This window comes from Bradyrhizobium sp. I1.14.4 (assembly GCF_050435825.1).
In the GTDB taxonomy this organism is placed as follows: domain Bacteria; phylum Pseudomonadota; class Alphaproteobacteria; order Rhizobiales; family Xanthobacteraceae; genus Bradyrhizobium.
Genome location: NZ_JBNDLA010000008.1, coordinates 1 through 111212, shown reverse-complemented (window position 1 = coordinate 111212; position 111212 = coordinate 1). Strand labels below are relative to the sequence as shown.

Below are 111212 nucleotides of genomic sequence, written 5' to 3'. Positions count from 1 at the left end.
CCCAGATTGGCCGTGATAGGCTGCGGAACCGGCCGGGGGCCAGCAACAAAGAGAGTAGTCGTGCGTGGGTCGGGCATAGGGGGATGGCTGTCAGCAATGCTGGTGGCCGTGGCGGCAGCAGGCCTTGCCGGCTGTGCGTCCGTCTACAATCTGCCCGGCAATGTGCCGCTCGGTGCTGCGCTCGCCGATAACAGCAGCGCCCGCGACTTCCCAATCTACGAAGATGACCTGCTGCTCGCGCTGTCGTTCTCCGGCGGCGGCACCCGCGCGGCGGCGTTTTCCTTCGGTGTGCTCGAGGAGCTTGACCGGACGCGTTCGAGTGCGGCCGGCACCAAGACGCTGCTCGACCGCGTTGACTTTGTCTCCGGCGTCTCCGGCGGATCGGTCACCGCCGCCTATTTCGGACTGAAGCGCCGCGCGGCGCTCGACGATTTCCGCGAACGCTTTCTGCTGCGCAACGCCGAGGAGGGACTGAAGACCCGGATCTCGCTCGGCAATATCGGGCGCGCGCTGGGCGGCGGCGTCAACGACAGCCAGTTCACCGACTGGCTCGATCAAAATGTGTTCGACGGTGCGCGGTTCGAGGCCTTGCCCGACGACCGCCGGCCGCGGGTGTGGATCAACGCGTCGGACATCTACAACCGCACGCCGTTCGTGTTCGGCAAGACGTCGTTCGACGCGCTGTGCAGCGACATCCGCTCCTATCGAGTCGCCGAAGCGGTGGCGGCATCCGCCGCGGTGCCGCTGGCGTTCGCCCCGATCGTGCTGCAAACCTATCCCGGCGGCTGCGCAGCGCCGCTGCCGTCCTGGTTCGACCGGGTGCGCAACGATCCGAACGCGCAGCCGCTGCTGCGCTCCTACGCCGAGGCCCAGGCGCGTTACCGCGACGGCTCAATGCGCTACGTCAAGCTGCTCGATGGCGGGCTCGTCGACAATTACGGCCTTTCGGGGCTGAGCATCGGCCTGCTCGCCGCGCAGCACCCCTACGAGCCGCTGAGCGAACGGCAGGCGGCCAAGCTGAAGCGCATCCTGTTCCTGGTGGTCGACGCCGGCCGCGGCATCTCCGGCGATTTCGTGCAGACGCTCGAAGGACCGAGTGGTGTCGAGCTGGTGTCCGCGGCCGCCGACACCGCGATCGATGCCAGCGTGCGCTCGAGCTACGCCGCCTTCACGGCGCTCGCCGACGACTGGTCCGGCAAGCTCAAGCACTGGCGCTGCGGCCTGTCGGCGGCGGATCGCACCAGGCTCGGCGTCGGTGCCGGCTGGAAATGCGGCGACGTCGCGATCTATGTCGAGCGGCTCGGCTTCGACCGGCTTGGACCGGAGCGTGCCGGTATCCTGAACGCGATCCCGACGCGGCTTTCGCTGCCGCCGGAGCAGGTCGACCAACTGATCGCGGGCGGCGCGGACGCGCTGCGCTCGAGCAAGGCCTATCAGCAGTTCCGGCGCGGGCTCTGATCTGCGCCGGATGCGCCGATGCGGGCTGCAAGGGGACTGCCAGGCGGCTTGACTGGCGCGATCGGTTGCGCGAAGCCCAATCCATCCCAGATATCACTTTATCCGGAAACCGAGATCCATGACCGCATCTGCCGCCCCGCATAGACTGATCAAGAGCGCCACCGGCGATTGGGAGGTCGTGATCGGCATGGAGATCCATGCCCAGGTCACCTCGAACTCAAAACTGTTCTCGGGCGCATCGACCGCATTCGGCGGCGAGCCCAACTCCCATGTCTCGCTGGTCGATGCCGCGATGCCGGGCATGCTGCCCGTGATCAACGAGGAGTGCGTCCGCCAGGCGGTGCGTACCGGTCTTGGGCTGAATGCGAAGATCAATTTGCGTTCGGTGTTCGACCGCAAGAACTATTTCTATCCGGACTCGCCACAGGGCTATCAGATCAGCCAGTACAAGTCGCCGATCGTGGGCGAGGGCGAGGTGTCGCTCGAGCTCGACGGCGGCCGCAGCGTCACGATCGGGATCGAGCGGCTGCATCTGGAGCAGGACGCCGGCAAGTTGCTGCACGATCAGTCGCCGACGATGTCCTATGTCGACCTCAACCGTTGCGGCGTCGCGCTGATGGAGATCGTCTCGAAGCCCGACATCCGCGACGCCGAGCAGGCCAAGGCCTACGTCACCAAGCTGCGCTCGATCCTGCGCTACCTCGGCACCTGCGACGGCGACATGGAGAAGGGCAGCCTGCGCGCCGACGTCAACGTCTCGGTGCGCCGCCATGGCGAGACCGCGCTCGGCACTCGCTGCGAAATCAAGAACATGAACTCGGTCAACTTCATCGGCCAGGCGATCGATTACGAGGCGCGGCGTCAGATCGAGATCATCGAGGACGGCGGCTCGATCGACCAGGAGACCCGGCTGTTCGACCCGGACAAGGGCGAGACGCGCTCGATGCGCTCCAAGGAAGAGGCGCACGACTACCGCTACTTCCCGGATCCCGACCTGCTGCCGCTTGAGTTTAGCCAGGCCTTCGTCGACGATCTCAGGGCGCAGCTGCCCGAGTTGCCGGACGAGAAGAAGTCCCGTTTTATTACGGGCTTCGGCCTGTCGCCCTATGATGCGAGCGTGCTGGTCGCCGAGCGCGAGAGCGCGGAGTTCTACGAGACGGTGCTGTCAGGTCTTGCCGACAAGGCGCGCGACGGCAAGCTCGCCGCCAACTGGGTGATCAACGAGCTGTTCGGTCGTCTCAACAAGGAAGGCGTGGAGATCGCGGCCTCTCCGGTGTCGGCGGAGCAACTCGCCGCGATCGTCGACCTGATCGGCGAGGGAACGATTTCCGGCAAGATCGCCAAGGACTTGTTCGAGATCGTCTGGCAGGAGGGAGGCGATCCGCGCGCGCTCGTCGAGGCGCGCGGCATGAAGCAGGTCACCGATCTCGGCGCGATCGAGAAGGTGGTCGACGACATCATCGCGGCCAACCCCGACAAGGTCGAGCAAGCGAAGGCAAAGCCCGCAGCTCTTCAGTGGTTCGTCGGTCAGGTGATGAAGTCGTCGGGTGGCAAGGCGAACCCGAAGGCGGTCAACGACCTCTTGAAGTCGAAGCTCGGCATCTGAACGAACAGGACAATGATGTTGTCCTTGGCGCATGATCCAACCGGATCATGCTCCCGCGCCGATGCCTTCGGCGTCGTCGCGCGCGCGTGAACGCGGCGTGATCCTGCATCACATCCTCCGTCCACGGTCGCGGTGACGCTCCTCGGTGCCGAATCGCCGGAGCTGCGATTCGTTCGCGAATCCGGTTCGGACGACCTCAAACGAGGCAAAAGGCAGCTTACCCACGAAAATTTTTTCATTGCCAAAAGTTGCGACTCGGCGTTCGCGCCGCGTCGCTTTTCGTCGTCGCCTCCGACTCAACGTAATGACGGTCGCGCATCGATCGGCTGAATGCGAATTCAAGAAGTGCCTGCAATTCGGGCGTTTCCTGCAACGTTGACAAATGCCGATGTCGGCGGTTGCTGCATTTCTTGCATCGTCGCGCGAATGCATCGTTGATTTGTCCGGCGACGCGCGCCGTGCTTACGACCACCGCTGCGTCAACACTTCCTTAAGCGGGACACTGTTTTTTTCGGTCTGTTGGTGTATTCGGGAAGTAGTGCATATCGATTCCCGAGTGCACGCAGCGAAGTAGAGAGCCATCTCACATATCGGAGGGCAACATGGCTAAGAAGGCAAAGAAGGCGAAGAAGGCGAAGAAGGCGAAGAGCGCAGTGAAGAAGACTGCGAAGAAGACCCGCAAGGTCGCCAAGAAGAAGTAAGCCTCTCGCCTTGAGAGGATTGCCGGCGGCTTGACGCCGGCACGTCGCGAGAGCCAGCGGACGGACTGCTGAGAGGCACATCCCACCCCAAGGCTCTGGCTGACGAAAGAGGGTGTCGGCGAGACATCAGGTCAAACGGCTGGATCGTATTTCGGAGAGGGCAACCTTCCCAAAACCGGTCCGGCAGAAGAAACAGAGATTTCTTCGTTCGGTGCGGAGCCAGCTTGGTTCCGCAATTTCACCGGCGAGAATGCCGAGCTGAAATCTGGTCCTGACGTGTTCGCCGACCCCCTCGTTCCGGCGGCCCGCGTAGCCCGCGCCCGGCAGCCGCTTTCCCAATTCCAGTTCTGGACCGACACTAGGCCTGACGGCCTCGCGTTGCATTTGTCCGTGCACCCGGCCGCACGCCGCTCCGCGGATCGTCCACTGGTCGTGCCACCCCTCCGTCAATTTCGAAACTGATTGCCTGGTTAGGACCGGCCGGCGCCCGCGGCATTGTCCGCCATGGTTATCGTTGTCCGAAACACCAGGGTAAACCGGCGTTCACGAATGCACGGAAGTGCCTGCGGCACAGGCACTTCTACGATTCCGGGACGCGCCCCCGGCAGCACCGATTTACACCCCGTTCATCGCGATACTTAAACCCCTCTTCAAATTTGATGGGCCATGATCATCCCAACAAGCCGGCAAACGGCGAGCGGTGATCCCAAGGTCAGCGCAGAAGATAACAAGGCGTTTCAACAGTGGACGGGGGCCGCGCTCGGGGGAGGGCGGCCAACAACAAAAAGGGGAATGACGACAATGTTTCAGGGGATCATCGATCAGGAAAGCGCCGTACCGGTTGCTGCGACTGCGATCCAGGACGTGCTGTTCGAACGTGGCATGTACTGGGCGAGCGGCCGCTCCGGCGTGGTCAACCTCGTCGCGGCGCACAAATGGTTCAACCTGGCGGCGCTCAAGGGACGCACTGACGCAATCGCGCACCGCCGCGAAGTTGCCGAGCAGATGTCCGACGTCGAGATCGCGGCCGCCCAGCGCGAAGCCCGCGCCTGGATGACGACGACGCACTAGCGATTCCTATTTTGACGCGTCTTCTTCACGCGAACCGGCGTCCACTTCGCTCGAAAACGCTCTCACCACCGATATCGAGCTGGGAGCCTCGGCTCCCTCGCTCCATCACGGTCATCACCGCGCCAGCCGCGATCACGAACTGCCGGACGACGGGCCCGGGAAGAACCCGGATCAGGTAGCCTCCGGCATAGCCGCCGATCACGGCGCCGAACAGCATCGTCAAAGTCTCCGGCATGCGGCGCGACGCCGAGTTCGCGCCTCACGATGCGGCTGAACCCTTCGCGGCTTCGCCCGAAGCCTGCGGCAATCGCGCCGATCGGCTCGACGCTTTCCGTCAGCGCGATGCCGAGTTCCCTCCTGTCGATGAGGCCGGTCGAACGGAATGGCTCGCGCAACAGGGTGTCGTCGGCGATCTCGAGGATGTGCTCGGCCGATATCTCGTCAACGCTCCGCCAACGGGCCCCCACGTTGATGATCCGAAGCGATGAGGAGGCGCGGCTCGCCGGAACATAGGCATTCAGGCAAACCGTCTCCTCGTCCGATGTGGGTCTCGGTGCATGCAGCATTCCCGCCGGAATGAGCGCGGCATGGCCTGCTGGTACTGTTACCGTCGCATCGTCGATCCGAATGGCGCGCGACCCTGACAGCACCAGCACGATCTGGCTCTCGTCATGGAAGTGCGGCCTGAGGCCAAGCGAGCCGGTACCGCGCCACGATGCCAGCTCGACGATGCCAGCGTCGTCCGCGCGCCGGTATGTCCAGGTGGTAGCAGAGGTAGGGCGGGTCATCGGCGAAGGGATCGGCTTCGGTTGAGTGGGAAGCATAGCACGCGGCACGTTTGCCCGGCCCCGGGCTCGCGGACGGCCCTATCGGTCGGCGGCAATCGACGCCGCAGCCCCGGCTTTGCGCGGACGGACGATGCAATCGGCCATTTCATCGAGTTCGTCCAGTTCGCGCGCGTGATGCGTGCCCCATGCGCACAGCGCAAGCATGATCGGTTGCAGGCTCAGGCCGAGTGGTGTGGCGGAGTATTCCATGCGCGGCGGGACCTGGCTGAATACCTTGCGATGGACGAGGCGATGTTCCTCGAGCTCGCGCAGTTGCTGCACGAGGACCTTCTGGCTGATCTTCGGCAGTAGCCGCTGCAGGGCCGACAGGCGCTGCGGTCCATCCATCAAATGATACAGGATCACTGCCTTCCAGCGTCCGGAGATCGTCTTCAAGGCCCGTTCGATCGGTAGAGACGGCAGCCTGTTCACGACCCTCGTCATGGTCACCTCGGGGTGTTTCGGGGAGCAAATGGTGCGTAGAGCCGAATAACACATCCGGGGCAGTTTCCTGAAAACCCACCAGGAATGTTGCCATGAAAGCTGTTCTCCTGCGTCGCCTTGGCGAACCTGACGTTCTCGACGTCGTTGAGATTCCTCGGCCGGCTCCTCGCGCGGGTGAGGTGCTGATCCGCGTGATCGCTGCCGGGGTGAATTACTTCGAGGTCTTGATGCGGGCGGGCCGCTATGGATTCACGCCGCCACTTCCAATGACGCCGGGGGTCGAAGTCGCTGGTGTCGTCGAGGACGCCGGCGGGGACGGGAATGCCGGCATCGCCGTCGGCAGCCGCGTTGCGGTTCCGCTGTTCGCTCACGGCCTCAGTGGTGGCTGGGCACAATTCGTGACAGTCGACGCCCGTGCCGCGCATCCGATCCCGGATGACGTGCCTTTCGATGCCGCTGTGGCGGCAATGGTCCAGGGATTGACCGCGCTCCATGCCGTGCGACGGTGTTCGCCGACAGGCAGGACGGTGCTGATCCCGGCTGCCGCGGGCGGTGTCGGTGCCCTTATCGTCCAGCTTGCACGACGACACGGCGCGCGCAGGATCATTGCGGCGGCCGGCTCCGACGAGAAGATCGAGATTGCCCGGAGTCTTGGCGCGGATGCCGGCATCGTCACAGCTTGCGACGGTTGGGGGGCGGCCGTTGCCGACGCGGCGGGCTGCGACCGTATCGACGTTGTCTACGACTTCGTCGGGGGGATCGGGCACGAATACCTTGCGGCGCTCGCGCCGCAGGGCGAGGTGCTGTTCGGGGCGCTCGGCCGGGCCGATCTGGATCACGCTGCGCTTAACACTCTGTTTGGACAGAACCAGTCGTTGAAGGGGCTGGCGCTGATCCCGCTGCTGACGGAAGAGAACCTGCGGGCCGACCTCGCAGAACTCTACGGGCTCGTTGGACGGCGCGAACTCACGGTGCGTATCGGCGGCCGATATGCCCTCGATGACGTTGCTGAGGCACATCGTGCGATCGAGGCGCGCGGGACCACCGGCAAGGTGGTCCTGTATCCATAGCGCTCCGGCGGTCGGGGTGTTACGCCTGCGAGACCGAGGTGATCGGCGAGGCCGTTCGCATTGTCGTCGTCGCGATGAGGGCGGCGACGAGGTTGGCGGCTGCGCTGATCGCCACCGGAATGAAGTAGCTGTGGCTGATATCGTAGGCGAAGCCGGCGGCGCTTGGACCCAGCAGCGTGCCAACAGCGACGCTGGTGTAGAGGATGCCGATGATGCCGCCGACATAGCGGCCGCCGAAATGGTCGGTGACGACGGCGGGCAGGATCGCCACCCAGCCGCCATAGAACACGCCGAACAGCAGCGCAAAGACCGTGAGCGACCAGAACGTGCCGGCGATCGCCCAGATCGCCAGCGAGACGGCCATGCCGAGATACATCGCAATCAGGAAAGCGTCGCGGCCGACCCGGTCGGCGATGCCGCCGAGGAAGAACCGGCCGGCGGTGCTGCCGACGCCGATGATCCCGAGCAGCAGCACGGCGAGCGTCGGCGCCACCTGATGATCGACCGCAAAGGGGACCAGGTGCACGAAGGGCACGAACACCCCGAACGCGCTGATCAGGCATGCCGCATAGAGCCCGGCGAAGCGGGCGGTCCGCACCGCGTCGCGGATCGAAACACCCCCGCGGGGCGGCGCGCCTGCAACCGCCTCAAGCGGATCGCCGTCCGGTCCGGTGCCGTAGCGGTGCGGATCGTCCGCGATCAAGAGCGATGCTCCGATGCCAGCGACGGCGGCGACAACGCCCAGCACGACATAGGCATCGCGCCAGCCGAAGCCCGTGATCAGCCAGGTCGCGAGCGGCGGCATCGCCAGTGTCCCGACGCCGATCCCGCTGACGGCGAGGCCCGACGCAAAACCGCGCCGCCGGACGAACCAGTGTTGCACGGCGCCCAAGGTCGGGACGTAGGCGCAACCGACGCCGGCGCCAATGCCGATGCTGTAGGCGGCATAGACCTGGAGGATGGTCTGCGCCTGTCCCGCCAGCACCATGCCGAGACCGACCAGCGCCATTCCAAGGCCCGCGAGCCTGCGGGCGCCCCAGCGATCGGCAAGCGGACCGGAGATGATGCCGAGACCGAAATACAGGAAGCCAGCGAACGAGAACACCAGCGAGACCGAGCCGCGCGAGGCGCCGAACTCCAGTTGCAAGGACTCGACAAAGGACGAAAACGTATAGGCGCTGCCGAAGCCGATAAAGGTCACGACGAAGGCTGCTGCGACGACGTACCAGCCGTAGAACGGCTTTGCTCGTTGATAACCGGCGTGCATGGCGGCATTCCTCACGATCGTGCTCCCTGTGCCGCGCGACCGCCGGCCTTGGCCGGCGGATAGAGCAGCAGCTGCGTGCAGCGAAACAGCGCGACGGTCCTGCCCGTTGCCTCGCTGCGGACTTCGGCGTCCCACACCTGGGTCGTTCGCCCGGCGTGAACGAGGCGCGCCTCGCAGCTCACGCCGCCTTCGCGCGCGGCGCCGACGAAGTTCGTCTTCAACTCTCCGGTGGCGAAGCCGATTGCGCCGTCCGGCAAGGATGCGAGGCAGCCGAACCCGCACGCGGTGTCGGCCAGCGCGACGACGCTTGCGCCGTGCAGCAGCCCGTGCGGCGAGAAGTGCTTTGCCGAGACATCGAAGCGGCCGCGGATGAGACCGCGTTCGGCGTCGACCCATTGAAAGTCCAGCAGGCCGGACAGGCTGCCGGATTGCGACGCGTTGATGCGATCGACAAGTTGGCTGGTATGTCCGCCTGCACCGATCTCGTGCAGGGCGAGTTTGTTGGGGACCTCAGTCATGTCCTGGCTCCTTCAAGGAACCGAAAGCCGTCGTCGGAAGCCGCAAGGTAGAATTAGAAAATCTCACGTTCTTGGCTCGGATTGCTCTGCGTTGACGCGGCTTCCAGCATTAAGATAGGCTGATAGAAGGCGCGGAAGGCCAAGTTGGCAAACCAGATTTGCTGCATAATTGAGATTAGAAAAACTAAATCATGGAGAGCAGGCTGCCACCCCTGAATGCGCTGAAGGCGTTCGAAGCCGCCGCCCGCCATCTCTCGGTGAAGCTTGCGGCCGAGGAGCTGTGTGTGACGCCGGGCGCGGTCAGCCAGATGCTCAAGACGCTGGAAGCCCACCTCGGCGTCAAGCTGTTCGAGCGAGTGCCGCGCGGCATCTATCTGACCGACGCCGGCCGCGACTATCTGCCGTCGATCCGCAATGCGTTTCGCCAGATAGCGGATGCTTCGCATCGCGTCGCTGCATCAGTCGATGTCGGTACGCTGACGGTGAGCGTCACGCCGTTCTTTGCGTCGGCCTGGCTGGTGCCGCGCATGGCGTCGTTTCAGGGCGCGTATCCCGAGATCGATCTGCAGATCGTCACCAGCAACACGCTAGTCGATTTCTCGCGCAGCGGCGTCGACGTCGCGGTGCGCCACGGCCTCGGCCGTTATCCGGGGCTGCGCAGCGACCGCGTCGTCACCGTCGAGATGGTGGTGGTCGCGTCGCCGTCGCTGGTTGCGCGCCTTGGGCGGCCGAGAGCTCCCGGCGAACTCGCCTGCTGGCCGCAGGTGCACGACGCCGATCGCAAGGGATGGAGCCTGTGGTTTCAAGCCAATGGCATTGCGGAGGTTCGCACGCCGCGCGGTCCCTCGTTCGACGACAGCAGCCTGCTTCTGAAGGCTGTCCTGACCGGGCAGGGCGCGGGCCTGCTACCGGCGGCGATGGTCGCAAGTGAGATCGAGAACGGCGAACTGATCCAGCTGCTTGAGACCGCGCATATGGAGGAGTTCGCCTATTATCTCGTCTGCCCCGACAACCGGCAGGGGCTTCCGAAGATCGCGGCGTTCAGGGAATGGATCCTGGGGCCGGTCGCACAGTCAGCGCCTGCCGAGCATTAGTTATCCGCCGCGGCGGCCTATCGATCGAACGTTGGGCGGAAAGACCGCGCGTGATGCCCGACAAGTCGCAAGTTGCAGATTTGGTGATCTCGTGATTTTGATCGCATGTGAGAGGCCAAGGCAGAATAGAGCGCGGCGGTCGGCGATCACTTGTTCGGTGAAACGGAGTGATCGCGATGCGTGTTGCCTTGCATGTTTCCTTGGCCTTGACGTTGCCCCTAGTGATCCTGTGGAGCGCGGCTGCCGACGCCGCAACTGCGCATCACCGGCGCGTGCGACAGCACCTCATCATTCGTCCAAGCGAACAGATGGCTCCTCCGAGCTGGTACCGATATCCCGGCTTCACGCCGATCCCGCCGGGCGAGAACAGAAATCTCGATCCATCCACCCGCGGCAGCGGCTGACGCCGGTTAGCGTCGCGCCCACGCATCGGCAACGTGCTCGGTTGATCGATTGGTGGACGGAGGGAAGGTCACGTCGTGCGATGGCGGAGACGGAGGGATTCGAACCCTCGATAGGCCTTTACAAGCCTATAACGGTTTAGCAAACCGCCGCCTTCAGCCACTCGGCCACGTCTCCAATGGCGCCGATATGCCCGAGAGGGCGCCGAGCCGCAAGCGGCAGATTCAGATTGCGACAAGGTGATTTGGTGGCAGCTCGGCCGCGGGCCGCCCGGGAGCGGGCGCCGAGCCATTATATAGCGCACCGATTTGAAAGAGCTGGCTCAGGTGGGGCTGTCGAAATATAAGATATAACAATGACTTATATTGATTCTTGCCCGAGATCGGAAGCGCCCGGTCCCAACATTGTTGAAAAACCGGCTGCGCTGCTCATTCCACGCTGGCGCCGCGGCGCAGGTCGGCCTCGATCTGCAATCTGGTGCCGCCACCGAATCGAGCGCGGTAGACCTGCAGGTTTTCCATGATCCGCTGGACGTAGTTCCGCGTCTCCGAGAACGGAATCAGCTCAACCCAGTCGACCGCGTCGACCTTGGGGTCGCGCGGATCGCCATAGCGCTCGATCCACTTCCGCACGCTGCCGCGGCCGGCATTGTAGGCGGCGAAGGTCAGGATGTAGGAGCCGCGATAGTCCTCGAGCAGGCCGCCGAGCTCGGCCGCGCCGAGCGTCGCGTTGTAGACCGGGTCGGTCTTCATCCGGTTGAGGTCGAAGCCGATGCCGGCGCGCTTGCAGACGTAACGTCCGGCGTCCGGCGTCACCTGCATCAGGCCGTAGGCCTGGGCCGGCGACACCACCGCCGGATTGAACGCGCTCTCCTGGCGCGCAATCGCGTAGACGACGCTCTGCTCTACCTCCGGCCCGACCTGGCGGAACGTCGGAATGCCGTTGACCGGATAGGCGTAGTGGTCGAACGGCAGTCCGCGATTGAGCGCGGCCTTGCCCATCAGCAGCATACCGCGGGCATCGCCGTGGCGCGCGGTAAGCTCGCCGAGGCCGGCCAGCGCCTCCGGATCGCCGTTGTCGCCCATGTCGCCGAAGATCGGGATCGCGAGCTCGCGCGCGTCGATCTCGTACAGCAGAGCCACCGCGCGCACGATTTCCAGCCGGTCGGCGCCGCGGCCGCGCGGCGCGCTGTTCAGCTCGATCTGTGGCAGGCCGAGCTTGGCGCGCGCGAGCTGGCCGTAATAGCTGGTCGATTGCTCGGCCGCGCGTGCGTAGGCGGCGCGCGCCTCCTGGCCGCGTCCGGCGGCCTCCGCGGCGCGGCCTTGCCAATAGCCGGCACGCGCCAGCGCAGTCGGGTTGGCGCTGCCGACGCCGATCCGCGCGAAATGCTGGGCAGCGAGGGCCGGATCGTTGAGAAAGCGCAGCGCGATCCAGCCCGAGGTGAATTCCTGCTCGGTCTTGTAGATGTCGCGGGCGGGCAGCGCCGCGTCGCGCGCGATCAGATAGGCGGTGCGAAACTCGTTGGTGTCGATCATCTTGCGCGCCAGCAGGCGGCGCTCGATCCACCATTCGTCCACGCTGTAGAGGCGGGAGGCTTCCTTCGGTGCGCTCAGCATCAGCCGCGCGGCCTCAGCGAATTTCTCCTCGCGGCGGAGCAGCTGGATCTTGGCGAACAGATAGCCGGTGTCGCCGGAGAGTTCGCTCGGCACGGCTTCGAGCAGCGCGCGCAGGTTCGAACCCTTGCGGGTGGCGGCGATGCGCGCCTTCGCCAGCGCCACATAGCCGGAGCCGAGGCGCCTGGCCTCGCGCATGCCGGCAGCCTCGTTGTCGGTGCCGTAGAGCATGGTGTCCATGCGCGCCTTGTGGTCGCCGGCGGTCAGGAACGAGCCGAACAGATCGAGCGCGGTGGTTTCGGTGTCCTCGCTCATCGGATCGTTGCGCCAGGCTTCGCGGACCAGGCGCTCGGCATTGCCGCGGTCGCCGCGCCCGATCAACACCTTGGCGAGCGCGAGCCGGCCCTTGGCCGAGACCGGCGATTCATTCTGGAACCAGGCCCAGACCGCGGAGTCGTCGCGATGGTCATCCCACAACGAAGCCTCGATGCGGCGACGCAGGAAGGTCTGCGACGGCCAGCTCGGATTGGCGTCGAGGAAGGCGCGGTAGCGCTCGACCGAGGCGCCATTGTCCTCGCTGCGCAGAATCAACCATTCGGCAAGCTTGCGCGCGACCGGATCGGAGATCGAGGCCGCGGCCTCGGTGGCGTCCGCCGGCTTCCGCTTGCGCAGCAGCTCGACGACGCTTGTGAGCGTCTCCTTGTCCGATTGCGACGTCGACGATGTCGCGGCCACTGCCGCAGGCAGCACCGGCTTGCGCACCACAGGTGCGGCATGCTGGCGGGTCGCCGGAACCAGCGCGGGCGCGGCGGCGCGGGCGGGCGCCGGCTTGCTCGGCAGACTTCCCGTTGCAACCGGAGAAGTGGGCTTGGATGTCGTGGTCTTGGAAGTGGTGGTTTTGGACGTGGTGCTCTTGGATTCGGTGGTGTTCGCGGCCGCTGCCTTGTGAGCGTCCGTCTTTGCAGGAGCAGTTTTTGCAGGAGCGGTCTTGGCAGGAGCGGTCTTGGCTCCATCTGTCTTGGCCGCGCTGGACTTGGCAGAGGTTGTCTTGTGAGCCTCGGTGTTCGCTGCGTTGGGCTTCGCAGCATCGGTCTTGGTGCCATTCGGCTTGGTTGCTGCTGGCTTTGAAGCCGCTGCCTTCGGAACCGCGGACTTGGAAGCAGCGCTCTTGGAGCCTGTGTCTTGGGCCGCCGGCTTGGCGGCCGGAACATCCTCGGCGGCCCATGCACCGGCCGTGATGGCGGCAAGGCCGACAACAAGCGCCAGGCTCGTCGCCAGCGCCGTCGATCGCAATGTGCCTGCGCGGGCGGAACGGATCACAGAAGTCCTCTGCGGCGCCGAATCATCTGGTCGCTCGGGCCATGCGTTCTTATTTGATTGAAAACGTAGACAAAATACTAAGAAGCCTGCCGGTGCGGCTGTTTGCGCCAGCACAACGGCAAAATCGCGGCTGCAAGCGGTTTTCGCGCGCCGCAGATTACCGTTGGGAATAGGTACGGTACGGCCCTTTCGCCTGTCGGCCAGACCCGATATGAATTGTCTTTGGCGTTGCGCATCAACCGGATGCCGGTTGCGCGGACGTGAAGCACGACAACAACAAGGGTCCGTCGACCTGGCCTTTAGCCTGAAGCGTTTGGAGGAAGTCCATGGCAGCCAAGACAAAATTCCGGGGATCATTCACTGCCTTGGTGACGCCCTTCAAAAACGGCTCGGTGGATGAGGCGGCGTTCCGCGGCCTCGTGAACTGGCAGATCGCCGAGGGTACGCACGGCCTGGTGCCGGTCGGCACGACAGGCGAGAGTCCGACGCTCAGCCATGACGAGCACAAGCGGGTGGTCGAGTGGTGCATCGAGGAGGCCAAGGGCCGGGTGCCCGTGATCGCCGGCGCCGGCTCGAATTCGACCAAGGAGGCGATCGAACTCGCCGAGCACGCGGAGAAGGCCGGGGCCAACGCGGTGCTGGTCGTGACGCCGTACTACAACAAGCCGACCCAGGAAGGCATGTACCAGCACTTCAAGGCGATCAACGATGCGATCGGCATTCCGATCATCATCTACAACATCCCGCCGCGCTCGGTGATCGACATGTCCGTGGATACCATGAAGCGGCTGTTCGAGCTTAGGAACATCGCCGGCGTCAAGGACGCGACCGCGAGCATGGTGCGGGTCTCGCAGCAGCGCGCAGCGATGGGCGAGGACTTCAACCAGTTGTCCGGCGAGGACGCGACCATCATCGGCTACATGGCGCATGGCGGCCATGGCTGCATCTCGGTGACCTCGAACGTCGCGCCCAGGCTGTGCTCGGAGTTCCAGACCGCCTGGCAGAAGGGCGACGTCACCGCGGCGCTGAAGATCCATGACAAGCTGATGCCGTTGCACACCAATTTGTTCATCGAGAGCAACCCGGCACCGGTGAAGTACGCGATGTCGCTGCTCGGCAAGCTGGACGAGAAGCTGCGTCTGCCGATGGTGCCGGTCGCTGAATCCACCCGCCAGGCTGTCCGCAGTGCCATGGTGCATGCCGGCCTGATCAACTGACGTAGCGGTACCGCCGTGAACAATGCCGTACGCAATGTCGAAGAGAAGGGGATGGGCATGCTGAAGGAATTCCGCGAATTCGCCATGAAGGGCAATGTCGTCGACCTCGCCGTCGCCGTCATCATCGGCGCAGCCTTCGGCGCGATCGTTACTTCGCTGGTCGGCGACATCATCATGCCGTTCATCGGCGCGATCACGGGCGGCCTCGACTTCTCCAACTATTTCACCGGACTTTCCAAGGCCGTGACGGCGACCAACCTTGCCGATGCCAAGAAGCAGGGCGCGGTGCTGGCCTGGGGCAACTTCCTGACGCTGACGCTCAACTTCCTGATCGTCGCCTTCGTGCTGTTCATGGTCATTCGCGTCATGAGCCAGTTCAAGCGCAAGGATGAGGCCAAGCCCGCCGAGCCGCCGAAGCCGTCTGACGAAGTCGTGCTGCTGACGGAAATCCGCGACCTCCTCAAGAAGGGCTAAAGTGGCCGAGAAGAACGAACGTCCGATCAAGGTTGTCGCCGAAAACCGAAAGGCCCGCTTCAACTATGCAATCGAGGATACGATCGAGGCCGGCATTTCGCTGACCGGCACCGAGGTGAAATCGATCCGCAGCGGCAAGAGCACGATCGCGGAATCCTATGCGGATTCCAAGAACGGCGAGATATGGCTGATCAATGCCAATATCCCGGAATATCTGCAGGCCAACCGCTTCAACCACGAGCCGAAGCGGCCGCGCAAGCTGCTGTTGCATCGCAAGCAGATCAACAAGCTGCTCGGTGCGGTCGACCGCGAGGGCATGACGCTCATTCCGCTGAAGCTGTACTTCAACGAGCGCGGCCGTGCGAAGCTTCTGCTCGCGATCGCCAAGGGCAAGAAGCTGCACGACAAGCGCGAGACGGAGAAGAAGCGCGACTGGAGCCGCGAAAAAGGCCGCCTGATGCGGGCGCGGGGATAGCGCCGAGCGCCGTCATTGCGATGGCGGCGGATGGAGATTGGTCCGATGAGCCAGAGCAGCCTGACCGATGTCGACTGGAGCAAGATCCCGGCGCCGGTCGACGATGGCGGCGCGGCGCATCTGACCGGCATGACGATTCCGCCGGTCAGGCTGAGCGCCACCGACGACACCACGGTGGCGCTGTCGGCGCTTGAGGGCCGCACCGTGGTGTTCGCCTATCCGCGAACCGGAGAGCCGGGCAAGATCGGGCTGGTCGATGATTGGGACATGATCCCGGGCGCGCGCGGCTGCACGCCACAGACCTGCGCGTTCCGCGACCTGTTCGCCGAGCTGAAGGCGGCCGGCGCCGCCCAGGTGTTCGGGCTGTCGACGCAAAGCAACGACTACCAGACCGAAATGGCGTCGCGCCTGCATCTGCCGTTCCCGGTGCTGTCGGATGAAGCGCTGGAACTGACGCACACGCTGAAGTTGCCGACGATGTCGGTGGCGGGCCTGACGCTGATCAAACGGCTTGCGCTGGTCATTGACGACGCGCGCATCACGCACGTGTTCTATCCGGTGTTTCCACCCGATCGGAACGCCGGCGACGTACTGACGTGGCTGAAGGACAATCCGCGGAACGGCTAGAGCGTTTTCGCGCGTAGTGGATAGCGGCTCGCCCAAAGTGGATACCGGTTCGCGTAGAGAAAAATGCCGACCCGATCGGAACGGAAAGAGCTCTAGCCGAGGTCCTTGCGCACACTCGCGAAGACCTTGCGGAACATGCTGGTCGTCAACACGCCGGTGTTCGTGTTGTAGCGCGAGCAGTGGTAGCTGTCGTAGAGCTTGAACCTGCCAGCGTTATGCACGGCGCCGTGCACAAAGGGCGCTGCGGCCAAGCGCACATCCAGTGCCTTCAAAGTCGATTCGTGCGCGATTCGCCCGAGCAGCACGATCGCGCGCAGCTTCGGCATCGTGGCGATGGTGGCGCGCAGGAATTGCCGGCAGGTGTTGATCTCGGCCGGCAGCGGCTTGTTCTGCGGCGGCACGCAGCGCACCGCGTTGCTGATCCGGCAGTCGACCAGCGTCAGGCCATCGTCCGGCCGCGCCTGATAGACGCCGCTAGCGAAACCATATTCGAGCAAGGTCGCGTAGAGCAGATCACCGGCGTAATCGCCGGTGAAGGGACGGCCGGTGCGGTTGGCGCCCTGCATGCCCGGCGCGAGCCCGACGATCAACAACCGCGCATTCGGATCGCCGAACGATTCCACCGGCGAGTTGAACCAGTCTGGATGGAGCGCGCGCGTCTGTGCGCGGAAGTCTGCCAGCCTGACACAGAGCTGACAATTGCTGTCGGGGCGCGTAGCTGCGGCGACGAGATTACTCGTCGAAATCGTCATCGGCTCCCCGTGGGGCCATGGTGGTCGCGCGCTGCAGGAATTGCGGGGAGTGGTGACGCGGTTCACGCGGGGCCGGACGTTCGGACGGATCGCGGCCAAGCTTGGATTGCAGCTCGACGAGGTCGGTGAAGACATCGGCCTGGCGGCGCAGCTCGTCGGCGATCATCGGCGGCTGGCTGGCAATCGTGGAGATGACGGTGACGCGGACACCGCGGCGCTGCACGGCCTCGACCAGCGAGCGGAAGTCGCCATCGCCGGAAAACAGAATCATCTGGTCGATGTGCTCGGCGAGCTCCATGGCATCGACGGCGAGCTCGATGTCCATATTGCCCTTCACCTTGCGGCGGCCGCTGGCGTCGATGAATTCCTTGGTGGCTTTGGTGACGACGGTGTAGCCGTTGTAGTCGAGCCAGTCGATCAGCGGACGGATCGACGAATACTCCTGATCCTCGATGATCGCCGTGTAGTAGAACGCACGGAGCAGCGTGCCGCGACTCTGGAATTCCTTGAGAAGGCGCTTGTAGTCGATGTCGAAGCCCAGCGTCTTTGCGGTTGCGTAAAGATTGGCTCCGTCGATGAAGAGCGCGATCTTGTTGGAAACAGGTGACGACATCAAAGTGTTCTCGCGTGGTTGTTAGTGTTCTTAGCGCAGCGGCAATCTCCCGCGCGCAATTTCCTGCGTAGCTGCCTAAAGTTCGGTGAATCTTTCCCCACGACAGTCACCACCGCAATTATGGTGAGGCGAGGGCAAAAAGCCTAGACCTTTGACATTGCAATGAAGAGGTTTACTTGTCTGGGACAGCAACCTAGCCATGTCGTCAGACGCTCCGGCCCTTCTGGCCCCGGCAGACCGGGTTATCAGAGCCTGTTCGGAAGGCAAATCACAAATTTTACCTTGCGAAAGCGGGGCGAGCCCTATAACTAACCCTCATAACCTACATATTCGGTCCCTATTACCACGGAGCGCCTCGAGATGGCTCGCGTCACCGTCGAAGATTGTATTGATAAGGTCGACAATCGTTTCGACCTCGTCCTGTTGGCCGCGCACCGCGCCCGGATGATCTCGTCGGGATCGCAACTCACGGTTGATCGCGATAACGACAAGAACCCGGTCGTCTCGCTGCGGGAGATCGCCGATTCCACGATCTCCCCGGAAGACCTGCGCGAGGAACTCGTGCACTCCTTGCAGAAATTCGTCGAGGTCGACGAGCCCGAGCCCGACACCGTGCCGCTGATCGGTTCCGCCGGTGCCAGCGTCGACGCCGACGACACCGAGGTCGCGATCGAGCGGATGACCGAGGAGGAGCTGCTGAAGGGCCTCGAAGGCCTGGCGCCCCCGGAGGAGCAGCCCGAGGAAGACGAGTAAGCTCCTCGTTTCGGATCAATTTGCCAAAGGCCCGGACATTGCTCCGGGCCTTTGCTTTTGTTGACAATTTTGCTGTTACGGTGCGTCCTATGCGGGCGCGGGAAATTGAATGGTTCCACAGCCTGCGCGGGGTGCAGCTTCATTCGAAAGCGCACTAGATTGAGGAAAGTGGGACATTGTGGTCCCGCGCGAGAGGCAGCGAGTTCATGGCGTATCGACGCCGCAGTTCCATCCAGATGCAGGCTGCAACCGAAACGGTCGCGGTGGCGCCGGCGTCGTCCGCGGCGGGGAGGCCGGCCAGGCCGCGGACCCGAATGATGCGACAATATGACCTCGTCGAGCGCGTCCGCTCCTATAACCCCGATACCAACGAAGATCTGCTCAATCGGGCCTACGTCTACGCCATGAAGGCGCACGGCACGCAGACGCGTGCCTCCGGCGATCCCTATTTCTCGCATCCGCTCGAGGTCGCCGCGATCCTCACCAACCTCAAGCTTGACGATGCCACGATCGTGGCGGCGCTGCTGCACGACACGATCGAGGACACCGAGGCGACGCGGGCCGAGATCGACAACGTGTTCGGCCACGAGATCGGCGCACTGGTCGAGGGCCTGACCAAGCTGAAGCGGCTGGAACTGGTGTCGCGCGAGGCCAAGCAGGCCGAGAATTTACGCAAGCTGCTGCTTGCGATCGCCGACGACGTCCGCGTGCTGCTGATCAAGCTCGCCGATCGCCTGCACAACATGCGCACGCTGGAATTCGTGCCGCCGGCCTCCCGCCGCCGCATCGCCGAGGAGACGCTGGATATCTATGCGCCGCTGGCCGGCCGCATGGGTATGCAGGAGATGCGCGGGGAACTGGAGGACCTGTCGTTCTTCGTGCTCGATCCCGAGGCCTATGCCGTGGTCAAGCAGCGGCTCGACTCACTGGCTGAGCGCAACCGCAACCTGATCGGCGAGATCGAAACCCAGCTTTCCAAGAACCTGCAGAAGAACGGCATCACGGCGCGGGTGTTTGGCCGCCGCAAGCAGCCGTTTTCGATCTGGACCAAGATGGAGCGCAAGTCGGTCGGCTTCGAGCAGCTGTCCGATATCTACGGGTTCCGCATCATCCTCGATGATGTCGGCGCCTGCTACCGTGCACTCGGCATCGTTCACACCACCTGGCCGGTCGTGCCGGGCCGCTTCAAGGATTACATCTCGACCCCGAAGCAGAACGACTACCGGTCGATCCACACCACGGTGATCGGTCCGGGCAAGCAGCGCGTCGAGCTGCAGATCCGCACCGAGGAGATGAACCAGATCGCCGAGTTCGGTATCGCCGCGCATGCCTTCTACAAGGAAGGGGCGGGCTCGCCGCACGAGCGGCTGAAGCATGAGTCCAACGCCTTCGCCTGGCTGCGCCACACCATCGGCATCCTCTCGGAAAGCGCCAATCCGGAAGAATTCCTGGAGCACACCAAGCTCGAGCTGTTCCACGACCAGGTGTTCTGCTTCACGCCCAAGGGCAAGCTGATCGCGCTGCCGCGCAACGCCAACGTGATCGATTTCGCCTATGCTGTACACACCGACGTCGGCAACAGCGCGGTGGGCTGCAAGATCAACGGCAAGTTCGCGCCGCTGTCCTCCGAGCTGCAGAACGGTGACGAGGTCGAGGTGCTGACCTCGAAGGCGCAGTCGGCCCCGCCGTCGGCGTGGGAAGCGCTCGCCCGCACCGGCAAGGCGCGGGCCGCGATCCGCCGCGCCACCCGCAACGCGGTGCGCGACCAGTATGCCGGCCTCGGCCGCCGCATCGTCGACCGCCTGTTTGCGCGCGCCAAGATCGAATATGCCGACGACAAGCTGAAGGGCGCATTGCCGCGGCTCGCGCGCACCTCGATCGAGGACGTGATGGCCTCGGTCGGGCGCGGCGAGATCAAGGCCTCCGACGTCGCGCGCGCGATGTATCCCGACTACAAGGAAGAGCGGCTGGTGCGCTACGGCGCCAAGAAGGGCCTCGCCGCCAAGCTGAAGACCCAGAACCCGCCGCATCCGGCGCGCGCCACCTCGGTGATCCCGGTGCGCGGCATCAATTCCGAGTTGCCGGTGAAGTTCGCGCCGAATGGCGGCGCGGTGCCGGGCGACCGGATCGTCGGCATCGTCACGCCGGGCGAGGGAATCACGATCTTTCCGATCCAGTCGCCTGCGCTGAAGGATTTCGAGGAGGAGCCGGAGCGTTGGCTCGACGTGCGCTGGGACATCGACGAGACCATGCCGCAGCGCTTCCCCGCGCGCATCCTGGTCCACAATGTCAACGAACCCGGCAGCCTCGCGCAGATCGCGACCGTGATCGCCGAGCACGACGGCAACATCGACAACATCCACATGTCGCGCCAATCGCCGGATTTCACGGAGCTGACCATCGATCTTGAGGTCTATGACCTCAAGCATCTCAGCGCTATCATCGCGCAGTTGCGCGCCAAGGCCGTCGTCGCGCGGGTCGAGCGCGTCAATGGGTAAGGTTGGATGCGCGGGGCATAGGCGAGCGGAAGCGACGCCGTCCTTCAAACGGCTATGCCCGCGCATGGCAGGCTAGAATTGCAGGTCAGAGTAATGTCAAAGGCTCCTCCGCTCCGTCTCGGTATCAATGTCGATCACGTCGCGACCCTGCGCAATGCACGGGGCGGAGCGCGGCCCGATCCGGTGCGGCTGGCGCTTGCGGCGATCGCGGCCGGCGCCGACGGCATTACGGCCCATTTGCGCGAGGATCGCCGTCACATCCGCGACGAGGACATGGCGCGGCTCAAGGCCGAGATATCCAAGCCACTGAATTTCGAGATGGCGGCGACCGAGGACATGCTGCGAATTTCGCTCGCCACCAGGCCGCACGCCGTCTGCCTGGTGCCGGAACGGCGCCAGGAACTCACCACCGAAGGCGGTCTCGACGTGGTTGGCCAGCACAATGCGCTGGCGCCGTTCATCGCACGGCTCAACGATGCCGGCATCCGCGTCTCGCTCTTCATTGCCGCCGATCCCAGGCAGATCGAGATGGCTGCGACGCTGAAGGCGCCGGTGATCGAGATTCATACCGGCGGCTGGTGCGATGCCGTGGTCGATGGTCACAAGGACAAGGCGGGGGCCGAATGGAAGCGCATCGTCGACGGTGCAAGGCTCGCGCAAGCGGCGGGGCTCGAGGTCCATGCCGGCCACGGGCTCGACTATGAGACCGCGGAGACGATTTCCGCACTGCCCGAAATCCGCGAGTTGAACATCGGCTATTTCATGATGGGCGAAGCGCTGTTCGTCGGCATCGCCGCGACGGTGCGCGAGATGCGTGCGGCGATGGACCGCGGCCGCGCCAAGGCGCAAGGCCGCGCATGATCATCGGCATCGGCTCCGACCTGATCGACATCACCCGGATTGCGAAGGTGATCGAGCGGCACGGCGAGCGATTCCTCGATCGCATCTTCACCGACGCCGAGCGCGCCAAGGCGATGCGCCGCGCCAACAACGAGAAGATGGTGGTCGCGACCTACGCCAAGCGTTTCGCCGCGAAGGAGGCCTGCTCCAAGGCGCTTGGCACCGGTATCCGGCGCGGGGTGTGGTGGAAGGACATGGGGGTTGTGAACCTGCCGGGAGGGCGGCCGTCGATGCGGCTGACCGGTGGGGCGCTGGCCCGGCTCCAGGAACTGACGCCCGAGGGCATGCAGGCGCAGATCGACCTTTCGATCACCGACGATTGGCCGCTCGCGCAGGCCTTCGTCATAATTTCGGCGGTTGCCCCGGCCAGATGAGCGGGCGGCGCCGGAATCCGCCGGAAAACTTCAGCAAACTAAAAAATCATTGATATTTCAATGAATTGCGAAGTTTTGAGGCGGCGATTGATTGCGCCCCTGCGAACAACCGTCTAAAACGCCGCAGGGTTATATCGAGCGAGACGCGGATTCCGGGATTAGACCGGAATTTGCCCTCAAGATCAGAATCAAGGCCATTTTCCTCACGCGAGGGTCGAACGCTTCGCGCGAAGAGAACGTTCTGCCACCGCGTGGACATCAGGGCCCACGGGAATTGGGAAAGCAATGAGCGTGACCACCGGGACCAAATCTGAGAGCGGCTTGGGCGAGACCATCCGCGTCGTCATCCATGCTCTTCTGATCGCGCTCGTTATCCGCACCTTCCTGTTCCAGCCGTTCAACATCCCCTCGGGATCGATGAAGGCGACGCTCTTGGTCGGCGACTACCTGTTCGTCTCGAAATATTCCTACGGCTATAGCCACTATTCGATTCCGTTCTCGCCGAACATTTTCTCCGGGCGCATCTTCGGCTCGGAGCCGAATCGCGGCGACATCGTGGTGTTTCGCCTGCCGCGGGATGACTCCACCGACTATATCAAGCGCGTCATCGGACTGCCGGGCGACCGCATCGAGGTCAGGAACGGGCTGCTCTACATCAACGATGAGCCGATCAAGCGGGAGCGGCTGAGCGATTTCGTCGGCGAGGACCCCTGCGGCTCGGCGGATGCCACCGCCCGCGTCAAGCGCTGGAAGGAGACCCTGCCGAACGGCGTCAGCTATGAGGCGCTGGACTGCACCGACAACAGCTACATGGACAACACCATCGTCTACACCGTTCCGCCCGGGCATTTCTTCATGATGGGCGACAACCGCGACAATTCCACCGACAGCCGCTTCCTGTCGCAGGTCGGCTACGTGCCGTTCGAGAATATCATCGGGCGCGCCCAGATGATCTTCTTCTCGATCGCCGAGGGTGAGCAGGCCTGGATGATCTGGCGCTGGCCGTTCGCTGTGCGGTGGAATCGCTTATTCTCCATCGTGCGATGAACGACGACACCGCAGCCATCAACGATCAAGCGCCCACCGGCGAGCCGAGCCAGACGCCAGCCGCCGACAGCACAGCTGCGCCGAAGAAGCGGCGCAGCAAGGCGGCCAAGGCTGCCGAAGAGAAGGCCGCGATCGCGGGCACCGAGGCGCGGATCGGGTACAAATTCTCTGACGCTGCGCTGCTGACCACCGCGTTCACCCACGTGTCCGCGCTGAAGCCGGCCACGCGAAACCGCGCCGATAGCTACCAGCGGCTGGAATTCCTCGGCGACCACGTGCTCGGGCTGATCGTCTCCGACATGCTGTTCCGGGCGTTTCCGAAGGCCGACGAGGGCGAATTGTCGAAACGGCTCGCCGACCTCGTGCGCAAGGAGAGCTGCGCCGATGTCGCCAAGTCGCTCGGATTGCTCGAGGACATCAAGCTCGGCTTGGTGAAGGCGGTCGAGGGCGCGCGGCTGCGCAAGTCAGTGCTCGGCGATATCTGCGAGGCGGTGATCGGGGCGATCTTTCTCGACGGCGGCTACGAGGCCGCGCGCCAGTTCGTCGAGCGCAACTGGACCGAACGGATGCACAAGCTGCGCCGGCCGTTGCGCGATCCAAAGACTGTGTTGCAGGAATGGGCGCAGGGCAAGGGATTGCCGACGCCGGTCTATCGCGAGGTCGAGCGCACCGGCCCGCACCACGATCCGCAATTCCGCGTTGCGGTTGATCTGCCGGGCCTGGCCTCCGCCGAGGGCCTCGGTGGCAACAAGCGCGCGGCAGAGAAAGCAGCAGCATCCGCGATGATCGAGCGCGAAGGCGTCGGGACCAATGACTGACGAAGCCAAAGGGCAGGGGGACGCGACGCGCTGCGGCTTCGTCGCGCTGATCGGTGCACCCAATGTCGGCAAGTCGACGCTGGTCAACGCGCTGGTGGGCTCCAAGGTGACCATCGTTTCGCGCAAGGTGCAGACCACACGCGCGCTGATCCGCGGCATCGTGATCGAGGGCAACGCGCAGATCATCCTGGTCGACACGCCCGGCATCTTCGCGCCGCGGCGCCGGCTTGACCGCGCCATGGTGTCGACCGCCTGGAGTGGCGCGCACGACGCCGATCTCGTCTGCGTGCTGCTCGATGCGAAGTCGGGTCTCGACGAAGAGGCCAACGCGATCCTGGCCAAGCTCGAATCCGTCGCGCATCCGAAGATCCTGGTGCTGAACAAGGTCGACCTCGTGCAGCGCGAGAAACTGCTGGCGCTGGCGCAGGCCGCCAACGAGCGGATGCGCTTCGAGCACACTTTCATGATCTCGGCGCTGTCGGGCGACGGCGTTGCCGATTTGCGCCAGACGCTGGCCAAGCTGGTGCCTGCCGGACCGTTCCTCTATCCCGAGGACCAGATGTCGGATGCACCGATGCGGCATCTGGCGGCCGAGATCACGCGCGAGAAGATCTACAGCCATCTGCATCAGGAATTGCCGTACCAGTCGACGGTCGAGACCGACAGCTGGGCCGACCGCAAGGACAAGTCGATCCGCATCGAGCAGACGATTTATGTCGAGCGCGAGAGCCAGCGCAAGATCGTGCTCGGCAAGGGCGGCGCCACCATCAAGTCGATCGGCGCGCAGGCGCGTGCCGAGATCGCCGAGATCATGGGCGTCCCGGTGCATCTGTTCCTGTTCGTCAAGGTGCGGGAGAACTGGGGCGACGACCCCGACCGCTATCGGGAAATGGGATTGGACTTCCCCAAGGAATAGAGTCGGCGCTTGCAAATGAACGTGCCCAGAAACGTGCTGTGGTTTGAGGTGCTGCTCTATCTCTCGCTGGCGCTCGACGCGCTGTCGGTGGCGTTCCAGGACCGCACGCCGTCCGTCGTGAAAACCGAGCAGATGATCACGGGCGAGACCCTGACGGCCGGCTGCATGATCCTGCTGCTGATGTATTTCGTCAGGCTCGCCGCGCGGCACCGCAAGAACTGGCCGCGCTGGGCGCTGGCTGCGGTGCTTGTATTGTCGGTGATCTCGCTGGTACAGGTGGTCGCGGAAAAGGGCATGGAGCTCGACAGCGCCATCGAGGTGGTGTCCTGCATCCTGACCACGGCCGGGCTGTATTATTCCTTCACCGGCGACGCGCAGGGCTGGTTCAACGCGTGATGCTTGTCCGGTGGGTTAGCCGAAAGCATAACCCGCCACTGTAACTTCCTGGCGATATCGGCGGATTACGCTGCGCTAATGCGCCCCACGATGATACGTTTCCAGTCATGGAGTGGACCGACGAAGGCATCGTGCTGGGCGTGCGGCGGCATGGCGAATCTTCCGCCATCGTCGAGCTGTTGACGCGCGAGCATGGCCGACATCTGGGCCTGGTGCGCGGCGGGGCCGGCTCGCGGATGCGACCGCTGCTGCAGCCCGGCAACAGCGTCACGGCGGTGTGGCGGGCGCGGCTCGACGAGCATCTTGGAATGTATGCGCTGGAAGGCACGCGGCTGCGCGCGGCGACGCTGCTCGCCTCGTCGCACGCGGTCTACGGCGTCACGCATCTGGCGGCGCTGGCCCGGCTGCTGCCGGAGCGCGATCCGCACGAAGACATCTACGAGATGCTGCAGGGGACGCTCGACGATTTCGAGGATGCCGGCGTTGCCGCCGTGCACGTGATCCGGTTCGAGCTGGCAATGCTGACCGAGCTTGGGTTTGGGCTCGACCTTGAAAACTGCGCGGCGACCGGGGAGACCACCGAGCTGATCTACGTGTCGCCGAAATCCGGCGGCGCCGTGTCCCGCACCGCCGGCGAGCCGTGGCGCGACCGCCTGTTGCCGCTGCCGGCGTTCCTGCGCGAAGGCGAGGGCGGCGCCGGCGGCTGGTCGGACCAGGACCTGCGCGACGGTTTCCAGATCACCGGCCTGTTCCTGCTCCGCCACGTGCTGGAGCCGCGCGGGCAGGGCCATTCCGACGCCCGCGACGGATTTATCAACGCCGTGGCCCGGCGGCGGAGCCGGAGCGCGGTTCCGTGAACCGCGATTCGCGGCCCTAAATTCCCGCTGATTCGCGGCTTGCCCGATTCATCGCCAAGGTTTAACGCCTCTCCATGGGAAAACGACAGATACCGCCGGAAAAGCCGGCCGAAATCCACGAGGTGCCGCTGCGGGATGCGCTCGAGGAGCGCTATCTCGCCTATGCGCTCTCGACCATCATGCATCGCGCGCTGCCGGATGCCCGCGACGGGCTGAAGCCGGTGCATCGGCGAATCCTCTACGGCATGGACCTGCTTGGGCTCGACCCGCGCGCAGCGTTCAAGAAGTCGGCCAAGATCGTCGGCGACGTGATGGGCTCGTTCCATCCGCATGGCGACCAGGCGATCTATGACGCCATGGTGCGCCTGGCGCAGGATTTCTCATCGCGCTACCCGCTGGTCGACGGCCAGGGCAATTTTGGCAATATCGATGGCGATAATGCGGCCGCCTACCGCTACACCGAAGCGCGCATGACCGAGGTCGCGCGGCTCCTGCTCGACGGCATCGACGAGGACGGCGTCGAATTCCGCCTCAACTACGATGGCCAGTCGAAAGAGCCGGTGGTGCTGCCGGGCGGCTTCCCGAACCTGCTCGCCAACGGTGCCCAGGGCATCGCGGTCGGCATGGCGACCTCGATCCCGCCGCACAACGCCGCCGAGCTCTGCGACGCCGCGCTGCATCTGATCGAGAAGCCAGACGCCAAGTCGAAGGCGCTGCTGAAGTGGGTCAAGGGCCCGGACTTCCCGACCGGCGGCATCGTCGTCGATTCGAAGGAATCGATCATCGAGGCCTACACGACGGGGCGCGGCTCGTTCCGCACCCGCGCGCGCTGGACCCAGGAGGAGGGCGCACGGGGCACCTGGGTGATCGTCGTCACCGAGATCCCGTGGTTGGTGCAGAAGTCGCGCATCGTCGAGAAGATCGCCGAACTCATCAACGAGAAGAAGCTGCCGCTGGTTGGAGATGTCCGCGACGAATCGGCCGAGGACGTTCGCCTCGTGATCGAGCCGAAGTCGCGCACCGTCGATCCGGCGCTGATGATGGAATCGCTGTTCCGGCTGACCGAGCTGGAAAGCAAGATCTCGCTGAACCTGAACGTGCTGATCAAGGGCCGCATCCCGAAGGTGGTCGGCCTTGCCGAGTGCTTGCGCGAATGGCTCGACCATCTGCGCGACGTGCTGGTCCGCCGTTCCAACTTCCGCAAAACGCAGATTGAGCACCGCCTGGAAGTGCTGGGCGGCCACCTCGTCGCTTACCTGAACCTCGACAAGGTGATCAAGATCATCCGGACCGAGGACGAGCCGAAGCCGGTCTTGATCAAGACCTTCAACCTTACAGACGTCCAGGCTGACGCCATCCTCAACATGCGCCTGCGCAATCTGCGCCGCCTGGAGGAGATGGAGATCCGCACCGAGGACAAGGATCTGCGCAAGGAGCTGAAGGGCATCGAGGGCCTGCTCGGTTCTGAGACCGAGCAATGGACCAAGGTCAGCGATCAGGTGCGCAAGGTGCGTGACCTCTTCGGGCCAAAGACCCCGCTCGGCAAGCGCCGCACCACCTTCGCCGATGCGCCCGAGCATGACCTCGCCGCGATCGAGGAAGCCCTGGTCGAGCGCGAGCCATGCACCGTCGTGATCTCCGAGAAGGGCTGGGTGCGGACGCTGAAGGGGCATGTCGAGGATCTCTCGGGCCTCGCCTTCAAGACTGACGACAAGCTCGAGCACTCGTTCTTTGCCGAGACCACCTCGAAGCTGTTGCTGTTTGCCACCAACGGCAAGTTCTACTCGCTCGACGTCGCCAAGCTGCCGGGCGGCCGCGGCCATGGCGAGCCGATCCGCATGTTCATCGACCTCGAGCAGGATGCCGCGATCATCTCGCTGTTCGTCAACAAGGGCGAGCGCAAGTTCCTGATCGCGAGCAGCGAGGGCCAAGGCTTCATCGTCAAGGAAGAGGACTGCGTCGGCAACACCCGCAAGGGCAAGCAGGTACTCAATGTCGAGATGCCGAACGAGGCCCGCGCGATCACGACCGTATCAGGCGATACCGTTGCGGTGATCGGCACCAACCACAAGATGGTGCTGTTCGGCCTCGACCAGGTGCCGGAAATGGCGCGCGGACGCGGCGTGCGGCTGCAGAAATACTCAAGCGCGTCGCTGTCGGATGTCGCGGTGTTCGACTCCAAGACCGGCATGACCTGGAAGGATTCCGCCGGCCGCGAGCACAGCATGACCATGAAGGAACTGGCCGACTGGCGCGGCAACCGCGCCGATGCCGGCCGGCTCGCCCATGGCCTGCCGAAGTCGAACAAGTTCAATCGCGGCGTGGAGTAGTTTGGGTAGGGCGGGTTAGGCGCAGCCGTAACCCGCCTTCTTGCCGCGGCGCAGCGGATTACGCCTTCGGCTAATCCGCCCTACGGTCTTTGACACGCGCGGTGTGATAGTATCCGCATTTCGCCGCGCTATAACCGTCGCCGACGATATCAGGCGACGGTTGCCATGGCGCACAATCACGACCATGACCACAGCGGTCATTCTCATGGAGCTTCCCCGGTTGGGCATCCCCACGCAGGGCATTCCCATGCCGGACACAGCCACGCGCCCGACAATTTCGGCACGGCCTTTGCGGTCGGCGCGGCGCTGAACACCGCCTTTGTCGTCGCAGAGCTGATCTTCGGTTACAGCGCCAATTCCCTCGCGCTGGTCTCCGACGCTGTCCACAATCTCTCCGACGTCATCGCGCTGCTGCTGGCCTGGGGTGGGGCGTGGCTCGCCGGCAGGCGTCCGACCGACACCCACACCTACGGCTACCGCCGTGCCTCGATCCTGGCGGCGCTGTTCAATGCCGGACTGCTCTTGATCGCGGTCGGCGGCATTGCGGTCGAGGCGATCAATCGCTTCCGCGAGCCTGCCGAAGTCGCAAGCTGGACCGTGCTCTGGGTCGCGGCGCTCGGCATCCTGATCAATGGCGGCACCGCGCTACTGTTCATGCGCGGTCGCGACAGCGACCTCAACGTGCGCGGCGCCTATCTGCACATGGCGGCGGATGCCGGTGTCTCGCTCGGTGTCGTGATCGCCGCCCTGCTGATCATGGCGACCGGCTGGCAGTGGCTCGATCCGGCGATCAGCCTGGTCATCGCCGTGGTCGTGCTGCTGAGCGGCTGGGAGCTTGCCCGCGACAGCGTCAACCTCGCGCTCGACGCGGTACCGAGGGGCATCGATCTCAAGCAGGTGAGGGACTATCTCGCCGCGCTCGAGGGCGTCACCGAGGTTCACGACCTGCACATCTGGGCGATGAGCACGAGCGAGACCGCGTTGACCGCACATCTGGTGCGGCCCGGCGGACACGATGATGTCTTCCTGCATCATGTCTGTGCGCAGCTTTCGGAGCGGTTCAGCATTCACCACGCGACGCTGCAGGTCGAGATCAGCAGCGAGACCTGCCGGCTGGCGCCGGCGGAAATGGTCTAGCCGGCGGCACCGCCACGCACTCGCATTCAATTGATCGGTCGACCCGTGTCCACGTCTTCCACAGCCGACGACGAAACGGCACATTGTGGCTGTGTGCGCTGAAATAGCCGGCTCGATCAACGGAGAGCAACGTGAAGAAGGCAATCGGTCTTGCAATGTTGCTCTGGGTCGTGGGCGCGGCGCCGCACGCAGACGCCCAGCCGGCTAAACCAGGCGTCGAGCGGCTTTACATCCTCAACTGCGGCGAGGGCGTTGCAGGCGACATTTCACGCTGGTCGCCCGGCGTCAATGAAGGCAAGTCGATGGACTTCGTCGACAATTGCTACCTGATCAAGCACGCGCAGGGCTGGTTCCTGTGGGACACCGGCATTCCCGACGCGGTGGCGGCGATGCCGAACGGCCTTGCGCCTGCCGATCCCAAGGCGGTCACTTGGCAGCGGCCGAAGACACTCGCCGCGCAGCTCGACCAGGTCGGGGTGAAGCCGTCGGACATCAAGGCGGTCGCCGTCTCGCATACCCATCCCGATCATATCGGCAATGTCGAGATGTTCCCGGCCGCGATGCTGTATGTGCAGAAGGCGGAGTATGAATGGCCTGGCGCCAACAACGCGCCGCGCTTCAAGCCCGAGCATCCCGTCACGAAGCTCGAAGGTGACCGCGACGTGTTCGGCGACGGCAGCGTCACCATCCTGTCGACGCCGGGCCACACGCCCGGCCACCAGTCGCTGCTGGTGAAGTTGTCGAAGACCGGCGCGGTGGTGCTGACCGGCGATGCCGTTCATTTCAAGGACAATTGGGACAATCGGCGTGTGCCGAGCCTGAACGCCAGCAAGGACCAGACGCTGGCCTCGATGCAGAAGATCGCCGACACGCTGACGAAAGAGAAGGCGCAGCTCTGGATCAACCACGACAAGGCGCAGCGCGACGGGCTCAAGCTGTCGCCCGACTTCTATGACTGAGCCGCTTCGGGACCGCGCGCCTTCGACGAGCTTAGATCGGCCTGATCAGCTGCGCGGGGCGGACGGCGCGGTCACCGACGGGGCGGTCACGTGTTTCGGCCTCAGCGTGCCGGCGTAGAACGACAGGACGAACATCAGGATCAGGCCGGCAAGATAGACCCCATAGGATTGTGGCGGGGTGATCGCCCAATGCATGAGGCGTCGGATCGGATTTTGCGGGCCGGCATCGTTGTCCATGCGCTCTTGTGCGCGAAGGCCGCGGCAAAGGAAAGCGGAATCGCCACGATCCCGGCGGCGGTGTTCCGCGCGAAATGGCGAGGCGGCCCGGCCTTGCAATGCCGGACCATCGTCCGCATCTGTCACGCGACGACCAGCCCTTCCTCCCGCACCAATTGCCCGGCATAATCCGCTGATGGAACTGACACCCCGTTTACGCCTCATGAATTGGCTGGTGCGCCAGGGTCTGACCGGCCTGCCGGAAAACGACCTGCTGCGCGGCTTCTGCGAGCGCTGCCGGGCCGCCGGCATGCCGCTGTCACGGGCAATCGTCTTCATCGACACCCTGCATCCGATCTTCGAGGGGCGCGGCTTCCGCTGGAACGACGGCGAGAGCAACGAGGCCGACATCTTCGAATACGGCTCGACCAGCGCAGGCGAGGCCAGCCAGAACTGGCGGCGGTCGGCGTTCCACCACATGCTCGAAAATGGCCATGACGAGATGGTGATCGATCTCGCCGAGACGCATGATTTCTCGATGATCGGCGAGCTGGCCGAGAAGGGCCACAAGCATTTCGCCGCCTTCGTGCATCGCTTCGGTGAAGCCGGCACGATCGGGGAGATGGACTGCTTCTATTCCTACTATACCACCCGCCGTTCGGACGGGTTCGACGAGAATCATATGGCGGCGCTGCGCGACCTGGTGCCGGTGCTCGGGCTCGCGATCAAGTCGGCCGCGCAGGTCGAGATCGCCCGCACACTGGGGCGGGTCTATCTCGGCCGTGAGACGGCGGAGCAGGTGCTGCGCGGGCGCATGCAGCGCGGCATCACCGAGAAGATCAAGGCTGTGCTGTGGTACTCCGACGTGCGCGGCTCGACCGCGATCAGCGAGCGCATCGGCCCGGACGAGATCATCCCGTTCCTCAACGACTACGCGCAGGCGTCGATCGACGCGATCCATGACGCCGGCGGCGAGGTGCTGAAGCTGATCGGCGACGGCGTGCTGGCGATGTTCACCAGCGAGAACATGGCAATCGCGAAGCGCGCGGCGCTGCGCGCCGAGCACAGATTCCGACATAACATCCGCGTGCTGAACGATCGCCGCGAGAACGAGGGCCGGCCGACCACCACGGCCTATGTCGGCCTCCATGTCGGCGAGGTCTTCTACGGCAATATCGGCAGCGAGGACCGGCTGGACTTCACGGTGGTCGGGCCCGCCGTCAACGAGGTCAGCCGGATCGCCTCGATGTGCGCCTCGGTCGACCGCGAATTGCTGACCTCGACCGATTTCCGCACCGGGCTCGATGCCGCCGGCCGCAGCTATCTGGTCTCCACCGGCCGCTTTGTTTTGCGCGGCATCGGCCATGCGCAGGATCTCTATACGCTGGATCCGGCGATTACCGCCGACGAGGTCGTGGGCGGTAAATATGAGCGGTATCTGGCGAGCTAACCGATTTCGCTCCTTCGTCATTGCGAGCCACCGGGTCGCGCGAATGCGCGCCCGATGACAGGCTCCGCGAAGCAATCCATGCCGCCGCGGCTGGGGGTCTGGATTGCTTCGTCGCTTCGCTCTTCACAATGACAGCCTTTCAGCAGCGCACGGGTTCGCCGACCATGTCGGGCTGCCGCGTCAACGACACCGCGGGCGACATCAGGATCACCAGCGCCTGGGCGGCGAAGATCGCGGCCGCAAGATAGAGGCAGGCTTCGGCGCCGTAGAGGCCGCCGACGATGGCGCCGAGCGCGGAGCCGAGCGGGCGGGCGCCGTAGCTCATGATGTTGATCGCGGAGACGCGGCCGAGCAGCGAGGGTGGCGTCACCGACTGCCTGAGCGTAGTGGTCGAGATCACCCACAGGATTGGGCCGACGCCGAGCAGGAAGAAGCCGAGGCCCGCGAGCAGTGGTGTCGCAATCCAGGTCGTCAGCGCCATCACGAGTGAGGCGACCAGGCCGGTCACCGGGCCGAGCCCGATCACGGTGCCGAACGCCAGCCGCTTCATGACGCGGGTTGCGAACAGCGCGCCGACCACCATGCCGACGCCGTACATTGCAAGCGTCGTACCGACACCGGTGGCGCTGAGCCCGAGATGGCGCACCGCATAGGGCACGAACACGGCGAGCAGCAGGAAGGACGCGGTGTTGAAGATGAACTGGGTGATGAACACCGGCCGCAGCAAGGCGTGATGCATCACAAAGGCCGCGCCTTCCTTGATGTCCTGCAACGGATGCCGTCGCGGGGCAGGCTGGCGTGCCGGCTCGTAGATGCCGGCGAGCAGGACGACCGCGATCGCCGACAGCGCCGCGGCAAAGCCGAATGCGGGCGCAGCGCCGACCCAGCCGACCAGCACGCCGCCGAGCGCGGGTCCGCTGGCAAATGCGACGGTGCGCGCAAGTTCGATACGGGCATTCGCCGCCGGCAATTGCTGCGAGATCACCAGGGACGGGACCAGCGCAGGAGCTGCGACGCTGTAGGCAACCGTGCCGCAGACCGCGATGAAGCCGAGCAAAGCGAGCAGCGGCAGCGTCATCAGACCGAACCACAGCAACAGCAGGATCGCGGCAAGGGCCGCCGCGCGCAGCGCCTCGGAGCCCGCCATCACCCAGCGCCGCGACACGCGGTCGGCCAGCAGGCCTGCGGGAATTGCAAACAGGATGAACGGCAGCGTCAGCGCGGTCTGCAGCAGGCCGGTCCGGCCTTCGCCGACACCGAGCACCAGCACGGCGACGATGGGCGCGGCCGCAAGCGCAATCTGCTCGGCCGATTGCGCGGCGAGGTTGGACCAAGCCAGACGATTGAAGGTGCTTGGCAGGCGAGGCGTATCGGCGGACATGGCAGAATCCTCAGGGATATTCGATCTGGCCATAGTGTGTGGTTGGAAGACGCCCGATCCCACCCGTTTCCCGACAACGCCAAAGCCAAGGCCCGCCGGGAGGGCGGGCCTTGCCGATGCGATGTTCTGAGCCTAACAGGCCATCAAGGTTTTGGATCACGCGCGAGTTGGCCCGTGATCGTGCCTGCGCGCGCTGTTCTACGACCTCGGGCCAAGAGTCGCGTGGCCGGCTCCCGATATAGTGGTCGGCGCCGTTGCCGTGCTGTCGACGGACGGGGCCGGTACTTCCGCTTGAGTGGCACGCAGCGCACTCAATAGGTTGGTCACGGCGTCGGGGCCTGCGCTGAATCCGGCCTCCGAGAGGATCTTGTCGATCATCGGCTTGAACGCCGAGACCGACAGCAACTGCGCGGCAAGGCCGTCGCCGAGCCCGAGGCCGCCATTGCCGTTGGCATGGCCGTTGGCGCCGCCGCGGCCGAGCATGCCGCCGGTGTCGAAGATCCGGATGTCGGAAATCTTCTCGATCGGCTTCACCGCCTCGGCGAGCGCGCTCGGGATCACGTTGATCCGCGCGAGATTGAGATCGTAGGCGATCATGTCAGCGCTCAGTCTGTTGCGCGCCTCCGCCTTCAACGTCGCGACTTCCGCTTCGGCCTGGCCGAGTGCCTTGACGCCGGCGGCACGGGTGGTGGCGGCATTTGCGTCGGCTTTCGCCAGCACGTTGGTGGCCTCGGCCTTGTTGGCCGCAGCCTGCTTTTCGGCTTCCGCCATCACGGTGATCGGCATCGCGTTAGTTTCGGCAACCTTGCGCGCGGCGATCACGTTGATGATCTTGTCGCGTTCGGCGACCTCGGTGGCGCGGGCGGTGGTGACCTTTTCCTCGGCTGCGATCGCAAGGGCACGTGCTGTCTCGGCGATGGTCTGGGCTTCCGACTGCTCCTTGTTCTTGGTGGCGACAACGATCGCGGCCTCCTGCGCCACGATCTGCAGATCGCGCTCCATCTCGGTAGTGCGGCGCTTCACCGCGAGATCGGCTTCGATCTTGCGGGTGTCGCGGGCCTGGGTAGCCTCGGTCTGCTTGTTGGCGACCGCGAGTTCCTGCTGGATGCGATATTCGGCTTCGTTCTGCAATGCAGTCTGTTCGACCTGCGCCGTCTGCGCACGCATCGCGGCGGTCTTGTTGGCAATGTCGCGCTGCTGCGCCAGTTCGGCGTCGCGCTTGGTGGTCTCGATCGTCAGCGTGGTCTGGCGCGCGACCAGATCCTGCTGGGCGATCGTCACCTCGGTGGTGCGGACAATCTGGTTGCGCTCCTGTTCACGCTCCTTGGTGATCTTGGTCAGTGTCGTCAGACCGTGCGCGTCGAAGAAATTGCTCGGATTGAAGTGCTTGATGTCGCTTTGGTCGAGCCGGGTCAGCGACACCGATTCAAGCTCGAGGCCGTTGTTCTGGATGTCGGCGCCGACCGCGTCCTGCACCGCCTTGACGAAGGTCGCGCGCTGTTCCTGCAACTCCTCGAGGTTCATGGTCGCGGCGACCGAGCGCAGGCCGTCGACGAACTTGGCCTCGACCAGCTCGCGGAGCTCGGCGGCGTCATTGGTGCGGTTGCCGAGCGTCTGCGCGGCCAGCGCAATCGACGAAGAGTCGGGTTTGACGCGCAGATAGAACTCGGCGCCGATGTCGACGCGCATGCGGTCCTTGGTGATCAGCGAGTCCGGACCGCCGCGCGCGACCTCGAGCCGCAGCGTCTTCAGGTTCACCGCGGCGGTGGAGTGGAAGATCGGCAGCACGAGCGAGCCGCCATCGAGCACCACCTTCTGGCCGCCGAGGCCGGTGCGGACATAGGCCTCATCGCGCGTTGATCGTTTGTAGAGTTTTGCAAAAAGCAGGCCGATAACGAGAATGGCAATGACGCCAATAGCGACGGGTGCAGCAAGTTCCCACATATGTTATGCCCTGTTGGAAGATTGTTGTTGTTCGACGAGGTCGGCTGGAGCGGCAATCGCGATGAAGCCCTTGGCGTCGCGGTCGACCAGCAGCACGCTGGTGCCGACCGGCAACGCCTCGGACTCTGCGCTGGCACGCGCCGACACGGTGTGCCAGTTGCCGAAGACATCCTTGAGACGGACCCTGCCGGGCAGGCCCTGATCGAGCGGGCCGACCGACACGGTTGCGACCTTGCCGACAAAGTCGCTGTCGTTGACCGCGTAGCTCTCGTCACGCGGAATGATGCGGGCGAGGCCGCGGCTCGCGTTTCTGATTACGGGGATGCTGCCCGCTGCGGCAACCATCGCGGCAATCGAGACCGGGATGGCAGTGCCTGCGGCATGCGCCAGTCCCTGAAGCAGGAAGCCCCCGATCGAAAATATGCCAAGTATCAGAATGATCAGGATCACGAGGGGAAGCCGCCCGGCGTTGATCCAGAGAAACAGGCCACTGAGAGCATTATGGCTCTCGGCTTCGACCGCGAAATCCTTGCCGACGAGTTCGCTGATCGAAAGTCCGACCATGGTGGTCAGCAGTTCGATACCGCCAAGTGCCACCATGATCGCAGCCGCGACCGCGAACGGCCGCACGTCGGGGGCGAGCAGAATGTCGCCAACTGCACTCATTTTCCTGACTTGATCCTTTCAAGCCGCGCCGCGATTTCCTTTTCGCGATGCAGGCGATCGAGTTCGTCGAGCTCCTTGTCGCCGAGCACGCTGTAGGCGGGAACACCGGTGACCCGGGCGATTGCCGCCATGGCGCGATCAGCACTCAATGTATTGGTCGTCGATGGGGCCCGGCTGGTTTCGTCCCTGGCGTCGCGGATCAGGCTTTGTTCGAGATCGGTTAATCGCGTCTCCGCCTCGCGGCGCGCGCCGAGCATGGCCTGCAGAGCCTTTGTCTGCTCATCGATTTCGAGCTCGATGAAATCCATCGCGCGTTCCAGCGCGATCACCTGCGACTCCAGATCAATTTGCCGTGCGACGCCGGCGCGCGCGAGATCCTCGCGATTTTCCGCAAGTGCGAGACGGATCTTCTCGTTCAGGCCAGCTGTTTCGGTATCCAGTTCTTCGCGCCGTCTCTTCAAACGGAATTCTTCGGCGCGGGATTTGCCGAGCGCGTAGCGCGCTTCGTCGGCGCCGGCGTCGATCTCGCGGATCGCCTGTTTGACCAGCGCCACCTTGTTGTTGTTCTCGACGTCGTCGATGGTCTGGCTTGCGATGGCGGCAAGAAGCCGGCCCATGCGCGCAAGGATGCCTTCGTGAAGCATGGTCTTCTCCTCCGGTTGTGCTGATTTCGATTTGACGGCGATGTGGATTTCGTAGCCGCGTCCATCCGAGATCAAATGCGCCGGGAAGGGGCTTTCCCAGCCCGACACATATCCCGGCACGTCGAACGGCACCAAGACGCGTCCGCTGACAGTGCTAATGGTCAGTGAAGTTGGACCCTTGATCGCAAACAACTTGTCGTCGAGCGGTATCCGGCGGACGGCGGCGCCTGCAATGTAGTTGGCGCGATCGCGCAGGCCGAGTGTGACCAGCCGGGCAGGCAAGCCGGTCTCCTTGCGGATCTTCTCGTAGGCCTGGGCGTGCAGCGAGACGAGGTTGGCACCGACAGGGGCGACCTCGGCGAGGATCGCCATCATCCGGTCGTAGGCCGCAAAGGTCGCCTCCATCGCCTCGATGCCCGACGGGTCGGGGGCGAGGGCGTAGCGCAGCGTTGCGGATGGCGTCTCGACGGGCAGTTTGATCATGCATCCAACATAAAGCACTTCCTCAGTGCTTTACAAGGCGGTCGGCTGGTATCATTTTCGTGAGCCTAGATGCAGTTGCAAATGAGTTGCAATACCGGGAGAGATCGGCCATCTTGTCGCTATGGACGCTCGGACTCCTGAAATGTCTTCCGTTTCTGTTCCCAACGCCGTGCCCGGCGGCTGGCGGGATGATGCCGGCCATGCGCGCAGCCTTCCCGAGGTGAATGCGACCGTCGCGGTGCCGACCACGGGCGTGTGGTGGCGGCGGCTGCTGGCCTTCGCCGGCCCGGGCTATCTGGTCTCGGTCGGCTACATGGATCCCGGCAATTGGGCCACCGACCTCGCGGGCGGATCGAAGTTTGGCTACACGCTGCTGTCGGTCATCCTGCTTTCGAACCTGATGGCGATCCTGCTGCAGGCGCTCGCAGCAAGGCTTGGCATCGCTACTGACCGTGACCTGGCGCAGGCCTGCCGCGCGACCTATTCCCGGCCGGTGAATCTGCTGCTCTGGCTTGCCTGCGAGGCCGCGATCATCGCCTGTGACCTCGCCGAGGTGATCGGCACCGCGATCGCGCTGAAGCTTTTGTTCGGCATCCCCTTGATCGGCGGCGCGCTGCTTGCGGCGCTCGACGCGTTCCTGCTGCTGCTCCTGATGAACCGCGGCTTCCGCTTCCTCGAAGCCTTCGTGATCGCGCTGTTGATCGTCATCGCGGTCTGCTTCGTGGTCCAGATCACCGCTGCCGCACCGCCGATTGCCGGCGTGATCGGCGGCTTCATGCCGTCGCGGGAGATCGTCACCAATCCGGAGATGCTCTACATCGCGATCGGTATCATCGGCGCCACCGTGATGCCGCATAATCTCTATCTGCATTCCTCGATCGTGCAGACCCGCGCCTATCCGCGCACCGAGGAGGGGCGGCGCGACGCGATCAAATGGGCCACCACCGATTCCACCATCGCGCTGATGCTGGCGCTGTTCGTCAACGCCGCGATCCTGGTGCTGGCGGCCGCGACCTTCCACAAAAGCGGTCATTCGGATGTCGCCGAGATCGATCAGGCCTTCGAGCTGTTGTCGCCGCTGCTTGGGCTGGGCATCGCCTCGACGCTGTTTGCGGTGGCGCTGCTCGCGTCCGGCCTCAACTCGACGGTGACGGCGACGCTGGCCGGCCAGGTCGTGATGCAGGGCTTTCTCGACCTCAAGCTGCCCGACTGGCTGCAGCGGGTCGTGACGCGCGGCATCGCGATCGTCCCGGTCATCGTGGTCGCCGCGCTCTATGGCGAGAGCGGCACCGCGCAGCTGTTGGTGTTCAGCCAGGTCGTGCTGTCGATGCAGCTGCCGTTCGCGGTGATCCCGCTGGTGCGCTTCGTGTCCGACAAGCGCAAGATGGGTGCGTTCGCGATCTCGATCCCGGTTGCGGTGGCAGCGTGGATCGTCGCCGGCCTGATCGTGATCCTGAACGTGAAGCTTCTGATCGATACGATCTTCGGCACGTAGAACCGGAAATGCTCTAGTCCTGCGGCTCGGCCAGCACCTCGCCGGTGGCGTCGACGCGGAGCCACCCCGAGGGCGCGAGCCGCTGCTGCGGCAGGAAGCGGCCCTTGTAATCCATCTTCTTGGAGCCCTCGATCCAGTAGCCGAGATAGACGTAGGGTAGCCCCTGCCGGCGGGCGCGGGCGATATGGTCGAGGATCATGAAGGTGCCGAGCGAGCGGGCCTCAAGCCCCGGCTCGAAGAAGGAATAGACCATCGACAGCCCGTCGCTGAGCACGTCAGTCAGCGCCACCGCCATCAGCTCGTCGCCGCGGCCGGTGATGGCGCTGTCGGCGTTGCGCTTGCGGTACTCGATGATCCGGGTCTCGACATGGCTGTCCTCGACCATCATCGCGTAGTCCAGCACGGTCATGTCGGCCATGCCGCCGTTGCGGTGGCGGCGGTCGAGATAGGCGCGGAAGACCGAATATTGTTCGGAGGTCGGCACCGCCGTGCGCTGCTCGCCGATGATGTCGGCGTTGCGGGCCAGCACCTTGCGGAAGTTGCGGGAGGGGCGGAATTCGTTGGCGATCACCCGGACCGAAACGCAGGCCCGGCACTGGTCGCAGGCCGGGCGGTAGGCAATGGACTGGCTGCGGCGGAAGCCGCCATGGGTCAGCAAGTCGTTGAGATCGCCCGCTTTGTCGCCGACCAGGTGCGTGAAAACCTTCCGCTCATGCCGGCCCGGCAGATAGGGGCAGGGCGAGGGCGCCGTCAGATAGAACTGGGGGGTATCACGCGAGTGCTGGGTCACGTCTGATCGTCGGGCTCCACATACAATACAGGCAGCCGAGTTAGCATCGCCCCCCGGAGGCTAACGGTCAATTGGTTTAGGCGGGCCTAATAAGAGGCCCGCGCGGCCGGGGACACCTGGGTCCGGACCGAACTGTTGATGATGACGGTTCCGAGGATGATGTCGTGCAGCAGCCGGCGGCGGCCGTTGAGGAGCCCGATCAGGAGCACCAGCGGCGACAGGAACGAGACCGTCACCCAGAACAGCACCGCATAGGTGGCGCCGAGCACGAAATAGCCGGGTGCGCCGTACCAGGTGCGCAGTTCCAGATCCATCACGCGCATGCCTGGCGTGGCCGAATGCGGGCCGCCGATCGAGGCGCCGTAATAGACGATGGCCCAGACGATCGAGGCCGGCGATACCAGCCAGAACAGCGCCCAACCGAGGCCGAGGGTGACGAGGCCGAACACGGCAATGAAAAGCACGGCGAGGATCACCGGCACCGACAGCACGAACAGGTCGATCAGGAACGCAAACACACGTCGCGTCAGCACGCCGCGGAACAAGTCCGGCTGCATCGACGGATCAAACGCATGCGGAGGAACGCCACCGTCGTTGCGCCACGCTTCGTTGCGCCAAGTGCCGCCGTGATTGCCGTAGGACATCACCAACCTCCGATGAAAGTCTCGCGCAGGACATGGGAACAGGAGGCGCATCTGCCAAGCCTGCGCGAACATTAACTAGCCGAAATAATCCGGCGATTCGGCGGCTGACCTGTGCCGTGTTTGCGGGCACAGCGGCGGTACGGCAAACCATTGTTGCTGTGCCGAGGAGGGCGAAGTGGCTGCGCTCAGCTTTCCGCCTTGATCTTCTCGGCGGCCTTCGGCGCGAAGTAGGTGAGGATGCCGTCGGCACCGGCGCGCTTGAAACCGACCAGGCTCTCCATCATCGCGCGCTCGCCGTCGATCCAGCCATTGGCGGCGGCGCCCGCGATCATCGCGTATTCGCCGGACACCTGGTACACAAAGGTCGGCATCGCGAAATGGTCCTTCACGCGGCGCACGATGTCGAGATAGGGCATGCCCGGCTTCACCATCACCATGTCGGCACCCTCGGCGATGTCGAGCTCGACTTCGCGTAGCGCCTCGTCGGAATTGGCGCTGTCCATCTGGTAGGTGCGCTTGTCGCCGGTCAGCGTCTTGGCCGAGCCGATCGCGTCGCGGAACGGGCCGTAGAAGGCAGAAGCGTATTTCGCCGCGTAGGACATGATCTGCACGTCGCCGAAGCCGTTGTCGTCGAGCGCCTCGCGGATCGCACTGACGCGGCCGTCCATCATGTCCGATGGCGCGATCACGTCGCAGCCGGCCTCGGCCTGGGTCAGCGCCTGCTTCACCAGCACCGCGACAGTCTCGTCGTTGAGGATCTTGCCGCCCTCGATCAGCCCGTCATGACCGTGGCTGGTGAAGGGATCGAGCGCGACGTCGCAGAGCACGCCGATATCGGGAAACTCCTTCTTGATCGCGCGCACCGCCTGGCAGACCAGATTGTCGGGATTCAGCGCCTCCGAGCCTTGCTCGTCGCGCAGGGCGGGCTCGGTGAAGGGAAACAGCGCGATGCAGGGGATGTTGAGCTTCGCGGCACGCTCGGCGTCGCGGACGATCTGGTCGACGGTGAGCCGATCGACGCCGGGCATCGAGGCCACCGGCGTACGGGCGTTGTGGCCATCGACCACGAACATCGGCCAGATCAGGTCGTCTGATGTCAGCACGTTCTCGCGCACCAGGCGGCGAGCCCATTCGGACTTGCGATTGCGGCGCATGCGGATGGTAAGGTCGAGCGAGGGGGAGGCGAGGGCATCAGTCTGGCGTCGCGGCGTATCGCGCAATTCGATCGGGCGCCCGAATTTGATCGCCATGTCTTCATCTCCTCGAGGGACGGCTGGTCTGGACCTGATATAAGTCCACTTCTAGCACCTGTCAGGGGCGCCGTCATTGCGCCGCTATTGCACCCCGGGCGCCCTTGATCTGCCGCAACGGCAATTGATTTTACGCTCCCGGCGGGCCAAGACTGCGCCATGAACCCCATTTTGCAGCCGTTGCGCGGCGATTCGGATGTCTGACACCTCTGCACGCGATCAGGCGCGGGACAACGCCATCTCGGTGAGCGCGATCTCGTCCGACCGGATCGAGCCGGACGACAATGCGTGGACGCGGCGCCTCGTCATCTTCCTGCGCATCATGGCCGTCGTCTCGGTCGCCAAGGGCCTCTATCACTGGGCCCAGGTGACGGGCTTTGTCGGCGGCGAGGAGGAGGCCTTCGAGAACCAGTCGATGGCCTGGCAGACCGCGACGATCTATTTCGCCGTCATCGAACTCGTCGCCGCCGTCGGGCTCTGGCTCGCGACGCCCTGGGGCGCCGTGGTCTGGCTGACCACCGTGGTGTCGATGGCGGTCATCGAGCTGATGTTTCCGGGCATCTATGGCGGCAGCCTCACCGTGGTCGGGCTCGAGGCCGTGATGCTCGCGGCCTATCTCGTGCTCGCCTGGATGTCGGCCCGCGAACGCCCGCCATAGGCGCGTGCCGTGATGCCTTGATACACAGTTGCCCGGCTGCGACAAGGCGACGAATAGCTGATGGCGGCTGGCAATATCTGGCAGCCGTGCGCCCAACGAGAAGACAGCATCGCTGGTTCGGCTAGGTGGTTGCCATAGATCGCACCCCCTTCGAGGCGGCCCGTTTCCGGAGCGTCTCTGCGGGACCTGCCGTCGGGACCAATTTCAGCGGATCTCGGCGTGCGCCGGCCGGCTTTGCGCGGGCCGACGGCGGAACCGGTCTGACTTCGGCACCTGATGCGGGCCGCTTGCGCGTATCGCGTGCCCGTCCCACCGATGCACCCCGTAAAATTTTCAAAGAATTTTCCGGTAACCGATCGGTCACCGTAAAGGGTTCCCTCATACCCGTTACGTCACCGTTTCGAAATCAAACGAAACTGTTTCCGAATGTGACAGGGGCGGCAGACGAAGCGTGAACAACGGTCTGCCACCGTCAATGAAAAGTTGCGAAAAGCCCTTGATCCATGGGCTTAATCCACGATTCACTGTCTTAAATTCATGATCTCTTTATTCTCTTATTTAAGCGGATATTCAAACGGCCCCCTTACGTTGGACCTATCAGGCGGGACACAAGTTTCGTCGAATAAAGTCGATAAAAGCGACAAACAGGGGAAGTGTCATGATGAAAGCCGTTGCGACAACGGCGGCGGATGCCGCTGATCGCGCTACCGGTCAAGCTCCGGTGCAGCCGCTCTATCTCGAAGCCCTCACTTTGGTGGAGCGGCTGCATCGCCGCCTCCTCGACGTCATCAAGGACGAATTCGATCGTCGTGGCCGCGCCGACATCAACTCGGTGCAGGCGCTGCTCCTGTACAACATCGGTGACAAGGAACTGACCGCCGGCGAACTGCGCACCCGCGGCTACTATCTCGGCTCCAACGTCTCCTACAATCTGAAGAAGCTGGTCGAGCTCGGCTTCCTCGATCATCAGCGTTCGCGCGTCGATCGTCGCTCGGTCCGCATCCGTCTGACCCCGCAGGGCCAGGAAGTCCGCAAGATCGTCGATGCGCTCTATCAGAAGCACGTCAAGACGGTCGAGCAGGTCGGCGGCATCTCGAACGAGGAGTTCGCGAGCCTCAACAAGTCGCTGCACCGCCTCGAGCGCTTCTGGACCGATCAGATCCTGTATCGCCTTTGAGCCTTCCTGTTTTCGCCTGATGGCCAAGCCGGCCGCCCAGAAGACCGGCAGCCTTCCTCCAGTCAACGCATCGGTCATGCCCGGCCGATGCGTTTTTCATGCTGCACGTGCGAAAAAAATGGCGCCCAGCGAGGAACCAAGGCGTTCCCTGCGCTTTATCTGTTTCCCAACAGAGAGGCAGGACATGCTGGTCGAGCGCGGGATCGAGGTGCTGAATGTCGAGGTCGTCGGTGACGCCTACGCGATCGCCTCGAACTATCTGCGCAAATCCGGCGCCATTCCCGACACTTTCGCCACCAATGAGCGCCTGCTTGGCATCATCGTCAAGCTGTTCCAGCGCGGTGAGATGAATCGGCTCCGCCTCGCCAACAAGGCGATCGCGAGATTCGAGGCCGAGACGCTGGTGGTCGCCTGAGCGTCAACCCGGAGACTTCAATGGAAGCCGCTATCGATCGGATCATGCAGACGTACGATCTGCTGCTCAACCGCACGTCCGCTGCAAGCGACGAAGCGCGCGCGAAGGTGACAGAGTACGTGCAAACGCTGTTCGATGCGGGCGAGCGCGATACGCATCGGCTAACCGTGTGCGGGCTGACCTATCTGCGCCAGCTCGACGGCAGCACCGACCATGTGAAGGCCGGGTATACCGGGCTGTAGCGCGGCCTGGTTTCGTCGACTGTCTCTACGTCATTGCGAACCACGCGGTCGGCGCACAGCGCCCGCCCGACTGGGCAGGGCAGATTTCATCTCGGTTATACCATTGTTTCGCAGCAAGCGGCGGTCGGCGACTTCATTGAAGAAGACAGCCTCGGCTTGGCCCTCTCGCTGGGGCCGTTTCCTTTGCCGCGTTACGCGGAACCCATGGAATGAAAAATCTTCTCGATCGCGATCAGCGAACCGAAGACTGCGCCGGTCACAGCGAGGAAGACGGCGAAATAGTAAATGCGATACATAACGCGACCTCTCCCGGATATCTACAGGTCCGGGATAACGGATGCGTCCTTCGATAGTTCGGCGGTCCGCGGACGGCTTTCTGCCATTCGCGCTGGGCCAAGCGGCGGAGATATCGCCATCGATATTGATACTCCGCCGCCATGATCGCCTCAGGCAGCGCGTGCCGATTGATGGTCGGACTTATCGAGCAGCCGGCTCAGTATCCTGCGTTCTTCCTCGATCCTCCGGCGGAAGAGCTCGCGCTCCTCTTCCGACATCGCCGTATCGACGAGGAATTGATAGTGACCGATGATCTTTTCACTGCCTCTTATGAGTATTTGTTGCAGCCCCTTCATCGCCGGATCTCCTCGCAAGCAGCGCGATCGAACGAGGCAGCCGGAAGCGGCGGAATGTCGGCCGCGACGCCTTGCGTCGCCGCGACTTCTTCGGAGAGCCGCCTTTCGATGAACTCGCGTTCGAGATCGGAGAGTTGGGTCTGCAGCAATCGCCGATACCGCAGAACATTGCTGCGATGCGCGCGCAACTGTTCAAGCCGGCGGTCGAACAGTTCCGAGCTCAGCTGCCGTTCCCGGTCAAATCTTGACCGCCAGCGTCGCTCGAGCCGGTCAATGACCTGCTTCGGTAGTCTGATGTCCGTCATCTCGCTGCCTCCTAAGCGGCCAGGCAACGGTCGACGGAGCGCAGGCGGGCAGGCCGGCCGCCTGGCGGATGCGGTGGACCACCGTCGAGAGCACGAAGCGCTTCCAGGATATCGCTGACAGGAACGGGTGATTTGAGCCCCCTGGGTGCGCGCAAGACCGGATTGGACGCCACAGCGCTGGCGTCCGAGGCCCAGGATGCCAGGATAGCTCGCTTCTCGGTCAGGCTCAGGCGAGAATCCCGCACCACATCGTGCGGGGTCTCATATCCGTGGCGGGCGCCTTCCTGGTGGGCGCGAATTGGCAGGTTGAAGTCAATAACGTTATGAGCAAGCGCGGTCGTCGGCCGCATGGATGCCTCCGTTCGAAAGACGAGTTACTGAGGAAACGAAGCCGCGCTGGTTCGTCGGGCGCGCGGCTTCGCCGGTTCGATCAGGCGGCGACGCTTTCGAGCTGTCGGGGCGAGTTGCTCGACGCCGCATTGATTGCGATGCGTCGCGGCTTCATCGCCTCCGGCACTTCGCGCGCCAGCTCGATCCTGAGAAGTCCGTTGTCGAACGCCGCGCTCTTGACCTCGACATAATCGGCGAGGCTGAACTGGCGCTTGAATCTGCGCGTCGAGATGCCCTGATAGAGATACTCGCGCTCGGCCTGGTCGACCTTGACGCCTTCGACGGTCAGAACGTTCTGTTCGGCCGTCACCGAGATCTCGTCGGGCGCAAAGCCGGCGATCGCGAGCACGATCTGGTATCGGTCCTCGGCCAGGCGTTCGATGTTGTAGGGCGGGTAGTGATCCTCACCGGCCCGATGGGCCGCTTCGGCGAGATCAAAGAGCCGGTCGAATCCGACGGTCGACCGGAACAGGGGGGAGAAGTCGTATGTGCGCATAGCCAAATCCTCCATAGAGCAAGATGGATATGAACGGCACCGGACACGACCGGTGCCCGTCTCGCCTGGCCCCGAAGGGCGACCAGGCGCCAGTTCCCGCGACGCGGGCTGGCGCGAAAAAAGTAGAAATCGGCGATGCCGTGTCAAGAACCCGGCCGAAAAATTTTTGAGGTTGATCTGACCCCTTCGGGATCGCCGCTGAACGCATCCGGCAAACCCCGCAGCCATTAGCCGACATTGCGGGCCGGGCAGTCCCGAATGGTCCGGCGGGCGGTTCGCTAGAGCCCTGAGCCAGGAACAAGTTCTGGTATTCGCAATTGATTGTCGCGCCTCTGGGCGACGTCCGCGCAGGCGCTGGGATGCCTTTGCCACGGCTAACCGAATGTCTCGCTCTTCACGCTAATGCGAAAGATGGGAACAGATTCTCGCAGGACCTCGAGTACCCACTCTTCGTCGGGCGTCAGAGTTTCTTCCGCGTCGCGCACAAGGGAGCGCGCTTCCGCCCATGCTTCGGCATCATTGCTAAAGGGGTGGCCGCCTTGGCTGCGATACGGCCGCCTGCCGGAAATCGTGAAATGATAGAGAGGCATTGGCGCCAACCAGAGCTGATGCGGATCGTTCCTACGCGTCTTCGCGGCGGCTGGAATACAGTTCGCTGAAGCCGCCTGGTTCGATGACCTTCTCGATGTCGCCCAGTGTCACTACATGGTCCTGAATGTCGAGGATCCCGTTCGAACGGGACGTTTGCAGGACGCGGTTGACGTGCACGGTACTCAATCCAAGCGCCTCGGCCAGCTTGGCCTGCGTGATCGGAAAGCTGAATTGATCGTCGACGGCCAGTCCGACGGCTGCAAGACGCTCGCGCAATTCAGTGACCAGATAGGCCATTCGGCTGGCGGCAGGCTGCGTTCCGAACCTGACGATCCACTGCCTGAATAGGACTGCATCCAACAGCGTCTCGCGCCAGAGCGCCTTGGCAATTGCGGGTGCTTGTCGATGACTTGCTCGAGCGCAGCATGATCAATGAAGCCGACGCGGGCTGGTGACAGGCTCGTCAGATCGTAGTCGATCTTCTTGAGGAATACACCGTGGAGATCCGGCATCTCGCCGGCAATATGAAAGGACAGAATCTGCCGCTTGCCATTGCCGGAAACTTTCGAACGATAGCAAAAGCCGCTGAGCATGACGACGCATTGGACAGCCGCTTCTTCGTCGCGCTGGATGATCGTGTCCGGGGTATTTGCCTCACGCGAGAGACGATCGACCGCAACGCTGCTGTATCTCGCTCTGACAGCTCGGAGTGAAGCCGCAACTTGCGGATCATCATATCAACCGGCATCGGGTCCTCGCTTATTCGTCTGGCGCGACGAACCGAAGGCGCCAGCGCGCAACGGCCATGTCCCTTCCAACGCGGAACTCGCTAGATTGAAAATTTGGGTGGCCTTGCTGCAATGGTCAATGCTCATCAGGGGCGGGACCGCAATACAGCGTTCTCGTCACCGACGACTGCCTCGAACCGAGCGGTGATGACGGATGATGAGCCGGCCACGACCGAAGCGCCGCTAATCTCTGCGTGTTGAGGACTAGGTGGGCTTGGCGTGAGCCCCGGACGATCCGGGCGAGGGCGCGCGACCTCGCGCAACGAGTGTCCATTTGCGGCGCCCACCCACGGGCGTATCGTCCTGGATTTGAAATTGCGTGCTCGCCCGGGTGATATATTGCGGCTATGGTCGGATTTTCGCTCCCGAATTGGACTGGGGCAGCCTCACAAATCGAAGTCATATTTCGCTCATTTCAGAGGATACGAGTTGCAAAGCAAGTCATCAGTCTTGTGGTCCGACGAGGACGAGCAAAATTTATTGCAAATGCTCAGAGAGACGGGTCTGAGCCAGCGTGAGATAGCTCACAAGCTCGGACGCACAGAGGCCGCTGTGAGCGGTCGACTGACGATCATTCGAAAGCGGGGGCTGACGAAGAAGCCTGCTCACTGAGCCGGCGTCATTGTCCGGCTTAACACGCGGCGCTTGCGATATCTGCCGCGTCGAGACAGACGGCAACACGGCCAACATTTGCGTGATCCGGAAATATCCGGACTCCGATCTCGGTCTTCCTTCAGCAACGCACTTGTCTCGCCTGCGCGAGGCTCAATCGAGGCGGCTGAACGATGAAGATCATCTACCTTCTGGCGGCACTCATGCTGGCGCCATCTCTCGCGACCCAAGCTTTGGCTCATGCCCGAACCGGTAAAGGCAGCGATCGAGCGCATGTCGGCACAGGACCGACAATCGGCAGCGGACTGCAAGGATTCAGGATCGTCGGGCGTCAGATCGTGGCTCCGCGGTGGAGTTCCGCCTGCATGAACGACACAGGCCCACAACAATGCGACGAGCCCATGTGGGTCTATGGGAGCCCCGGCTATGTCGCGCAATTCAAGAATGCATTCTGACATCGACCCGCGCGCTCAGGAATCCGCCCTCGATGCTACCTCGAGCCCGTTCTGGAGCCGGAATTTGCGAGTCCGAGCCGACTGAAGATCGGCCCGCGGCTCATTGACAGGACCAACTCTGCCCAGCGCATCCGAATGGCAGCCTGTGGGCAAAGGCGGCGACGACCGGGCTCGGCGACACGGCTCTGCTGCTGCCGGCGCGATGGCCTCGGACCCCTTGGGCTGCCTCGGGGAAACCCTCGGCAGGTAAAGGCCCGCTCCGGGGCTCGCATTTCGGAGCGGGCCAGTCTGGGCGCGGCAAAATGCTGCCGCGGCGCGAACCTAGCGCGACATGCTGACACCACCCTGACGACGGTTAAAAAAGAAAGAGAGGCGGCTGAACGCCGCCGCTCTGTCTCGATGATGGTTCTGTTCCGTGAGCAGACCGCGTCGCGGCATGCTCACCATTTGTAGGCGAGGCTCGCCGTGATGCGCCGGCGATCGCCGTAGTAGCAGGAGCTGGTCGTCGCACAGCTCGCGACGTAGATCTTGTCGGTGACGTTCACGACATTGAGCGCCGCGCGCCAGTTGTTGTCCCACTCATAGTGCAAGGCGAGGTCGCCCAGCACGACCCCCGGAACGCGCGCGGTGTTCGCGGTGTCGGCAAAGGAGGAGCCGACATAGCGCACGCCGCCGCCGAAGCCGAAGCCCTGCAGCGGACCGTCGCGGAAGGTGTAGTCGGTCCAGACTGATGCGAGCTCCCGCGGCGTGTTGGTCGGCACGGTGCCGATCAGCGCGGGGTTGAGGTCCTTGCTGACGAACAGCTCGTAATTGGTGTAGCTCGCCACCAGCTTGAAATCCCGCGTGATGTTCGCGACCGCCTCGAGCTCGACGCCGCGCGAGGTGACCTCGCCATTCTGGGTCTGGAACAGGGTGTTGTTCGGATCGGTGGTCAGCGCATTCTTGCGCTTGAGATCGAACAGCGCGACGCCGAACCGTGCGTTGAGCCCGACCGGCTCATACTTGACGCCGACCTCGGTCTGCTCGGACGTCTCCGGCAGCAGCAATTGGCCGGCGGAGTTGGTGCCGATGACCGGATTGTAGCCCGTCATGTAGGAGACGTAGGGCGCAACGCCGCTGTCGAAATTGTAGATCGCGCCGACCCGGCCGGAGAACTTGCTGTCGTCGCGGCCCTGGGAAGCACCGATCCGGTTGTTGTTGGTGAGATCGACCCAGTCCTGGCGTCCGGACAGCACGACCGTCAGGCGGTCGAGCTTGACCTGATCCTGCAGATAGAGCCCGGCCATTCCCTGGGTGAGATAGGCGTCCTGATACAGCGCTCCGCTATAAGGCAGGTTGTTGCCGTAGATCGGATTGAGCACGTTGAGATTCGTGCCCATGCCAAAACCCTGGCGGTCGTCGATGCCGTAATATTTCAGGTCGACGCCGACCAGCGCCGTGTGCTGCAGCGCGCCGGTGGCGAAGCGGTATTCGAGCTGATTGTCGAGGTTGAGCTGGGTGGCGATGCCGCGGGTGTAGAAATTGCCGCGCGTGATGTCGGCGGCCGCCGGCGTGGTCGCGTAGCCGAGGCCGTAGAGGCCGGCGTAATAGACGTCGACATGGGCCATGCGCGCGTTCTGGCGGAAGTCGACGCTGTCGGTCACGCTCTTCTGGAACTGGTAGCCGACCATCTCCTGGTCGCGGCGGAACTGGTCGACGCTGGGGTCGCCGACGAACAGGCTGGTCGGAATGCGGCCGAACGGCGCGCTGGTGACGGTGCCGACATAGGGCAGGAAGTTCAGCGCGCGGGTGTTGCTGTGCGAGGCCATGCCGAACACGGTGAGGCTGGTGTCGGCGTCGGGCCGCCAGGTCACCGACGGGGCGAAGAAGAAATTGTTGTCGTAGATATAGTCGGTCTGGGTGCCGCCGCCCTGGGCCTGGCCGACCAGCCGGTACTGCACCTGGCCGTTGTTGGGCTGTGCGACCGCGCCGCCGATGTCGAACTGGGTATAGGCGTTGCCGAAGTTGTTGACGCCGGTCTCGATGTAGCGAATGGGCTCCGCCTGCGGCAGCTTGCTCACCGCATTGACGAGGCCGCCCGGCGCCGAACCGCCGTACAGGATCCCGGATGGTCCGCGCAGCACCTCGACGCGCTCGAGATTGAAGGGCTGCAGCTTCCAGCTCGCATAGGAGGTATAGAATAGCTGCAGGCCGTCGAGGAACAGCGACTCGTTCTGCGCGGGGAAGCCGCGGATCAGGAACCAGTCGTTGCGGAAATCGGCGCCAAAGGTGCCGCCGACGACGCCCGGCGTGTAGCGCAGCACTTCGTCGAACTTGCTGACGATCTTCTGGTCGCGGATCTGTTCGGCGCTGATCACCGTCACCGATTGCGGCGTCTGGATGATCGGCGTGCTGGTCTTGGTGCCGCTGGCGCTCTGCCGCGCCAGATAGCCCGTGACCGGACCGTTGGCGCGCTCGTGCCCGCCGCCGGCGTCTGCCGCCTGCTGTGCGGCCTGTGGCTGCGCTCCCACTGGGGCGGCCGTTGCGCCGCGCGAAGCGCTTCGTGCACGCGTGGTCCGTTGCGAAGGCTGCTGCGATCGCGCCGCCTGCCGCTGCGGCGCATCGACTGTCACGGACGGCAATTGCGTCTGCGCGAAGACCTCGTCCGCACCGACTACCGAAAGCATCACCAAGGCCGAAGCAGCAAGCCGCTGCGGCCGAATCCACCCGTCCGTCATTCAACGCCCCCAAAGAGAAGTTTCTTGGGCGTCGTTATCACGATGATTTTCGCGAACAGCCTGCGTGCGATTAGAAGCTATCGAAGCTATGCGCAAAGCGTGCAGGTGTGACTGAGAGACAACGGAGTACGACGCGCAATTGCACGCATCACGTGAAGGCTTTGAATCAATCCAGTGTTGAACGATTCAAAGAACGATTCAAAATTCGTCATCGTCTTGTGACTCGATGCACCACGATCGAACGCGTCGCGCTCGAGAGCGTCGCAAGTCGCGCGATTGGATGATTGGTCTCGCGAAGTGCGAGGTGACGAGCACCGCAGTCATCAGTCCCGCATGTTCGCGCGATGGGGCAGGGGGTCTCGTCCGCCCTCGTGGGGCGCCGCAGCCGTGTCGCGCCGGGCGGCCGGAACCGCGCCCGCCGGGGGCCGCCCCCGCTGGCTGGCAATCCCCGCCATCCCCACCATATCTGGCATAATTAACCGCCGGGGACCGCAACCGCTTGGCCATTTTGGGGCGATGTGATAACGCTCTGAAACCAGCTTCGACCGCCACTCGTGACCGTCCGCATCCGTGTAAAGGCTTGCGGCGGTGGAGATATTTCGCCGATGACCTCATCCTCCAAAACCGCTTCCGCGCCCGATTCCTTCTTCACGGCGACCCTCGCCGAGGCCGATCCCGAGATCGCCGCCGCGATCAAGGGCGAGCTTGGCCGGCAGCGCCATGAGATCGAGCTGATCGCCTCCGAGAACATTGTCAGCCGCGCCGTGCTGGAGGCGCAAGGCTCGGTGATGACCAACAAATACGCGGAGGGTTATCCGGGCGCGCGCTACTACGGCGGTTGCGAGTGGGTCGACGTCGCCGAAACGCTGGCGATCGAGCGCGCCAAGAAGTTGTTCGGTGCCGGCTTCGCCAACGTCCAGCCGAACTCCGGCAGCCAGATGAACCAGGCGGCGTTTCTGGCGCTGCTGCAGCCCGGCGACACCTTCATGGGGCTCGACCTCGCCGCCGGCGGCCATCTCACCCACGGTTCGCCGGTCAACATGTCGGGCAAGTGGTTCAAGGCCGCGCACTACACCGTGCGGCGCGAGGACCAGATCATCGACATGGACGAGGTCCAGAAGCAGGCCGAGCAGGTCAAGCCGAAGCTGATCATCGCCGGCGGCTCGGCCTATTCGCGCGCCTGGGACTTCAAGCGCTTCCGCGAGATCGCAGACTCGGTCGGCGCGTATCTGCTGGTCGACATGGCGCATTTCGCGGGCCTCGTCGCCGGCGGCGTGCATGCCTCGCCGGTGCCGCACGCCCACGTCACCACCACGACGACGCACAAGTCGCTGCGCGGTCCGCGCGGCGGCCTGATCCTCACCAATGACGAGACGCTGGCGAAGAAGCTGAACTCGGCGATCTTCCCCGGCCTGCAGGGCGGCCCGCTGATGCACGTCATCGCCGCCAAGGCGGTCGCGTTCGCCGAGGCGCTGCGGCCCGACTTCAAGGTCTACGCCAAGAACGTGGTCGAGAACGCCAAGGCGCTGGCCGAGACGCTGCGCAGCCACGGTCTCGACATCGTCTCCGGCGGCACCGACAACCATCTGATGCTGGTCGACCTGCGACCGAAGGGGCTGAAGGGCAACATCTCCGAGAAGGCGCTGGTGCGCGCCGGCATCACCTGCAACAAGAACGGCATCCCGTTCGATCCCGAAAAGCCGTTCGTCACCTCGGGCCTGCGGCTCGGTACGCCGGCGGCGACCACGCGCGGCTTCGGCGTCGCCGAGTTCAAGCAGGTCGGCGGCATGATCGCGGAAGTGCTGAACGCGCTGGCGCAGTCGCCGGACGGCAAGGCGCCGCTGGTCGAGGCTGCGATCAAGGAGCGCGTCAAGGCGCTGACCGACCGTTTCCCGATCTATCAGTAGGCGTTCGCTAGAGGTCCAGTCGGATGCGCTGCCCGAGTTGCAACTCCCTTGATACGCAGGTCAAGGACTCGCGTCCGACCGAGGACTCCGCGGTGATCCGCAGGCGGCGCGTGTGCATGGCCTGCAACTTCCGCTTCACGACCTTCGAGCGGGTGCAGCTGCGCGAACTGACCGTCATCAAGCGCAATGGCCGCCGCGTGCCGTTCGACCGCGACAAGCTGGTGCGCTCGCTGCAGATCTCATTGCGCAAGCGCCCAGTGGAGTCGGAGCGGGTGGAGAAGATGGTGTCTACCATCGTGCGTGAGCTCGAAAGCGGCGGCGAGGCGGAGGTTTCCTCGGAGGCGATCGGCGAGATCGTGATGGAGCATCTGCGCCAGCTCGACGATGTCGCCTATGTGCGCTTCGCTTCGGTCTATCGTAACTTCCGCGAGGCCAAGGACTTTGAGGCCGTGCTCGACGAGCTGACCGGCGAAGAGGACCCGCGGCTCGCAACGTTGCGCAAATGATCTTCCGCATTCTGGAAGAACAGCTGGCGCAGAAATCCAAAGAGGCCAAGGAAACGGCCAAAGCCGCCGATCTGCGCTTTATGCAGCTTGCGCTCGCGCTCGGCCGGCGCGGGCTCGGGCGCACCTGGCCCAACCCGGCGGTCGGCGCCGTCATCGTCAAGGACGGCGTGATCGTCGGCCGCGGCTGGACGCAAGCAGGCGGCCGCCCGCATGCCGAGGTCGAGGCGCTCCGGCGCGCCGGTGATGCCGCGCGTGGCGCCACGCTCTATGTCACGCTCGAACCCTGCTCGCATTTCGGCCGCTCGCCGCCCTGTGCGGACGCCGTCGTTGCGGCCGGGCTTGCCCGCGTGGTCTCGGCGATCGAGGACCCCAATCCGGAAGTTGCCGGGAAGGGGCACGCCAAGCTGCGCGCCGCCGGCATCGCGGTCGATGTCGGGTTGTGTGCGGCGGAGGCCGCCCGCGACCATGCCGGACACTTGCGCCGTATCACGGACAAGCGCCCGCATGTGATCCTCAAGCTCGCGCTGTCAGCCGATGACAAGATCGCGGGCAGCGGCCGTAAGCCCATTGCGATCACCGGCGAGGCCGCGCGGACCCGCGCGCATCTGTTGCGCGCGCAGAGCGATGCGATCCTGGTCGGCATTGGCACAGTCAAGGCCGATGATCCGCTGCTGACCTGCCGGTTGCCCGGCATGGCGGCGCGCTCGCCGGTGCGCGTGGTGCTGGATCGCGCGCTGCGGATCTCAGGCGACAGCCGCCTGGTGCATTCCGCGCGCGAGACGCCGCTGTGGGTGATGACATCTGACATGGCCGAGGCGCCGGCCGCGGTGAAGCTTGGCGCCGCCGGCGCCCAGGTGATCCGCGTCGCCGCCAGCGCGCCCGCAGGGCTCGACGTGCCGGCCGCCTTGCATGCGCTGGCGCAGAAAGGGATCACGCGGCTGATGGTCGAGGGCGGCTCGCGGGTAGCAGGTTCTTTCATCGCAGCCGGCCTTGTCGACGAAATCTGGCTGTTGCGCGGACCTGATCCGATCGGTGCCGATGGCGTTCCCGCGCTGGACGCAATGCCGCTCGACGCAATCACGCAGTCGTCGGGTTTCAAGGTTCGTGCTAGCGAAACCCTCGGCAAAGATGTTTTGACTGTCTACCATCGATCCTAGGTCGTCATGCCCGGGCTTGACCTGGGCATCCACGTCCTGGTCGCCGGCAGTGAGGTAAGTCGTGGATGGCCGGGTCAAGCCCGGCCATGACGAAGAGTAAGAGGTTTGTCGTGTTTACCGGAATTGTCACCGATATTGGTGAGATCACCAGTCTGAAGCCGGTCGCGCAGGGTCAACTGCACCGGATGCGGATTGCCTGCGACTATGACCAGGCCACGATCGCCGACGGCGCCTCGATCGCCTGCAACGGCGTCTGCCTCACCGTGGTCGCTTCCGGCACTGCGGACGGCAAGACCTGGTTCGATGTCGATGCCGCGGCGGAGACGCTCGGCATGACCACCGCCAAGCACTGGGCGCAGGGCGGCCGGCTCAACCTCGAGCGCGCACTGAAGATCGGCGACGAACTCGGCGGTCACATCGTGGCCGGGCATGCCGACGGGATCGCCACCATCGTCAAGCGCGACGATCTGCCCGACATGGCGCGGTTCGAGCTTCGAACCACCCGCGAGCTGGCGCGTTTCATCGCGGCGAAGGGATCGGTCACGCTGGACGGCGTATCGCTGACCGTGAACACGGTCGACGACGTCAGCTTTTCAGTGCTGATCATCCCGCACACGCTTGCCGTCACGACCCTGAGCGGCTGGAAGGCCGGCAGCGAGGTCAATATCGAGGTCGATCTGATGGCCCGTTACGCTGCGCGGCTGTCGGAGATGAAATAGCCTCGGCCCGGGCATTGCGGCCGAGACGGATGTCCTTATCCGCCTATTCGCCTCGGGCGATTTCCAGCCCCGGTCGCCTATGCATTGCAGGCGAACCCGACCTGAAAAATCGGGCTGATCGCGGTGACATCCGGGCCAGTATTGCCCTTGGCTTTATCGCCTGCTGCGCCTAAAACGCTGCACAACTCCTCCCCAAGTTCCGATTGGTATTGCAATGGCTGACGCGCGGCGCGCACCCCTGAAGGACGAGACCGACATCACAGGCGCACGCGTGCTGATCGTCGAGGCACGGTTTTATGACGACATCCAGGATGCACTGCTTGAGGGCGCACTCGCCGAGCTGAATACGGCCGGCGCCAGCCATGAGGTGGTCACGGTGCCGGGCGCGCTGGAGATTCCGGCGGCGATCGCGATTGCGATCGATGCGGCAGCGGCGAACGGCAAACCCTATGATGCGGCGATCGCGCTCGGCTGCGTGGTGCGCGGCGACACCATCCATTTCGAGATCGTCTCGCAGGAGTCCTCGCGCGGATTGATGGATCTGGCCGTGAGCCGGAAATTTCCGCTCGGCAATGGTATCCTCACCGTCAACACCGAGGCGCAGGCTTGGGCGCGGGCGCGCGCCAGCGAGTTGAACAAAGGCGGCGACGCGGCGCGTGCGGCGATCGCGATGCTGCGGATCAAGCGCCGCCTGGCAAAGGCCTGACCATGGCTGACAACAAGAAGCCGGCGAAAGCCCCCGACAGGAAAGCCAACCGGCGCGGCGCGGCCCGGCTCGCTGCCGTGCAGGCGCTCTACCAGATGGACATCGGCGGCGCTGGCATCAACGACATCTTCGCCGAGTTCGAGAGCCACTGGCTCGGCAACGAGGTCGAGGGCGAGAAATATTTGCCCGCGGAAGCGGCGTTCTTCCGCGATGTCGTCTCCGGCGTGGTGCGCGACCAGGCCAAGCTCGATCCCCTGATCGACGAGGCACTGTCGAAGGGCTGGCCGCTGAAGCGGATCGACGCGATCCTGCGCGCGGTGCTGCGGGCAGGGTCCTACGAGCTCGAGCACCGCCGCGACGTGCCGGGCCGCGTGGTGGTCTCGGAATATGTCGACGTCGCGCATGCCTTTGTCGAGAAGGACGAGACGGGTATGGTCAACGCCGTGCTCGACCAGATCGCGCGCCAGTTCCGCGGCGACGAGTTTGTGCGGGGCTGAACCACTTATTCCGCCGTCATCACCCGCGCATGCGGGTGATCCAGTACGCCGCGACGATTGTGGGCAACGATGGCTTCCCGGCGTACTGGATCGCCCGGTCCGGCCGGGCGATGACAGCTGAGGGTAGTCGCGAGATATGACAGAGCGTCACGACAAGCCCTCCGGTGAAGATTCCCTCATCGCGCGCTATTTCAAGCCGCTCGCGACCGATCCGGGCGCGTTCGGCCTCGACGATGACGCCGCCGCACTGAAGGCGGCCGGCGAGGACATCGTGGTCACCACGGACGCCATCGTCGAAGGCGTGCACTTCCTCGCCGACGATCCGCCCGACACGCTGGCGCGCAAGGCGCTGCGGGTGAACCTCTCCGACATCGCTGCCAAGGGGGCTGTTCCGGCGGGCTTCGTGCTGACGCTGGCGCTGCGCCGCGCCGAGGAGGCCTGGCTGAAGCCGTTTGCCCAGGCGCTCGGCGACGATGCCAGCCATTACGGCTGCCCGCTGCTCGGAGGCGACACGGTCTCGACGCCGGGGCCGCTGATGATCTCGATCACCGCCTTCGGCCGGGTGCCGCAGGGCAAGATGGTGCATCGCGCGGGGGCAAAGGCGGGGGACCGTCTGTTTGTCACCGGCACGATCGGAGATGCCGCGCTCGGCCTCGATGTGCTCCGGGGTGGTCCGGTCGCGGCGACGCTAGCGGACGATGTCGTCGGCCGGAATTTTCTTGCCGCCCGCTATCGTGTTCCGCAGCCGCGCAACGCACTTGCCAAGGCCGTCCGTGCCCACGCCAGCGCGGCGATGGATGTGTCCGACGGTCTCGCGGGCGATCTGGCCAAGCTTTGCGCGGCCAGTGGTGTGGCGGCCGTGATCAACGTGCCGAGTATTCCGTTGTCGTCTGCGGCCGCGGGGCTGCTCGCGCGCAAGGCGATCGATATCGAGACCTTGGTGGCCGGCGGTGATGACTACGAGCTCTTGTGCGCGGTCCCGGGCGATCATGTAGACGCCTTTTTGCGGGAGGCACGGCAGGCCAAGGTCGCGGTGACCGCGATCGGCGGCCTGATCGCCGGCTTGTCTTCGCCAAGCTTCCTCGACGGACAGGGCCGGGAACTGGCGCTGAAGCGTCTGTCCTACAGCCATTTCTAGAATTCCCGCGGCGTACCGCGTCGATTTTCCTTCTAAATAGCTGCCGATATCGGCTTTTTCGGCCACAGGTGGCGTTGCACAGCGGTAACGATTTTGGCAAGGTCGCGCCCGATTTGAGGCAATCCGTTCTTGGGGAGGATTGTCCTCGCAAAATAAGCGCCTGCCGCTCCCTGGCGGCACCATGAAGGCGCGGGGGTTACATCAAGGATCTGAGGCAACATTCAATGACAGCTTTATGGTTGATTGTGCTCTGCGGGGCGCTTTCCATCGTCTACGCGATCTGGGCGACGCGGTCGGTCCTGAACGCGGATGCGGGTAGTCCGCGCATGCAGGAAATCGCGGGCGCGGTGCGCGAGGGTGCACAAGCCTATCTGCGGCGGCAATACACCACGATCGGCATTGTCGGTATCGTGATCTTCATGGTGCTGGCCTACTTCCTCGGTCTTCTGGTGGCAATCGGCTTTGCGATCGGCGCCATCCTGTCGGGCGCGGCCGGCTTCATCGGCATGAACGTCTCGGTGCGCGCCAATGTCCGCACCGCGCAGGCGGCGACCACCTCGCTTGCCGGCGGCCTCGAGCTCGCCTTCAAGGCGGGCGCAATCACCGGCATGCTGGTTGCCGGTCTCGCGCTGCTCGGCGTCACCATCTACTTCATGGTGCTGGTCAAGTTCATGGGGCTCGAGGCGAGCAGCCGCACCGTGGTCGACGCCATGGTGGCGCTCGGCTTCGGCGCCTCGCTGATCTCGATCTTCGCCCGTCTCGGCGGCGGCATCTTCACCAAGGGTGCTGACGTCGGCGGCGACCTCGTCGGCAAGGTCGAGGCCGGCATCCCCGAGGACGATCCGCGCAACCCGGCCACCATCGCCGACAATGTCGGCGACAATGTCGGCGACTGCGCCGGCATGGCGGCGGACTTGTTCGAGACCTATGCGGTGACCGCGGTCGCCACCATGGTGCTCGCGGCGATCTTTTTCGCCAAGACGCCGATCCTGGTGAACATGATGACGCTGCCGCTCGCAATCGGCGGCATCTGCATCATCACCTCGATCATCGGCACCTTCTTCGTCAAGCTCGGCGCCAGCCAGTCGATCATGGGCGCCCTGTACAAGGGCCTGATCGCCACCGGCCTGCTGTCCCTGGTCGGCGTTGCGGCCGTGATCAACTGGTTGATCGGCTTCGGCAAGCTCGACGGCGTCGAGTACACCGGCCTATCGCTGTTCTGGTGTGGCGTGGTCGGCCTCGCCGTCACCGGCCTGATCATCTGGATCACCGAGTACTACACCGGCACCGACTACCGCCCGGTGAAGTCGATTGCGGCGGCATCCGTCACCGGTCACGGCACCAATGTGATCCAGGGCCTCGCGGTTTCGATGGAGGCGACCGCGCTGCCCGCGCTCGTCATCATCGCCGGCATCCTCGTCACCTACAGCCTGGCCGGCCTGTTCGGCATCGCGATCGCGACCGCCACCATGCTGGCGCTGGCCGGCATGATCGTCGCGCTCGACGCCTTCGGCCCGGTCACCGACAACGCCGGCGGCATCGCCGAGATGGCGGGGCTGCCGAAGGAAGTGCGCAAGTCGACCGACGCGCTCGACGCGGTCGGCAACACCACCAAGGCGGTGACCAAGGGCTACGCGATCGGCTCCGCCGGTCTCGGTGCGCTGGTGCTGTTTGCGGCCTACAATCAGGACCTCAAATTCTTCATCGCTGACTCCGCCAACCACCTCTACTTCAAGGGGGTCAATCCCGACTTCTCGCTCAACAACCCCTACGTGGTGGTGGGCCTGTTGTTCGGCGGCCTGCTGCCGTATTTGTTCGGTGCGATGGGCATGACCGCGGTCGGCCGTGCCGCCGGCGCGATCGTCGAGGAGGTGCGCCGTCAGTTCCGCGAGAAGCCCGGCATCATGCAGGGCACCGACAAGCCCGACTACGGCAAGGCGGTCGACCTGCTGACGCGGGCGGCGATCAAGGAGATGATCATCCCGTCGCTGCTGCCGGTGCTGTCGCCGATCGTCGTCTACTTCCTGATCTACGCGATCGCGGGCGGCGGCGCGGCCGGCAAGTCGGCGGCCTTCTCCGCGGTCGGCGCGATGCTGCTCGGCGTCATCGTCACCGGCCTGTTCGTCGCAATCTCGATGACCTCGGGCGGCGGCGCCTGGGACAACGCCAAGAAGTACATCGAGGACGGCCACTACGGCGGCAAGGGCTCCGACGCCCACAAGTCCGCGGTGACCGGCGACACCGTCGGCGATCCTTACAAGGACACGGCGGGCCCCGCGGTGAACCCGATGATCAAGATCACCAACATCGTGGCGCTGCTGCTGCTGGCGATCTTGGCACACTAAGTTCTTGGCGCACTGAACGGCGCGAAACGCCTGAAATGCAAAACCTCGCGGTGCAAGCCGCGGGGTTTTTGTTTTGCATGCACTTCGTTAGGAGTGTTTGCCGAATTGACCGGCTTTCCGCCAATGATATCCCCCGAGAACAACCCGGAGATCAATCGATGTCGCTCTCATCCGCACGGAACTATGCGCTCCGCGCCTCCAAGTCACAGGATCAGAAGGAGGCCATCGAGCTACTGTCGAAGGCGATCCTGGAACTGGCGATGTCAATTGAAGCAACCGACGCCAAGGTCAAGAAGATCAACAAGTCTTCGTAGCATGAGCCGCACCGTGCTCCGAAAGGATGGCGGCGGTGGCTGTCACTTCACCTCCATCTGGAGCCCTTCCTTCTCGATGATCGCAGCGAACTTCTTCGTCTCGGCATCGACAAAATCGGAAAACTGCTGCGGCGTGCCGTAGTCGGCGCGCGCACCCATGCCGGCGATGTTCTTCTTGACGTCGTCGCGTTCCAGCATCGCCTTGATCTGGCGGTTCAGCTCGTCAAGCACTGGCGCGGGCGCGGTCTTCGGCAGGAACACGCCGAACCAGGATGCGACATCGAACTTGGCGAGCTCCGGTGCGCCCTCGCGCATGACAGGCAGATTGGGCGCGGACTCGCTGCGCTCGGCCGTGGTGACGCAGAGGCCGTTGAGCTTGCCGTCCTGCACCTGCGGCAGTGACGGATAGAGATTGTCGAACAGGATCTGGATGTCGCCGGCAAGGCCCGCCTGCAGCGCGGGCCCCGCGCCGCGGAACGGCACATGCGTCATCTTCAGCCCGGTGAGTTGCAGGAACCAGGCGCCGGTGAGGTGAGGGCTCTGCCCGGTGCCGGATGAGCCGTAAGTGAGCTTGTCGGGATTCTTCTTCAGATAGGCGATCAATTCGGGAATCGACTTGATGCCGGTCGATGGATGCGCCGAGACGATGTTCGGGATCCGGATCATGTTGGAGACCGCCTGCAGCTGGTCGGCCTTGTAGGTCAGGTGCCGGAAGATGCTGTAGGCGATCGCGTTGGGGCCGGGATTGCCGATCAGGATGGTGTGGCCGTCGCCCTTGGCGCGCGCGACCTCGGACGTGCCGATGGTGCCGCCGGCGCCGGATCGATTCTCCACGACCACCGACTGGCCCCAGAGCGGCTGCAAATGCGCGGCCAGCAGGCGCCCCATCACGTCGGTTGAGCCGCCGGCGGCCGCCGGCACGATGATCCGGACCGTTTCGGTCGGCCGCCAGTCGCCGGCACCGAGTGCGACGCGAGGCAGGATCGACGCGGCCGTGAATGCTGATACGCCGGACAATACCGTACGACGGGAAAATCTCTTGGCTCTCACGCGCTTACCCCCTTGTTCAGGCTCTTGTTTGCGAGCCAACCTAGGGGACCGCTTGCCCGTCGGGCAAGCGCGACAACTTGGCGCAGCAGCTCAGCTCCAGACTCTGGTTTAACGCGTTTTCTTCACGCGAACCGGAGTCCACCTCGCTCGATGATGCCTAGTTGAAGCTCAGCAGCTTGAAGAGCGGTGTCAGGTACGACATTTCCTGGCCCGACGTCGGCGTGGTGCGGCTGACGAAGTCGAAGATCTTGCCGTCCTTCAGGCCGTAATTGGCGAGCCGGCGCACTTGGCGGTTCTTGTCGAAATAGACCGCGATCACGCGCTGGTCGACCACCCGCTGATTCATGAAGGCGACCGGACGCGAGGTCCGTTGCGAGATGTAGTAGAACACCTCGCCGTCCAGCGTTGCGACCGTCGAGGGCGTGCCGAGCACGATCAGCACCTGATCCTGGCTCGCGCCGATCGGAATCTGCTCCAGCGCCCCTTCGGGCAGGATGTAGCCCTTCTGGAATTGTTCGCCGGTGCAGCCGCCGAGTGCTGCGCAGACGAGGCCTATCGCCGCGATGGCGCGGAAACGCGAAAAGAAGGCGCGCGCGGAGGCCGCGCGGGACTGTCGTGGAAGAGTGTGGTTCATCGGCGGAACTGATCCGTCCCCTTGCATCGGCCGTGGCATTGACGTACCGGGCAGCTCAATGGATTGCAATCATGCCGAGCTCCAATGGGCGACCCCTCAATAGGCGTCCTTTTGGGGGCCGGCAGCCGGACCCCGTCATGCTTTGGCCGTTCAATCACTTCAGAAGACCCCCGAAACCCGCGCGCAGCACCATCGAGACCATCTATGGCATGATCGTGACGCAGGCGCGAGAACCGTTATTTTACCGTGACTTGGGCGTTCCCGACACGGTTAATGGCCGTTTTGACCTGCTTCTGATGCATTTGTGGCTGGTGCTGCGGCGATTGAAATCCGTCGAGACCGGACCTGAGCTGTCACAGGCCCTGTTCGATCACTTCTGCATCGACATGGACGACAATCTCAGGGAAATGGGCGTCGGCGACCTCACGGTGCCCAAGCGAATGCAGGCATTTGGCGAGGCCTTCTACGGCCGTACCGCGGCCTATGATCTGGCGCTGACTGACAGCGACGAGGCCCTGGCCGAGTCGTTCTGCAAGAACATCCTCAATGGCCAAGACATCGACAAGGCCCGTGAACTGGCTGCCTACACCCGGGAGGCGATGGCCGAGTTGGCGCGCGCCGACCTCGCGGCGCTAACCAAGGGCGCGTGGCGTTTCCCGGCGCTTCAGGCTGCGGGGACCGCGGCATGAGTGGCACCACCTCACGACGGCCCGATGCGCCGCGCGACCGCGATCCCTGGCGCGTGCTCGTCAACGTCGCGCAGATTCCCGAGACCGGCCTGCATCGCGAGATCGCTGCCGACGAGGCAACGCGCAAGGCGATAGCTGAAATGGCGGAATTGAGGGAGGTCGTGTCCGCGCACGCGGAATTCGACCTGCAGCCCAGGCGCGACGGCAGTTGCCACGCCACCGGCCGGGTTCGGGCTAGGGTCGGGCAGACTTGCGTGGTGACGCTCGATCCGATCGAGAACGAGATCGATGAGCCGATCGATGTGGTGTTCGCGCCGCCCGAGCAGATCCCCGAGATGGCCGACCTGGTCGACGACGCCGAGGAGAGCGATGAGGAAACACCGGACCCGCCGGAGCCGATCGTCGGCGGCTTCATCGATATCGGCCGGCTCGCCACCGATGCGCTGTTTCTCGGCATAGACCCGTATCCGCGCAAGGTGGACGCGGTCTTTGAACCGGAGGTTGAAGCCCCTGATCCGGAAAATCATCCCTTTGCCGCGCTGAAAGCGCTGAAGGAAAAGCCTGGCGGCAAGAAGCCCAAGGGCAGTTGAGGGAAGTTGAGGGCGGCGAGCGCCAAGATTTGAGGGGATGGCTTGCCTGCAGACCCACGCGATGGGCGTTCGCCGTCACTTCAAATAACTTTCACAATGCATTGAAATACAATGCGTTTCTGGTATATTTTGATGTGTTGCGTGACGGTTCGACGACCTGGTCGTTTATGGTCAAGAGGTTGTGTCGGACCGAGGACACGCTATTGTCGCGGCCCGGCTGGGACGCGAGTTCGTGTTTCGCCGCGCGCCGTTAACGGCGGTGACTTCAAGCTCGCGGTCTTCGTCTGAGGGGCTGTGGGAGAGCAGGTTTCCGGGACGTTCATGCCTCAAAAGGTTCGAATTGCGCTTGACGCCATGGGGGGCGATGTCGGCGCTTCCGTCGTGATTCCCGGCGCCGCGATCTCGTTGAGCCGCCATCCCGCCAGCGAATTCCTGCTGGTCGGAGACCGGGCCCAGATTGAGCCGGAGCTCGCCAAGCATCCCGCGCTCAAGGCAGTGTCGAAGGTGATCCATACCGATGTTGCCGTGAAGGGGGACGAGAAGCCGAGCCAGGCGCTGCGGCGGACCCGCAGGGCCTCCTCGATGTGGCTTGCGATCGATGCCGTGAAGCACGGCGAGGCCGACGTTGCGGTGTCCGCCGGCAACACCGGCGCATTGATGGCGATGGGGGGCCTCAATCTGCGGACGCTGCCCGGCGTCGACCGCCCGGCGCTCGCAGCGGTGTGGCCGACGCTGCGCGGCGACTCCGTTGTGCTGGACCTCGGCGCCACGATCGGCGGCGATGCCCGCCACCTGGCGACGCTGGCAGTGATGGGCAGTGCCATGGCGAGCGTGCTGTTCAACCTCGAACGTCCGACCGTTGGCCTGCTCAATATCGGGTCCGAGGAGATCAAGGGCCATGACGAGATTCGCGAGGCTGCCGGAATGCTTCGGGCGATGAACTCGTCGCAATTCAACTATGTCGGCTTCGTCGAGGGTGACGGCATCGGCAAGGGGCTCGCCGACGTTATCGTGTCGGAAGGTTTCTGCGGCAATATCGCGCTCAAGGCCGCCGAGGGAACTGCGCGCCAGATGTTCACCCTTCTGCGCGAGGCGATGTCCTCGAGTTGGCTCGCCCGAATCGGCTACCTCCTGGCCCGCGGCGCGTTCCAGAAGCTGCGCGACAAGCTCGATCCCAACAAGGGCAATGGCGGCGTGCTGCTCGGCCTGAAGGGCGTGGTGGTCAAGAGCCATGGCGGCGCCAACGCGGAAGGCTTTGCCTATGCGGTGGATGTTGGCTATGAGATGGCCCACTACGATCTCCTCACCAAGATCAATCAGATGCTCAACCGCGACGGCAGCGCCCTGGTAAAGGCGCAGACCGCGCAGGAGGCTGTCTCGTGACTGCGATACGTTCGGTAGTGCTCGGCTGCGGCTCATATTTGCCGGAGCGGGTTTTGACCAATGCCGAACTGGCCAGCCGGATCGACACGTCGGATGACTGGATCGTGCAGCGCACCGGCATCAGCGAGCGGCACATCGCGGCCGATGACGAGTTCACCTCGCATCTCGCGATCAACGCGGCGCGCGCTGCGCTCGCCGATGCCAAGATCGACGCCCAGTCGATCGACCTGATCGTGCTCGCGACCTCGACGCCCGACAACACCTTTCCGGCCACCGCGGTCGCGGTCCAGCACGCGCTCGGCATCAACCATGGCGTCGCCTTCGACCTGCAGGCGGTGTGCTCCGGCTTCGTCTTTGCGCTCGCCGCCGCGGACAATTTCCTGCGCGCCGGCGCCCACAAGCGGGCGCTGGTGATCGGCGCCGAAACCTTCTCGCGCATCCTCGACTGGAACGACCGCGGCACCTGCGTGCTGTTCGGCGATGGTGCCGGCGCGGTGGTGCTGGAGGCGCAGGCGCAGTCCGGCACGACTGACGATCGCGGCGTGCTGACGACGCATCTGCGCTCCGACGGGCGCCACAAGTCCAAGCTGTTCGTCGACGGCGGTCCCGGTTCGACCAGGACGGTCGGATATCTGCGGATGGAGGGCCGCGAGGTGTTCAAGCACGCCGTCGGCATGATCACCGACGTGATCGTCGATGCGTTCAACGCCACCGGCTTTACCGCCGACGACATCAACTGGTTCATTCCGCATCAGGCCAACAAGCGAATCATCGATGCATCGGCCCACAAGCTGCATATTGCGCCGCAGAAGGTGGTCTTGACAGTCGACAAGCACGGCAACACCTCGGCGGCCTCGATCCCGCTGGCGCTGTCGGTCGCCGTGCGGGATGGGCGCGTCAGGAAGGGCGATTTGGTGCTGTTCGAGGCGATGGGCGGCGGCTTCACCTGGGGCTCGGCGCTCGTGCGCTGGTAGCGCATCGCCAAAAAGTACCGGCAGGTTGCCGCGATCTTTCCGGCGCCCGGATGCTGGTCGCTGTTGACCATTGCGCGCTAAGCTTTTAATTTCAGTCAAGAAATTGTTCGCCGAGAGTGCGGGGCAGGCGATGACCACGGGAACCGGAAAAACAGTTACGCGCGTCGATTTGTGCGAGGCGGTCTACCAAAAGGTGGGTCTGTCACGCACGGAATCGTCGGCGTTTGTCGAGTTGGTGCTGAAGGAGATCACCGATTGCCTGGAAAAGGGCGAGACGGTGAAGCTGTCCTCATTCGGCTCATTCATGGTGCGCAAGAAGGGCCAGCGTATCGGCCGTAATCCGAAGACCGGCACCGAGGTGCCGATCTCGCCGCGGCGTGTGATGGTGTTCAAGCCGTCGGCGATCCTGAAGCAGCGGATCAATGGCCATGTCGTCACCAATGGCGACGGCGGCAAGGCCGACTAGAGCGTTTTCAAGCGAAGTGGATACCCGGTTCGCGTGAAGAAAACGCGCCAAAACCAGAATCTAGAGCCCCGTTCCGATTCAATGGAACGGAAAAGGCTTTAGGCATTGAAGCCAGAGGAGCGGGCATTTGGACAAGGCGCCGGATGCGTTCCGTACCATCAGCGAAGTCGCTGACGAGCTCGATATTCCCCAGCATGTGCTGAGATTCTGGGAAACGCGCTTCGCGCAGATCAAGCCGATGAAGCGGAGTGGCGGCCGCCGCTATTATCGCCCCGACGACGTCGACCTGCTCAAGGGCATCCGCCGGCTGCTCTACGGTGAGGGCTACACCATCCGCGGCGTGCAGCGGATCCTGAAAGAGCATGGCATCAAGTCGGTGCAGGGCATCGCCGACCAGACCGCGGCGGTCTCGTTCGGCGCGGTCGAGGAGGCGGTCGGCAACAGCATGGCCGAGCCCGACGACGTCGGGAGCAGCGACGGCCTCGATTTCGACGGCGAGGAGGGCGACGGCGACGAGGGGGGAATCGACTACCGATTCGTCGATCCCGACGTGGATCCGATCCTGTCGACCTACAAGGCGCACGCCCACCCGGGCAAGGCATCGGCTGCGGCGCCCGCGGCGCGCCCCTCCGTTCCGTCGGCAGATCGGGAACGGCTCGAGCGCGCGCTGCAGGAGCTGGTCGCCTGCCGGCAGATGATCGACGCGGCGATGAAGGACGGCTGAGCCGAGGAAGCCTGCCAAGGGAACCGGCGCTCAGATTGCAGCCCAAAGAGCATGATCCGGAAAAGTGGGAACCGGTTTTCCGAAAAGATCATGCTCAAACAAGGAGATGAGATCATGCTGCGATTCCGTGGAAACGCATCATGATCCAACACATCACGATCTAAAGGCCTGCTCCGCCTTGCGCGAACGCAGGATCGCAGCTAATGGAACGGCATCGGAGCGTGGCGCAGCCCGGTTAGCGCACTAGTCTGGGAGACTAGGGGTCGGAGGTTCAAATCCTCTCGCTCCGACCATTTTTCAAAGCATTCCAAGGTATTATTTTCGGCCCCCGGCGCGGCCGCCGTGTCAGCCCTCGAAATCCATCGCGACAATCAGACACGCCTTTTCGAGGCGGTTGGTGAGCATCGCAAGCTTGGCCGTGAACTCGGCCAGCTCAGGCTCGCTGAACTCCTCGAACACCGTCTTCTTGAACGCCTTGTGCTGCTCGGCGAGGCTGGCCAGATGCTTTCGGGTCTTGTCGGTCAGCGACAGCCGGACCACGCGCGCGTCGGCCGGGGAGGGCGCGCGACGCAGCAGTTCCTTCTGCTCGAGCAGCTTGGACTGCGTGGTCACGAACGACGGATCGACGTGCAGCAGCTTCGACACCACGTTGATCGGCACGCCGTCGTCCTTATCGAGATCCGAGATCGCAATGAGAATCATCCATTGCGGACCGCTGACGCCAAGCGCCTTGCCCCAGAACTGACGGACGCGTTCCAGATGCGAATTGATGGACGAAATCTCGAGCGTGAATCGCTTGATGATGTCGAGATGTTCGATGGCGCGCTGGCGCGTCGTATCCTTCCTTGTCACGGACACAGCTTTCCTCTTCCCCTGGAGCCGACTCAGCTTTGCGCTGATTTATTTCTTGTTTCCCGCTCGGCGGCGGGATTTTTCTCGTAAGCCATCAACGAGCGCAAGTGAACGTAAAGTAATTATAACGGTCGAGTGACGATTGGGCTATTTGAGGTGTGACAAGTTTTCCCATGCAGGTAAAGAGCTTACGGGCAGCGTTGCCGGGGAGCCACAGTGTGGCCGCATTCGCATTCCTGACTTTATAAACTATTTTGATTGGCGAACTCGCCCATGCATATTGAACCCGGCGGTAGGGGAATCTCGATCGTCCCGTTGAGGTGATCGTTCAAGTCCGTCGCACACCGCAGATCGATCTGAGGGTGCGGGGTTTGGGGAAAACGGTCTTGGACAATGCGGGAGGATCACGGGGCGCTCGCGGCCTCGGACTCTCCGCATATGAGCAACTTGGAGGTTTAATATGAATTTGGTGAAGAGCCTTATGCTGGGCTCGACGGCTGCGCTGGTCGCGGTCGGCGGAGCGCAGGCGGCCGATCTTCCCGTCAAGGCCAAAGCGGTCGAATACGTGAAGATCTGCTCGCTTTATGGTCCGGGCTTCTACTACATCCCGGGCACCGATACCTGTATCAAGCTGGGCGGCTACCTGCGTGCTGACGTTGTCGTCAACGGCAACGGCGTGTACGGCCCGAACGTCAACGGCGCCAGCGGCGCCAACAACCGTTTCACGAACGGCTACACCTGGCGTTCGCGTGAAGACTTCAACATCGATACCCGCACTGCGACCGAGTACGGCGTGGTCCGCACCTATTTCGATGCGGTGTTCACCTGGACCTCGGATAGCTACACCGGTCAGGGCAACGGCTCGACCGTCTACTCGGCGATTGGTTCGTCTGCTGCCCCGAACAACGCTAGTTCGGGCAACGTGGCTGCTGGTACGGTCGGCGTCTACTACGCCTTCATCCAGTTCGCCGGCTTCACCATCGGTAAGGCGGTCTCACAGTTCGCTGCTCCCTGGAACGGTTATCCGGGCAACAACTACGACGCTCTCGTCGGTGGCGTGAACACCACCAACGGTATCAACCAGTTCACCTACACCGCGCAGTTCGGCAACGGCGTGTCGCTGGCTCTGTCGGCGCAGGACCAGGTCGCGTACATGCAGGCTGGCGTGAACAATCTCGGCGTCGGTGGTGCTTACGGTTCGAGCGACTACGCCGGCACGGTCGCGCCGGACTTCGTCGCTTCGCTCAAGGTCGACCAGGCTTGGGGCATCTTCCAGGCGTCGGTCGCCGCGCATGACAACCACGCTGCCTACTACGGCGGCACCGAGTTGACCGGTCATCCCGACGACAAGTGGGGCTGGGCTGGTGCACTGGCCCTGTCGATCAAGAACATCCCGACCGGACCTGGTGACACCATCAACATCCAGGGCGTCTACACCGACGGTGCGACCCGTTACAACATCCAGGAACTGGCCAGCGGGCTCGGCTCGATCGCCATCTTTGGCGGTTCGAGCCTGCCGGGCGTCTATGGCAGCGTTGGCTTCGGCACGGCACCCGACACGGTGTTCGGTCCCGGCGGTCAGCAGCAGTCCATCAAGACTTGGGGTATGCGCGGTGCGTACACCCACAACTGGGATCCCTACTGGAACACCAGCTTGTACGGTGCTTTCGCTGCGGTCATGTACAACGACACGGCTAAGTCGCTCATCTGCGGCGTTGGCGGCGTCGGTGGCACGTTCCGCACTGCCTTCGCCGGCGGTGCTGGCGTGACCAGCTGCAACCCCGACTACAACGTCTCGCAGATCGGCCTGATCACCCGTTGGACCCCGGTCAAGAACCTGACCTTCTCGGCCGACGTGACCTACGTCCATCTCGATCAGAAGTATGCCGGCACGATCACCACCTCTTCGACTGGTATCGGCAAGCCGACCGCGACCTACGAGCTGAAGGATCAGGACACCGTCCAGATGCTCTTCCGCGCTCAGCGCAACTGGTAATACCGGTTGATCTGATCTCGATCCGACAGAACCCCGGCAGGCAACTGCCGGGGTTTTTGTTTAGGAAATATCAGTCGCGGAAGATGAGCGCGTTTCGAGCGAAGTGGATACCGGTTCGCGTGAACAAAACACGTCAAAGCAATAATCTAGAAAGGCTCCGGCTGCGTCATTTCGCTCCACGCGAGCAGCGAAGACGAGCCATGCGATTCATTAGCCCGCAAACTTATTTACTTACCTGATCTACTAAACTATATGTGGAACAGCCAACACATTGCATGATGGCTCTTAGCTTGCTGCTAAGCCTCCCAAACCTCCGGCAATGCCCTGCCGGAGGTTTTTGATTCAAGGCCCGAACCTGCGCCGGTGGTCGCGACGCGCGGCCATCACAAATTGGCGCCTGCAAGCGGGCTCGCACCGTCCCGCCGATTCGACGCCGTCAAGATTTGACGGAATCAACCCGCAGTGCATTCTCGTCTTTCATGGGACGCTTCAAGAACAGCCGCCTGGCTCGCATGAGCAGCGGCCATTATTGCTTGATACGGGATCTCGGGCTGGTGAAGGGCGGCAAGGGATTGCGGCACCATGAGGTGGTCATCGACTTCTCGTGGCGCGGCCTACTGAAGCTTGCCTTGAGCGCCGGCACCGGCGTCCTGCGGCGGCGTGCGCCTGTGCGGATCGAGACGGCCGAATAGTGCCGGACCATGCCGCGCCACGACGCGGGTCAGCCTGTGACACAGACTCACGTTGGCGGCGGACGATCGCCGAGACGCCGCTGGGACGTTCGTGCTCTCTTGAACGGGTGCTCGAGTCGGGGGGCGGGGCGAGGTGATCGCAGCATTGTCGGGGCCCGCGTACGACAGCGCCGCGTGCTTCGACGTCGCTGATCAGTGTGACCCGGCTGCACCGGCGCCTTCGCGCGGTTTCGGCGCCGCTACCTCGGTGGTATCGGCTGCAGTCGAAATTCCCGCCGCGATCGCCATCAGCGTTGTCGCGACCAGCCTGTTTAGGATGTTCATGATCATCGTCTCCGATTGTCGATGTCGGATTGTTCGCAACACGGAATGATTTCGTTACATCGCCGGCCGCCTCCATTTGCTGCAGGCGGTTCACTTGCGCGTGAGGGGCAGGCGCCGTTGCTGGGCGATAATTCGGTGATGTAGAGTGCCTCGACCAAGCGGTTGGGACTGCGATCCATGCTCCGACCGAAACAAAGAAGAAGCAGGGAAGGAACGGGTCTCACATGAAGGATTTTGCCGGAAAGATTGCCGTCATCACGGGTGGCGGCACGGGCATGGGTCGCGAGCTCGCACGGCAGCTCGTTGCCGAGGGATGTAATGTCGCGATGTGCGACGTCTCGGCCGAGGCGATGGCCGAGACCAAGCGGCTCTGCGAGGTCGAGAAGCTGCCGCAGGGCCTGCGCATCACTTCGCACGTTGCCGACGTCTCGATCGAGGATCACTACAGGCGTTTCCGCGACGAGCTGATCGAGCAGCAGGCGACCGACAAGATCCATCTGCTGTTCAACAATGCCGGCATCGGCGGGGGCGGCAGCCTGTTCACTAACACGCGCGAGCAGTGGGAGCGCACCTTCAACATCTGCTGGGGCGGCGTCTATCTCGGCGTCCGCACCTTCCTGCCGCTGCTGGTGAAGGCCGACGAGGCGCACATCGTCAACACCTCGAGCGTCAACGGCTTCTGGGCCTCGGTCGGCTTGGGCGTATCGCATACCGCCTACAGCGCGGCGAAATTCGCCGTGAAAGGATTCACCGAGGCGATGATCAACGATCTCCGGCTCAACGCGCCACACGTGAAGTGCTCGGTCGTGATGCCCGGCCATATCGGCACCTCGATCGTGTCGAATTCGCGCAAGGTGCAGAATGGCTCCGACCAGCTCACTGCCGACGAGCTCAAGCAGGCCCGCCAGCGCTTGCAAGGGCAGGGCATCGACGTCGCCAAGATGTCGGATGCCGACATCCAGCAGCTCGCGCTCGACCGCGCCCGCATCTTCCACGACGAAGCGCCGACCTCGGCAGCCGCCGCGGCGAAGATCATCCTTGACGGGGTCAAGGCCGAGCGCTGGCGTATCCTGGTCGGCGACGACGCGCATCTGCTCGACGAGAATGTGCGCAAGACCCCTGAGCAGGCCTACACGCCGGAGTTCTATCAGGGCATCGTGGCGGCGACCGGCTGGAAGGTCGGCTGATCAGTGCTTCGGTTCTGACAGCATCGGAACCGAAGCCCGTCCTTACGCGCTGTGCTTCGCGCGAAAACGCTATCCGCGCATCGCGCGTTGGCGCGAGCCCGCCTGATAGGCGAGACGGTAATGCCCCGAGCAATAGGACATGCCGCCGAGCGGCGTGTTGCCACAAAAACAGAAATCATCGGCGCCCGGCGTGCTGATCGGCCAGCGGCAGCGCTGCTCGCTCAGCTCGAACAGCGAGCAGCTGTTGGCGCTGACGATCGGCGCGTCGTCGGCCGGCTGTTCGTAGCCCGCCTGCAGCAACTGCAGCTGCTGCTTCGCGGTCGCGCGTTGCGCGGCGTGCGCGGTGGATTTCTTTCGCCGCGCCCGGCGCTCGTCGGGCGTCGTGCGAGTGAGGTTGAGCCGGGACAGCTTGCCGATCACCGCATTGCGGCTGACGCCGATATTGACGGCGATGTCGCGGCAGGAGAGGCCGGCTTCAAAGTAGATTTTGAGTTGGTCGACGCGCTCCGGCGTCCAGGTCGGCTGAAGAGTCGGTTCGATGGTAATCATCTGACGGTTCCACGTTCTGTTGAACCGCCGCGCCGACGCGCGCGCCGTCAGGGCGTGCGACCGTTGTCGCGGATTGCAAGCAACCCGTCCTTGATGGCGAGCCGAATGCCTTCCTCGATCAATGTCCGTGCGACGCCCGGGACGCTCGTGCCGTGGGTGCCCTGTCTCACCAGCTTCTCGAGGTAACCAATGGTCGAGAGCGCCAGCGTGACCGGGACGCGGTCGGTTTCGGCCTTTTCCGTAGCCATGAAGAAACGCTTAACCCTGAACGCCTGTACTGAAAAGTATCTATTTAGAGTCTATTTAGGAATAAGGCAGTTCGTCAAGCCGTCGGCTGCAGAATGTGAACAAACGCGTCCTGTCGTGCGGAGGTCGGTTCCGACGCGATGTTGTCGTCAGATTATCTAGACAAATGAGAGCGTTAGGAGCGCAACTCGACCTTGACTGGGAACTTCTTGAGAAGCCGCTCAGCGGCTTCAGCCTTGCCCGCAGGTGCGCTCACGCTCAGGTACAGCCCGCGGGACGGATCAGTGACGGCGTCGACACTGACCTCGCCGGACAACCCCTCCAGCGCCAGCAGTTCGCGCGCGGCGTCGCCGGCGGCGATCTCGCGCAGCTTGGGCTTGAAGATCTTGCCGACTGGCGTGACCGGCATCTCGGGAATCACCGACACCACGCGCGGCCGTGCCGGCGGCTCCGGGATGTTGTCCTGCACGAAGGCCGCGAGCGCCTGCGGATCGATGTGGACGCCGGGCTGCGCCGAGACGAACAGCATCGGCACTTCGCCGGCATAGGTGTCGGGACGTCCGACTGCCGCGGCCAGCGCGACGCCCGGAAACTGCAACGCGGCATCCTCGATCGCGCGCGGGTCGATGTTGTGCCCGCCGCGGATGATGACGTCCTTGGCGCGGCCCAAAATGTAGACGAAGCCATCGGCATCGATCCGGCAGATGTCACCGGTGCGTAGCCAGCCGTCGCGGAACGCCTCTTCGGTCTGTTTTTTGTCGACGTAACCGGCGAATACCTGAGGGCCCCTGGTCAGGAGCTCGCCGACCGGCGAGGGCCAGGGTCCGGTGTGCAGCTTGCCGCCATCGAGGATCGCAAGCTCGACCAGCGGATTGCGGGTGCCGACGCTCTCGGCGCGCGGCTTCACGCCGTGCACATCGTGGGTGATGGCGCCGGCGAGCTCGGTCATGCCGTAGAGCTGCTGGATGCAGGGGCCGCCCCAGGTCGCGAGATAGCGACGCTCGATCTCCGGCGGGCAGATCGATGCGCCGGTGGCGGTGACCCGCAGACTGGAGACGTCGCTGTCCGCCACCGGGATATCGGCGAGGGCGCCGAGCGTCGTCGGCACGTTGCCGGCGATATTGATGCGGTATTTCTCGATGATCTCCCAGAAATGCGTAATCAGTGACGGATCGCGCGCCCCGGCGGGGCCGGGGATGAACATCGTCGTGCCGGCCGCCAGGCAATTGGCCGAGGTGCAGAACAGGCCGCCGACATGGAACAGCGGCAGCGTGATCATCGCGCGCTCGCCGCGATGGAAATCGAGCGCCATGCGCGAGGATACGGTGGAGGCGACCATGGCGCGGTTGGTGAGCCGCGCCACCTTGGGATGGCCGGTGGTGCCGCCGGTCGGCAGCATCACGGCGACACGGTCGGCCTCGCTCGTGTCCCTCGACTTGCCGTAGTCGTCGCGCCATGCCGGATCGGGTCGCAACACCTCACCGTCGAACGCGATGGTGCCGTCGAGCGGCACGATCACGATCCGCCGCAGCGACGGCACCTCGCGTTGCAGGCCCTCGACCCTCTCATAGAGCCCACCCGGCGTGCCCGGCGGCGGCGCAAGCAACAGCTTTGCGTTGATCGCATTGAGCTGGGCGACGATCGCCTCCCGCGTGAACAATAGGTTCAGCGGCTCGGCGACACCGCAGGCGGCTGCGCCGAAGATTGCGACCACGGTCGCGGGGCACGCCGGCAGCAGGACAGCGACGGCATCGTCATTGCCGATGCCGTGGCTACGGAAATAGGTCTCGGCGGCCTTGACGCAACCCATCAGGTGATCGTTCGAGATCACGACCGGATTGGGATCGAGCGGCGAGCGCAGATAGATCGCGGCTTCAGCGTCCGGCGCGGCCTGCGGGCCGCGGGCAATCAGATCGAGGATGCGCGGGCAGGCGGCGAGCGTCTCCTGCATTTCCTTGTCGCGCGCAGCCTCGTCGGCGGGCGAAAGCCTGTCCTTCAACATATCCGTCCCCGTCCATTTTTGTTCGTTGGGACGGGGATTGTATCGAGCCGTACTTGCGGAACACAAGTGCGGCTTATCGACCGCCGGTCAGCCGTGAACGACCGATTTGGCGATCATGCAGTGGATGCCCTTCGAGCCGTTGACCGTCTGCGTCACGCGCAGGTCTGCGGCCAGGCTGCAAAGTGTGTAGGCGTCCTCGCGGGAGAGATTGCGCTTCTCGCCGAGCAGCACGATCATGTCGCGAAGGGCCCGCACCACGCACTGGTCGAGATCGGGATCCATCGCCATGGTCATGTAGTGGTCGGCGGTCTCGGCGCGCGGGTAAGCGAGCCTGATATCCTTGCGCAACGTCAGGCGGAAGCGGCCCGTTAGCGCGGTCTCGATCGCGGTGACGCAGACCTCGCCGTCGCCCTGCACCCCATGACCGTCGCCGCAGGAGAACAGCGCGCCGGGCACGAACACCGGCAGATACAACTTGGCGCCAGCCCCGAGCTCCTTGTTGTCGAGATTGCCCCCCATCGCGCGCGGGATCAGTGAGGAGATGCGACCCCAGGCCGGCGGTGGCGAGACGCCCATCACGCCGAAGAACGGCTTCAGCGGCAGGTCGAGTCCCCAGGGCATGCGGCCGACCATGCGTTCGCGATCGAGCGGGATGTTGAGGATCCGCGTCTCGTGGAAATCGTCGGGCAGGGTGCCGGACAGCGGCTTGATCAGGTTGTAACCCCAGTCCTGGCGAAGCTGGACGTCGAGAATGTCGACCTCCAGCACGTCGCCGGGTTCGGCGCCACCGACGGCGATCGGGCCCGTCAGGATGTGCCCGGGCACCATCCGTTCATTCTTCGCGTGAATGTCGTCGAGCTCGGGCGGGACATAAAACTTACTCCGATCGGGCATCACATCGGCGCCGCCACTGACGGTCTCGATCGTGATCTCGTCGCCGCTCGCGATCGTGAGGACCGGCGTCAGCTTTGCTTCAAAGAAGCCCCAATGGCAGGTTTCGGGACTGGACTTCAGATGATGGTGGGTCATGTGACGGCTTTTGATTGCGCTTCGGGCGGCGTATGACGCTGTAGCAGAACTTCGCAGGGGCTTCCCTTGTTTTTTGTGCTCTCCAAGACGCTCGGCATCATGCTGATGCCGATCAATTTTCTAATCGGTATCGGGCTGATCGGCGCCGTCCTCTTGCTGACGCGGTTTGCTCGCCTCGGCCGCAGGTTGATGGTGGCCGCGCTGCTGCTGCTCGCGATCTGCGGCTTCTCGCCGCTCGGCAATGTCCTGATCTCCGCGTTGGAGCAGCGCTTCCCACCATGGGACGCCTCGCGCGGCGCGCCCGACGGCGTCATCGTGCTCGGCGGCTCGATCGATGCCGATCTGTCGGTTGCGCATGGCACGCCTGTGGTGCGCAGTGCTGCCGATCGCGTCATCGCGGCGGCGGCGCTCGCGCGCAAATATCCGAACGCCCGCCTCGTGTTCACCGGCGGCAGCGCAAACCTGATCTCGAATGATGCGCGCGAGGCCGACTATGCCGCCGAGATGTTCGAGGCCCTCGGCATTCCCGGATCGCGATTGATCATCGAGCGCCGCTCGCGCAATACGGTGGAGAACGCCGAATTCTCCAAGGCGCTGGTCGATCCCAGGCCGGGCGAGCGCTGGCTGCTTGTCACCTCCGCCTATCACATGCCGCGCTCGGTCGGGCTGTTCCGCAAGGCGGGATTCAACGTCGAGGCCTATCCGGTCGATTGGCGCGTCGGCAATGTCATGAGCTTCGCCACACTTGCGATCGAGGGCCTGTCGCGCACCGATCTCGGCACACGGGAGTGGATCGGGCTGGTGGCCTATCATCTGGCCGGCAAAACCGATGATTTGCTGCCGGGACCGGCCGCGCGGTAGACGCAAGGCACTTGTCGCTTCCGCCGGCCAACCCGGTTAACATCGGCGTAACAGGCGACGCGACGCCGATCACGGGAGTTTACGCCATGCAACAGCAGACACCGCCGGAACAGTTCGACCTCGCCGCAATCGTGGCCGACCTGAACAATCTGCTGCGACTGAAGACCACGGTCATCGGCATCAAGATGTTCGCGCGCGTCGAGGAGATGGAGGCGATCCCGAAGATCCGCCGCCCGTCGGCGGTTCACACCACGGACCAGATTGTCAGCATGGCGTCGCGGCTCGGCTGGACCGTCGGCATCACCGGCGACGATCTGGTCGGCGCGCAATGCCGCGCGGTGATCGGACTCGCACCACAGGATGAGAAGTGGCTCGCCGGCGAGAATTATGTCGGTGTCTGGCACGGCACCGCCGAAGACGCGCGCAAGCGCCAGGAGGCGCTCGACGTGGTGCCTTACGGCCAGTATCAGGCGATGGCGGTGAGCCCGCTGACCAGCGGCCGGCTCAATCCGCCCGACATCTGCCTCGTCTACGCAACGCCGGGACAGATGATCATCCTGATCAACGGGCTTCAGTATACCGGATACAAGAAATTCGAGTGGGGCGTGGTCGGCGAGACCGCATGTGCGGATTCGTGGGGGCGGGCGCTGAAGACCGGCGAGCCGAGCCTGTCGCTGCCGTGCTTCGCCGAGCGGCGCTATGGCGGCGTGCCCGACGAGGAGATGCTGATGGCGCTGCCGCCGGCCTATCTGGTGAAGGCGATCGCTGGCATGAAGCAACTCGCCAAGAACGGCCTGCGCTATCCGATCGCGCCCTATGGCATCCAGGCCGACGTACGTGCCGGCATGGGCGTATCCTACAGCAAGAAATAGCCGATTGCGTCGCCGCGCCCGCGATGACAAAAGGGCGCCCAATTCGCTGCGCACGGAGCCTGATCCATGTCCTCGTCGAAACTCGACATCGTCGTCTATGGCGCGACCGGCTTCACCGGCCAGCTCGTCGCCGAATATCTTGCGGCGCATTATCGCGACGACAGCCTCAAATGGGCAATGGCCGGGCGCAGCAAGGAGAAGCTGGCCGCGGTTCGTGATGCGATCGGCGCGCCCGCCGACACGCCGCTGATCGTTGCCGATGCCAGCGACGCGGCTTCGCTGAAGGCGATGCTGGCCCAGACAAGATCGGTGATTTCGACGGTCGGCCCGTATCAGCTCTACGGCAATGAGCTGATCGCGGCCTGCGTGGAAAGCGGCAGCGACTATTTCGATCTCTGCGGCGAGCCGGTCTGGATGCGGCAGATGATCGACAGGCACGAGGCGGCGGCAAAGGCCAGCGGCGCGCGCATCGTGTTCTCCTGCGGCTTCGACTCGGTGCCGTTCGAGCTCGGCGCCTTCTTTGTCCAGGAGGAAGCCAAGCGGGTGTTCGGCGCGCCGGCGCCGCGCGTCAAGGGCCGTGTGCGCGACATGCGCGGCACGCTGTCCGGCGGCACCGCGGCGAGCGCCAAGGCCACCTTCGATGCGGTCGCCAAGGACCTCAGCCTGGTCGCGATCCTCAACAATCCGTTCGCACTGACGCCGGGCTTCGAGGGCCCCAAGCAGCCGCGCGGCAGCAAGCCGGCTTACGAGGACGATCTGCACTCCTGGACCGCGCCGTTCATGATGGCGCTGATCAACACGCGCAACGTCCACCGCTCCAACATGCTGATGGGCTTTCCCTACGGCAAGGAGTTCATCTACGACGAGATGGTCTTGACCGGTCCGGGCGAGAAGGGCGAAGCGAACGCCAAGCGCGTGATGGCGCTGAATGCGGAGAAGACCGGTCCGGGCGCGCCGAAGCCGGGCGAGGGGCCGTCAAAGGAAGAGCGCGAGAACGGTCGCTACGATCTGCTCTATATCGCGGTCGCGCCCGACGGGCGCATGGTCCGCGCCGGCATCAAGGGCGATCGCGATCCCGGCTATGGCTCGACCTCGAAGATGATCTCGGAATGCGCGATCTGCCTGTTGCGCGATACGCCCGACGTCGCCGCCGGCTTCTGGACGCCGGGAGCTGCGATGCAGCACAGGCTGATCAAGCGCCTGGTCGATCACGCGGGGCTGACATTTGAGATCGAAAAGTAGGCCTCTTCACCTCGCCCCGCTTGCGGGGAGAGGTCCGATCGCATCACCAGATGCGATCCGGGTGAGGGGGTACAGGTCTGTCCAAGCACATTGCTGGTGGAGAGAGCCTCTCACCCCAACCCTCTCCCCGTGAAGGACGGGGAGAGGGAGAGGATAGAGCGTCACGCCGCCCGCGGATTATAGGCGTACATGAAGTCCATGCCCTTGGACGACACCGGCAGCAGCAGCTTCAGCATGTGATCGCGAAGCCAGGCGCCGGTCGGGCTGAACTCGCGCTTGCTGTTGCCATTGCGGCGGGCGATCGCCACGATCTTCTCGGCGCGTGGCCGGCGCTCGTGCTCGAAGGCCTGGAACGTCAGGCCGAGTTCCTGGCCGTCGCGCATCAGGATGCCGAGCCGCAACGCGTCCTCCAGTGCGAGCGACGCACCCTGGCCGGCATGCGGGCTGGTGGCATGCGCGGCGTCGCCGATCAGCAACGTGCGCTTGCGCGACCAGATCGGCAGCGTCGCGACGTCGAGCGCGGCGGTCACCACGATGTTTTCGGCGGCCTCGATGATCGCAGGGATCGGCGCGTGCCAGCCGGCGTGGAAGTCGCGCAGGTGCTGCCTGATTGCGTCCTGGCTTTGCAGCCGGTAGGCCGCGGCGGTCATGCCATGCGACGGCTGGGTGCTCCACCACATTGCACCGGTGTTCGGATCGGGGCTGCACAGGCCGTAGCCGAAGAAGCCGCTTTGCCCGAACGTGGTCTCCACCTTCTGACCAATCGGCAGGCCCTCGAACATGGCGCGCGGCACGAATCCGCCGAAGCCGATCAGCCCGGTGTCGAATGGCGCCGGGCCATCCGGGATCACGTGCCGCCGCACCGCCGAATGCACGCCGTCGGCGCCGATCACGAAATCGCCCTCGGCGGTGGTGCCGTCGGCGAAATAGGCGATGACCGGCTGGTCGCCGCGATCCTCGATCTTGACCAGCCGTTTCTCGAAGAACACCGAGACGTTGGAGGCCCAGGCCTTGTCGATCAGCGTCTCGTTCAGGGTCGCGCGGCACATATTGACAGCGGGCTGGCCGAAGCGCTGCTGCATGTTCTGGTTGAGCGAGCCGAGCTTTTTGCCGTCCTGCGAATAGAAGTCGAAGGACTCCGCGATCGAGCCGTTGCGGATCAGTTCGTCGGCAAGGCCGAGCTCCGCCAGCACATGCATGCCGTTGGGCGCGATCTGCAGTCCGCCGCCGATCCCGGTGGAGTAGGGCCATGCTTCATAGAGCTCGGCCTCGATGCCGGCGCGGATCAGGAACATCGCGGCCACCGGCCCTGCGATGCCGGCGCCGATGATCAGAGCTTTACGGGGACGTGAGGTCATGGCTTGCTCCAGCATCCGTGTGCGGTAGGAAAGGTTAGTTGCTAATTATCTTAGTATATAAGATATAAAGCGAATAAGATACAGGAGCAGCTTTGTCAAGTGCGAAGTCGCGCGCAGCGCTGATGCAGGAACTCGAGGAGGCGATGCGCCGGTCATCCGCGCAGGGCGTGATGTACGGCCAAGCCGTTGCAAACATAGCCGGAATCTCCAATTCCGACATGGAATGCATGGACATCCTCCACCTCGAGGGGCGCGTGACCGCCGGGCGTCTAGCCGAAGTCACCGGGCTGACCACCGGCGCGATCACCGGCGTGGTCGATCGCCTGGAGAAGGCCGGTTACGTGCGCCGCGAGCGGGACGAGAGCGACCGGCGCAAGGTCTTCATCTCGGTGGTGGAGGAAAAGGCGGCGGAGATCGGCAAGTTCTACGTGCCGATGCAGGAGGCGATGCTCAAGCTCTGGAGCAGCTACACCGACGACGAGTTGCGGCTGCTGCTGCGCTTCGCCAATGACGGCTACCAGGGGGTGCTGGAAGCGACCGGGGCACTGAGGGCGGTGATCGACATGCCGCCCGAGCAGCGCGCCAAACTCAAGATGCCGCCGAAGTCTCGTCGGTGAGTTGCGCTGCGGACGTGCCGCGGGTGCGCTCGGCCGCAGCGTACATGCCCCACATCGTGCCCAGCATCATCCAGAAGTGCCGCCAATGGTCGGTATCGATGATGAAGCTTTCGCCGACGATACCGAGGAACGCCGAGAAGATCGCCACATAGGTGCGCTGCCACGGCACCCGCGTGTAGACGTAGCGGAAGCCGATGATCGCGCTGACGAACACCAGCGCCGGATAGCAGATGCCCGAGATCCAGCCGCCGGACATGAAGGCGTTGAGGAAGGAGTTGTGCGTATCCTCGGGGAAGTAGGTATGGAACTGCAGCGGCCCGATGCCGAATGGCAACTCGAGCGCCATCTGGGCGCCGAGGATGTGGCGGCCGAACCGGCCGAAGCGGCCTTCGTCATAGCTCTGGTCGAAGCTCGCGCGCTGCTTGAACATGTCGGCGACCGAGCCGATCGAGAGCAGCACCGCAATCAGCGCAACGGCCAGGATTGCGGCGATCAGGGTCATCACGATGATGCGCGAGCGCTGCGCCTGCGAGCGGCTGGTGAACACCATCAGCGCCAGCATGAATGCCGCGGTGACCAGCAGGCCGCCCCAGGCGGCGCGGGAGAACGACAGCAGGATCGCAAGCGAGATGATGCCGAAGGCGATCGCGTTGCGGAACGCCTTGCCGAAGCGGTCGGAGACGACGCTTTGCAACGTAAACAGCGCCGGCAGGATCAGGAAGGCGCCCAGCACGTTCGGGTCCTTGAAGGTGCCGCGGGCACGATCATACAGAGTCAGGAGATCATAGCCGCCGGGCACCAGATGGAAGTAGCCGGCGATGCCCGCGAGCGAGGCGATCATCGCGCCGACAATCAGGCCGCGCCGCAGCATGTCGAGGCGCGCGTCGGTATCCTCAGACATCACCATCGCGAAGAAGACGACGGTGACGGCCATGTACCAGGAGGTGAGGACCCAGTTCACCACCTCCGGCTTGTCGATGAACGGCACCGCGCCGATGCTGTAGCCGACATTGAGCACGACCAGCGCGAACAACAGCGGCATGAACACCAGCTGCATGCGCAGGCCGGTGGCAAAGAACAGCACGCAGGCGGTCAGCGTGACCAGCTCATACGGGCTCGGCTCGATGAACACGATGGCGATCGACGCCCCGGCCAGCCACACCAGCGCCCGCTGCAGCGCCAGCACGCCTGATGGCACTGATGTCAGCGAATGGGACGTCCCGGCTGTCGCCGCATAGGCCATCGGATACTCACGCAACTCGATACAAAACACACAGTAGATGCTTCGTCCTTGCGAGGAGCCAACGGGTCCGGCCTTTGGCCGGCCCGATCATAAACTCCGCGACGAAGCAGTCCACCTATCCCCGAGCGGCGACATGGATTGCGTCGCTGCGCTCGCTATGACGGCAGTTGGTCTCAATTCTTAGTACGCGTTCTCGCTCTTGGTGAGCAGCGAGAACGGGGTCTTGAGCAGGATGTAGAGGTCGAACAGCACCGACCAGTTCTCGATGTAATAGAGGTCGTGCTCGACGCGCTTTTGAATCTTCTCGTCGGTGTCGACCTCGCCGCGCCAGCCGTTGATCTGTGCCCAGCCGGTGATACCGGGCTTGACCCGGTGGCGGGCGAAGTAGCCGTCGACGGCCTCGTCGAACAGGCGGTTTTCCAATTTGCTCTGCACGGCGTGCGGACGCGGGCCGACCAACGAGAGATTGCCCCTCAGCACGACGTTGAACAGTTGCGGCAATTCGTCGAGCGAGGTCTTGCGGATGAAGCGGCCGACGCGGGTGACGCGCGGATCGTTCTTGGTCACCACCTTGGAGGCGGTGGGATCGGCCTGGTGGTGGTAGAGCGAGCGGAACTTGTAGACGTCGATCCGCTCATTGTTGAAGCCGAAGCGCTTCTGGCGGAACAGCACCGGGCCGGGGCTGTCGAACTTCACTGCGAGCGCCACCAGTCCCAACACCGGTAGCGCCGCAAGCAAGGCCAGGCCGCCGACCACGCGGTCGAACAGCCATTTCAGCACCAGATCCCAGTCGGTAATCGGCGCCTCGAACACATCCAGCGTCGGCACCTTGCCGACATAGGAGTAGGAGCGGGGGCGGAAACGCAGCTTGTTGGTATGCGCCGACAGGCGGATGTCGACCGGCAGCACCCACAGCTTCTTCAGCATTTCCAGGATGCGGGTCTCCGCCGAGATCGGCAGCGCGAACAGCACGAGGTCGACGCGGGTGCGGCGGGCGAACTCGACGATGTCGTCGACCTTGCCGAGCTTAGGAGAGCCAGCACAGGTATCCATGGCGCGGCCATCGTTGCGGTCGTCGAACACGCCGAGCACGTGGATGTCGGAATCATCCTCGGCGTTCAGCGCCTCGATCAGTTGCTCACCGTTCTGGTCGGCGCCGACAATGACGGTGCGGCGGTCGAGCCGGCCGTCATGCGCCCAGGCGCGCACCATCGAGCGCAGCGCCAGCCGTTCGGCGATCAGCACCGCAAGGCCGACGCAGAAGAACGACGACAGCCAGACCCGCGACACCTCGCCGCCGAGCTTGGCCAGGAAGGAGACGCCGATGAACAGCAGGAAGACAAAGGCCCACGACGAGATCATCCGCGTCATCTGGCGGAGCTGGCCGCGGAAGATCTGCACCTGGTAGATGTCCGCGGCCTGGAAGCAGACCACGGCCGCGGCCGACATGCCGAGGATCGATGCGATGTATCCCCAATGGATGCCGCCGGCGAGCGGCCTGACATAAGCGAGATAGAGCCCGACGCCGACCAGGCTGAGCAGCACGAAATCGGCGAGGCGAACCACGCCGGCGATCACCACCGGCGAATAGGCGCCTCGAACTTTTTGATTGGTGACGGCAAGCGCGGCCGTCGACAGGCGGCGGCGGCGTTCGACCTGCGGCTGAGCGGCCGTCGCAGACGCAGCGGCATCCAGCATCGAGCGTGCGTTAAACGGTTCCACGAGTCCACGTCCATTCCTGCGCTGCAGATGGGCATCTGCGCACAGCACCGAAATTCCCCCGGACGTGACTTAAGGGGACAAATCGGAAGAAACGGTTACGTGTGCAAGAAGTGGTTAACGTTTGGCAAATGCGTCGCGATAGCCGGCCAGCACACCCTCGACCATTGCGCTTTGCGAGAAGTGCTCGGAGATCCGCTCGCGCAATTTCTGGGCGCGCGCTGCCGTGGCTGTGGGATTGTCCAGCGCGGCGTTGATGGCGTCGGCCATCGCCGCGGCATTGCTGGGCGCGAACAGGGCGTCGGTGTGGGTATCGAAGATCTCCGGGATGCCGCCAACATTGGCGGCGATCATCGGAACACCGGCGGCGGCCGCCTCGATCACGACGTAAGGCATCGAATCGCCCCGTGAGGGAACCACCAGCAGGCTGCCTTTGGAAAAGCCGTAACGCGCCTTGACGTGGCCGACGAAGCGCACGGCATCGCCGAGCGACAGCCGCTTGACCTGCTCCTTGAGACGCTCGAATTCTTCGCCGTCGCCGCCGAGCGTCAGCGTCACCGGCTTGCCGCCGGCGCGCAGCTTGGCGACCGCGTCGATCAGGAGGTCGGCGCCCTTGATGCGCCGGAACTCGCCGACATAGACCACGTCGGTGGCGTCGCCGGCCTTGGGGACCGGTTCGAATTCCTCAGCCGTGACGCCGTTGAACACGCAGCGCACGAGGCCTGCAGGCTTGCCGATGGTTCGCTGATAGGTGTCACGGGCAAACGCGCTCTCGAACAGGAACAGGTCGGTGCTGTTCATCAGCGTGCGTTCGAGCTGGCTGTAGAAGCGGCCCTTCCAGGTATCGAGCGGGTAATGCAGCGAGCCGCCATGCGGCGTGTAGACCCGGATGATCTTGTTCGACCGCCGCCGGAGCCGGACGTAGGCGCCGGCCTTGGCGCCATGGCCGTGTACGACATCGGGTTTCAGTTTCCAGATCAGGTTGGCAATGTGGGCCCAGACCATGAAGTCGGCGAAGCGCGGCTCGCGGCGTATAGCTACCCGGCGGACACCGAGCTTCAGGCGCGGTTCGATCTCGGCGAGCGCCGCATCGGCACGCGCGCCGCCGGTCAGGCTGTCGGCGACGATGCCGACATGGTGGCCGCGTTCGATCTGGCCGTTGGCGACATCGAGGATGTGACGAATGATGCCGCCGACCGGGGCACGGACGACATGCAGGATGCGCAGCGGCTGTTGCTGATTTTGTTCCTGCGCCATCGATCAGAACCAGCGTTCGCCGACGAAAACGGTGTCACCGGGGCCGATTGGCGTGCCGGCGGGGATGACGAAACGATCCGTGCCCGATGCGTCGGTGTGGGTAAGGGTGACTTGGTCGCGCTTGGCGCGTGGCGAGAAGCCGCTGGCGATCGCCACTGCGCTTTCGACGGTCGTGTTGGGCACATAGGTCAGGCCTTCCTGGCCATCGACCACGACGTGAAGCTTGTCACCGGGGCCGAGATTGTAGGCCCCGCGCGAGGGCGCAGGCTCGGCATAGGCCACGGGTGTAGCGAAGGACGGCTGCCCATACGCCATTGAATCGAGGGCCGGGTCACCGGTAACCGGCGAAGTCGGTCCCATGCCGCCCGACAGCGCGAGCGCAGCAATCAGACAAACGAGGGGAGTGCGCAGATCGCGCATGTGAGGAATCCCGCGACAATATCGCCCCCGATTAACGGTGCTCATGGTTAACAAAGAATGACGGAGCGGGTGGTGGCAGCCATGTCCGTCAACCCCACCGATTAACCCAGCAGCAACCTTAATGGACTGTAATCGCCCGCATTGAAGGGGAGTCGCGGCGTCCGCGGGAGTTCGTCATGCGTTTTGCATTCTGGCCTAGAGGCAAGGAAAAGGCTGTCGTGCGACGGGCGCTGCCGAAGTCCGCGCCCGTTGCCGACGAAGCTGTCGTGAAGCCGGCTTCGCCGAAACCCGCTCCCGACAAGCCGGCCGGTCCAGCCGAGGCGGTCGATCTCGATCTGCAGGTGCTCGGCCGCGTGCTGGCGCGCAAGCGCAGCTGGATCATCGTGCCGACCGTGCTGATGTTTGCGTTGTCGCTTGCCGCCGTCAACGTCGTGACGCCACGTTACAAGTCCGAAGCGCGCATCCTGATCGACAATCGCGAGAACGCCTTCCTGCGCCCGAACGGCGAACGCGACCTCGAGCGCACCTCGCTCGATGCCGAGGCCGTGACGAGCCAGGTGCAGCTGCTGCTGTCGCGCGATCTCGCGCGCGACATCATCAGGAAGAACAAGCTCGCCGAGCGTCCGGAGTTCGATCCGGTGCTGCGGGGCTTTTCGCCGCTGAAGTCGCTGCTGGCGCTGTTCGGCATCGGCCGTGACCCGTTCAGCCTGACGCCGGAAGAGCGCGTGCTCGATTCCTATTACGAGCGCTTCCAGGCCTATGCGGTCGACAAGTCGCGCGTCATGGTGATCGAATTCCAGTCGGAGGATCCCGACCTTGCAGCGCGCGTCGCCAATTCGATTGCGGACGGCTATCTCGTGCTGCAGCAGGCCGCGCGGCAGGACCAGGCCAAATCCGCCAGCACCTGGCTGCTGGGCGAGATCGACAAGCTGCGCACCAAGGTCGCTGAGGCGGATTCGCGTGTCGAGGAATTCCGCTCCAAGTCGAGCCTGTTCGTCGGCACCAACAACATCCCGCTGTCGAACCAGCAGATGGGCGAGCTGAACACCCAGCTCAACAATGCCCGCGCACTGAAGGCGGATGCCGAGACCAAGGCGCGGCTGATCCGCGAGATGCTTCAGGGCGGCAAGCCGATCGAGGCCTCGGAAGTGCTCAATTCCGAGCTGATCCGCCGGCTCGCCGAACAGCGCGGCACGCTGCGCGCACAGCTCGCCGAGCAGTCCTCGACGCTGCTCGACAACCATCCGCGCATCAAGGAATTGAAGGCGCAGATCGCCGACCTCGACCGCCAACTGCGCGAGGAGGCCGGCAAGATTTCGCGCTCGCTGGACAACGACGCCCGCGTCGCCGATGGCCGCGTCCAGGCGCTGCAAGTCGGCCTGGATCAATCGAAGAAGCAGGCGTCGTCGAGCAACAGCCAGGACGTGCAGCTGCGCGGATTCGAGCGTGAAGCCAAGGCACAACGCGATCTGCTGGAAGCCTATCTCGCCAAATATCGCGAGGCGACCGCACGCGAGAACATCGAGGCCGCGCCGACCGACGGCCGCATCATCTCGCGCGCCACGGTCTCGAACACACCGGCCTATCCGAAGAAGCTGCCGATCGTGCTGATCGCGACACTGGCGACGCTGTTGCTGTCGTCCGGCATCATCATCACCGGCGAGCTGCTGCGCATCTCCGCGCCCGGTGCGGTTGGCCGTGCCTTGGCGCCGGCGGCCGCCGTGATCAGGCGCCGCGAACCGGTCATGGAGGCTGCGGCCGCAGACGAGCCGGCGGTGAAGTTGCCGCCTGAACCCGCGCTCGCATCGGCCGTCGCACCCAGCCTGCCGCCGGAGCCTGAATTGCCGCCGGAGCCTGCGGTTGCATACGAGCCCGTCATCAGCGAGCCGCAGCCTGCGCCCGCCCAGGCGGTCGATGAGATCGACGAGGTTGCCGAGCGCCTCGTCGCAGCAGGTCCCGCCGCCCACAAGGTCACGGTCCTCGGCCCGGCTGCCGGTGAGAGTGTTACATCGACCGCGCTGACGCTGGCTCGTCTGATGGCGCGCCAGGCCAAGGTCGTGGTGGTCGATCTCGTTGCGTCTTCGCCGGTGCTGACGGCGGCGACCGTCGATCCCGCAGCGCCCGGCCTAGCCGAGCTGATTCAGGGCGAGGCGACGTTCGCGCAGATCATTACCAAGGATCGGCAGTCGCGCGTTCAGATCGTCAGCGCCGGGCGCCCCGGCTTCGATCGCTCGCATCTGCAATCGCCGCGGCTGGCGCTCGCGATCGACGCGCTGCTCAGGGTCTACGACCATGTCCTGCTCGACGCCGGATCGGCCGTCGACCTGCCGGCCGAACTGCTGACCGCGAAGGCGCAGGCCGTCGTGGTACCCGACGCTGCCATGGCGCAGGATGCCCGCCGCTCGATGGTTGATCAGCTCAGGGCGGTCGGCTTCTCCGAAGTGACGATGCTGAGCAAGCCCTGCGCGCCGTCGGAAACGGTCGTGACGGGCCCGCGGGTCGTGGCGGCCTGACCTGAAATTCAGTGCGCCAGCATAGGCTCGCGTGCGGCCCGCTCCAGGACAGGATCGATCCGCAGCCTGATCGTGACAAGGGCGCCGATCAATCCGACGACCGCGAGCAACAGCAGGCCCGCGGTGAATCCGCCGGTCAGGTCCCTCAGGTAGCCCATGGCGAACGGGCCGGCGAAGCCTGACAGATTGCCGAGCGAGTTGATCGCGGCAATGCCTGCCGCGGCCGAGGCGCCGGTCAGGATGCTGGCCGGCATCGGCCAGAACATCGGCGGCACCGCCGAGACGCCGATCTGCGCAAGGCAGAGCAGGGCCATGATCAGCACGGGATTCGACGCCAGCCCGGCCACGCCGATGCCGACGGCGGCAAGCGTCAGCGCGCCTGCAACATGGTATCGCCGTTCGCCAGTCTTGTCGGAATGGCGACCGAGAAGCACCATGCCGACCGCGCCGAACACGAAGGGCAGGGCGGCGATCAGGCCGGTCTGGGTGTCGGTGACGCCAAATGCCTTGATGATGGTGGGCAGGAAGAACGCGACGCCGTAGCTTGCCGCATTGAGGCAGAAATACACGAAGGCGCAGGCAAGAACCCGCGAGTCGGTAAGCGACTGCAGGACCGAAATATGCTCCACGGCCTCGGTTTGCTGCCGCTCACGTTCGAGCGTGGTCTGGATCCACTTGATCTCGTCGGGCTGCAGCCAGCTCGCCTGGCGTGGGAAGTCGGTCAGGAAGGCGAGCACGCCGAAGCCGACTAGAATCGATGGCAACGCTTCGCAGATGAACAGCCACTGCCAGCCGTGCAGGTTGAACCCCGACAGGTTGAGCAGCAAGCCCGAGATCGGCGACCCGATGATGCTCGAGATCGGAATCGCGAGCATGAAGAGACTGATGACGCGTGCGCGATACACCGACGGGAACCAGAGCGTCAGATAGAAGATGATGCCGGGGAAGAAACCGGCCTCGCAGGCACCGAGCAACAGGCGGAGGAAGTAGAAGATCCATTCGCTCGACAGGCCGCTCGCCGCGGACATCTGCGGGATGAACGCGAAGGCCGCCGAGACGATGCCCCAGCTGATCATGATGCGGGCGATCCAGCGCCGCGCGCCAAATCGTTCGAGAAGGATGTTGGAGGGCACTTCGAAGAAGAAGTAGCCGACGAAGAACAGACCCGCACCGAGCCCGTAGGCGGCTTCGCTCAGGCCGAGCGCCGTGTTCATGTGTAGCTTGGCAAAGCCGACATTGACGCGATCGAGATAGGCCACGAAGTAACACAGGATGAGGAACGGAATCAGCCGCCGCATCATCTTTCCGATCGCGCGCTTCTCGACATCGTCGCTCATTGTTCCCATCCCTTCCGGTTTTTCGATTCAGCATACGGTGGCCGCGCTGTCCGGGGTGGCATTGTACACCCGCAGCGGTCCGTCGCCTCGCCCTTGCGAGTCTTCCTTGCAATCCTTGCATTCATTGTTGTGTAATCGACGGCCGCGTGACTAATGGCATTTGGGAATGGAGCCACGGCGAAACTGTCATGATGCACCGCGGTATGAACGCGGGAACTCTGGAGCGTTTTCCAGCGAGCTGGATGCCGGTTCGCGTCAAGAAAACGCGTCAAAATAGAATCTGGAGCCTTGTCCGTTCCGATTGATCGGAACGGAAAGGCTCTAGCCGGGCAGGATGGTGGCGGGCCGTGATCAATAATCTGAAATTGCGCCAGCTGCGCCTGCTGGTCGCGCTCGACAGCGAGCGCAAGCTGCAACTGGCTGCCGAGCGCCTCAACATCACCCAGTCTGCAGCATCGAAGATGCTCGCCGAAATCGAGGCCGTGGCGCGGGTTCCATTGTTCGAGCGAACGGCGCGCGGCGTCGAGCCGACGGCCTACGGCTCGATTCTGATCCGTGGCGGCAGAAGCGTGCTTGCCGACCTTGACCGTGTCACCGATGAGTTCGCCGGTTACAGGTCCGGCGAGCTTGGTACGGTGTCGGTTGGAACTGTCGCGAAGCCTAGCATCGACCTTGTCGTCGATGTCATGCAGTATCTCGGCGAGAAGCTGCACCGCGTGAACATTTCGCTCGATGTCAGCACCAGCCCGCCGCTGGTTGCGCGTCTTCTCGCGCTCGAGTTGGATTTCGTCGTTGCGCGAATTCCTGCCGGCGTCGATCCCGGGCAATTCGACTATCACGAAATCGGTGCCGAGCAAGCCGGTTTGCTGGTTCGCGCCGAGCATCCGCTGGCCGCTCTCGACAGCGTCGATCTGGAAGATACGGTCGACCTGCAATGGATCTCCCAGCCGCGGGAATCCTTCATGCGCCAGGCGCTCGAGCGGTTGTTCTATAGCCGGGGTATTGCGCCGCCCCAGCGCATGATCAACACGGAGTCGTTCTCCGCGTCGGTCGGGATTGCGGCAGGGATCGATGCGATCGTGCCGGTGCCGCTGCTGATCTTCGACCTGCTCGATCCGCAGCGCTTCAAGATGCTTCGCATCCGCGATCAGCTGATGCTCGAGAGTTACGGCCTGATCAAGCTGCGCAAGCGCGCGCTGTCGCCGGCCGCCATGCTGGTGTTCGATGCGATGATGCGGCTCGGCGTCGCGAGCGGCCGGCCGGATAGCCAGTCTACGTAACGTCGCCGGCGGTCATTCTCAGCGGAACATGCTGCGCAGGTTCTGGGCAATCTCGAACAGCGCGGGATTGTGCTTCACGGCGCGCTTGGCGCGATTGATGGCCGACAGCGCACTTGCAGCGGGCTTGCCGCGCAGGCTGAGCGGAATGAAGCTGTCGACGATCGCCTCGTCGTCCCTGCAGAACAGCCGCTTGTATTCGTCCGAGCCGATGCCGAGATCGAAGGCACGGTAGTTCAGGCCGGCATGGCGATCGATGATGTCGCGCATCAGGATCAAGCCGGGGCTGTATTTGGAATTGGCCGACATCGTGTAGGTGTTGAACATCATCGAGAAGCGATGACCGTCGGACACGCCGGCGAAGATCGCGATCACTTCCTCGTCGCATTCCAGCGCGTGGATGTCGATCGCATAGCCCTTGCCGTCGGCGCGCGGCGCAAGGCAGGCGCTGCGAATGAACTGCTCGACACCCGGCTCGGCGAACACGTTCGGCAGCTTCTGCTCGGCCATGCGCTGCGGCTTGACGCGGAAGAACCAGTCGAGCAGGCGGCAGACGTCGGCGCTCTCGCTCGCGACGTGATAACGATAGCCGGGCAGCGGCTGCAGCTTGCGCTCCTTGCCCTTGAGACGGCGGCGGAACGAGTTGCTGATCAGCGCCGCGGGTGCCGCGCCGGGCTCGATCACCAGCAGCGGACAGTCGTTGACCGAAGGCTGGTGTGGCAGCAACGCCAGCGGGTTCGGCAGGTCCTGCCAGCGCACCGGCTGCTGACAGAGCACGAGCGCATCGACGCGGGAGCGTTCGGCGATCGAGCTGATAAGGGCCGTGATGTCGGCCTCAGTTGCGTTGGCGGTGAAATCCTTGTCGCACAGCGCCATGTTGAAGGTCGCATGCTTGCCGCCCATGAAGCTCGCGCAGGTCGCGCCGAGGCGCTGCTCGACGGCGAGTGGCAGCAGCAGCAGTGACCGGCGTTCGCTGTCGTGTGCGACGACGATGAAGGGCCGCAGCCCCTCGCGCTCGCCGACCTGGCGCTGCCAGCTGGCGAGGAAATCGAAGCGCTGATAGGGCGTGTAGCTGTGTTGCGATGTCTCGAAACTTCGCCAGGTCGCCTCGGCCGCAGTGAGGTCATGGAAGACGTCGACGCCGGCGACGCGGATTGCGTTCGGCCACGTTCGCGTCCCCGCCGTCTGGCCTTCAATTGCCGCCGCCATGGTCATCTCGGAACCCAAATTTTTTAAGGTATTAATTTACAGTTCTCGGCTTGGGCCGACCTTCGCAGGGAAATGTCAACAAAGAGTAATAACAATACCCAGGCGGTGTGTGGGAACCGCCGGACGGGGGCGGGGGATCTTGGCGCCAGATCGTGGGATTTTGCGGCGGGCCCGGATGGAGCTCGCGTATTTCAGCGGCGCCTTCAGGCTGCGGGAGCGCGAGGCCGGGGGCGCCGGGGCGATCCTGCGCTTTGCGCGCGTTCGCCCCGCACATCGGGCGCGGTTTCAGCCGCTGAAGTCGCAGGAGATCACGCCGGCATTCCTCGATCGGACGATCCGCGCGCTGAAGCGCTGGCAGTACGACGTGGTCGGGATCGACGAGGCCTGCCGCCGCGCGGTGACCTTGCCGGAGCGCCGGCGCTTTGCCTGCCTGACCTTCGACGGCGCCGGCAAGGACATCGTCACCCATGCCTATCCGGTGCTCGCCAGGCACGGCGTCCCCTTCACGCTCTATTTGCCGACGGCCTTTCCCGATGGCGTTGGCGTGGCGTGGTGGCTGGCGCTCGAGGACATCATCGCCCGCGAGAGCCGCGTCAGCCTGATGATCGACGACAGGGAGCGGCACTTCGCGGTCTCAAGCCTGTCGGACAAATACGAGCTGTTCGACTTCCTGTCCGGCTGGCTGCGCAAGCTGCCGCCGTCGGACTTGCTGTATGCGGTGAACGATCTCGGCCGGCGCTACTCGGTCGACGCGGCGCAATTGTCGCGCAGCGCCTCGCTCGACTGGACGGATCTGGCGAAGCTCGCCGGCGATCCGAACGTAACATTCGGCAGCGCCACCGTGAACTACCCGGCACTGTCGAGCCTCAGGGATTCCGACGCACAGCGCGAGACGACGATGGGAAAGGCGGTGGCCGAAAGTGCGCTTCGGCGGCCGATCAAGCATTTCGCATATCCGTTCGGGGACCGCGACGCGTTCGCCCGTCAGCATGTGGTGCTGGCGGAGGAGGCCGGCTTCGCCAGCGCGGTGTCGACCATATCAGGTGTCGTCGAGGCGCAGGGGCGCACTAACCTCTACGCATTGCCGCGCATCGCCTGGGACGGCCGCGTGCGCTCGCTGCGGATGATGCGGGTGCTGCTGTCGGGCGTGATGTTCGCGCCGGTGCGGCCAACGCGCCATGCGCCCGACCAAAGCGGCCTTTAGGTTATTATTTGAGCACGGTCTTTTCGGAAAGACGCTTCGCACTTTTCCGGATCATGCTTCAAGCGCGGTATCATGCTTCAAGCGCGGTCGGGCCGCGACATCCAGGAGACGATCGGCATCGCCGGCAGCACCCAGCCGAGGCCCGCGACGACGTAGAAGATCGCCTGCAGCAGCCCCGAATTGGCCAGCCACGGCGTCTGGGCGATGGTCATGCCAAGCAGCGACCACACCACGACCAGGATGAGGAGGGCGATGGTTCCGAGCAGTTTGCGGGTGCGTATGGCCATAGCGGAGATGTGCAACTCGTGATCCAGAGCGTTTTCGAGCGAAGCGGGTACCGGTTCGCGTCAAGAAAACGCGTTAAAACTCAAATCCGGAGCTTCGTCCCGACTCTGTCGGAACGAGGCCACGGGCGGCGCTTGCGCCACCGGCGCGGCGGACTATAAGGGGCCCGAAAATCCAATCAAGTCAGGGCGAAATGGCCGGTATTTCCGCAAAGACATCGCAACTTCGCGCCGTCAGGGTATGGCTGATCGCGGTCACCGCCCTGATCGCGCTGATGGTGCTGGTCGGCGGCGCCACGCGGCTCACCGAGTCCGGCCTGTCGATCGTCGAATGGAAGCCGGTGACCGGCGCGCTGCCGCCGCTGACCGAGGCGCAGTGGACGCAGGCCTTCGAGGGCTACAGGACCATCCCGCAATATCGCGAGCTCAACGCCGGGATGACGCTCGCGGAGTTCAAAACGATCTTCTGGTGGGAGTGGAGCCACCGGCTGCTCGGCCGGATGATCGGCGCCGCCTATCTGCTGCCGTTCCTGTATTTCCTGTGGCGCGGCGCGGTGAGCGGTGAACTCGGCCGGCGATTGTGGGTGATCTTCGGCCTCGGCGCGCTGCAGGGCGGCGTCGGCTGGTGGATGGTTGCATCAGGACTCACGCAGCGCATCGAGGTGTCGCAGTATCGGCTGGCGACGCATCTGGTGCTGGCGCTGCTGATCTTCGCGGCGATCGTCTGGACGCTGCGGCGGTTGACGGACCGTCCGTCCGTGATCGCGCCGCTCAGGCTGAAGATCACCAGCGCGGTGCTGCTCGTGATGACTTTCGTGCAGCTCTATTTCGGCGCACTGGTCGCGGGGCTGCGCGCGGGCAGGGTCTACAATACCTGGCCCGAGATCGACGGCGGCTTGATTCCGTCGGCTGACCGGCTGTGGTTCGAGACGCCATGGTGGCGCAATCTGTTCGACAACACTCTGACGGTGCAGTTCGAGCATCGCATGACCGCCTATCTGCTGTTCGCGCTGGCGATCGCGCATGCGATCGATGCCGTACGCTCGCGCGCCGGCGGCGCCGTCATCGCCGGCGCATGGTGGCTGGTTGCGGCGATCACGCTGCAGGCGACGCTCGGCATCCTGACGCTACTGCATCAGGTGCCGATCGACCTGGCGCTGACGCACCAGGCGGTCGCGATCGTCGTGCTGACGCTCGCGGTGCTGCAGGTCGAGCGCTTCGCTACGCGCCGTCACGAGCGGGACCAGCCGACCCTCATTCCGGTCGGACAGCCCGGTTGATCCATCAGGACAGATAGTCGAGCCCGATATCGAGTGCGGCCGAGCTGTGGGTCACCCACCCGACCGAGATCAAATCGACGCCGGTCGCGGCAATCGCCGCGGCGGTCGCAGCCGTGATGCGGCCGGAGGCTTCGGTGATCGCCTTGCCGCGCGCCATCGCCACCGCCTTGCCGAGCTGCTCGGTCGTCATGTTGTCGAGCAGAACCACGTCGACGCCAAGCGCCAGCGCCTCTTCGAGTTGCGACAGCGTGTCGACCTCGACCTCGATCTTGACGAGATGGCCGGCATTGGCCTTGGCGCGCTCGATCGCGGTGCGGATGCCGCCGGCGAGCGCGATGTGGTTATCCTTGATCAGCACGGCATCATCGAGCCCGAAGCGGTGATTGCCGCCGCCGCCGGCGCGCACCGCATATTTCTCCAGCGCTCGAAGTCCCGGCGTGGTCTTGCGGGTGCAGACGATTTGCGCACGCGTGCCCGCGACGGCTTTCACGAGCGTGGCGGTTGCGGTCGCGACGCCGCTCAGATGGCAGAGGAAGTTGAGCGCCGTGCGTTCCGCGGTGAGCAGGCTGCGCGCCGGGCCGTCGATGATCGCGATGACCTGGTCGGGCTCGACCGCGCTGCCGTCGGGCCGCTCGGCGCGCAGCTCGATGGCCGGCGACACCGTCTGGAAGGCGGTGCGCGCGACGTCGAGCCCGGCGATCACGCCGGGCTGCCGTGCCCGCATCACCAGCCGCGCCTGCTGGCCGGCCGGTACGATCGCGTCTGCCGTGATATCGCCGGCGCGGCCGAGATCCTCGCGCAGCGCGGTCCGCACGATCGGCTCATACAGCAGCGGCAACAGGGGATTGAGGCTCATGACAGGACACTCCTGGCGAATGGCGTGGACTCGGCGATCGCGCGCGCGGCGGCGAGCGCCTCGGCGCGGGTGAAGGACGACGGAGACGCCGAAAGGGCGGTGTGCGGGAAATCGGAACGGAAATGGCCGCCGCGGCTTTCCTCGCGCCTGATTGCGGCGACGGCGATCATCAACCCGACGAGCGCGGCGTCGGATGCCGCGCTCCGGCCGCGCGCGAGCGGATCGAGGCTCCGGATCGCGCGTGCGATCCCGTCGCGGTCGCGCAGGACGCCGAGCCCATGGGTAAGGATCGGTCGCACGGCGGAGGGATCGGTAGCGGGGGGCATCGCGTCTTCGCGCAGCATCGCCCGCGGACCCGCGCTCACACCTTCGATGCTCTCGGCGACCCAGCGTGCGCAGACGATCGCTTCCATCAGCGAGTTGCTGGCAAGCCGGTTGGCGCCGTGCAACCCGGTGCGCGCCGCTTCGCCGCAGGCCCACAGGCCCTGCACCGTGCTGCGTCCATGACCGTCAACCGCGATGCCGCCCATGTGGTAGTGAACCGCCGGCCGGATCGGGATCGGATCATGGGCGGGATCGATGCCGGCCATCTTGCAGAACGCACTGATCACGGGATAGCGCTGCGCGAAATCCGCGCCCGGATGCTTGCGTGCGTCGAGGAAGGTGCGATGTCCCGCGGCGCGGTGGCGCCAGACGACGCGCGCGACGATGTCGCGTGGCGCAAGCTCGGCGCCGGGCTGATCGGCCATGAACCGCTGCCCGGTTTCGTCGATCAGCACCGCGCCGTCGCCGCGGATCGCCTCGGTCAAAAGCGGCATCGGCCGCGACGGCCCGTCGAAGGCGGTCGGATGAAACTGAACGAATTCGATATCCGACAGTTTTGCGCCGGCATGTGCGGCGAGCGCGAGGCCCTGGCCGAAACAACCGCCCGGATTGGTGCTGTCTGAAAACAGCCCGCCGATGCCGCCGGTCGCGATCACGACGCGGTTGGTCGCGATCGTCAACGTGCCGCGGTCACTGGCTGCAAGCACGCCCTTGACCGCATTGTCCTCGACCATCAGGCGGCGCGCCTCGACGCCTTCCAGCAGCATGATCGATGGCGTCTGACGGACCGCCGCGATCAGCGCGCGCATGATCTCGCGACCGGTGCCGTCGCCGGTGGCATGTACGATGCGGTTGCGGCCGTGCGCGGCCTCGAGCCCGAGGCGCCAGCTGCCGTCGGCGCGCCTGTCGAAGGCGACGCCGAGATCGGCCAGATGCTCGACGGCGGCGGGTGCCGCATGGACGATCCGGCTCGCAGCCGCCGCGTCGCAAAGGCCGGCGCCGGCCGCGAGCGTATCGGCGAGATGCAGGGCGGGGGTGTCATCGTCACCGACCGGCGCGGCTAGTCCGCCCTGCGCCCACATGCTGGAGGCTTCCGCGCCGAGCGGCGATTTCGACAGCAGCACGACCGGCTCGGGTGCGAGTTGGAGCGCCGTCATAAGTCCTGCGGCGCCGCCGCCGATGATGACCGGGCGGCCGCTGAGATCGGAGATGTCGATGCTCATATCGCCAGCATCCTTTCGACACTTCTGCGCGCGCGATCGGCGATCGCGGGATCGATCGTGACCTCGTGCTGGTTGGTCTCCAGCGCATGGCGGATGTTCTTCAGCGTGATCCGCTTCATGTGCGGACAGAGATTGCACGGGCGGACGAAGTCGACATCGGGATTTTGGGCCGCGATGTTGTCGCTCATCGAGCATTCCGTCAGCAGCACGACGCGCGGCGGACGCCTGGTCTCGACGAACGACTGCATCGCAGCCGTCGAACCGGAAAAGTCTGCTTCAGCGACGACCTCGGGCGGGCATTCCGGATGCGCCAGGATGGTGACGTCGGGATGATTTTCGCGCAGCTGGCGCACGTCGTCGGCGGTGAACAGTTCATGCACCTCGCAATGACCCTTCCAGGCAATGATCTTGGTCTTGGTTTGCTTGGCGATGTTCTGTGCCAGATATTCGTCCGGCAGCATGATGACGCGCTCGACGCCGAGCGATTCCACCACCTTCAGCGCATTGCCCGATGTGCAGCAGATGTCGGACTCCGCCTTCACCGCGGTCGAGGTGTTGACATAGGCGACGACGGGCGCGTCCGGGTAGCGCGCGCGCATCAGCCGCACGTCCTGTGCCGTGATGGAATCCGCCAGTGAGCAGCCGGCCTTGAGATCGGGGATCAGCACGGTCTTGGCCGGATTGAGCAGCTTCGCCGTCTCGGCCATGAAATGCACGCCCGCGAGCACGATCACGTCAGCGTCGACTTTCGTTGCTTCGCGCGCCAGCAGGAGGCTGTCGCCGACGATATCGGCGACGCCGTGGAAGATCTCCGGCGTCTGGTAGTTATGCGCGAGCACAACCGCATTGCGGCGGCGCTTCAGCGCGAGAATGGCATCGACGTCCTCCGCGAACGTGGCCCATTCGAACGGCGGGATGACGCGTTTGACGCGCTCATAGAGCGGCGCGGTGCGAGTGAGAAGATCGGTATCGAGTGCAGCCATTTATACTCTCCATGAGCATAAGATGGCTTATACTTATCCTGAGCATAAGGCATGTCAAGTGCGCGAAAGCGGAAGCTTGGTGCCGGCGATGGCCCGTTCGGCCAGCACGGCATGGCGGAAGCGGAACAGCTTGGCCGGCCGTCCAACGGTATCGGCGGCCATTGCGCCAGTCTCTTCAACGAGTTCCTGCTGCTCGATCAGCCGGCGGAAGTTCTGCTTGTGGACCAGCCGGCCTGCGAGCGCCTCAACACTGCGTTGCAGTTGCAGCAGGGTGAACTCGGCCGGCATCAACTCGAATACCACCGGACGGTATTTGATCTTGGCGCGCAACCGCGCGATCCCCGTCGCGAGAATGCGGCGATGATCCGCCGTCATCGGCTTGCCCGGCGCGATCGGCGCCTCGCGGCCCTGCACATGCCCGGCTTCCGGGATCAGCGAGGCTTCGTAGAGCAACTCATAGCGCTGCAGGATGAGTTCTTCGTTCCAGCCGCGATCCTCGAGGCCAAAGGTGATGGCGCAGCGCTGCCACCGCTCGCGCTGCAACGTTGGCGACGGTGCTGCCTTGGCCCACGCTTTCAGCTTTGGCGCGATCGTCTTGGCCAGGAAAGCCGGCGCGCCGGCGCGATGATCTTCCCACGGGAAGTAGTCGTACCAGCCGGACCAATGCGCCTCGAAGCCTTCGCCGACCCGGTCCTCGCGGGTCAGGCCGAGGTAGCTGATCGAGACGCTGTGCGGCGCCTTGACGTCGCCGGAGCGGCCGGGATCGGCAAAGGTGTAGAGCTGCTCGACATAGCCGAGCGGATGACCGGTCTGGGCCTCGACCCAGGCCCGCAGCGCGGTCTGCAGCGAGCGGTGGGTGAATTCGAACGGGCCGCTCGGCAGCGCGGAGCCGCCGGCGATGGTGATGATCTTCGGCGTGCCATCGGTGACGGCGACCAGCACCGCGACGAGGTCGGCGGTAACTGCGTTCCCCGAGGCCGGTGCGCTGGTTTTCTGCGGCGATCTGGCCACGCGCTCGTCCCGCGCTAGCAATAGCCGTAGACGCCGCAGGCGTAGGGCAGGCGATCCCAGTAGGTCACATAGGCGCCGCCGTAATAGGGGCCGAGATAGTTGTAGGAGTGCCAGTTGCCGTAATAGCCCGGCAGTGACGACGATCCCGGCAGCAGCGGTTCGCCCCGCACGATCGGGATATACGGCTCTGCGTTGAGCGGGATCACCGTGGGCTCGACGACCACGAGCTGGCGTCCCCGCCGCACATAGGCCGGCGACGTGATGGTGGTGCGGTAGGCATAGTGCCGTCGCGGCAAGCCAGGAGGCAGCTGGCGCGCGGCCTTGACGGTTGTGCTTTTTGCGACGGCAGGGCCGTCGGCGGCGTCAGCAGGCGAAAGCGCAGACAACGCGATCGCGAGCGGCAATATCCAGCGCGGCATCAATGGTCTCCCGAATCATCCGGAGCCTATTACTGCCACTCTATGCCGGATTGAACGTTAACGAGAGACCTGTCGGTATTAAGCGTTAACGAGACGGCCGTTCGGCACAAAATTGCCGGAGCGATGCGGCGCACCGCTCCGGAACAGCGGCGGGGTCAGGCGCGCAAGGCCTGGTCGAGGTCCGCGATCAGATCTTCCTTGTCCTCGATGCCGATCGAAAGCCGCACCACGTCGGGCGCCGCGCCCGACTTCACCTTGGCGGCGTCGTCGAGCTGGCTGTGGGTGGTGGAGGCCGGGTGGATCACCAGCGAGCGGGTGTCGCCGACATTGGCGAGATGCGAGAACAGCCTCAGGTTCGACACCAGATTGACGCCCGCGTCATAGCCGCCCCTAAGGCTGAAGGTGAACACCGCGCCGGCGCCCTTCGGCGCGTATTTGCGCTGCAGGGCGTTGTACCTGTCGCCGGGCAGGCCGGCGTAGTTCACCGCGGACACGGCGGGGTGGGTGGAGAGGAATTCCGCCACCGCCTTGGCATTGTCGCAGTGCTTCTGCATGCGCAGCGGCAGCGTCTCGATGCCGGTGAGGATCATGAAGGCGTTGAACGGCGACAGCGCGGGACCGAGGTCGCGCAGTCCGAGCACGCGGCAGGCGATCGCGAAGGCGAAATTGCCGAAGGTCTCCTGGATCCGGATGCCGTGATATTCCGGGCGCGGCTCGCTCAGCATCGGATATTTGTTGTCCTTCGACCAGTCGAAGGTGCCGGCGTCGACGATGATGCCGCCGAGCGAGTTGCCGTGGCCGCCAAGGAACTTGGTCAGGGAGTGCACGACGATGTCGGCACCGTGGTCGATCGGCTTGATCAGATAGGGAGAGGCCAGCGTGTTGTCGACGATCAGCGGCACGCCGGCCTTGCGCGCAACGGCTGCGATCGCCTCGATATCTGTGATGCTGCCGGCGGGGTTGGCGATGGATTCGATGAAGATCGCCTTGGTGTGCGGCGTCACTGCGCGCTCAAAGCTTTCGATCTCGTCGGGATCGGCCCAGGCCACATTCCAGCCGAATGCCTTGAAGGCGTGGGTGAACTGGTTGATCGAGCCGCCATAAAGCTTGCGCGCCGCAATGATCTCGTCGCCGGGCCTCAACAGCTGCTGCAGCACGACGAGCTGTGCCGCGTGGCCGGAGGCGACGGCGAGCGCCGCGGTGCCGCCCTCCAGCGCGGCGACGCGTTCCTCGAGCACCGCGTTGGTCGGGTTGCCGATGCGCGTATAGATGTTGCCGAACGCCTGCAGGCCGAACAGCGAGGCGGCGTGGTCGGCGTCGTTGAAGACGAATGACGTGGTTTGGTAGATCGGCGTCGCCCGCGCGCCGGTGGTGGGATCAGGCTGCGCGCCGGCGTGCACGGCGAGGGTGGAAAATCCCGGAACGCGATCGGTCATTCTTTGTGTCCTGTTGTGGCCTGGTCGAAAACGCGCGGCATGCTGATGGCGGCGGCGCCCGCCGTCAAGCGAGTTGGGCACGCCGCCAGTTTTTGGAAAGGGCATCCTACGTCGCACCGGACGATCGAAACGATTATTCCGCCGAGATGTCAGGTTGTCTCGGTCTTGTTTTTCGCCGCGCGGTCGGATGCCGCAGTCTGGCCGCCGCCAAAACTCGTGCGGTTGAGCGATAACCGCATGCCCTGCGTCGGGACCGGCGCGCGCTTGGAGCTCAGCGTGCGCGAGTTGACGCCCATCCAGGAGATTTCGGACGACAGCCGGCCATACTCGATCTTCGGGCAGCGGTTCATCACCACCTTGAGGCCCGCGGCTTCCGCCTTCTCGGCCGCGGCATCGTCGCGTGCGCCAAGCTGCATCCAGATCACTTTCGGCGGCGGCGACAATTTCAGCGCCTCGTCGACGACGGGCATGATGTGGCTCGAATTGCGGAAGATGTCGATCATGTCGATCGGGCGATCGATGTCCGCGAGCGAGGCGACGAACGGCTTGCCCATCAGCGTCTTGCCGACATGGCCGGGATTGACCGGGATCATGTCGTAGCCGCGCTGCGCGAGATACTTGAAGGCGAAATAGCTCGGCCTTATGTTGACCGGCGAGGCGCCGACCATCGCGATTGATTTCACGTTGTTCAGGATGCTGCGGATGTAATTATCGTCGTAGGCGTCGTGATTCATTTCGATCTTACTTGTCCTGTCGATCTTACTTATCCTGCCACTTCGGATCGCGCTTCTCGATGAAGGCGCCGATGCCTTCCTCGGCATCGCGCGCCATCATGTTTTCGGTCATCACCCCGGCGGCAAAGCGATAGGCGTCGGCAAGGCTCATCTCGGCCTGGCGGTAGAACGCCTCCTTGCCGAGCTTGACGGTGTAGGCCGATTTCAGCGCGACCATCTCGGCCAGCGCGATCGCGGCGTCGCGTTCGGTGCCCGCCGGCACCACGCGGTTGATCAGGCCGATGCTCTGCGCCTTTGCCGCAGAGATCGGCTCGCCAGTGAGCAGCATCTCCATCGCCTGCTTGCGCGGCACGTTGCGCGACAGCGCCACCATCGGCGTCGAGCAGAACAACCCGATGTCGACGCCGGGCGTCGCGAACGTCGAGGTCTCGGAGGCGATGGCAAGGTCGCAGCTGGCGACAAGCTGGCAGCCGGCCGCGGTCGCGATGCCCTGGACCGCCGCGACCACCGGCTTCGGCAGCTGCACGATCGCCTGCATCATCGCGCTGCAGGCGTTCATGATCTCAGCAAAATAGGCGCGGCCGCGGTCCGCGTCGCTGCGGCGCGCAGTGAGCTCCTTGAGATCGTGGCCGGCGCAGAAAGCCGGGCCGTTGGCGGCGAGCACGACGGCGCGGATGCTCTTGTCATCGCAGATGTCGTTCAGCGCAGCGTGCACCTCGCGCATCAGGCCTTCGGAGAGGCTGTTGCGCGCTCCGGGCCGATTGAGCGTCAGGAGCGCGATACTGCCGACGGTCTCGCGCAGCAGGATCGGCTGGTGTTGCGGCGCTTCCGCGCGGGCGGCTTGGGCAGACATGGTGAAATTCCACTTTGGTCTGTATGACAACTTAATGTAACAGGCAGACTGAAGCGAGGGCAGGGGTGGCATGGCGATTGCGAAAATGAGCGTGGCTGAGCTGGAGGAGTTCCTGCGCAAGGAATTTCCGCAGGCGTTCACCCACGACGACATCAGGATCGAGAGCGCCGACGGCGAGACGGCCCTGATGCGCCAGCGCTTCAGCGAGCGCATGCTGCGGCCGGGCGGCACGGTGTCCGGACCGACCCTGATGGGGCTGCCCGATTTTGCGATGTATGTGGTGCTGCTGTCGGCGATCGGGCCGATCGGCTTGGCCGTCACCACCAACCTCAACATCAACTTCCTGCGCAAGGGCCAGCCGGGACAGGACGTGCTCGCGGTCGCCAGGCTGCTCAAGCTCGGCAAGCGGCTTGCGGTCGGCGAGGTGAACCTGCTGTCCGGGACTTCTCCGGATCCGATCGCCCATGTCACGGCGACCTATTCCATTCCAAATCAATAGCCTTTTTCGAGGTATTATTACACCATAATTGTAAGCCGCTGTTTTTGCTGTCGTAATTCTGGCGCATCGGCGTTGACGTGCGCCCGCGGTTTCTCTAGAAATCCACGCAGTTCGGCGCATACGGCGCCGATTTCCTTTTTCACGGATTTCACACATGAGCACGTTCTCGGCCAAGCCCGCCGAAGTGACGAAGAAGTGGGTCGTGATCGACGCCAAGGGTTTGGTCGTCGGTCGTCTCGCCACGCTCGTCGCGATGCGCCTGCGCGGCAAACACCTGCCCACCTATACTCCGCATGTCGACTGCGGCGACAACGTCATCATCGTCAACGCCGCGCATGTGGTGCTGACCGGTCGCAAGCGCGACCAGAAGACCTACTACAAGCACACCGGCTTCATCGGTGGCATCAAGGAGCGCACCGCGAAGCAGATCCTCGAGGGTCGCTTCCCCGAGCGCGTCGTCGAGAAGGCGATCGAGCGCATGATCCCGCGCGGTCCGCTCGGCCGTATGCAGATGGGCAATCTGCGCGTCTATCCGGGTGCCGATCATCCGCATGAGGCCCAGAGCCCCGAGAAAGTCGATATCGCTTCCCTGAATCGCAAGAACACGAGGGCCGCATAATGTCCGATACGTTGCAGTCCCTCGACCAGCTTTCGCAGGTTAAGCCGGCGGCTCCCGACGCGCCGAAGTACGTCAAGAAGGTCGACAAGTTCAATCGCGCCTATGCCACCGGCAAGCGCAAGGACGCTGTCGCCCGGGTCTGGATCAAGCCGGGCGCCGGCAAGATCTCCGTCAACACCCGCGACATCGAAATCTACTTCGCCCGCCCGGTGCTGCGCATGATGATCCAGCAGCCGCTGGTCGCTGCCGCCCGTAACGGCCAGTACGACGTGATCTGCACCGTCGCCGGCGGCGGTCTGTCCGGCCAGGCCGGTGCTGTCAGACACGGTATCTCGAAGGCGCTGACCAACTTCGAGCCCGAGCTGCGCAGCGTCCTCAAGAAGGGCGGCTTCCTGACCCGCGACTCCCGCGCGGTCGAGCGCAAGAAGTACGGCAAGGCGAAGGCCCGCAAGTCCTTCCAGTTCTCGAAGCGCTAATTCGAGTTGTAAAATTCGCGGCAGTTGCCGCGTGCATCGAGTTGCAGAGGGCGCCGCGAGGCGCCCTTTTTGCTGCGCCCAACCGCGCATGCTTCGAGGCGAATTAGCGCAGTTTTTCATGAAAACTTGCGTGTGCGTGCAAACGAAATTGGAACTCGGGCCTTCTAGCCTGCAGCCTCGCACTGGCGCTGCATCACCGTATTTATTTGCGCCTGCGAACGTTGCATCACACCGGGCTGGGGTGAGTTATGTCGTTCGATCCATCGACACTGTATTTGTTCGCCACCATGGTCGCGGGCATGCTCGGCGCCATGCTCTGGCTGTTCGGCAGGCAGGAGAGCATTCCCGCGCTGAAATGGTGGGGCACCGCCTACCTGCTCGGGGCGGCCTCGGTCGCGCTCTGGACGGTCGGCAGCTCGATGCTCGATCCCATGGTCCTGCTGGGCCTCAATGCGATCGGCTTCGCCGCCTGCGGCATGGTCTGGAATGCCTCGCGGATTTTCCACGGCCGCAAAGCCAACCTGACCGGCCTCGTGCTCGGCCCGATTGCGTGGATCGGTGCGGTGTTGACGGTGGAGGATCCGGCGATGCGCCTGACCATCGGCGCCGGGATCGTTGCGATCTACGCCGCGCTGACCGCCTCCGAACTCGGGAGCGAGCGCCGCCGCGCGATGCAGAAGCGCTGGATTGCGATCGTCATCCCGGTTGCCCATGGCTGCGTCCTGATGCTGCCGATCCTGGCCGGCGACCTGCTGCGGCTGAACGGCCAGAATTTCGTCAGCAGCTTCTGGGTCACGCTGTTCTCGATCGAACTCGTGCTGTACGCGATCGGCACGGTGTTCGTGATCTTCATGATGGTGTCGGACCGCGCGGTCGCGGTGCACAAGACGGCCGCGTCGATCGATCCGTTGAGCGGCATGCTCAACCGCCGCGGCTTCACTGAAGCCTGCACGCGCGTGATCGAGCGGGAGGCCGTTGCCGGCCGGCCGGTCACGGTGATGATCTTCGACCTCGATCACTTCAAGTCGATCAACGACCGGTTCGGCCATCCCGCCGGCGACGAGATCCTGAAACTGTTCTCCGCCGTGGTGGTCAACAATCTCAGGATCAGCGATCTGTCGGGCCGGATCGGCGGCGAGGAATTCGCGGCGCTGCTGCCATGCTCGCTGGAGGAAGGCGTGCTGGTCGCCGAGCGCGTGCGCGAAGCCTTCGAGAACAGCAATATCACCTGCGAGGAAGGCGCGGTCGACACCACGGTCAGCATCGGCGTCGCCGGCGGGCCTGCCGGGACCGAGCTCGAGGTGCTGCTGGCCTCGGCCGACACTGCGCTCTACCAAGCCAAGCGCGGCGGCCGCAACCGCGTCGAGGCGGCGGAGGAATTGCCGCTTTCGCTGGAGAACTGGCGGCGCAAGACCGCGGGTCTGTCCGCCTCGGAGCGGCAAAAGCCGGCGACTGCCCGGGTATGAGCGCGGTAACCGCTGGTTAACCATTCGATCCCATGCTTTCGGGCATGGAGTCGATCCGCACCCGCAATCCGCAATCAGCCCTGATGTCGCTCGAAGCCGACGCGGTTTCGGCGCGCAGCGGCTTCGCCTGCCTGTTCTCGGACTCGAATGAATACGAAACTGCGCTTATCGCCGAACGGCGTGCGCAGGGGCGATACGAACCGCCGAAGAGCCGCTGGCCGATCATGATGCTGCTCGGCGTGATGCTGATGGTTGTCGGGACGGTCCTGCTGTTCAACTGAACCACCGCAAGGTCTGCGAACGGGGCGCCTGCGCGAGCGCCTTTTGCTTTTGTGCCGGCTGCGCTAGAGCGCGATGAGATTAGGTTGAATCGTCATCGCGCTCTAGCTTGTTGTCAAAGCATGATCTTTTCGGAAAACCGCTTCGCACTTTTCCGGATCATGCTCTAGAGACGAGGCCTTTCCCAAGGGAAACCGAAAAAGGGGAGACCAAAGCCCAATGATCACCGAAATCGCACAAATCGACGTCAAGCCCGGCAGCGAGCAGGAGTTCGAGGCCGCGGTGGCCAAGGCGCGCCCGCTGTTCCTGCGCGCCAAGGGCGGCAAGGGGTTTGAACTGCACCGCTCGATCGAGAAGCCGTCGCGTTACCGGCTCGTAGCCAAGTGGGAGACGCTGGAGAATCACACCGTCGATTTCCGCGGCTCCGAGGATTTTACCGCCTGGCGCGCGCTGGTCGGCCCCTATTTCGCGGTGGCGCCCGAGGTCGAGCACACCGAGACCGTGCTGACCACCTGAGCCGGGCGATTCTTGCTTTGACGCGTTCTCTTCAAGCGAACCGGTACCCGGTTCGCTTGAAAACGCGCTAAGCGGCCCGCGCAGGCGCCGGATCCTCCGTCTTGAAGTGGTCGATCATCACCTTGGCGATCGCCATCAGCGGCAGCGCCAGCGCCAGCCCCCAGATGCCGAACACGACGCCGAGCAGGATCTGGAATGCGAACAGCGTGGCAGGCGGAATATCGAGCGCCTGCCGCTGCACGATCGGCGTGATCACGTAACTCTCCAGCGCGTGGACGCCAAGGAACAGGATGAACGCGCTTAGCGCCGCGATCCATCCCGAGGCGAGGCTTGCCAGCACCACGATCAATCCGGCGAGGATCGCGCCGACCGTCGGGATGAAGGCGAGCAGGCCGGCCTGGATGCCCAGGATGAACGAGCTCGGAATGCCGATGATGGCAAGTCCGATCCACGTGACGAGGAACACCGCCGCCATGGTGATGATCTGCGCGATCAGCCAGCGCTCCAGCGTCTCGCCGATGCGGTCGACGATGATGGTCGCCTGCGCGCTGTATTTGGCCGGTGCGATGAACAGCAGCCCGGCGCGGTAGATGCTCGGCTGGGCCGCGAAGGCGAGCCCCAGGAACAGCACGATGAAGAAGTTGCCGACGACGCTGACAGTGCCGAGCAGCACTTTCAGCGTCTGACTGATGATGGCGCCGCCGCTGGAGGCCAGCGCGCCGGCGCCGGGCAGGCCGTGCGACTGGGATGTTGCGGGCGTCGTTGTCGGCGTCACGGCGGTGCCTTCCGGCTTCGCCTCGCCGGCGGCACTGGTGAAATCGAGATAGCTGGTATCGACACCATGCTGTTCAAGGAATTCCTTGACGCTGCCGAGCTGCGATTTGATCGTGTTGCTCAGCACCGTGGCCTGCTGCGCGATCGTGGTGCCGCCGAGGAACACGATGCCGGACAGCAATCCGGCCATCGCCAGGCAGACGACGGCCAGCCGCAGCGCGTGAGGCAGCCCGGTCAACCGGCCGAGCAGGGTGGTCATTGCGTTCAGGCCGACCCCGAGCAGCATCCCCGCGAACAGCAGGAACAGGGTCGCGGCGAACTGCCAGGCGAACAGGAGCAGGGCGGCGAACAGTACGATGCCGATGCCACCGACGGCGATCGCCCACGCCAAGTCATTGCGGGCTTGCAGGCGATTGTCAGCCGAGTCTGTCACGGGTGATTCCCCCTTCGCGACGGTGTCCGGAGCAGTCATTGGCGAAAATCCCGCCGGGATCAAGCGGCCGGGACCGTGCCGGTTTGCCGCTGATGCGCCACGGCACCGGGCATGACCGGCGGGCGTCCGCGCCGATTTTGGCCCCCGAGGGTACGAATCTGTGCAGGACTGCAAGGCCCCCTGTGCAGATATAGACGGTTGATCCGGGGGGAACTCGAAGGCATGATCGTCTCCGCAACGTCGCGAACTTAGAAGATTCATTGCGCGAGACCTCAATAATGAGACGGCCCGTGGTCGGCGTTATCGGGAACGCCCATCGCATCGAAAATCGTTTCACAGTCCAGATGGTCGGAGAGCGCAACCTTCGCGCGGTTGCCGAGGTGTCGGGTGCGGTGCCGCTGATGTTCGCGGGCAGCCCCGAAATCACCGAGGTCGGCGCCTTGCTGGACGTGGTCGACGGCGTGGTGCTGACCGGGGCCCGCGCCAACGTCCATCCGACCCGCTTCAACACCGAACCTTGCGCCGCGCACGAGCCCTACGACATTCACCGCGACGACGTCGCGCTGGCGCTGTCGGAGGCCTGCGTCGCGCGCGGCGTGCCGATCTTTGGCATCTGCCGCGGCCTGCAGGAGATGAACGTCGCCTTCGGCGGCTCGCTGCACCCGGAGATCCGCGAGATTCCAGGCCGGATGAACCATCGGATGCCGCGGCTCGAGAACGGCGAAATCCATCCCGATCCCACCGTGGTGTTCGCGGACCGTCACGACGTCGCGCTGACGCCAGGTGGCGCATTCGCGAAGATCCTCGGCTGCGAGACCATTCGGGTCAATTCGCTGCACGGCCAAGGCATCCTCGTGCCCGGCGAGCGCGTCGTGATCGAGGGCATCGCCGAGGACGGCACCATCGAGGCGATCCGCATTGCCGATGCGCCGGGCTTTGCGCTCGGCGTGCAGTGGCACGCCGAATACGATCCGCAGCGCAATCCGGTCAACCGCGCGCTGTTCGAGGCCTTCGGCGACGCGCTGCGCGAGCGGCAGCGGGCCGCGTAGGGCTGCAGCAAGCGCGGTCATTGCGCGCACAGCGAAGCAATCCATTCGTCGGCGTAGGCGCAACGATGGATTGCCTCCTCGCTTCCGCGCAAAATTGCTTTGCTATTTTGTCGTGAGCTCCTCGCAGTGACGGGTGAGAGTGTGGCTTCATGCGATCCGACCATGCGTCCGCATTCTCGCGACATGAATCGTCCGAGCTTTGCAAACTCGACTGGCGTTCGAGCGGAGCGACCTTAGGGTTTTGCCGGCTCAGATCGGCGCGTTGCTGCCACAAAATTCAAACTGAGACACCACCCCGCCGGCCTCCGCGCCTGAACGGCCGTTCTCCGTACTAATACGGATACGAAAGTGGCGGATCGGCGCGCCGGACTCGGCTAAGCAACAGAGGCGCAAGCCACCGGATATTGCCCCGGCGCCGACAATCCTTTCCGATACCGATTTTCCTTGTCCATTTTCCGGTGCAGCTGCTCACGATGAGTTGGTCGTGATGAATTTGTCGGGCCGTCTGGCGATGGGAATGATGCTTCCCGTCGTCGCGCTCCTGTTCGCGCTGGGCTTCATCCATGGCGTCACCTGGCCGGGCATTCTGCTCGCGGGCGGTGCGGTTGCGGTGGTGTTGATGACGGCTGAGATGATTGCGAGGTCGCTGTCCGGGAAGCCCGCCCAGCAGGTGCGGGCTGCGGAGGTGCTGTCGCGCGGCCAGCAGACGCCGACTGGTGCCGGCGGCAATGACGAGACCGCACAGCTCGCCGCGACGCTTGCCGAACTGTCGGCGCAATTGGGCAGCAGGCAGCATCTGCTTGAGAAGACCGTCGAGAGCATCCGCGATCCGGTGGTGGTCGCCGATGAGCACGGGATGATCGTGATCGTCAACGCCGCGGCGCGGCGGCTGTACAGTGTCGAACCCGGTTTTGACACGCTGACCGGTGTTCGCACTTTCCAGAACTATTATGCCGACGGCACGACTGTGATGCAGATCGCGGACACGCCGATGGCGCGTGCGCTGCGCGGTGATGACGTCGACGATTTCGAGCTGATCGTAAAACCCCACCGGCCGGAGCCGGCCGTCTGTCTGGTCGCCAACGCCAGGCCGCTGCGCGACGATGCCGGCCAACTGCGTGGCGCTGTCGCCGTGCTGCACGATGTCACCGCGCAGCGAAGCGCGCATCAGGCGCTGGTCGAGAGCGAGCAGATGGCGCAGGCGATCATCAGGACCGCGCTCGACGCCTTCGTGCAGACCGACCAGGACGGCGTCGTTCTCGACTGGAGCCCGCAGGCTGAAGCGCTGACCGGCTGGACGCGGCCCGAAGCGGTCGGTCAGCGCGTGGTCGAACTGGTGTTCCCGGAGGAGCTTCGCGTCGCGCACCAGCAGCGCATCACCCGCTTCCTGCAGGAGACCGCGGTCGGCGGCATGGGCATGCGCTATGAAACGGCGTGCGTGCACCGCGTCGGCCATCGGTTCTATGTCGAGGTGTCGCTCAATGCGCTGCGCCGCGGCGATGGCTGGATCATCAATTCCTTCGTCAGGGACATCACCCAGCGCCGGATTGCCGAGGAGCAGCTGATCCAGGCGCAGAAGACGGAATCGCTCGGGCGCTTGACCGGCGGCATCGCGCACGATTTCAACAACATGCTGACCGTGATCACCGGCACGATCGAGATCCTTGCCGACGGGGTCAAGGAAAACCCGCAGCTTGCCGCGATCGCCAAGCTGATCAGCGATGCCGCCGATCGCGGCGCACAGCTCACCTCAAGCCTGCTGGCGTTTGCGCGCAAGCAGCCGTTGCAGCCCGCCGAGACCGACGTCAATGACCTGGTCGGCGAAGTGGTGCGGCTGTTGTCGCAGACGCTGGGCTCGCAGACCGAGATCAGGACGGAGCTCAGCCGTAGCGCATGGCTCGCCTTTGTCGACCGCAGCCAGCTCGGCGCGGCGCTGGTCAATCTTGCCATCAATGCGCGCGATGCCATGCCTGACGGCGGCACGCTGACCTTTGCAACCCGCAATATCCAGCTCGGGATTCCTGACGCCGTGGCGCACGGCGTCGAACGCGCCGGCGACCATCTCGTGATCGAGGTGACCGATACCGGTACCGGGATTTCGCCGTCGCATCTGGAGAAGATCTTCGATCCGTTCTTCTCCACCAAGGAGGTCGGGCAGGGCACCGGGCTCGGCCTCAGCATGGTGTTCGGCTTCGTCAAGCAGAGCGGCGGCGGGATCGAGGTCAAGAGCGAGCCGGGACGCGGCACCACCTTCAGGATCTGTCTGCCCAAGGCAGACGGCACCGCGCAGCGGCCGGTCGCGGAGGACGATCTGCCGGCCGGGGGCGGCAGCGAGACGATCCTGTGCGTCGAGGACGACGTCACGATCCGCGACTACGTCACCGGCCAGCTCGAAAGCCTCGGCTACAAGGTGCTGGTCGCGGCGAACGCGGATGCCGCGCTCGCGATCGTCAACCGCGGCACCGCGTTCGATCTTCTGTTCACCGACATCGTGATGCCCGGCAGCATGAACGGCCGGCAATTGGCGGAGACGCTGATGACGGGGCGCCCGGCGCTGCGGGTGCTGTTCACCTCGGGCTACAGCGATGGCGTGCTGCCGGCACAACAGGGACGTCGCGGCCATGGCATTCCGCTGTTGACCAAACCTTATCGCCGCGGCGAGTTGGCGCGGATGCTGCGGCGCTGCCTCGATCTTCAGGTCGACTTTCAAGGCGATCCGGTTCCGCAGCCTTACTCCGTGCAGCCCGATCTCGAACGCTTTCTGCGCGAGAATCCACCGGACAAGACCTAGCAGTCTGCTGAAGAACCCGCTCGCCACGGAGCGGGCTTGATGATTCACTTTATCATCTCGAATCGGCGGAGGCGCTCATGCGCGGCAGGTTTACGGATCAGGGCGGCCTGTTTTCGTACATTGCGCC

The 111212-nt window shown here is 64.3% G+C and carries 111 protein-coding genes and 2 tRNA genes; 65 read left to right on the top strand and 48 right to left on the bottom strand.

What is annotated here, in order from left to right; genetic code table 11:
- Positions 1 to 96: 96 nt before the first annotated feature.
- The 3 genes from ABIB78_RS18260 (at position 97) to ABIB78_RS18250 (ending at position 4836) form a co-directional block, all read left to right on the top strand.
- On the top strand, positions 97 to 1458 hold the full coding sequence (locus tag ABIB78_RS18260) for a patatin-like phospholipase family protein (protein WP_429027004.1): 1362 nt from the start codon (positions 97 to 99) through the stop codon (positions 1456 to 1458).
- Positions 1459 to 1576: 118 nt separating this feature from the next.
- A complete protein-coding gene (gatB, locus tag ABIB78_RS18255) occupies positions 1577 to 3064 on the top strand; it encodes an Asp-tRNA(Asn)/Glu-tRNA(Gln) amidotransferase subunit GatB (RefSeq protein ID WP_429027001.1) in 1488 nt (495 codons plus the stop codon).
- A gap of 1502 nt (positions 3065 to 4566) precedes the next feature.
- On the top strand, positions 4567 to 4836 hold the full coding sequence (locus tag ABIB78_RS18250) for a hypothetical protein (RefSeq protein WP_429027407.1): 270 nt from the start codon (positions 4567 to 4569) through the stop codon (positions 4834 to 4836).
- Between the two features lie 62 nt (positions 4837 to 4898).
- On the opposite strand, the gene ABIB78_RS18245 is transcribed toward ABIB78_RS18250, so the two are convergent.
- Entirely contained in the window at positions 4899 to 5624 is a 726-nt protein-coding gene (locus ABIB78_RS18245; RefSeq protein ID WP_429026998.1) for a cupin domain-containing protein, read from the bottom strand.
- Positions 5625 to 5702: 78 nt separating this feature from the next.
- A complete protein-coding gene (locus ABIB78_RS18240; RefSeq protein ID WP_429026995.1) occupies positions 5703 to 6107 on the bottom strand; it encodes a winged helix-turn-helix transcriptional regulator in 405 nt (134 codons plus the stop codon).
- A 92-nt stretch (positions 6108 to 6199) separates the two neighbouring features.
- On the opposite strand from ABIB78_RS18240, the gene ABIB78_RS18235 reads away from it, so the two are divergent.
- On the top strand, positions 6200 to 7177 hold the full coding sequence (locus tag ABIB78_RS18235) for a quinone oxidoreductase family protein (protein WP_429026993.1): 978 nt from the start codon (positions 6200 to 6202) through the stop codon (positions 7175 to 7177).
- Positions 7178 to 7196: 19 nt separating this feature from the next.
- On the opposite strand, the gene ABIB78_RS18230 is transcribed toward ABIB78_RS18235, so the two are convergent.
- Complete coding sequence (locus ABIB78_RS18230) at positions 7197 to 8444, bottom strand: MFS transporter (protein WP_429027406.1); 1248 nt, start codon at positions 8442 to 8444, stop codon at positions 7197 to 7199.
- An 11-nt stretch (positions 8445 to 8455) separates the two neighbouring features.
- Entirely contained in the window at positions 8456 to 8962 is a 507-nt protein-coding gene (locus ABIB78_RS18225; protein ID WP_429026990.1) for a PaaI family thioesterase, read from the bottom strand.
- Between the two features lie 191 nt (positions 8963 to 9153).
- On the opposite strand from ABIB78_RS18225, the gene gcvA reads away from it, so the two are divergent.
- A complete protein-coding gene (gene gcvA / locus ABIB78_RS18220; protein ID WP_429026987.1) occupies positions 9154 to 10056 on the top strand; it encodes a transcriptional regulator GcvA in 903 nt (300 codons plus the stop codon).
- A 176-nt stretch (positions 10057 to 10232) separates the two neighbouring features.
- Complete coding sequence (locus tag ABIB78_RS18215) at positions 10233 to 10460, top strand: hypothetical protein (RefSeq protein WP_429026986.1); 228 nt, start codon at positions 10233 to 10235, stop codon at positions 10458 to 10460.
- 81 nt (positions 10461 to 10541) lie between these two features.
- Here the strand turns inward: ABIB78_RS18215 and ABIB78_RS18210 are convergent.
- Positions 10542 to 10635 (bottom strand) — tRNA-Ser (locus ABIB78_RS18210).
- Between the two features lie 251 nt (positions 10636 to 10886).
- Positions 10887 to 13391 (bottom strand): transglycosylase SLT domain-containing protein, encoded by a 2505-nt coding sequence (locus ABIB78_RS18205; RefSeq protein WP_429026985.1) that lies wholly within the window; start codon positions 13389 to 13391, stop codon positions 10887 to 10889.
- Between the two features lie 326 nt (positions 13392 to 13717).
- Here ABIB78_RS18205 and dapA point away from each other — a divergent pair, with 326 nt between their 5' ends.
- The 4 genes from dapA to ABIB78_RS18185 are packed head-to-tail and all read left to right on the top strand — an operon-like array spanning position 13718 to position 16184.
- Positions 13718 to 14608, top strand: coding sequence for a 4-hydroxy-tetrahydrodipicolinate synthase (gene dapA, locus ABIB78_RS18200; protein WP_429026983.1), 891 nt, complete (start codon positions 13718 to 13720; stop codon positions 14606 to 14608).
- Between the two features lie 57 nt (positions 14609 to 14665).
- Positions 14666 to 15082, top strand: a complete 417-nt coding sequence (gene mscL, locus ABIB78_RS18195; protein WP_429027404.1) for a large conductance mechanosensitive channel protein MscL — start codon at positions 14666 to 14668, stop codon at positions 15080 to 15082.
- Position 15083: 1 nt separating this feature from the next.
- Positions 15084 to 15557 (top strand): SsrA-binding protein SmpB, encoded by a 474-nt coding sequence (gene smpB / locus ABIB78_RS18190; protein WP_429026981.1) that lies wholly within the window; start codon positions 15084 to 15086, stop codon positions 15555 to 15557.
- 45 nt (positions 15558 to 15602) lie between these two features.
- Positions 15603 to 16184, top strand: a complete 582-nt coding sequence (locus ABIB78_RS18185) for a peroxiredoxin (RefSeq protein WP_429026979.1) — start codon at positions 15603 to 15605, stop codon at positions 16182 to 16184.
- Between the two features lie 92 nt (positions 16185 to 16276).
- On the opposite strand, the gene ABIB78_RS18180 is transcribed toward ABIB78_RS18185, so the two are convergent.
- Complete coding sequence (locus tag ABIB78_RS18180; protein ID WP_429026977.1) at positions 16277 to 16936, bottom strand: uracil-DNA glycosylase; 660 nt, start codon at positions 16934 to 16936, stop codon at positions 16277 to 16279.
- Positions 16917 to 17549 carry an NYN domain-containing protein gene (locus ABIB78_RS18175; RefSeq protein WP_016844002.1) on the bottom strand — a complete coding sequence of 211 codons (633 nt, stop codon included), beginning with the start codon at positions 17547 to 17549 and terminating at the stop codon, positions 16917 to 16919. Before ABIB78_RS18175 ends, ABIB78_RS18180 begins: the two co-directional genes overlap by 20 nt.
- 360 nt (positions 17550 to 17909) lie before the next feature.
- On the opposite strand from ABIB78_RS18175, the gene rpoZ reads away from it, so the two are divergent.
- The 12 genes from rpoZ to ABIB78_RS18115 all read left to right on the top strand — a co-directional run bounded on the left by rpoZ (position 17910) and on the right by ABIB78_RS18115 (position 30534).
- Positions 17910 to 18302 carry a DNA-directed RNA polymerase subunit omega gene (rpoZ, locus tag ABIB78_RS18170; RefSeq protein WP_044542538.1) on the top strand — a complete coding sequence of 131 codons (393 nt, stop codon included), beginning with the start codon at positions 17910 to 17912 and terminating at the stop codon, positions 18300 to 18302.
- A 206-nt stretch (positions 18303 to 18508) separates the two neighbouring features.
- Positions 18509 to 20800 (top strand): RelA/SpoT family protein, encoded by a 2292-nt coding sequence (locus ABIB78_RS18165; RefSeq protein WP_429026975.1) that lies wholly within the window; start codon positions 18509 to 18511, stop codon positions 20798 to 20800.
- Between the two features lie 93 nt (positions 20801 to 20893).
- A complete protein-coding gene (locus tag ABIB78_RS18160) occupies positions 20894 to 21661 on the top strand; it encodes a pyridoxine 5'-phosphate synthase (RefSeq protein WP_429026973.1) in 768 nt (255 codons plus the stop codon).
- Positions 21658 to 22074: a holo-ACP synthase gene (gene acpS, locus ABIB78_RS18155; protein ID WP_076857949.1), complete on the top strand. Its 417-nt coding sequence runs from the start codon at positions 21658 to 21660 to the stop codon at positions 22072 to 22074. The genes ABIB78_RS18160 and acpS overlap by 4 nt, the downstream gene beginning before the upstream one ends.
- A gap of 285 nt (positions 22075 to 22359) precedes the next feature.
- Positions 22360 to 23121, top strand: coding sequence for a signal peptidase I (lepB, locus tag ABIB78_RS18150; RefSeq protein ID WP_429026971.1), 762 nt, complete (start codon positions 22360 to 22362; stop codon positions 23119 to 23121).
- Positions 23118 to 23939, top strand: a complete 822-nt coding sequence (gene rnc / locus ABIB78_RS18145) for a ribonuclease III (RefSeq protein WP_429026969.1) — start codon at positions 23118 to 23120, stop codon at positions 23937 to 23939. Before lepB ends, rnc begins: the two co-directional genes overlap by 4 nt.
- Complete coding sequence (era, locus tag ABIB78_RS18140) at positions 23932 to 24855, top strand: GTPase Era (RefSeq protein ID WP_429026966.1); 924 nt, start codon at positions 23932 to 23934, stop codon at positions 24853 to 24855. The genes rnc and era overlap by 8 nt, the downstream gene beginning before the upstream one ends.
- Before the next feature lie 15 nt (positions 24856 to 24870).
- Positions 24871 to 25251 (top strand): hypothetical protein, encoded by a 381-nt coding sequence (locus ABIB78_RS18135; RefSeq protein ID WP_429026964.1) that lies wholly within the window; start codon positions 24871 to 24873, stop codon positions 25249 to 25251.
- Between the two features lie 107 nt (positions 25252 to 25358).
- Positions 25359 to 26108 carry a DNA repair protein RecO gene (recO, locus tag ABIB78_RS18130; RefSeq protein ID WP_429026962.1) on the top strand — a complete coding sequence of 250 codons (750 nt, stop codon included), beginning with the start codon at positions 25359 to 25361 and terminating at the stop codon, positions 26106 to 26108.
- A 74-nt stretch (positions 26109 to 26182) separates the two neighbouring features.
- Positions 26183 to 28438: a DNA topoisomerase IV subunit A gene (gene parC, locus ABIB78_RS18125; RefSeq protein ID WP_429026959.1), complete on the top strand. Its 2256-nt coding sequence runs from the start codon at positions 26183 to 26185 to the stop codon at positions 28436 to 28438.
- Between the two features lie 165 nt (positions 28439 to 28603).
- Positions 28604 to 29575: a cation diffusion facilitator family transporter gene (locus tag ABIB78_RS18120; RefSeq protein ID WP_429026957.1), complete on the top strand. Its 972-nt coding sequence runs from the start codon at positions 28604 to 28606 to the stop codon at positions 29573 to 29575.
- Positions 29576 to 29730: 155 nt separating this feature from the next.
- Positions 29731 to 30534: an N-acyl homoserine lactonase family protein gene (locus ABIB78_RS18115; RefSeq protein ID WP_429027402.1), complete on the top strand. Its 804-nt coding sequence runs from the start codon at positions 29731 to 29733 to the stop codon at positions 30532 to 30534.
- 45 nt (positions 30535 to 30579) lie between these two features.
- Here ABIB78_RS18115 and ABIB78_RS18110 read toward each other — a convergent pair whose 3' ends face one another.
- Entirely contained in the window at positions 30580 to 30771 is a 192-nt protein-coding gene (locus tag ABIB78_RS18110; protein ID WP_429026955.1) for a hypothetical protein, read from the bottom strand.
- Between the two features lie 175 nt (positions 30772 to 30946).
- Here ABIB78_RS18110 and ABIB78_RS18105 point away from each other — a divergent pair, with 175 nt between their 5' ends.
- Entirely contained in the window at positions 30947 to 32200 is a 1254-nt protein-coding gene (locus ABIB78_RS18105; RefSeq protein ID WP_429026953.1) for an adenylate/guanylate cyclase domain-containing protein, read from the top strand.
- 139 nt (positions 32201 to 32339) lie between these two features.
- Here the strand turns inward: ABIB78_RS18105 and ABIB78_RS18100 are convergent, their stop codons facing one another.
- The 4 genes from ABIB78_RS18100 to ABIB78_RS18085 form a co-directional block, all read right to left on the bottom strand.
- Positions 32340 to 33581 (bottom strand): MFS transporter, encoded by a 1242-nt coding sequence (locus ABIB78_RS18100; protein WP_429026951.1) that lies wholly within the window; start codon positions 33579 to 33581, stop codon positions 32340 to 32342.
- Between the two features lie 198 nt (positions 33582 to 33779).
- A complete protein-coding gene (locus ABIB78_RS18095; protein ID WP_429026949.1) occupies positions 33780 to 35525 on the bottom strand; it encodes a flotillin family protein in 1746 nt (581 codons plus the stop codon).
- Between the two features lie 3 nt (positions 35526 to 35528).
- Complete coding sequence (locus ABIB78_RS18090) at positions 35529 to 36191, bottom strand: OB-fold-containig protein (RefSeq protein WP_429026946.1); 663 nt, start codon at positions 36189 to 36191, stop codon at positions 35529 to 35531.
- Positions 36188 to 37318: a PspA/IM30 family protein gene (locus ABIB78_RS18085; RefSeq protein ID WP_429026944.1), complete on the bottom strand. Its 1131-nt coding sequence runs from the start codon at positions 37316 to 37318 to the stop codon at positions 36188 to 36190. The genes ABIB78_RS18090 and ABIB78_RS18085 overlap by 4 nt, the downstream gene beginning before the upstream one ends.
- 121 nt (positions 37319 to 37439) lie before the next feature.
- On the opposite strand from ABIB78_RS18085, the gene ABIB78_RS18080 reads away from it, so the two are divergent.
- A complete protein-coding gene (locus tag ABIB78_RS18080) occupies positions 37440 to 38813 on the top strand; it encodes an Nramp family divalent metal transporter (RefSeq protein WP_429026942.1) in 1374 nt (457 codons plus the stop codon).
- Between the two features lie 13 nt (positions 38814 to 38826).
- Here ABIB78_RS18080 and ABIB78_RS18075 read toward each other — a convergent pair whose 3' ends face one another.
- The 3 genes from ABIB78_RS18075 to hemB form a co-directional block, all read right to left on the bottom strand.
- Positions 38827 to 39603, bottom strand: a complete 777-nt coding sequence (locus tag ABIB78_RS18075) for an arginyltransferase (protein ID WP_429026940.1) — start codon at positions 39601 to 39603, stop codon at positions 38827 to 38829.
- A gap of 86 nt (positions 39604 to 39689) precedes the next feature.
- Positions 39690 to 40247 (bottom strand): RDD family protein, encoded by a 558-nt coding sequence (locus ABIB78_RS18070; protein WP_429026938.1) that lies wholly within the window; start codon positions 40245 to 40247, stop codon positions 39690 to 39692.
- Positions 40248 to 40432: 185 nt separating this feature from the next.
- On the bottom strand, positions 40433 to 41497 hold the full coding sequence (gene hemB / locus ABIB78_RS18065) for a porphobilinogen synthase (protein WP_429026936.1): 1065 nt from the start codon (positions 41495 to 41497) through the stop codon (positions 40433 to 40435).
- Positions 41498 to 41693: 196 nt separating this feature from the next.
- On the opposite strand from hemB, the gene ABIB78_RS18060 reads away from it, so the two are divergent.
- The 4 genes from ABIB78_RS18060 (at position 41694) to ABIB78_RS18045 (ending at position 43989) form a co-directional block, all read left to right on the top strand.
- Positions 41694 to 42155, top strand: coding sequence for a DUF6163 family protein (locus ABIB78_RS18060; protein ID WP_429026934.1), 462 nt, complete (start codon positions 41694 to 41696; stop codon positions 42153 to 42155).
- Between the two features lie 658 nt (positions 42156 to 42813).
- The gene (gene ldtR / locus ABIB78_RS18055) at positions 42814 to 43332 is read left to right on the top strand and encodes a transcriptional regulator LdtR (RefSeq protein ID WP_018271925.1); all 519 of its coding nucleotides are present in this window, start codon (positions 42814 to 42816) and stop codon (positions 43330 to 43332) included.
- 184 nt (positions 43333 to 43516) lie between these two features.
- Positions 43517 to 43747 carry a hypothetical protein gene (locus ABIB78_RS18050; protein WP_429026932.1) on the top strand — a complete coding sequence of 77 codons (231 nt, stop codon included), beginning with the start codon at positions 43517 to 43519 and terminating at the stop codon, positions 43745 to 43747.
- Positions 43748 to 43767: 20 nt separating this feature from the next.
- Positions 43768 to 43989, top strand: a complete 222-nt coding sequence (locus ABIB78_RS18045; protein ID WP_050422593.1) for a hypothetical protein — start codon at positions 43768 to 43770, stop codon at positions 43987 to 43989.
- 446 nt (positions 43990 to 44435) lie between these two features.
- On the opposite strand, the gene ABIB78_RS18040 is transcribed toward ABIB78_RS18045, so the two are convergent.
- The 6 genes from ABIB78_RS18040 to ABIB78_RS18015 form a co-directional block, all read right to left on the bottom strand.
- Positions 44436 to 44621, bottom strand: a complete 186-nt coding sequence (locus ABIB78_RS18040) for a hypothetical protein (RefSeq protein ID WP_429026929.1) — start codon at positions 44619 to 44621, stop codon at positions 44436 to 44438.
- On the bottom strand, positions 44618 to 44926 hold the full coding sequence (locus ABIB78_RS18035) for a hypothetical protein (protein ID WP_429026928.1): 309 nt from the start codon (positions 44924 to 44926) through the stop codon (positions 44618 to 44620). Before ABIB78_RS18035 ends, ABIB78_RS18040 begins: the two co-directional genes overlap by 4 nt.
- A gap of 430 nt (positions 44927 to 45356) precedes the next feature.
- The gene (locus ABIB78_RS18030; protein WP_429026927.1) at positions 45357 to 45812 is read right to left on the bottom strand and encodes an Hsp20 family protein; all 456 of its coding nucleotides are present in this window, start codon (positions 45810 to 45812) and stop codon (positions 45357 to 45359) included.
- Positions 45813 to 46186: 374 nt separating this feature from the next.
- A complete protein-coding gene (locus tag ABIB78_RS18025; protein WP_429026926.1) occupies positions 46187 to 46402 on the bottom strand; it encodes a DUF6894 family protein in 216 nt (71 codons plus the stop codon).
- A gap of 31 nt (positions 46403 to 46433) precedes the next feature.
- A complete protein-coding gene (locus ABIB78_RS18020) occupies positions 46434 to 46700 on the bottom strand; it encodes a helix-turn-helix domain-containing protein (RefSeq protein WP_429026924.1) in 267 nt (88 codons plus the stop codon).
- Positions 46586 to 46996 carry a hypothetical protein gene (locus tag ABIB78_RS18015; protein ID WP_429026921.1) on the bottom strand — a complete coding sequence of 137 codons (411 nt, stop codon included), beginning with the start codon at positions 46994 to 46996 and terminating at the stop codon, positions 46586 to 46588. Before ABIB78_RS18015 ends, ABIB78_RS18020 begins: the two co-directional genes overlap by 115 nt.
- Here ABIB78_RS18015 and ABIB78_RS18010 point away from each other — a divergent pair.
- The gene (locus tag ABIB78_RS18010; RefSeq protein WP_429027428.1) at positions 46901 to 47116 is read left to right on the top strand and encodes a hypothetical protein; all 216 of its coding nucleotides are present in this window, start codon (positions 46901 to 46903) and stop codon (positions 47114 to 47116) included. The two genes, ABIB78_RS18015 and ABIB78_RS18010, sit on opposite strands and share 96 nt — an antisense overlap.
- Positions 47117 to 47976: 860 nt before the next feature.
- Entirely contained in the window at positions 47977 to 48258 is a 282-nt protein-coding gene (locus ABIB78_RS18005; RefSeq protein WP_429026920.1) for a hypothetical protein, read from the top strand.
- A 440-nt stretch (positions 48259 to 48698) separates the two neighbouring features.
- Here the strand turns inward: ABIB78_RS18005 and ABIB78_RS18000 are convergent, their stop codons facing one another.
- Positions 48699 to 50975: a TonB-dependent siderophore receptor gene (locus ABIB78_RS18000; protein WP_429026918.1), complete on the bottom strand. Its 2277-nt coding sequence runs from the start codon at positions 50973 to 50975 to the stop codon at positions 48699 to 48701.
- Between the two features lie 605 nt (positions 50976 to 51580).
- Here ABIB78_RS18000 and glyA point away from each other — a divergent pair.
- The 9 genes from glyA to ABIB78_RS17955 all read left to right on the top strand — a co-directional run bounded on the left by glyA (position 51581) and on the right by ABIB78_RS17955 (position 60264).
- On the top strand, positions 51581 to 52882 hold the full coding sequence (glyA, locus tag ABIB78_RS17995) for a serine hydroxymethyltransferase (RefSeq protein WP_429026915.1): 1302 nt from the start codon (positions 51581 to 51583) through the stop codon (positions 52880 to 52882).
- A gap of 23 nt (positions 52883 to 52905) precedes the next feature.
- Positions 52906 to 53388 carry a transcriptional regulator NrdR gene (gene nrdR, locus ABIB78_RS17990; RefSeq protein WP_016844999.1) on the top strand — a complete coding sequence of 161 codons (483 nt, stop codon included), beginning with the start codon at positions 52906 to 52908 and terminating at the stop codon, positions 53386 to 53388.
- Positions 53385 to 54545, top strand: coding sequence for a bifunctional diaminohydroxyphosphoribosylaminopyrimidine deaminase/5-amino-6-(5-phosphoribosylamino)uracil reductase RibD (gene ribD / locus ABIB78_RS17985; protein WP_429026912.1), 1161 nt, complete (start codon positions 53385 to 53387; stop codon positions 54543 to 54545). Before nrdR ends, ribD begins: the two co-directional genes overlap by 4 nt.
- A 110-nt stretch (positions 54546 to 54655) precedes the next feature.
- Positions 54656 to 55264, top strand: coding sequence for a riboflavin synthase (locus ABIB78_RS17980; RefSeq protein WP_429026910.1), 609 nt, complete (start codon positions 54656 to 54658; stop codon positions 55262 to 55264).
- 214 nt (positions 55265 to 55478) lie between these two features.
- Positions 55479 to 55970, top strand: coding sequence for a 6,7-dimethyl-8-ribityllumazine synthase (gene ribH / locus ABIB78_RS17975; RefSeq protein WP_429026909.1), 492 nt, complete (start codon positions 55479 to 55481; stop codon positions 55968 to 55970).
- 2 nt (positions 55971 to 55972) lie between these two features.
- Entirely contained in the window at positions 55973 to 56467 is a 495-nt protein-coding gene (gene nusB / locus ABIB78_RS17970; RefSeq protein WP_092114726.1) for a transcription antitermination factor NusB, read from the top strand.
- A gap of 136 nt (positions 56468 to 56603) precedes the next feature.
- On the top strand, positions 56604 to 57605 hold the full coding sequence (gene thiL / locus ABIB78_RS17965) for a thiamine-phosphate kinase (protein ID WP_429026907.1): 1002 nt from the start codon (positions 56604 to 56606) through the stop codon (positions 57603 to 57605).
- 224 nt (positions 57606 to 57829) lie between these two features.
- Complete coding sequence (locus ABIB78_RS17960; RefSeq protein ID WP_429026905.1) at positions 57830 to 59950, top strand: sodium-translocating pyrophosphatase; 2121 nt, start codon at positions 57830 to 57832, stop codon at positions 59948 to 59950.
- A gap of 158 nt (positions 59951 to 60108) precedes the next feature.
- The gene (locus ABIB78_RS17955; protein WP_016844991.1) at positions 60109 to 60264 is read left to right on the top strand and encodes a hypothetical protein; all 156 of its coding nucleotides are present in this window, start codon (positions 60109 to 60111) and stop codon (positions 60262 to 60264) included.
- A gap of 42 nt (positions 60265 to 60306) precedes the next feature.
- Here ABIB78_RS17955 and ABIB78_RS17950 read toward each other — a convergent pair whose 3' ends face one another.
- Both ABIB78_RS17950 and ABIB78_RS17945 read right to left on the bottom strand, forming a co-directional pair.
- Positions 60307 to 61314, bottom strand: coding sequence for a Bug family tripartite tricarboxylate transporter substrate binding protein (locus ABIB78_RS17950; RefSeq protein WP_429026903.1), 1008 nt, complete (start codon positions 61312 to 61314; stop codon positions 60307 to 60309).
- Between the two features lie 157 nt (positions 61315 to 61471).
- Complete coding sequence (locus ABIB78_RS17945; RefSeq protein ID WP_429026900.1) at positions 61472 to 61948, bottom strand: outer membrane protein assembly factor BamE; 477 nt, start codon at positions 61946 to 61948, stop codon at positions 61472 to 61474.
- Between the two features lie 137 nt (positions 61949 to 62085).
- On the opposite strand from ABIB78_RS17945, the gene ABIB78_RS17940 reads away from it, so the two are divergent.
- The 7 genes from ABIB78_RS17940 (at position 62086) to ABIB78_RS17910 (ending at position 67067) form a co-directional block, all read left to right on the top strand.
- Entirely contained in the window at positions 62086 to 62637 is a 552-nt protein-coding gene (locus ABIB78_RS17940; protein ID WP_429026898.1) for a ubiquinol-cytochrome C chaperone family protein, read from the top strand.
- On the top strand, positions 62634 to 63227 hold the full coding sequence (locus tag ABIB78_RS17935) for a YceD family protein (protein WP_429026896.1): 594 nt from the start codon (positions 62634 to 62636) through the stop codon (positions 63225 to 63227). Before ABIB78_RS17940 ends, ABIB78_RS17935 begins: the two co-directional genes overlap by 4 nt.
- Before the next feature lie 321 nt (positions 63228 to 63548).
- The gene (plsX, locus tag ABIB78_RS17930) at positions 63549 to 64610 is read left to right on the top strand and encodes a phosphate acyltransferase PlsX (RefSeq protein WP_429026893.1); all 1062 of its coding nucleotides are present in this window, start codon (positions 63549 to 63551) and stop codon (positions 64608 to 64610) included.
- The gene (locus ABIB78_RS17925) at positions 64607 to 65584 is read left to right on the top strand and encodes a beta-ketoacyl-ACP synthase III (RefSeq protein ID WP_429026891.1); all 978 of its coding nucleotides are present in this window, start codon (positions 64607 to 64609) and stop codon (positions 65582 to 65584) included. The genes plsX and ABIB78_RS17925 overlap by 4 nt, the downstream gene beginning before the upstream one ends.
- Positions 65585 to 65714: 130 nt before the next feature.
- Positions 65715 to 66050 carry an integration host factor subunit alpha gene (locus ABIB78_RS17920; RefSeq protein WP_429026889.1) on the top strand — a complete coding sequence of 112 codons (336 nt, stop codon included), beginning with the start codon at positions 65715 to 65717 and terminating at the stop codon, positions 66048 to 66050.
- Positions 66051 to 66177: 127 nt separating this feature from the next.
- The gene (locus tag ABIB78_RS17915) at positions 66178 to 66774 is read left to right on the top strand and encodes a MerR family transcriptional regulator (RefSeq protein WP_429026887.1); all 597 of its coding nucleotides are present in this window, start codon (positions 66178 to 66180) and stop codon (positions 66772 to 66774) included.
- 215 nt (positions 66775 to 66989) lie between these two features.
- Positions 66990 to 67067, top strand: a tRNA-Pro gene (locus ABIB78_RS17910).
- A 52-nt stretch (positions 67068 to 67119) separates the two neighbouring features.
- Here ABIB78_RS17910 and ABIB78_RS17905 read toward each other — a convergent pair.
- Positions 67120 to 67632 (bottom strand): MarR family winged helix-turn-helix transcriptional regulator, encoded by a 513-nt coding sequence (locus ABIB78_RS17905; RefSeq protein ID WP_429026885.1) that lies wholly within the window; start codon positions 67630 to 67632, stop codon positions 67120 to 67122.
- Between the two features lie 454 nt (positions 67633 to 68086).
- On the opposite strand from ABIB78_RS17905, the gene ABIB78_RS17900 reads away from it, so the two are divergent.
- Positions 68087 to 69622, top strand: a complete 1536-nt coding sequence (locus ABIB78_RS17900) for a porin (RefSeq protein WP_429026883.1) — start codon at positions 68087 to 68089, stop codon at positions 69620 to 69622.
- Between the two features lie 512 nt (positions 69623 to 70134).
- Positions 70135 to 70314 carry a hypothetical protein gene (locus ABIB78_RS17895; RefSeq protein ID WP_429027401.1) on the top strand — a complete coding sequence of 60 codons (180 nt, stop codon included), beginning with the start codon at positions 70135 to 70137 and terminating at the stop codon, positions 70312 to 70314.
- A gap of 192 nt (positions 70315 to 70506) precedes the next feature.
- Here the strand turns inward: ABIB78_RS17895 and ABIB78_RS17890 are convergent, their stop codons facing one another.
- Positions 70507 to 70638: a hypothetical protein gene (locus ABIB78_RS17890; RefSeq protein WP_429026881.1), complete on the bottom strand. Its 132-nt coding sequence runs from the start codon at positions 70636 to 70638 to the stop codon at positions 70507 to 70509.
- Positions 70639 to 70862: 224 nt separating this feature from the next.
- On the opposite strand from ABIB78_RS17890, the gene ABIB78_RS17885 reads away from it, so the two are divergent.
- The gene (locus ABIB78_RS17885; protein WP_429026879.1) at positions 70863 to 71825 is read left to right on the top strand and encodes an SDR family oxidoreductase; all 963 of its coding nucleotides are present in this window, start codon (positions 70863 to 70865) and stop codon (positions 71823 to 71825) included.
- Between the two features lie 69 nt (positions 71826 to 71894).
- Here ABIB78_RS17885 and ABIB78_RS17880 read toward each other — a convergent pair whose 3' ends face one another.
- The 4 genes from ABIB78_RS17880 to ABIB78_RS17865 all read right to left on the bottom strand — a co-directional run bounded on the left by ABIB78_RS17880 (position 71895) and on the right by ABIB78_RS17865 (position 75651).
- Positions 71895 to 72374 (bottom strand): GcrA family cell cycle regulator, encoded by a 480-nt coding sequence (locus ABIB78_RS17880; protein ID WP_429026877.1) that lies wholly within the window; start codon positions 72372 to 72374, stop codon positions 71895 to 71897.
- A gap of 47 nt (positions 72375 to 72421) precedes the next feature.
- Complete coding sequence (locus tag ABIB78_RS17875) at positions 72422 to 72622, bottom strand: hypothetical protein (protein ID WP_016844973.1); 201 nt, start codon at positions 72620 to 72622, stop codon at positions 72422 to 72424.
- 173 nt (positions 72623 to 72795) lie between these two features.
- Entirely contained in the window at positions 72796 to 74622 is a 1827-nt protein-coding gene (locus ABIB78_RS17870) for an AMP-binding protein (RefSeq protein ID WP_429026875.1), read from the bottom strand.
- An 87-nt stretch (positions 74623 to 74709) separates the two neighbouring features.
- Positions 74710 to 75651 carry an acetamidase/formamidase family protein gene (locus ABIB78_RS17865; protein WP_429026873.1) on the bottom strand — a complete coding sequence of 314 codons (942 nt, stop codon included), beginning with the start codon at positions 75649 to 75651 and terminating at the stop codon, positions 74710 to 74712.
- Between the two features lie 66 nt (positions 75652 to 75717).
- Here ABIB78_RS17865 and ABIB78_RS17860 point away from each other — a divergent pair, with 66 nt between their 5' ends.
- The 3 genes from ABIB78_RS17860 (at position 75718) to ABIB78_RS17850 (ending at position 78626) form a co-directional block, all read left to right on the top strand.
- Positions 75718 to 76512, top strand: a complete 795-nt coding sequence (locus tag ABIB78_RS17860; RefSeq protein WP_429026872.1) for a YdcF family protein — start codon at positions 75718 to 75720, stop codon at positions 76510 to 76512.
- Positions 76513 to 76598: 86 nt separating this feature from the next.
- Positions 76599 to 77384 carry a DUF169 domain-containing protein gene (locus ABIB78_RS17855; protein ID WP_429026870.1) on the top strand — a complete coding sequence of 262 codons (786 nt, stop codon included), beginning with the start codon at positions 76599 to 76601 and terminating at the stop codon, positions 77382 to 77384.
- Between the two features lie 66 nt (positions 77385 to 77450).
- Positions 77451 to 78626: a saccharopine dehydrogenase family protein gene (locus tag ABIB78_RS17850; protein ID WP_429026867.1), complete on the top strand. Its 1176-nt coding sequence runs from the start codon at positions 77451 to 77453 to the stop codon at positions 78624 to 78626.
- A gap of 161 nt (positions 78627 to 78787) precedes the next feature.
- Here ABIB78_RS17850 and ABIB78_RS17845 read toward each other — a convergent pair whose 3' ends face one another.
- A complete protein-coding gene (locus ABIB78_RS17845) occupies positions 78788 to 79984 on the bottom strand; it encodes an FAD-dependent oxidoreductase (protein WP_429026865.1) in 1197 nt (398 codons plus the stop codon).
- A 122-nt stretch (positions 79985 to 80106) separates the two neighbouring features.
- On the opposite strand from ABIB78_RS17845, the gene ABIB78_RS17840 reads away from it, so the two are divergent.
- Positions 80107 to 80601 (top strand): MarR family transcriptional regulator, encoded by a 495-nt coding sequence (locus tag ABIB78_RS17840; protein WP_429026863.1) that lies wholly within the window; start codon positions 80107 to 80109, stop codon positions 80599 to 80601.
- On the opposite strand, the gene ABIB78_RS17835 is transcribed toward ABIB78_RS17840, so the two are convergent.
- From ABIB78_RS17835 to ABIB78_RS17820, 4 genes are all read right to left on the bottom strand, one after another.
- On the bottom strand, positions 80573 to 81844 hold the full coding sequence (locus ABIB78_RS17835; protein WP_429026861.1) for an O-antigen ligase family protein: 1272 nt from the start codon (positions 81842 to 81844) through the stop codon (positions 80573 to 80575). The two genes, ABIB78_RS17840 and ABIB78_RS17835, sit on opposite strands and share 29 nt — an antisense overlap.
- 180 nt (positions 81845 to 82024) lie before the next feature.
- Positions 82025 to 83566, bottom strand: a complete 1542-nt coding sequence (locus tag ABIB78_RS17830; RefSeq protein WP_429026859.1) for an undecaprenyl-phosphate glucose phosphotransferase — start codon at positions 83564 to 83566, stop codon at positions 82025 to 82027.
- A 114-nt stretch (positions 83567 to 83680) separates the two neighbouring features.
- A complete protein-coding gene (locus tag ABIB78_RS17825; protein WP_429026856.1) occupies positions 83681 to 84820 on the bottom strand; it encodes a glycosyltransferase family 4 protein in 1140 nt (379 codons plus the stop codon).
- A gap of 3 nt (positions 84821 to 84823) precedes the next feature.
- Positions 84824 to 85240: a hypothetical protein gene (locus ABIB78_RS17820; protein ID WP_429026855.1), complete on the bottom strand. Its 417-nt coding sequence runs from the start codon at positions 85238 to 85240 to the stop codon at positions 84824 to 84826.
- Positions 85241 to 85416: 176 nt separating this feature from the next.
- Between ABIB78_RS17820 and ABIB78_RS17815 the strand changes: the two genes are divergently transcribed.
- Positions 85417 to 87753, top strand: coding sequence for a GumC family protein (locus tag ABIB78_RS17815; protein ID WP_429026853.1), 2337 nt, complete (start codon positions 85417 to 85419; stop codon positions 87751 to 87753).
- A gap of 8 nt (positions 87754 to 87761) precedes the next feature.
- Here the strand turns inward: ABIB78_RS17815 and ABIB78_RS17810 are convergent, their stop codons facing one another.
- Positions 87762 to 89099, bottom strand: a complete 1338-nt coding sequence (locus tag ABIB78_RS17810) for an MFS transporter (protein WP_429026851.1) — start codon at positions 89097 to 89099, stop codon at positions 87762 to 87764.
- Between the two features lie 338 nt (positions 89100 to 89437).
- On the opposite strand from ABIB78_RS17810, the gene ABIB78_RS17805 reads away from it, so the two are divergent.
- A complete protein-coding gene (locus ABIB78_RS17805) occupies positions 89438 to 90370 on the top strand; it encodes a LysR family transcriptional regulator (RefSeq protein ID WP_429026849.1) in 933 nt (310 codons plus the stop codon).
- 18 nt (positions 90371 to 90388) lie between these two features.
- On the opposite strand, the gene ABIB78_RS17800 is transcribed toward ABIB78_RS17805, so the two are convergent.
- The gene (locus ABIB78_RS17800; RefSeq protein ID WP_429026846.1) at positions 90389 to 91582 is read right to left on the bottom strand and encodes a GNAT family N-acetyltransferase; all 1194 of its coding nucleotides are present in this window, start codon (positions 91580 to 91582) and stop codon (positions 90389 to 90391) included.
- Between the two features lie 169 nt (positions 91583 to 91751).
- Here ABIB78_RS17800 and ABIB78_RS17795 point away from each other — a divergent pair, with 169 nt between their 5' ends.
- A complete protein-coding gene (locus tag ABIB78_RS17795) occupies positions 91752 to 92780 on the top strand; it encodes a polysaccharide deacetylase family protein (RefSeq protein WP_429026844.1) in 1029 nt (342 codons plus the stop codon).
- A gap of 77 nt (positions 92781 to 92857) precedes the next feature.
- On the opposite strand, the gene ABIB78_RS17790 is transcribed toward ABIB78_RS17795, so the two are convergent.
- On the bottom strand, positions 92858 to 93067 hold the full coding sequence (locus tag ABIB78_RS17790; protein WP_029082837.1) for a DUF2842 domain-containing protein: 210 nt from the start codon (positions 93065 to 93067) through the stop codon (positions 92858 to 92860).
- Positions 93068 to 93258: 191 nt separating this feature from the next.
- Between ABIB78_RS17790 and ABIB78_RS17785 the strand changes: the two genes are divergently transcribed.
- Positions 93259 to 94344 (top strand): COX15/CtaA family protein, encoded by a 1086-nt coding sequence (locus tag ABIB78_RS17785; protein WP_429026841.1) that lies wholly within the window; start codon positions 93259 to 93261, stop codon positions 94342 to 94344.
- Between the two features lie 4 nt (positions 94345 to 94348).
- On the opposite strand, the gene nadC is transcribed toward ABIB78_RS17785, so the two are convergent.
- The 8 genes from nadC to ABIB78_RS17745 all read right to left on the bottom strand — a co-directional run bounded on the left by nadC (position 94349) and on the right by ABIB78_RS17745 (position 102183).
- Complete coding sequence (nadC, locus tag ABIB78_RS17780; RefSeq protein ID WP_429026839.1) at positions 94349 to 95200, bottom strand: carboxylating nicotinate-nucleotide diphosphorylase; 852 nt, start codon at positions 95198 to 95200, stop codon at positions 94349 to 94351.
- Positions 95197 to 96747, bottom strand: coding sequence for an L-aspartate oxidase (locus ABIB78_RS17775; protein WP_429026838.1), 1551 nt, complete (start codon positions 96745 to 96747; stop codon positions 95197 to 95199). The genes nadC and ABIB78_RS17775 overlap by 4 nt, the downstream gene beginning before the upstream one ends.
- The gene (gene nadA / locus ABIB78_RS17770) at positions 96744 to 97730 is read right to left on the bottom strand and encodes a quinolinate synthase NadA (RefSeq protein ID WP_429026836.1); all 987 of its coding nucleotides are present in this window, start codon (positions 97728 to 97730) and stop codon (positions 96744 to 96746) included. The genes ABIB78_RS17775 and nadA overlap by 4 nt, the downstream gene beginning before the upstream one ends.
- Positions 97731 to 97784: 54 nt before the next feature.
- Positions 97785 to 98741: an NUDIX hydrolase gene (locus tag ABIB78_RS17765; protein WP_429026834.1), complete on the bottom strand. Its 957-nt coding sequence runs from the start codon at positions 98739 to 98741 to the stop codon at positions 97785 to 97787.
- A gap of 14 nt (positions 98742 to 98755) precedes the next feature.
- Positions 98756 to 99160: a hypothetical protein gene (locus ABIB78_RS17760; RefSeq protein WP_429026832.1), complete on the bottom strand. Its 405-nt coding sequence runs from the start codon at positions 99158 to 99160 to the stop codon at positions 98756 to 98758.
- 155 nt (positions 99161 to 99315) lie between these two features.
- Positions 99316 to 100596 carry an O-acetylhomoserine aminocarboxypropyltransferase gene (locus ABIB78_RS17755; protein WP_429026830.1) on the bottom strand — a complete coding sequence of 427 codons (1281 nt, stop codon included), beginning with the start codon at positions 100594 to 100596 and terminating at the stop codon, positions 99316 to 99318.
- A 149-nt stretch (positions 100597 to 100745) separates the two neighbouring features.
- On the bottom strand, positions 100746 to 101330 hold the full coding sequence (locus tag ABIB78_RS17750; RefSeq protein ID WP_429026827.1) for a CoA-binding protein: 585 nt from the start codon (positions 101328 to 101330) through the stop codon (positions 100746 to 100748).
- A gap of 25 nt (positions 101331 to 101355) precedes the next feature.
- On the bottom strand, positions 101356 to 102183 hold the full coding sequence (locus ABIB78_RS17745) for an enoyl-CoA hydratase (protein ID WP_429026825.1): 828 nt from the start codon (positions 102181 to 102183) through the stop codon (positions 101356 to 101358).
- 70 nt (positions 102184 to 102253) lie between these two features.
- Here ABIB78_RS17745 and ABIB78_RS17740 point away from each other — a divergent pair, with 70 nt between their 5' ends.
- The 6 genes from ABIB78_RS17740 (at position 102254) to ABIB78_RS17715 (ending at position 106038) form a co-directional block, all read left to right on the top strand.
- Complete coding sequence (locus ABIB78_RS17740) at positions 102254 to 102682, top strand: PaaI family thioesterase (RefSeq protein ID WP_429026822.1); 429 nt, start codon at positions 102254 to 102256, stop codon at positions 102680 to 102682.
- A 154-nt stretch (positions 102683 to 102836) separates the two neighbouring features.
- Entirely contained in the window at positions 102837 to 103301 is a 465-nt protein-coding gene (gene rplM, locus ABIB78_RS17735) for a 50S ribosomal protein L13 (protein WP_016840522.1), read from the top strand.
- Positions 103301 to 103777 carry a 30S ribosomal protein S9 gene (rpsI, locus tag ABIB78_RS17730; protein ID WP_429026820.1) on the top strand — a complete coding sequence of 159 codons (477 nt, stop codon included), beginning with the start codon at positions 103301 to 103303 and terminating at the stop codon, positions 103775 to 103777. The genes rplM and rpsI overlap by 1 nt, the downstream gene beginning before the upstream one ends.
- A 248-nt stretch (positions 103778 to 104025) precedes the next feature.
- The gene (locus ABIB78_RS17725) at positions 104026 to 105243 is read left to right on the top strand and encodes a GGDEF domain-containing protein (RefSeq protein WP_429026818.1); all 1218 of its coding nucleotides are present in this window, start codon (positions 104026 to 104028) and stop codon (positions 105241 to 105243) included.
- A 44-nt stretch (positions 105244 to 105287) separates the two neighbouring features.
- Positions 105288 to 105524, top strand: coding sequence for a hypothetical protein (locus tag ABIB78_RS17720; RefSeq protein ID WP_429026815.1), 237 nt, complete (start codon positions 105288 to 105290; stop codon positions 105522 to 105524).
- A gap of 217 nt (positions 105525 to 105741) precedes the next feature.
- A complete protein-coding gene (locus ABIB78_RS17715; protein WP_429026812.1) occupies positions 105742 to 106038 on the top strand; it encodes an antibiotic biosynthesis monooxygenase family protein in 297 nt (98 codons plus the stop codon).
- A 67-nt stretch (positions 106039 to 106105) separates the two neighbouring features.
- Here the strand turns inward: ABIB78_RS17715 and ABIB78_RS17710 are convergent, their stop codons facing one another.
- Positions 106106 to 107245 (bottom strand): AI-2E family transporter, encoded by a 1140-nt coding sequence (locus ABIB78_RS17710; RefSeq protein WP_429026810.1) that lies wholly within the window; start codon positions 107243 to 107245, stop codon positions 106106 to 106108.
- Positions 107246 to 107523: 278 nt separating this feature from the next.
- Between ABIB78_RS17710 and ABIB78_RS17705 the strand changes: the two genes are divergently transcribed.
- Both ABIB78_RS17705 and ABIB78_RS17700 read left to right on the top strand, forming a co-directional pair.
- Positions 107524 to 108294 carry a gamma-glutamyl-gamma-aminobutyrate hydrolase family protein gene (locus ABIB78_RS17705; RefSeq protein ID WP_429026808.1) on the top strand — a complete coding sequence of 257 codons (771 nt, stop codon included), beginning with the start codon at positions 107524 to 107526 and terminating at the stop codon, positions 108292 to 108294.
- Positions 108295 to 108811: 517 nt separating this feature from the next.
- On the top strand, positions 108812 to 111085 hold the full coding sequence (locus ABIB78_RS17700; RefSeq protein WP_429026807.1) for a PAS domain S-box protein: 2274 nt from the start codon (positions 108812 to 108814) through the stop codon (positions 111083 to 111085).
- The last annotated feature ends 127 nt before the right edge of the window (positions 111086 to 111212 follow it).

Bases quoted from the DNA above. Each gene is read 5' to 3' on its own strand.
- ABIB78_RS18260 (WP_429027004.1), top strand. From the start codon at position 97: ATGCTGGTGGCCGTGGCGGCAGCAGGCCTTGCCGGCTGTGCGTCCGTC.
- gatB (WP_429027001.1), top strand. From the start codon at position 1,577: ATGACCGCATCTGCCGCCCCGCATAGACTGATCAAGAGCGCCACCGGC.
- ABIB78_RS18250 (WP_429027407.1), top strand. From the start codon at position 4,567: ATGTTTCAGGGGATCATCGATCAGGAAAGCGCCGTACCGGTTGCTGCG.
- ABIB78_RS18245 (WP_429026998.1), bottom strand. From the start codon at position 5,624: ATGACCCGCCCTACCTCTGCTACCACCTGGACATACCGGCGCGCGGAC.
- ABIB78_RS18240 (WP_429026995.1), bottom strand. From the start codon at position 6,107: ATGACGAGGGTCGTGAACAGGCTGCCGTCTCTACCGATCGAACGGGCC.
- ABIB78_RS18235 (WP_429026993.1), top strand. From the start codon at position 6,200: ATGAAAGCTGTTCTCCTGCGTCGCCTTGGCGAACCTGACGTTCTCGAC.
- ABIB78_RS18230 (WP_429027406.1), bottom strand. From the start codon at position 8,444: ATGCACGCCGGTTATCAACGAGCAAAGCCGTTCTACGGCTGGTACGTC.
- ABIB78_RS18225 (WP_429026990.1), bottom strand. From the start codon at position 8,962: ATGACTGAGGTCCCCAACAAACTCGCCCTGCACGAGATCGGTGCAGGC.
- gcvA (WP_429026987.1), top strand. From the start codon at position 9,154: ATGGAGAGCAGGCTGCCACCCCTGAATGCGCTGAAGGCGTTCGAAGCC.
- ABIB78_RS18215 (WP_429026986.1), top strand. From the start codon at position 10,233: ATGCGTGTTGCCTTGCATGTTTCCTTGGCCTTGACGTTGCCCCTAGTG.
- dapA (WP_429026983.1), top strand. From the start codon at position 13,718: ATGGCAGCCAAGACAAAATTCCGGGGATCATTCACTGCCTTGGTGACG.
- mscL (WP_429027404.1), top strand. From the start codon at position 14,666: ATGCTGAAGGAATTCCGCGAATTCGCCATGAAGGGCAATGTCGTCGAC.
- ABIB78_RS18185 (WP_429026979.1), top strand. From the start codon at position 15,603: ATGAGCCAGAGCAGCCTGACCGATGTCGACTGGAGCAAGATCCCGGCG.
- ABIB78_RS18180 (WP_429026977.1), bottom strand. From the start codon at position 16,936: ATGACGATTTCGACGAGTAATCTCGTCGCCGCAGCTACGCGCCCCGAC.
- ABIB78_RS18175 (WP_016844002.1), bottom strand. From the start codon at position 17,549: ATGTCGTCACCTGTTTCCAACAAGATCGCGCTCTTCATCGACGGAGCC.
- rpoZ (WP_044542538.1), top strand. From the start codon at position 17,910: ATGGCTCGCGTCACCGTCGAAGATTGTATTGATAAGGTCGACAATCGT.
- ABIB78_RS18165 (WP_429026975.1), top strand. From the start codon at position 18,509: ATGGCGTATCGACGCCGCAGTTCCATCCAGATGCAGGCTGCAACCGAA.
- ABIB78_RS18160 (WP_429026973.1), top strand. From the start codon at position 20,894: ATGTCAAAGGCTCCTCCGCTCCGTCTCGGTATCAATGTCGATCACGTC.
- acpS (WP_076857949.1), top strand. From the start codon at position 21,658: ATGATCATCGGCATCGGCTCCGACCTGATCGACATCACCCGGATTGCG.
- lepB (WP_429026971.1), top strand. From the start codon at position 22,360: ATGAGCGTGACCACCGGGACCAAATCTGAGAGCGGCTTGGGCGAGACC.
- rnc (WP_429026969.1), top strand. From the start codon at position 23,118: ATGAACGACGACACCGCAGCCATCAACGATCAAGCGCCCACCGGCGAG.
- era (WP_429026966.1), top strand. From the start codon at position 23,932: ATGACTGACGAAGCCAAAGGGCAGGGGGACGCGACGCGCTGCGGCTTC.
- ABIB78_RS18135 (WP_429026964.1), top strand. From the start codon at position 24,871: ATGAACGTGCCCAGAAACGTGCTGTGGTTTGAGGTGCTGCTCTATCTC.
- recO (WP_429026962.1), top strand. From the start codon at position 25,359: ATGGAGTGGACCGACGAAGGCATCGTGCTGGGCGTGCGGCGGCATGGC.
- parC (WP_429026959.1), top strand. From the start codon at position 26,183: ATGGGAAAACGACAGATACCGCCGGAAAAGCCGGCCGAAATCCACGAG.
- ABIB78_RS18120 (WP_429026957.1), top strand. From the start codon at position 28,604: ATGGCGCACAATCACGACCATGACCACAGCGGTCATTCTCATGGAGCT.
- ABIB78_RS18115 (WP_429027402.1), top strand. From the start codon at position 29,731: ATGTTGCTCTGGGTCGTGGGCGCGGCGCCGCACGCAGACGCCCAGCCG.
- ABIB78_RS18110 (WP_429026955.1), bottom strand. From the start codon at position 30,771: ATGGACAACGATGCCGGCCCGCAAAATCCGATCCGACGCCTCATGCAT.
- ABIB78_RS18105 (WP_429026953.1), top strand. From the start codon at position 30,947: ATGGAACTGACACCCCGTTTACGCCTCATGAATTGGCTGGTGCGCCAG.
- ABIB78_RS18100 (WP_429026951.1), bottom strand. From the start codon at position 33,581: ATGTCCGCCGATACGCCTCGCCTGCCAAGCACCTTCAATCGTCTGGCT.
- ABIB78_RS18095 (WP_429026949.1), bottom strand. From the start codon at position 35,525: ATGTGGGAACTTGCTGCACCCGTCGCTATTGGCGTCATTGCCATTCTC.
- ABIB78_RS18090 (WP_429026946.1), bottom strand. From the start codon at position 36,191: ATGAGTGCAGTTGGCGACATTCTGCTCGCCCCCGACGTGCGGCCGTTC.
- ABIB78_RS18085 (WP_429026944.1), bottom strand. From the start codon at position 37,318: ATGATCAAACTGCCCGTCGAGACGCCATCCGCAACGCTGCGCTACGCC.
- ABIB78_RS18080 (WP_429026942.1), top strand. From the start codon at position 37,440: ATGGACGCTCGGACTCCTGAAATGTCTTCCGTTTCTGTTCCCAACGCC.
- ABIB78_RS18070 (WP_429026938.1), bottom strand. From the start codon at position 40,247: ATGTCCTACGGCAATCACGGCGGCACTTGGCGCAACGAAGCGTGGCGC.
- hemB (WP_429026936.1), bottom strand. From the start codon at position 41,497: ATGGCGATCAAATTCGGGCGCCCGATCGAATTGCGCGATACGCCGCGA.
- ABIB78_RS18060 (WP_429026934.1), top strand. From the start codon at position 41,694: ATGTCTGACACCTCTGCACGCGATCAGGCGCGGGACAACGCCATCTCG.
- ldtR (WP_018271925.1), top strand. From the start codon at position 42,814: ATGATGAAAGCCGTTGCGACAACGGCGGCGGATGCCGCTGATCGCGCT.
- ABIB78_RS18050 (WP_429026932.1), top strand. From the start codon at position 43,517: ATGCTGGTCGAGCGCGGGATCGAGGTGCTGAATGTCGAGGTCGTCGGT.
- ABIB78_RS18045 (WP_050422593.1), top strand. From the start codon at position 43,768: ATGGAAGCCGCTATCGATCGGATCATGCAGACGTACGATCTGCTGCTC.
- ABIB78_RS18040 (WP_429026929.1), bottom strand. From the start codon at position 44,621: ATGAAGGGGCTGCAACAAATACTCATAAGAGGCAGTGAAAAGATCATC.
- ABIB78_RS18035 (WP_429026928.1), bottom strand. From the start codon at position 44,926: ATGACGGACATCAGACTACCGAAGCAGGTCATTGACCGGCTCGAGCGA.
- ABIB78_RS18030 (WP_429026927.1), bottom strand. From the start codon at position 45,812: ATGCGCACATACGACTTCTCCCCCCTGTTCCGGTCGACCGTCGGATTC.
- ABIB78_RS18025 (WP_429026926.1), bottom strand. From the start codon at position 46,402: ATGCCTCTCTATCATTTCACGATTTCCGGCAGGCGGCCGTATCGCAGC.
- ABIB78_RS18020 (WP_429026924.1), bottom strand. From the start codon at position 46,700: ATGGCCTATCTGGTCACTGAATTGCGCGAGCGTCTTGCAGCCGTCGGA.
- ABIB78_RS18015 (WP_429026921.1), bottom strand. From the start codon at position 46,996: ATGCTCAGCGGCTTTTGCTATCGTTCGAAAGTTTCCGGCAATGGCAAG.
- ABIB78_RS18005 (WP_429026920.1), top strand. From the start codon at position 47,977: ATGAAGATCATCTACCTTCTGGCGGCACTCATGCTGGCGCCATCTCTC.
- ABIB78_RS18000 (WP_429026918.1), bottom strand. From the start codon at position 50,975: ATGACGGACGGGTGGATTCGGCCGCAGCGGCTTGCTGCTTCGGCCTTG.
- glyA (WP_429026915.1), top strand. From the start codon at position 51,581: ATGACCTCATCCTCCAAAACCGCTTCCGCGCCCGATTCCTTCTTCACG.
- nrdR (WP_016844999.1), top strand. From the start codon at position 52,906: ATGCGCTGCCCGAGTTGCAACTCCCTTGATACGCAGGTCAAGGACTCG.
- ribD (WP_429026912.1), top strand. From the start codon at position 53,385: ATGATCTTCCGCATTCTGGAAGAACAGCTGGCGCAGAAATCCAAAGAG.
- ribH (WP_429026909.1), top strand. From the start codon at position 55,479: ATGGCTGACGCGCGGCGCGCACCCCTGAAGGACGAGACCGACATCACA.
- nusB (WP_092114726.1), top strand. From the start codon at position 55,973: ATGGCTGACAACAAGAAGCCGGCGAAAGCCCCCGACAGGAAAGCCAAC.
- thiL (WP_429026907.1), top strand. From the start codon at position 56,604: ATGACAGAGCGTCACGACAAGCCCTCCGGTGAAGATTCCCTCATCGCG.
- ABIB78_RS17960 (WP_429026905.1), top strand. From the start codon at position 57,830: ATGACAGCTTTATGGTTGATTGTGCTCTGCGGGGCGCTTTCCATCGTC.
- ABIB78_RS17955 (WP_016844991.1), top strand. From the start codon at position 60,109: ATGTCGCTCTCATCCGCACGGAACTATGCGCTCCGCGCCTCCAAGTCA.
- ABIB78_RS17945 (WP_429026900.1), bottom strand. From the start codon at position 61,948: ATGAACCACACTCTTCCACGACAGTCCCGCGCGGCCTCCGCGCGCGCC.
- ABIB78_RS17940 (WP_429026898.1), top strand. From the start codon at position 62,086: ATGCTTTGGCCGTTCAATCACTTCAGAAGACCCCCGAAACCCGCGCGC.
- ABIB78_RS17935 (WP_429026896.1), top strand. From the start codon at position 62,634: ATGAGTGGCACCACCTCACGACGGCCCGATGCGCCGCGCGACCGCGAT.
- plsX (WP_429026893.1), top strand. From the start codon at position 63,549: ATGCCTCAAAAGGTTCGAATTGCGCTTGACGCCATGGGGGGCGATGTC.
- ABIB78_RS17920 (WP_429026889.1), top strand. From the start codon at position 65,715: ATGACCACGGGAACCGGAAAAACAGTTACGCGCGTCGATTTGTGCGAG.
- ABIB78_RS17900 (WP_429026883.1), top strand. From the start codon at position 68,087: ATGAATTTGGTGAAGAGCCTTATGCTGGGCTCGACGGCTGCGCTGGTC.
- ABIB78_RS17895 (WP_429027401.1), top strand. From the start codon at position 70,135: ATGAGCAGCGGCCATTATTGCTTGATACGGGATCTCGGGCTGGTGAAG.
- ABIB78_RS17890 (WP_429026881.1), bottom strand. From the start codon at position 70,638: ATGAACATCCTAAACAGGCTGGTCGCGACAACGCTGATGGCGATCGCG.
- ABIB78_RS17885 (WP_429026879.1), top strand. From the start codon at position 70,863: ATGAAGGATTTTGCCGGAAAGATTGCCGTCATCACGGGTGGCGGCACG.
- ABIB78_RS17880 (WP_429026877.1), bottom strand. From the start codon at position 72,374: ATGATTACCATCGAACCGACTCTTCAGCCGACCTGGACGCCGGAGCGC.
- ABIB78_RS17875 (WP_016844973.1), bottom strand. From the start codon at position 72,622: ATGGCTACGGAAAAGGCCGAAACCGACCGCGTCCCGGTCACGCTGGCG.
- ABIB78_RS17870 (WP_429026875.1), bottom strand. From the start codon at position 74,622: ATGTTGAAGGACAGGCTTTCGCCCGCCGACGAGGCTGCGCGCGACAAG.
- ABIB78_RS17865 (WP_429026873.1), bottom strand. From the start codon at position 75,651: ATGACCCACCATCATCTGAAGTCCAGTCCCGAAACCTGCCATTGGGGC.
- ABIB78_RS17855 (WP_429026870.1), top strand. From the start codon at position 76,599: ATGCAACAGCAGACACCGCCGGAACAGTTCGACCTCGCCGCAATCGTG.
- ABIB78_RS17850 (WP_429026867.1), top strand. From the start codon at position 77,451: ATGTCCTCGTCGAAACTCGACATCGTCGTCTATGGCGCGACCGGCTTC.
- ABIB78_RS17845 (WP_429026865.1), bottom strand. From the start codon at position 79,984: ATGACCTCACGTCCCCGTAAAGCTCTGATCATCGGCGCCGGCATCGCA.
- ABIB78_RS17840 (WP_429026863.1), top strand. From the start codon at position 80,107: ATGCAGGAACTCGAGGAGGCGATGCGCCGGTCATCCGCGCAGGGCGTG.
- ABIB78_RS17835 (WP_429026861.1), bottom strand. From the start codon at position 81,844: ATGGCCTATGCGGCGACAGCCGGGACGTCCCATTCGCTGACATCAGTG.
- ABIB78_RS17825 (WP_429026856.1), bottom strand. From the start codon at position 84,820: ATGGCGCAGGAACAAAATCAGCAACAGCCGCTGCGCATCCTGCATGTC.
- ABIB78_RS17820 (WP_429026855.1), bottom strand. From the start codon at position 85,240: ATGCGCGATCTGCGCACTCCCCTCGTTTGTCTGATTGCTGCGCTCGCG.
- ABIB78_RS17815 (WP_429026853.1), top strand. From the start codon at position 85,417: ATGCGTTTTGCATTCTGGCCTAGAGGCAAGGAAAAGGCTGTCGTGCGA.
- ABIB78_RS17810 (WP_429026851.1), bottom strand. From the start codon at position 89,099: ATGGGAACAATGAGCGACGATGTCGAGAAGCGCGCGATCGGAAAGATG.
- ABIB78_RS17800 (WP_429026846.1), bottom strand. From the start codon at position 91,582: ATGACCATGGCGGCGGCAATTGAAGGCCAGACGGCGGGGACGCGAACG.
- ABIB78_RS17795 (WP_429026844.1), top strand. From the start codon at position 91,752: ATGGAGCTCGCGTATTTCAGCGGCGCCTTCAGGCTGCGGGAGCGCGAG.
- ABIB78_RS17790 (WP_029082837.1), bottom strand. From the start codon at position 93,067: ATGGCCATACGCACCCGCAAACTGCTCGGAACCATCGCCCTCCTCATC.
- ABIB78_RS17785 (WP_429026841.1), top strand. From the start codon at position 93,259: ATGGCCGGTATTTCCGCAAAGACATCGCAACTTCGCGCCGTCAGGGTA.
- nadC (WP_429026839.1), bottom strand. From the start codon at position 95,200: ATGAGCCTCAATCCCCTGTTGCCGCTGCTGTATGAGCCGATCGTGCGG.
- ABIB78_RS17775 (WP_429026838.1), bottom strand. From the start codon at position 96,747: ATGAGCATCGACATCTCCGATCTCAGCGGCCGCCCGGTCATCATCGGC.
- nadA (WP_429026836.1), bottom strand. From the start codon at position 97,730: ATGGCTGCACTCGATACCGATCTTCTCACTCGCACCGCGCCGCTCTAT.
- ABIB78_RS17760 (WP_429026832.1), bottom strand. From the start codon at position 99,160: ATGCCGCGCTGGATATTGCCGCTCGCGATCGCGTTGTCTGCGCTTTCG.
- ABIB78_RS17755 (WP_429026830.1), bottom strand. From the start codon at position 100,596: ATGACCGATCGCGTTCCGGGATTTTCCACCCTCGCCGTGCACGCCGGC.
- ABIB78_RS17750 (WP_429026827.1), bottom strand. From the start codon at position 101,330: ATGAATCACGACGCCTACGACGATAATTACATCCGCAGCATCCTGAAC.
- ABIB78_RS17745 (WP_429026825.1), bottom strand. From the start codon at position 102,183: ATGTCTGCCCAAGCCGCCCGCGCGGAAGCGCCGCAACACCAGCCGATC.
- ABIB78_RS17740 (WP_429026822.1), top strand. From the start codon at position 102,254: ATGGCGATTGCGAAAATGAGCGTGGCTGAGCTGGAGGAGTTCCTGCGC.
- rplM (WP_016840522.1), top strand. From the start codon at position 102,837: ATGAGCACGTTCTCGGCCAAGCCCGCCGAAGTGACGAAGAAGTGGGTC.
- rpsI (WP_429026820.1), top strand. From the start codon at position 103,301: ATGTCCGATACGTTGCAGTCCCTCGACCAGCTTTCGCAGGTTAAGCCG.
- ABIB78_RS17725 (WP_429026818.1), top strand. From the start codon at position 104,026: ATGTCGTTCGATCCATCGACACTGTATTTGTTCGCCACCATGGTCGCG.
- ABIB78_RS17720 (WP_429026815.1), top strand. From the start codon at position 105,288: ATGGAGTCGATCCGCACCCGCAATCCGCAATCAGCCCTGATGTCGCTC.
- ABIB78_RS17715 (WP_429026812.1), top strand. From the start codon at position 105,742: ATGATCACCGAAATCGCACAAATCGACGTCAAGCCCGGCAGCGAGCAG.
- ABIB78_RS17705 (WP_429026808.1), top strand. From the start codon at position 107,524: ATGAGACGGCCCGTGGTCGGCGTTATCGGGAACGCCCATCGCATCGAA.
- ABIB78_RS17700 (WP_429026807.1), top strand. From the start codon at position 108,812: ATGATGCTTCCCGTCGTCGCGCTCCTGTTCGCGCTGGGCTTCATCCAT.